This is a genomic window from Streptomyces sp. NPDC086549 (genome assembly GCF_044746205.1).
In the GTDB taxonomy this organism is placed as follows: Bacteria; Actinomycetota; Actinomycetes; order Streptomycetales; family Streptomycetaceae; genus Streptomyces.
Window position 1 is genome coordinate 1 of record NZ_JBIVBS010000027.1, and the last position, 105,742, is coordinate 105,742.

Sequence of the window (105,742 nt, forward strand, 5' to 3'; positions counted from 1 at the left end):
CTACCTCACCCCGCTGGAGACCCGGCAGCGTCTGGATCAAGAACACGCCCTCGTAGCGTAAGCATCGAGTGTCCAAGATCACGGGGAAGCTTCAGATGGTCCCGTGATGCCCGGCTGGCTCGCCCAGACCCAGCCCTGCTCCCCGCGCACGCGGGAATGGTCCCGCGGCTGCGCGCAGGCTGATGGGCACGACGATCTGCTCCCCGCGCACGCGGGGATGGTCCCTCGGTTCGGACGGTGTCCTTGCCGTTGAGCGTCTGCTCCCCGCGCACGCGGGGATGGTCCCCGGCCGCGCAGCGTGTCGAACCCGAACCAGGCTTCGGGTCCCCGTGCATGTGGGGATCATCCCCGCACGCGCGGGGAGCAGGCGTAACGCGGTTGCTGTCATGCTCACTCCTCGGGATCATCCCCGCACGCGCGGGGAGCAGCTCTGGGATCCCTGGACGGGCGAGATCGCCCAGGGATCATCCCCGCACGCGCGGGGGGCAGTTAGCGTCGTCCGGCAGGCGCCGGTACACGATGGGATCATCCCCGCACGCGCGGGGAGCAGGTGGCCAGGTGCTTGACCGTCTCCCCGCTGACGGGATCATCCCCGCACGCGCGGGGAGCAGACTGACTGACCTGCATGTCTATCGCGTGGCAGGCCTGCATTTCAGCACTTTCGCCGAATCCGGCATATCACCCAAGCGGCGAAGGCGGGGCTGGCGTACCAGCACTTGCAGGGAACAGGAGCACGATCATGCCGCGGGCGCCTGGAGCCGCGGAAGTGGCGGCAGTTCAGCAGGTGGATGCCAGGACGATCCCCGCGTCCGGTCACAGGCGTCGTCGTCCAGGGGCCACAGGTCAAAGACCCTGCGAAGGTCGGCGACGGCCGCCTGCGCGCGGACGGCAGGTGACCGACACCGTACGAAGTCCGTAGCCTCAGCGCGCCGAGGCCGTAGGGTTCAAGCCCTTTTCCTTCTCATCGATCCGCTGGATCACCATGCGCGTCACCGCCAGCAAACGGTCGGGCGGCACGTGCGTTCCCGGCTTCCACGAGTACTCGATCCTGCCGACGACCGTGCCCTGCCGGAAGGTCGTGCCTCTACCCGTCCAGAGCAGATTGTCGCTCGGCGCAACGAGGTCGAGCGTATACACGGGCTCTCCGGCCGGACCCGGATAGTGCCCCATATCATCCGATTTATCCCGCGTTTTGAAAGCTTGGGCCGCCGACTGTTCGTCGGGGAAAGTGACCAGGTGAATCCCGAGTTCTTGATCGGCAAGGTTGGTGAACGCAGAAAGGCCTACCGCCCCAGCTCTGGCGCACCAGCCATCGGGCCACTCCTCGTCCTGACACTGGGAAGGCTCCTTCGTCAAGTCCCAGGTATGGACCGTTCGTTCCTCAGACAAGTCCGCGGGCATGTTGAGACCTGTGGGCAAAACGGGCTGCAGTTGTGTGGCGGCCACGACCGGCACTCGGCCGCCGGACGGGCTGGCAGCGCCCTTGCCGGTCGGACCCGTGGAAGTCCCACCGCACCCGGCCGCTGCGATGCAGCAAACCGCCGACACGAGCACAACACGCACCAGGCTGGGCAGGCGCCTTGCCAACGCGCCGCCCACCAAAGTTGATTCCCCCTTGATCATAGATGTCGATTTTGCCGCAGAGGCACCCACCACTCAAGATCCGGACTCAGTCCCGGCTGGATCCATCCATCAAGGAATGGATTCGATCTACCCCACGACCGAAGATCCCCCCGACGCGGTTACACCACCACAGGGGACATGACCTCGCGGCAACCACAGGTGCAGGGAGCACACCATGCACGGCGGCACCGCCAGCGGGACCATCCCGGCTCGCGCGGGGAGCACGCCACCACCAACGACTCCTCCGCCGCCGCGTTGGGACCATGCGCCGCTGGGCCCGTCGTACGTCACTCCGCGTCAGCGGGCTCGGCGAGACCCAGGTCACGACGCATCACCTCCCGCAAAGTGACCAGGTGGTCCCATAGCCCGTCCAGTCGCCGCTGCAGTGCCTCAAGGTTGTCGTTTGGCCGCTGCGGGCCTACGTCCAAACGCTTGACCACGCCATAGATCTGACGCAGGGCTCCGTTAACTTGACCCACAGCTCCGAGAACGTCGTTGGAGACGATGATGTGGGCTTCTGCATGCTGGGCAACGTAGGCGTCCCAGCGCTCCTGCAGCTCCGCACGGCGTGCGTCGTCAAGCCGTCCAGCACGCTGAAAATCATGCATACACGCGGCCAGCACGTCCCGCGCGACCCTTGTCGCCGCACTGAACCTGACATAACCAGCCTGGCGTTCCTCGTACAACCGCTGAAGCCGGGCTTTCTCCCAGTCTTCCTGCCGGTGCCGCTCGATCCGCTCCGACTCTCGTTCGGTGACTCGCTGCGCAGAACGCTGTGTGATCCATACCGACACCAACGACACGACGCCACCGAGAACGGCGGCTGCCAGCGTCAAGACTGCTGCGCCCACAGCAGGACCTCCCCCAACTCACGACAACACGCCATCGTGCCGCACTGCGCGGAGGTAGCGTCCCAGGTTTCCGATGCTTCGTGCTCGGACGTGTCAGCGATCTTGTGTAAGTCGGTTGGTTTCATTGGATGCTGAGCCGGTCCTCGAAGAACAGTGAGAACTGGTTCAGTGCCTCTTTCCAGTGTGCGGCGACGTGGTTCGCGTCGCGCGCTTTGGGGTTGATCTGCTCGCGGACCGCGAGGTAGAGCACCTTCAATGCGGCTTGTTCCGAAGGGAAGTGGCCGCGGTTGCGGGTCGCCTTGCGGAGCCGGGCGTTCATCGATTCGACCATGTTCGTGGAGTAGACCACCATCCTTATGGCCGGCGGGAACGCCAAGTAGGGAGTGAACTCCGGCCAGGCCGACCGCCAGGTGCGGACGATCGCCGGGTAGCGTTCGCCCAGCTCAGAGGCCGCGAACACGTCGAGGGCCTGCTCGGCGGCTTGTTCGGTTGGCGCTGTGTAGATGGCTTTGAGAGCCGGGACCAGCTTGGGGTGGTCCCGCACGGACGACAGCCTGAGCGAGGCCCGGGTCAAGTGGATCACGCAGGTCTGGACCGTGGCTTTGGGCCAGGTCGCTGTGACCGTGTCCGGCAGGCCCTTCAATCCGTCACACACGACGATGCACACGTCCTCGATGCCGCGATTGCGCAGCTCGGACAGGACGGACATCCAGGTGGTGGCGCCTTCGCCCTCGGCTCCGACCCACAGGCCCAGGACGTCCTTGCGGCCGTCCATGTCGACGCCGACGGCCAGGTAGACCGGTTTCGAGGTCACCGAGCCCGACCGGATCTTCACCCACAACGCGTCGATGTAGATGATCGGCCAGACGGCATCGAGGGGCCTGCTCTGCCAGGCCACCAGCTCGTCGACAATGGCGTCGGTGACCTTGCTGATCAGGTCGGGACTGACCTCGACCCCGTAGATCTGGGCGAGGTGGGAGCGGATGTCGCGGACGCTCATGCCGCGGGTGTACAGGGACAGGATCCGGTCGTTGAACCCGGCCAGGCGACGGGCGTTCTTGGGCACCAGACGCGGTTCGAAGTCTCCGTTGCGGTCCCGGGGCACCGCCAGCGTGACCGTGCCGGCATCGGTCAGGACCGTCTTGGGCGAGGTGCCGTTGCGGGAGTTTCCCGACCCGTGGCCTGCCCGATCGCCGCGTTCATAGCCGAGGTGTTCGCTCATCTCGGCTTCCAGGGCCCGTTCCAGCACGGCCTTGGTGATCTCCGTCAGCAGCCCGCCCTCGCCGAGCAGGGCCGCCCCTGAGGCATCAGCCTTGTCGAGCAGTCGCTCGACCACCTCGTCAACCATCGCGTCCCCAGCCGCCTCAGCGGCCGGTTCTGTCTTCTCCGCCATGACTCGTCCGATCCGCCTGACCACGGGCCCGAGGCCGAGCCCCCAGCCAGGCTGTCATGTCACGGACTTACACGATCTTTCAGACACGCTCTCGTGCTCAACGGTGAGGGAACCGCGAAGCGGCCAGTCTGGCTGCCGGACACCATGTCGGAAGCGCCGGGAGAAACCGCTGAACGGTGCATGCGGGCACCCAAAGCCGGGACCATCCCCGCACGCGCGAGGAGAAGTCCTGCTCGATCCGTTGGAGGGTGACCGTGCAGGGGTCATTCCCGCGCACGCGGGGACGACCCCACCAAAACTGCAGCCCCTCGGGCTGGTACCACCTTCGCTCGGTAGTGGCCACGACATGGCGGCCTTCCGGACGCGCCGTACCCGACAGTCGCTGACTCGCAGATGGGCCCAGCCAAAACGGGTTCGGTTGTTCTGCCAGCCCGTGACGGCCACCTGGCGTTCGGGACCTGCTGGCGCACCTGGAGGTGGCCGGTGACCTCCCGGTCGTTGGGAAGGACCACCTGGGGGAGGTTCGGGCGGCGTCGATCAACGGGATCACCTCGCTCAGGCCCGCTGACACACGGAGGCGCTTTGAGGTCCCAGGCGCCCGACTGGCCGCGCGCATGACGGCACCGCCGGGCGGCCGACGATTCCAACCAAGGACAGCCGGAGTCAGTGACAGTCAGTTGAAGTCGAAGGTGGCGACGACGGGGGCGTGGTCGGACTCGGGGTACCTGTCGTCCGTGGCGAAGGCGAGGGATTCGTCGTGGAGGAGTTCGTTGTGGATTTCGGAGCCGCGGTAGTGGGCCAGGAGATTGCGTGTGACGAGCATATGGTCGAGCATCTGGCCCCGGCCGTGGTGGAAGAGGGTGTAGCGGGCCTCGTTGGCGATGGTGTGCTCGATGGGGACCAGGACCCGGGGGGCGAGGTCGCCGTTGCCGGTATCCTCGACGTTGCCGCAGATCGCCAGGACCGGGACTTCCTCGGGTTCGGCGTTGAAGTCGCCGGCGACGATGATGCGCGCGTCCGGATCGTCGCCGAGGATCTGGTCGACGAGGCGCCTGACTTCCAGGGCCTGGCTCATGCGCTTCATGGAGGACAGGAAGCTGCCTTCGGCCCAGGCGTCGGAGGTGCGCCAGATGCCCTTCTTGGGGTCGAGCACCTGGCCGGGGATCTCGGTGGGGAGCTTGGACTTCAGGTGGACGGTGATGACGTGCAGCAGGCGGCCGGGTGCGGCGTGGTCGATGTCGATCTGTGCGTGCAGGATGGGCCGCTCGATACCGATCGGGACCGGCTCCGGGTCGGGAGGTGCGGCCGTGAGCCGCTGGTAGCGGGGCTCGGCGACCAGGTCGTTCTTCAGCTGCTGGTGCTTGATGACCGGCAGGTGGGTGGCGACGACCAGGTTGCGCAGGTCGAAGACCGCGTCGTCCCCGGCTTTGGTGCTGACCAGGGCGGCCCCGTCGAGGTTGGTCCCCGCGAGCAGCTCCTGCAACGCCAGCAGATCACGAGGCTGGCCCGGGCGCTCCTGGCCGTGGACTTCCTGGAAGCAGGCGATATCAGCGCGCAGTCGACTGATCTGGGGCTTCATCAGCGTGATGCGTTCAGCCAGTGACGGACGCGCGGTCGGTGCGGTCTCGTCGAAGTTTTCCAGGTTGAACGTGGCAATGCGGATCTGCGTCACAAGTGCCCCCAGGGCTCGCGTGGCCGAGATACGCAGCGTAGTAGAAACGGTCACGCATTGTGATGGAAGTGGCTCGGTGTTTCGCTGTCTGTCGTCCACACAGGCGGTTGGGTGTTCGGTGCCGTGACCGCAGCCTCGATCCTCGTCGCCGCCGTCGGGCTGTTGCTCGCCGCCCGGTGCAACGTTCCCTCGCTCGGCACTGGGCCCTACGACGGGGCGCACGGCGAGGTGGCCCGGGCCCGGAAAGCCTGGCACGAAGCCCTGCTGGAGCGCGGCATCCTCGCGGAGGCCCTGCGCTGACCCCACACTCCGAGGATGACCGCGCCCAGGGCTTGACCACGCCATACTGGTGGGGTGACTGTGCACCGCACCCCGGCTGACGCCCGGTGGTCCCACCTGGCTGACCGGCTCCCCGACAGCCTTGAGGACCTGTCCGGGCCCGTCTTTGGGAGTGTCGAGCTTCCTCTGCACCTGGCGTGGTCCGGCCTGACCCGCTTCAGCCTCGAGGACGAGCAGCTGCTGCTCGGCCTGTACCGCATCGTGCTCACCAACGGGCTGCGCGAGGACCTGACCGCGTACCTCAACGCCGACCTCCTGATGCGGCACTGGCCACGGCTGCGCATCGCGCTGGGCAAGCCCGTACGCACGTGCTGGGAACAGCGTTTCCCCCAGCTGGCGGCCGCCGCCGCGGCATGAAGCTCCCCGACCTGCACCGGCGGCTGCTGACCGACGCCCTCACCTGCGGTTCCGCCTACGGCCTCGTCCTGGCCGGCGGCTACGCGGTCCAGGCACATGACCGTTCGGGAATGGAGGAGATTGTCCATGTACAGGTCTGCGGGTGAGGCACCAGTGTTGGATGCTGACCGGGCCGTGCCCGGTGATGATGGGTTCAGTCCCTGCGATTGCCCCTGCCGGTGGACGGCTATTGCCAGGGTCCTGTCGTGAAGATCGCGGGAGTCAACTCCTGGGTGTTGGCCAAGGGAGGTCTGGCATGGGACGAGGAATGAGCAGTGGGGCGCACGAGCCTGACAGCAGCAGGCGCGTGAGTTCATTGGTGCGGTCCGATTCGAGACGGTGCGGGGACAGCGCCAGGTGCGACGGGTCTGGAGCGCGGCAGATCTCTGCAGTGCATGCCCTATGACCGGCTGGGAGTTCGGTGAGGCCGACAACGGGCGGGAGGTGGCGGCGGCCCCCGGCGACGTGATTGCGATTACTGTTCCAGAAAGCCCGACTACGGGTTACCGCTGGGAGGTGGTGTCCCCACTCGACGGCATCCTCGCCCTTGTCGAATCACGCTACCGGCCCGGGCCTGACGATGGATTCGGTGGTGGCGGCCTGCGTCGGTTCGCCTTTCGCGCGGCCGCTCCCGGGTCTACGACCGTTGTACTCGTTTGCCGTCGGCCATGGGAGCCACATGACGCGTATCTCTGGGAGTACCGACTGACGGTGCGCGCCAACTGACCTTTTTTGCCATGTTCCGTCACCGCTACGGTCATATCCCACTCCTCGTGGCCGAGACAGCGGAGGACACACATGGCTTCGGTTCCTTTGACTGTGGATGCCGTCCGAGCGGCTATCACTCAGGAGGGAGCTGCCTGGGTAGCAGAAAGCAATCAGCTGACGGCCCTGTCCCGAGACCAGATACGCCGACGACTGGGCTACGTGCCTGGTCCCAACGAACCATCCCTGGCCGAGCGGGAACAGGCAGCGTTACGCAATGCCGTCTCCCCTCTGGCAATGGCGGCGCCAGCCGGGCTGATGCCGCCGACCTCATACGACCTGCGAAACGTCAACGGCCAGAACTTCGTCACCCCCGTTAAGGACCAAGGCAACTGCGGGTCGTGCGTGGCCTTCGGAGTCATCGCCACCGCGGAAGCAACTCTCAAGGTGGCGTTACGCGATGCAGACCTCGACGTCAACCTCTCTGAAGCCCACCTGTACTTCTGTCAGGGACGCGGCTGCAACGACGGCTGGTGGGCCGACCAGGCATTGGAGTCGTTGCGCCAGCATGGCGTCGCCGACGAGACCTGCTTTCCGTATTCCGGCCGCGACCTGCCGTGCAGCAACCTGTGTGGGAGCGCACCTACCCGTCTGACATTTATCGACAACTGGCGGCGCTATGTGACCGCAGCATCCATGAAGCTGTGGCTGACCGACGTCGGCCCACTCGTCGCATGCTTTTCGGTCTACGAGGACTTCGTCAGCTACAGCAGCGGTGTGTACCAGCATGTCGCCGGGGACTTCCTCGGCGGACACTGCGTCAGCGTGGTCGGGTTCGACGACACCTTGGGATGCTGGATCTGCAAGAACAGCTGGGGAAGCCTCTGGGGTGACGAGGGATTCTTCCGGATCGCCTACGGCAATTGCGGCATCGACGACGAGATGTGGACCACTGAAGGCGTGCGTGGTTGGGGTCCGGTCAACGAAGCGGTCTTCGTCCAACAGTCCGCACCGACCGCGGTCCGCCCCGGTCAGACATACGACATGACAGTCACCATGCGCAACACTGGGCTGCAGACATGGACGAACGGACGCGGATACCGGCTGATTTCCCAGAATCCCGAAGGGAGCAACGACTGGGGGGAGAGCGAGGTGCTCCTGCCCCGGGCGGTCCCCCCGTGGGAGGACGTGACATTCCAGTTCACGGTCACCGCCCCGTCGACGCCTACCCACCTGCAGTGGCGTATGTTTCGGCAAGGAGCCGGATCATTCGGCACACCGACGCCCGACCTGGTGCCTGCGCCCGCGACCGCCGCCTTGCGCTACGGCGCGGTCTTCAAACTCCGGCACGCGGTGACCGGGTGTGCGTTGCACTCTCACCCGTTCAACTACGGCCACCCCGGCTCGTCCGGACAGCAACAGGTCACATGCTTCCAGGGAGCCGACAGCAACGACCTTTGGCTGCTCAAAGGACCTGACGGACAGCCCCTGGACTTCCGGTCGGGCCAGCCTGTCCAGCATGGCGATGTGATCCGCCTTGAGCACCTGCCCACGCGCCGAAACCTGCACAGCCACGCCGGCTTCCCTTCGCCGGTCACTGCGCAGCAGGAAGTGACGTGCTTTGGTGAAGTCGGAGTGGGGGACGGCAACGACAACTGGCGGGTGGACGTCGATGGCGGAGGCACGTGGGATGCCGATCGGGTTGTTCGCCTGATCCATGTGCCAACCAACGTTGCGTTGCACTCTCACGCTGGGTTCTCAGACCCGCGGTGGACCATGGGGCAGCAGGAGGTGACCGGGTTCGACGGCCGGGATCCCAATGACCTGTGGTTCGCCTCGGATCTTCGGGCCCATGACGCCCGTTTCGTGTCCCAGTCGCTGCCGACGAACTTGGTCGCTGGCCAGGTCCAACAGGTATCGGTGACGATGCGGAACCTGGGCACAGAACCATGGACCGCAACCAACTCCTACCGGCTGGGCTCGCAAAGCCCCATGGACAACCAGTTCTGGGGCCTGAACCGGGTCGAGCTTCCACATCCTGTGCCATCAGGCGATACGGTGACATTCACGTTCTCGATCACCGCGCCTGCTGGGTTGGCATCCGTGCCGTTTCAATGGCAGATGGTGCAGGACGGGGTCGAGTGGTTCGGTGACAGCAGTCCGCGAATGCAGGTTCGGGTCTTCCAACAAGCCGGCCCGACGACCGTGCCGGACGTCATCGGGATGTCGCGCTCAGCCGCTGGCAGCGCAATCCGGGCTGCAGATTTGGTTGCCAAGTTCACGGGCTCGGCCGGGAACCGAACCGAGGTGGACGCACAGGACCCATCAGCCGGCGTCAGCGTTCCCCCGGGCAGCATCGTCCAACTTCACATGTCTCGACTCGACTGAACGGCACTCGGCAGGACAGTGAGCGCGACCCAGGAAGCAGACGCCGCGGACATGGCAGGCGGTGGTGCGCCCCTGTGGGCAAAGGCGACTTCCCCCTCAACCAGTGCGTGGTCCAGCTTTCCGCTCCCGAACTCGCCGCCGACCAGCTGCTGGGTGTCACCGAGTTCGCGAGTCTGGCCGGCATCGCCGCCTCCACCCTGCGCTCGTACGTCTCCCGCGGCGAAGGCAACGTTCCCCTGCCCCAGGCCACGGTCAGCGGACGCAGCGCCTGGTCCCGCCCGGTCGCCCAGGACTGGGTCACCCAGCGCAGCCGGGAGAACGTCGCGGCCGCCGTGGCCGGGCCCGACCCCGATGCCCTTCCCGCCGGCGTGAGCGACCTGCGTGAACGCCTCACTGCCAAGTTCCAGGGCCTGCTGTGGGGTCGCCCGCAGATCCGCAAGCGCTGGGTGCTGCGCCACCGCAACGAGCCGGACGTGCGGGAGGTCTGCGACGACCTCGCCCTGCACGTCGCCACCCGCCTGGACGACATCATCCCCACCGACCACCTGGCCGCCACCATCCGTCACGCCGTCCTCGACGAGCTGACGGAACAGCACGGCTGGGACAGCGACGAAGGCGACGACCGCACGCACTTCTACGCCCTGACCACCCCCGTCGCCAAGACCCTGGACTGGCTCATCCGCCACCACCCCGGCTACGGCCAGTACGCCATCGGCGACATCGTCCGCGAAGCCCAGAGCCGTCTCGACATCCCCCGCGACGCCGTCGCCGACACACTGCTGCGCTCCCTGTTGATGGACGGCAAGCTCGACAGCGCCAGCCTCACCGCGTACCTCGACCTGGCCCTGCCACCGGCGAAGGCCCACTGACGGGCAAAGCAGCGGGCCGCTGCCTGGTAGTCACACGCGTGGACCTCCCTGGCTGTTTTCGGCCGGGGAGGCCCACGCGCGACAGCCCGCACAGTGAAGCAGGCGGACGCTGCGGCGCGCGGTTGCCCGCTGGCCAGGGTCGGTCGAGGTAGTCGGCCACGAGCACAGCGAACTCGGCGGGTGTGGCAAGTCGGATGCCGAGGCCTTCCGCCTTGGCCCGCTTGGATCCGGTGCCCTCCCCGGCGACCACGAGGGTGGTCTTCCTGGACACGCTGGAGGAGGGGCGTCCGTCGGCCCGCTCGATGAGGTCCGGGCGCGCGCTCGCCCGCCCGGTCGGAGAGGACGCGCAGTCGCGTGACCACTGCTGCGCATCCTCCCAGGCCGTCCTGAACGGCGGGGCGTCACAGCAGCAGGAACAGGTACAGCGCAGCCCACGCGCCCAGGCCCAGGGACAGTGCGGGGACGAGCGCAGGCGCTTGCACGGCGACGAGGACCACGAGGCCGGAGCCGAAGAGAGCGACGGCAATGGCGGTGCGGTGGTCAGGGGCAGGGGACACGGACGGCCTCCAAAGTGTCGGTGCGGCTGGCCGGGCGGCGAGCCGCACCGACCTTGGAGGACCATGGGGTTAGCCCCGCAACTCCCGTCCGAATCCGCCGTGACGCTGGTCAGTCCGGTGCTGTCTCGTCGAGGACCTCAAGGTCATTAGGTGTGTCTTCGTCCCGTGCCATCGTGTTGAGGGCGTCGAAGGCGTTCGGTGCCTCGTCGTCCCAGGGGTGGTGGGCCTTGGGGGGAGCTGACCGCTGGGAGTGCGCCGACGGCTCCGGCTCTGCCGTTTTCCGAGGCCGACCGCGGGGCGTTTCCGCAGGCCAGTGCTCATTGAGCAGGTTCAGGAAGCCGTCTGGGTCGGCGACCAGGGCGTTGAGACAGGCGACGATGAAAGCCTTCATCTCACGGCCCCGGTTGGTCAGTTCTTTCTGGGCGTCCGCTTTGAGTGTGGCGGGCGGGCGCACGGTCAGGGGCGGGTCGCGGTGCTGGCTGCTCATGCGGAGAACTTTCCACCAAGTGGCTTGCCACTTCAATGAGAGGCGGCTACCTTAAAAGTGGCAAGCCACTTTCTTTGGGGGGTTCATGGCCGCCAACCCAGTCACCGCCAAGAGCCGCACGGCCAGAACGCTCCAGATCGAGTTCGCCCCAGCACTGTCTGAAGAAGTGAAAGCAGAGCCCTCTGCAGCCGGGTGGCCTTGTCGTGCACACCGGCTGGTCGTATCCGCGCCACGGTGAGAAGCCGGGGATGCGCCAGCATCCCGCCGACGAGGGCAGCAGCGTCCAGTGCTGGCACATCTCCACCCCCTGCGGCCACCGCGCGACCCGCTTCCCTTACCTCACCCGCCCGGATGCGGAGGCCGCGGCCGCCCGCGTGGCTGACGCGTTGCCCGGCGGCGTGTGGCCGCACGACGCCGACACCACGGCGCTGCTGCCCCTCGCACTGGAGGCGTCCGAGCAGCCGGCGCTGCTGCCGCTCACCCACCGGGGCAAGCCCACCTGGGGTTCCGGCTACGGCGGTGACCTCGCCGACTTCTGGATACCCGACACCCGGGACGAGTACGAACGGATGATCGCCGTGCATGGCCCGATCCCGAAGAACTGCCAGGCGTGCGCCCGAACTGTGCGCGCGCAGAAGAAGGCGGGCTGGGGGCTGCGGACCAACCACTGGCCCGTATGGTCGGTGCACGGTCGCAGTGGCGCCGACCGCTACGTCCGTCCGCACTGCCCGTGCACCGTCTGCATGCGTATCGACGTGCGCATCGGAGCCGTCAAGCCCATCACCGACGAGCACGGCGCCACGTTCACGGGCTCCTGCGCCGTCTACCCCTGGACGGAAATGCGCTCCGTCGTCGAGACCGTGGAGCGGGAAGACCGGCCCTTCGCCTGGTTCAAGCACTTCCTGAGCGATGCCGGGTGCGTGGTGATCGACGAACGTTCCGGCGTGGGCCTGTGGCCGACAGGTGTCCGGCACGACGACGCCCTGTTCTGCGAAACCGGAGAAACCGGAGCGCTCGATCTCGACGGCATTACTCACGGCTCCTGACGAGACCAGCCCGGCGCACCCCAGCCCGGGCTGACCCACATCCGCGCACTCAGCGTGGTGTGGCACCAGCCTCCTGGCGCAGCGCAACCAGCTCCCGGGAGGAACTCCGATGACCAAAGGAGGAAGACTGAAATGACGAACAAGGACGTGGCCGTACCGGAGGTCACTGTGGCCCGCTACGCGGCGCCCCGGGTCACCGTCACGCCGGTGACGGACGTGATCTCGTCGGAGCCGATCGCAGGGCGGTCGAAGCCGGGCCGCTACCAGCGGGTGCTGCTGGACACCCGGACTGGTGAGCTGCGGTTCCACGAGTCGACAGAACATCTCGAGCCGTGGGACCCGGCCTGGAAGGCCGTCATCGATGTGCCGCGCGACACATGGACGCGGTGGCACCCGGGAACGCTCTTCGCGTTCAACGGTCCGCACCAGTGGTTCGAGCCGGTTCCGGAGTTACTGTCCTGGGGGATCGACTCCGGCGTCGCCGAGCTCCCCTTCCTGGACGTCGCGGCCGCCAACGCACTGCTCGAGGAAGTGGTCCCGGTCGCGCAGGAACTGCTGAACGGCCTGTTCGACGGCGGCGGCGACCTCGACTGGTCCACCGCATCCGCTCACGCCGGCCGCAACATGCACCGCCTTCTCACACGCGACCGGACGGCCGCCGGACCCGAGGCCGACGCCGAACTGGTCGACTTCGCCGAGATTCTTTCCCGTTTCCCGCAGGTCTACCAGCCCGAGAAACTGCGCCACCCACTAGAAAAACTCGCCGAGGAGTGCGAGTGGGTCACCCGGTACCTCGGCTGCAACGAGCACTGGCACAAGGAGATCAAGGCGGAGTTCGGGAAGCCGTACAGCGACGGGAGCGGCATCGGGCTGCAGGTCCTGGGCGTGCGGGCCTGGTACCGGACGGCCCTCATGGACGGCGACCCTCGGCCGCTGAAGGAGTTCGCGGACTGGGATGGCGAGCACGGCCGCCTGGCGACGAGCGAGATCACCTCCACCGCCACGGACGCCGAACTGGCCAGGTGGGTCGACCGCGAGGAGGCCAGCGCCGCACGGCAGGGGTGGCGCCTGCTCGGAACGCAGAACGCCGCCGCCAGCCACCGGCAGCGCCTGCGCGAGCAGGAGTGGGACCGCCTCGCCGTGGTCGGCGCGGACATCGCCTGGCTGGAGGACGAGCCCGCCCTCGCCGGGGACGCCCTGGAGCCGAAGCAGGCCGAGCGCCTGGCGCTGGTCACTGCGGCGATCGGCTGGGGCCGCGGCGACGGCGAGATCGCCGTCCGCGCCAGGATGCCCCGCCGTACGGTCCTCATGCTCCGGGAGAGCAGCACCGGCGCAACAACCGGGAACACGCACAAGTAGGCGTGCCCGGGACTGTCGTTACCAGCCCCGGACACCGGACCATCATCCACCCGGAGCCCCGCCCCGTGCGGGGCTCCGGCCGTTCCCGGCTTTCTCACTGGAAGTTGGGAACGGCTCACGCCGCAGGAGAACCAGTCCCCTGAGACACCGCCGTGAACGGGACCACATGCGCAGCGTCCAACGCTGGACCGTAGATCGGCCGCACGCCAGCCATGTTGGGAACATCTCCAGGACGGGGTTCTGCGACTTGCTGGTTCGCCAATGCCGAGGGGCGCTCACTCAAGAGGACCGCTCCGAGCGCGGCACCGCGAGTCCCTTACAAAGAGCGGCTTCGTGCGGTCCGAGGCCGCAAACCGGATCGTCTCCCCTTTCTGCGTACCTGGAAACCCTGATCCCGGACCGGGTGATGATTGCCTCGACCCCGTCGGCTCCGTGAGTCGGTGGAGAATGGCGGCATCTGGGTGCGCTGTGAGCCGCCCGCGTGCATTGGGGGAGGAGTGCCGGGATGGCGCTGGATTGGGACCGGATCGGTGCGGGGGACAGTGAAGCGATCCTGCGTCCCCGGGACATCTACGCGGGGCTGGCCAACCGCCCGTGGCCCTATCTGCGCCATGAGCAGGGCGAGGTTCTCGATGAGTGGTTCGATCGCCGACGGGACGAGCGGGATGTCGTGATCAAGCAGAACACCGGCGGCGGCAAGACCGCCGTCGGCCTGCTGATCGCGCAGAGCACCCTGAACGAGGGCATCGGCAAGGCCGTGTATCTGGCCCCGGACAAGTACCTGGTCCGGCAGGTCCGCGAGGAGGCCGCGAAGCTCAGCGTGGCCACCACGGACGATCCGCAGGACCCGGCGTTCCTCGCCGCTCAAGCCGTGCTCGTCACGAACTATTACAAGCTGATCAACGGCAAATCGGTGTTCGGCGTCGTCGGCGACGGACGCGAGCCGATCGATCTGGGAATCGTCGTCGTCGACGACGCGCACGCCGCGCTGGCGACGACGGAGGACCAGTTCCGGCTCCGGGTGCCGGCGGGCCACGAGGCGTACCAGAAACTGCTGGACCTGTTCGCCGACGACCTGCAGCACCAGTCGGCGAACGCGTGGGCGGAGCTCCAGGACAAGGACCCCACCGCCCTGGCGCCGATTCCGTTCTGGGCATGGGCGGACAAGAAGAACCGCCTCATGGAGATCCTCCACCCCCACAGGTTCGACGACGCCTTCAAGTTCGCCTGGCCACTGATCGCCGAAGTGCTGCACCTGTGCACCGCGACGGCCACGACAAAGGCCGTGGAGATCCGGCCCTCCTGCCCGCCGATCGACCGCATCCCCTCGTTCGTACGCGCACGCCGCCGCGTCTACCTCACCGCGACGCTCGCCGACGACAGCGCCCTCGTGACCGACCTCGACGCCGATCCCGCCCTCGTAGCCCGGCCCGTCACTCCGGGCAGCGCGGCCGACTTGGGAGACCGGATGATCCTGGCGCCCGTCGCGCTCAACCCGGAACTCGACCCCGAGGCCGTTCGGCAGTTGGCCCGCCAGTTCGCCGACGGAGACCGGGACGGCGACGGCGTAGCCGAGGACAAGCCGGTCAACGTCGTGGTCCTGGTGCCCAGCGAGAAGGCCGCAGCGGCCTGGGAGAACCACGCCGACCGCACCTACCGGGTCGGCGACCTCGCCGTCGGCGTCAAGCAGCTGCAGGCCGGCCATGTCGGCCTGGTGGTCCTGGTCAACAAGTACGACGGCGTCGACCTGCCCGCTGACGCCTGCCGCCTGCTAATCCTGGACGGGATCCCTCGTCCCCTGGACGGCGTGGAACGGCGCGAGGCGGTCGCACTGGCCGACAGCACGGTCCGCCTGGCCCGGGAGGTGCAGCGGATCGAGCAGGGCATGGGCCGCGGCGTACGCGACAGCGAGGACTACTGCGCCGTGCTGCTGCTCGGAGCCGGCCTCGGCGTCGCCATCCATGAACCGCGCCACCTGAGCCTGTTCTCACCCGCCACCCAGGCCCAGCTCAAACTCAGCAGCGACATTGCACGGCAGATCAAGGGCGAGGGCCTGAACTCGGTGCGCCAGGCGCTGCGGGCCTCCCTCGGGCGGGTGCCTCAGTGGACCGAGCGCAGCCGCCGGGCGCTGGCCGAGGTGCGATACGCCCCGCACGGGACCGTACGACCGGAGGCCATCGCCCTGCGCGAAGCGTTCGACCTGGCGGCAACCGGACGGACCACCGCGGCGGCCGACCGCATCCAGCTGACCGTGAACGACCTCGACGACCAGGCGCTGCGGGGCTGGCTGCGGGAGCAAAAGGCCGCCTACCTGCACATGACGGATCCCGTCGCCGCCCAGCAGGTGCTGGCCGGCGCGCTGGACGAGAACCAGTTCGTCCTGAAGCCCGCGGGAGGCGTGGAGCCGACCCAGATCAAGGCCGCCGCCGTGCAGGCCCGCGAGGCCGCGCAGTTCCTGTCCGCCGAGTACGGCGACGGCGTCAACCTGGTCCTCGGGGTGAAGGCACTGCTGGAAGAAGTGGTGTGGGGCGATGAGGAACGCACCGACGATGCCGAGCGGGCCTGGGAGCGCCTGGGCCTCCACCTCGGGTTCGTGAGCACCCGGCCGGAGAAGCTGTACGGCACGGGTCCGGACAACCTCTGGGCACTCTCGGCCGCGCGGCAGGCCGTGATCGAGCTGAAGACCGGGTGCGTCACCGGCACGATCGCCAAGAAGGACGCGGACCAGCTCGGCGGCAGCATCCGCTGGCTCAACAAGAACAACCCCGAGGTCAAGGCCCTGCCCATCATGATGCACCCCAGCCGTGTGTGCGACGCCAAGGCCACCCCGCAGCCGGGGATGCGCGTGGTGACGCCGGCCAAGTACGAGCTGCTGAAGCAGGCGGTCGTCCAGTACGCCGTCGCGCTCGCCGGTGACCTGGGCCGATGGGGCGACGAGCAGGCCGTCGCCGCGCAGCTCGCTCACCACAAGCTCACGGGCGACCGCTTCTTCGACACCTACTCTGAGGCCGCCCGCACCAGCGCGTGACCATCACCCACCCCGTCTGAGTCGACGATCACCTGGTACGTTCGCCGGAGACTTGAAGGGGCACCCGCCGTCCCACCGGCCGCTGCCCCTCTCTTCTTGCCCGAACGCCTTCGGCGGAAGCCGGATCCGCTGGTACCGTCGCTCGTATGGACCAGAACGGATCCCAGGTGCCGCCCTTCGAGCCGGAAGAGTACGCGCGCGTCGCGGCAGCCGCCGACATCGTCGGCAAGTCCCCCCAGGACTTCGTCCGCGAAGCGGCGCTGAAGGCTGCCGACGACCCGTTCCTCAAGGCCCTCGGCCGGACCCGCGACCGCGTCCCGCAGCTCGCCGAGGTCTTCGCAACCCAGGACACCCGCGCCGCCAACACCAGCACGGCCGCGTGGCCCGACCCCGCGCCCATGGGCAGCCGCGACCTGCACGACTTCCCGCGGCACGGCCACGCTGCGTGACCCGCTTCCTCACCCCGCAAGAGCTCCTACAGATCGCTCAGACCCTCCCGGGCGACCCGGCCTGCCTCGACCTGGGCGTGCTGGACGCCGTCTGCGCCCGCGCCCAGTCCCACTACATGGACCGCGACGTGTACGCGAGCGACTGGCTCAAGGCCGCCGCCATGCTGGAGACCATCGCGCTGCACGAGCCGCTGGAAGCGAAGAACGAGTTCTTCGCCTGGCTGGTCGCCGAGACGTTCCTCAACACCAATGGCGTCACGCTCAACTACGAGCCTGAGGAAGCCCTCGCGCTCGTCATGCGCGCCAAGCACAAGGGCGCCCGCGTCCAGGAGGTCGCCGCGCAGTTGCGCGCTTGGGCCACCAGCTGAGGCCACGGCCCAGCTCCCGGGGCTACCCGTCTCCGTCGGTCGGCACCTCGAACGTGATGGTCTGCTCGTTGGCGGCCTTCTCCGCCGCACTCAGCCGCTCGATCTTGTACTTCTCGTCCAGGACCTTGGCCTTCAGCCCCCAGGACAGTGCGCGAGCCCGCATCCCGTTGTCCCCGGTGATGACCGTGACCGGCGCAGGGGCGATGGCCTGCTGCAGATGGCAGGCGCGGGCGACGATCTCATCGTCGTTATTCGGCAGCCGCACGTGCCCGGGCTCGTCCCGCAGGACGTCGACGACGGTCTCCCCGTTGTTGACGACCGCACGGCCGTCGGCCTCGATCTGGGCGAGTATCTGTTCCAGGAGGGCGAAGACTGCACGGGCCCGCTTCCGGACGCCGGTGTCGTGGGCGTCGTACGACTTCTTGTCGATCTCGTCGATCACGACGTGCGGGATCATCACAGATGTGCCCGGGCCGAAGAGCCGCTGCCAGGGAATCTTGTCGAAGCGCATGTAGTGCAGCAGGTCGTTGGTGTCCAGGACCACCGTTCGTACCTGGTGACTGGTGAACCGGTCCTTCATGCGGCGCAGTTCGTTGGCCAGTTCCATGAAGTAGGTGCGCAGGTCCTGCAGTTCGGTGTTGATTAGGAATGTCCACCGGTCGGGAGTGAACTGGCCGTGCAGGATGGCGTTGTAGCGCTCGCCCCGCAGTCGCGCCGGCACAGCCGGGTCGGCGAACGCCTCAAGGAGCTCGGCCGCGGCCTGCGTCGTCCATTGGTCGTACTGGCGTACCACTGGAATGACGGCCTTCTCCCAGCCGTTCGCCTCGTCACTGGACCAGCTCCCCACGACGGTCACGGGCCGGGGGATGTGGGGGATGGCGTTCTGGACGTCGTTGAGCCCTTGCCAGGTCAGGGTTTCCAGCAGCTTGATCGCCTGATCGCAGGTGGTGCCGGGCTTCAACAGCACGCAGGTGCTTTTTACGATATGGGCCGTCCGCAACGTCCGAACGGAGCTGAGTTTAGGCTCCGTTCGGTGGAGACGTTCTGGATCATCACGGCGGCCGTCCTGTGGGGCGCCAGCACGGGCCTACTCATACCGCGCGCCGCGTACCGGCTCTCCGTGACACCGGAGGAGCCCTGGCGAACGGCCTGCCCGGCAGAACATCCCCTCGCCGGGATCGGAGATGGGTGGCTGGGGCGGGCACGGTGCGCCGACGGGGATACGTTCGGCCCGCGTACGCCCACCATCGCTCTGGTGATGACCGTGGTCTGCGCCGTGCTGGCGGCCGCCACCGGCGACCGTCCCGAGCTGCTGGTGTGGCTGCTGCTCGCACCGATCGCCGTGCTGCTCGCCGCCGTCGACTTCGCGGTGCACCGGTTGCCTGACGCGCTCACCCTGCCGCTCGCCGCGGCCGCGCTCGTGCTGCTCGGTGTTGCCGCGGTGCTGCCCGACGCCAGCGGCAGCTGGACGTCCGCGCTGCTCGGCTCCCTCATCCTGGGAGCCTGCTACTTCGTCCTCTTCCTCCTCAGCAAGGGCTTCGGGTTCGGCGATGTGAAACTCGCCCTCGTCCTCGGGGCTGTCCTGGGCTGGTACGGCTGGGCGATCGTCCTGATCGGGACATTCGCCGGGTACCTGCTCGGTGCGCTGTACGGCATCGGCCTGATGCTCGCGGGCCGGGCCGACCGTACGAGCAGGATCCCGTTCGGCCCGTTCCTGCTCGCCGGGACGCTGGCCGGCGTGCTCCTGGGCTCCCACGCCTCCTGAATCCGGGCTCTCCCGGAGCCAAGGGGACGCTGGATCGGGTGCTGTGCGCTGATGGCGCACGGTGCGGGCTTCGTCCTGACTACTCACTCGACCTCCGCCGGCCGCAGTTCCGGGCGCGTGAGCTCGCGGAACTCGACACGGAGGGCGAGGCTGCATGAAACCTCACGCCACTACGGCGGCGATCGACGCACGCCGCCGTCAGACAGCGCAGAAGCTCGAGCAGGTCGAGAAGGCCATCGGTCAGATTCGCCGCGAACGCGGTCGGCTGACCGTCCGAGCCGTCGCACAACGGGCCGGCGTGTCCGTCACATTCCTCTACGAGAACTCCAAGGCCCGCGCGCTCGTCAGCAATGCGGTCGACGGCAGCCGCACACGCCAAGTCCGAGCAGCCCAGGCCGAGCACGAGCAGATCGAAGCGTCCTGGCGTGAACGCGCGCTGAACGCGGAGGCCGAACTCGGCCGCACGCAGAAGGAAGTCTTCGCGCAACGGCAGCAGATCGGCGAGCTGATGGGAAAGCTCCGCGACCTCGACCAGATGGTTCCCGGGGAGTCGGTTCAGGCTCTGACCTCCGAGAACATCACGCTCAAACGCCGCGTCCAGCAACTCACCCGGGAACACCGCACGCTGCAAGAACGCCTTGAAGGCGCCAGGTCGAACCTGCGCTTCTCCGACAAGCGCATCGCTGACCTCGAAGCTCAAATCCTTGAACTCCAAGAGACTTCCTGAGAAGAAGATCTGCACGGCTGACTGCCGCCCCGGCCAGCATAAGCACCCCAGAACAGACGTCACACCAGACCCCAGACCTGCTTTCAAGATGGCGGCAGCTCAGTGTTGAGCCTGTCGGCAGGCACTCGCTCGATGCGGGTCCAACCCCTCCAGCCCCGCTCCTTCAGAATCGCCAACACCAGTTCGGCGCCCGGTGCGGACTCGAGCATGGTTGAGTCCATCAGGGCGACGAACTGATCGTCGAAGCCGTCGTCACCCACCTCGCCGGCCTCCACGGCGCGAATCATCAGGCGCTCCAGGATGTCGGCGATCTCGACGATCCGTGGATCGCCGGCCAGCCAGTCGGGCTCCCCGGTGAAGAAGCTGTAGAGCCTCACCATGTCGGGGTCGTCCAGCTCCTCGTGCTTCTTGGCAATCACGGAGTCGATCAGGTCCGGCACCTGCGCGGCGATCATGATCCAGGCATCCCGCTCCAGCTCGATGTACCGCTCCCCGACGCCGAGACCGCGCAACCGGTCGACGTAGTCCACGACGCTCTGCGGGAGCGCCAGGTGCTCTCCGGCGGCGAGCCGGGCGAGCCGGCTGCGGGTGCCCTGCAGCCGCCGGATCTCGGCGCGCAGATCCTTGTCGATCTCCTGGACGCCGCCGGCGAACTCCTCCGGGCCGGCGTCGAGGAGTTCCTGCACCCTGGCCAGCGGCACGCCGGCATCGGCCAGGGTGCGGATCCGGATCAGTCGCACGACCGTGGCGGCGTCGTAAGTCCGGTACCCGGACCGGTCACGTTCGGGCTCCGGCAGCAGGCCGATCTTGTGGTAGTGGCGTACCGCCCGTACCGTCACCCCGGCGTATGCCGCGAGCTGGCTGATGGTGAGCATGGGTCTCAGCCTGCCTCAGGCGATCTTCCGGCGATAGGCGGTCATCGCGAAGACGTACGCCACGACGAGGATGCCCACGCACCAGGCGAGGGCGGTCCAGATGTCGTCGCCGACCGGCTGCCCTGTGAACAGAGCACGGATCGTGTTGACGATCGACGTCACCGGCTGGTGCTCGGCGAACCAGCGCACCGGGCCGGGCATCGTCTTTGTGGGCACGAACGCCGAGCTGACGAACGGCAGGAAGATGAGCGGGTAGGCGAACGCGCCCGCTCCCTCGACCGACGACGCGGAGAGGCCGGGGATCACGGCGAGCCAGGTCAACGCCAGGGTGAACAAGAGCAGGATGCCGGCGACCGCGAGCCACGCCGGCACTCCTGCCCCTGAGCGGAAGCCCATGAGCACAGCGACGCCCACGACGAGTACGAGCGCGATCAGGTTGGCGACCAGGGAGGTGACGACGTGGGCCCACAGCACACCCGACCGCGCGATCGGCATGGACTGGAATCGCTCGAAGATTCCGCTTTTCACATCGGTGAACAGCCGGTACGCGGTGTAGGAGATGCCCGATGCGATGGTCATGAGCAGGATGCCGGGCAGCATGTAGTTCACGTACGAAACTGACCCGGTATCAATGGCGCCACCGAACACGTAGACGAACATCAGCATCATGGCGACCGGCGTGATGGCGGTCGTGATGATGGTGTCCATGCTGCGTGTGACATGGCGCAGGGTCCGCCCCGTGAGCGCGGCCGTGTCGCTGAAGAAGTACGCGGTCATCGTTGTCCCCCAGTTGTCGTGCCCGTGGCGTTGCTCTTGTCGCCGCCGATGACCGCGAGGAAGATCTCCTCCAGAGTCGGCTGCTTCTCGACGTATTCGACCTTGGCGGGCGGGAAGAGCTGCTTGAGCTCGGTGAGGGTGCCGTTCACGATGATCCGACCCTGGTGGAGGATCGCGATCCGGTCGGCCAGCTGCTCGGCCTCGTCCAGGTACTGCGTGGTGAGCAGCACCGTCGTTCCGTGGCCGGCGAGCTCCTTGACCGCATCCCACACCTCGATGCGCGCCTCGGGGTCGAGTCCGGCCGTCGGCTCGTCCAGGAAGATCACCGGCGAATTCCCGATGAGGCTCATCGCGATGTCCAGTCGGCGGCGCATCCCACCCGAATACGTGGACACTCGCCGCGCGCCCGCCTCGTTCAGCGAGAAGCGCCTCAGTAGGTCATCCGCGATCGCGCCCGGGTCCTTGAGGTGGCGCAGCCTGGCGACGAGGGCGAGGTTCTCCCGGCCGCTGAGGATCTCGTCGACGGCCGCGAACTGCCCGGTGAGACTGATGGACTCCCGTACGTTCGCGGGTTGCGTGGCGACGTCGAAGCCGTTGACGCTCGCCGTCCCCGCGTCGGCCTTCAGGAGCGTGGCGAGGATCCGTACGGTTGTGGTCTTGCCGGCCCCGTTGGAGCCGAGCAGGGCGAAGATGCTGCCCGGCGCCACGTCGAAGTCGACGCCGCGCAGCACTTCGAGCTTCCCGTACGACTTCTCCAGACCCTGCACGCGCATCGCCGGACCGGCGATCGTTTGGGCCGTCATGGTCATCTGCCTCCTTTGCGGAGCTGTTCCACGCGTCTGCGAGGACGCCCCTGGCGGAAGGATGGAGGGTTGACCCAGCGTCAAGGTCAAGCCCGCTCCGACCACGGCATCCAGGTCTTGCCGGAGACGAACGCCTTGCGGGCCCGGGCGGCCTGCACGTGGGCGGCGGACTTGCACCTCGGTGCCGTCGAGCCGCAGCTTCACGCCTTCGGCGTCGGCGTGGGCGCGAACAGGTCCTCCAGCGTGCGCTGAGTACGTCCCGGACGCTTACGCAACGCGTTACTCCAGGTCAGCATCAATGCCGCCAGTCTCCCGTTCGGAAAACAGGACCACGACGTGCTGATGGTGTTCGACCACTCCCTCGACGGCATTGAGGACCCCGACAACGACATCCATCAGTCCACGGGCATGGTCAACCTTGCCCCGAACGAGTGGTTCGCCCCGTTCGACCAGGGCCGCGACCCCGAGCGTGTCTTCCGCCACCCGTGACTCGGCCCGCCGTCGTTGCGCCCGGAGCACGTCAGGCTGTCAGAAAACTGGAGGCTCCCGGAGTGCGCTCAGGAGTCGGTGCTGATCAACGCCTGTGCGATCAGCGCGGCCCGCAGGTTTCTCGCCGAGCCGGTTTTGGTCGCCACGGCGACGGCTCGGGTGGCGAGGCCCGCGGCGGCGTCCAATTCACCAGTGACGCGGTAGATGCCGGCGCTCGCGGATAGCACCTCGGCCGAGCCCCGCACGATTGCCGCTGGCCAGTCGGCGCGAGCCTCGTCGAGCGCGGCCCTGCCCGCGGGGATCAGCTTCGGAGCCGTGGAAGCGAGTCGGAGCATGGTGTGGCCGGTCCACTTGTTCAGTTCGGCTGTGCTCAGATAGCCGATGTATGGGGGCTTCTCGCCATCATCGGCCCGTTCGAGCAAGGTCCAGGCCGTACCGAGGTCGCCTCGCGCGGCGGGCCCGGCTCCGAGGCACCCATGGTGGTGTGAGCGGACGGCGTGCAGCCAGGACCGTACAGCGGGGTGAGCGCGGGTGCCGGCCAGGTGAAGGGCGCGGTCGGCAAGGGACAGCGCTCGGTCGTAGTGGCCGAGGTCGGCCAGGATGCGGCTCATCTGGCCAAGGAGGTTGGTGCAGGACGAGACGTCGCCGGCCTCCTGGGCGTGGGCAGCGGCATCACGGTAGTGAGTGGCTGCGAGTTCGGCCTGTCCGAGGTCGTAGGTGAGGAAGCCGACGAACCCTCCTGTGTCGGATGCGAGGGCGGCGAGTCGCTGCCGCTCAGCGCCGGTGGCGGAGGCGTGCCAGGCAAGGATCTGCTGATGGTGATCGACGGCCTGGCGGTAGACGGCTTGTGCGCCGCGAAGGTTGTCCAGCCGGCCGTGGACGGCGCGTAAGTCCTGGTGAGCATGCAGCAGATCGCGGCTGTCCCCGTCAAGGTCCGTGGTTATACCAAGGCCCGTGGCCAAGGCCGCTGTTGCGGCACTGGTCCCCTTGAGGAAGTTTCTGCGCAGCACTATGTCCCATTCCCGCAGGAGACCGTCCACGGCGCTGTCCGGGGCCGTAGGGGCTGCCCGCTCACTCGCGCGCTGTCGTTCCGCGTCGGCTAACGCCACCAGTGTGCCGTCCGCCCCAACCGCTTTGTCCAGGGCGCCCGCGATCCGGGGCGTCGGCGTGCGTCGCCTGTGTTCGAGGTCGCTGATGATGCTCTTGCTGCAATTGGCCCGCCTCGCGAGCGCGCGCAGCGTCAGCTGCCCGCGGAGCCGGCGCAGTTCCGCGGCGAAGGTCACCTCGTCGGCTGGGGTCATGACTGCCTCCACCGCGTTGGGGGTTGGGGTTTCTGGTTGTCCGCAGAGCCGATGCGGACACGCCATACGACGGCGACCAGCACACACTCTCCTGCCGGATGGCGGCAGACGCTCCGAACAGCTGCGGACAAGTGCGGACAGTAGCCCCCTGCCCAGGCGCCGTGAGCCGTGGCCAGACTGTCGGACGTCCACGGCCGTGTCGTTCCGGCCCGGCCTTTGAACTCCGTTCTACAGGAGGAGCCATGTCCAAGTCCGCTGCCGCCGCCGCTGCCGCCACCGCCGAGGAGAACCCCGTGACCACCGAGCCGGTGGTCGTCGCCGAGGACGTCGAGCAGGACGACCCGTACGTCCCCTGACCTGCAGCTGTGCCCAGGGTGTCCTTCCCGTGTCCGCCGGATTCGGGGAGGACACCTCTCCCATTTGACTGTCTGGAGGAGCCTTGCATCACGTGTACGTCGGACCGACGCTGCCGCGCTACGAGCCGGTGCTGTTGGAGCCGGGAGTACAGGTCCATCCGCCGATCCGGCACGGCGACCTGTTCGATGCCGCTGTCCGAGACGGCGACACCGTCGTGATCATCGACGGGGTGTACCACCAGGCCCCGGCACTGAGGCACAAAGAGATCCTCAACGCGATGGGCCGGGGCGTGCCGGTGATCGGGGCGGCCAGCATCGGCGCCCTGCGGGCCGCCGAACTGGACGCCTTCGGGATGCTCGGCGTCGGCGCCGTCTACACCTCCTACGTCCGGGGAGTGATCACCGGCGATGACGAGGTGGCGGTCGGCCAGGCCCCGGGCGGCCGGGAGTCGCTGACCTGGCCCCTGGTGAACCTGCGGCACGTCCTGGGGCTGGCCCGGGCGGCCGGGATCGTGGACGAGGCGCGGGCCGAGTGGCTGCTGGCCGCGCTGCGCGGCGTCTACTACCCGCAGCGCACCACGGCGGCGGTGCGGGCCGTCTGCCAGCGCCAGGGGGAGACGGAGTTCGCCGGCTGGCTGGCCGAACAGCGCGGCCGCGACCTGTACTTCGGCGATGTCAAACGCCTGGACGCCCTCGCCGCCGTACGCGCCGCCCTTGCCGGCCGGGGCCCGACCGGAGCCCCGCCGTCACCGGTGACGTGGGATTCGTCGTACTTCCGGGGCTGGTCCAACCACTTCGCCCGCAGCGTCGTGGCCGGGGTGGAGCTGTGGACCCAGGACCGTGTCGTCTACCAGCAGGTGTTTGACGGAGACTTCCGGGAGCGGTGGGCTGACTTCCTCGCCCACCGTTCCCGGCATCCAGCGTGCGGAGGTGAGGGCCTGCCGCTGCTCGAGCGGCTCCAGCGGGCCGGCGGGATGCTGCCCGCGCACCGGGTGTTCCATCCGGCGCTCGACCTGCGCGACGAAGCGACCCTCGCCATGCTGTTGGGCGGGGAGACGCGCGACGACCGCGCCGCGGTCGCCCGGTACGCCGAGGCGCGCGCCGCGTACCGCCAGGAGAGGCCCGGGGCTGCGGCAGTGTCCGGCGACGTCGCCCGCCGGGTCCTGCTCCAGATATGGCGCTGCCGGCCGACGGCGCTCGACGCGGAGGCGTCCGGCCGCGGTCTGATCAGCGGGGCGTACGCCATCGAGGTGGTCAAGCGGCTTGTGCCCGGTTTCCTCGCCGAAGCGAGAGAAGCGGTCGCGACGAAGGACAGGGAGGTGGCCGATGGTGGGCGGTGACGGCCTGGTGGAACTGCCGGGGACGGTGCGCGCCCGGAATCCGGAGCAGATCTGGGAGCTGCTGACGGGGTGGCTGGAGGAGTACGGGATCACCCGGGTCGCCGAGTTGACCGGCCTCGATGTGATCGGGTTGCCGGTGTGGACGGCGATCAGGCCCGCCTCCCGCACCCTGAGTACGTCCCAGGGCAAGGGCGCCACCGACCTGCTCGCGAAGATCTCGGCGGTCATGGAGGCTATCGAGCTGTGGCACGTGGAACAGCCGCTGCCCGTCGCTGCGCACAGCCCCGCCCGGGATGTCGAGCCGCACTGCCCGCTGAGTGTGCTGCCGATGACCGTCTCGTACACCGCGAGTGTGCTGGACCGGGTGGTGTGGGAGTGGACGGCGGGAAGCGGCCTGGTGAGCGGGGACCATGTGCTGGTGCCCGTCGACGTGGTGCGCCGGCGGGTGCAGCGGCCGGAGTGGAGCCCGGATCTGCTGCGGGCCACCAGCACTGGCCTGGCCTGCGGTACCACCCGTGACGAGGCGCTGCTGCACGCCCTGTGCGAGATCGTCGAGCGGGACGTCCTCTACCGCGACGGCCAGTCGGGCGGTCGGCGGCGCACCCTGATCGCCCCCGGCACGGTCGACGACCCCTACGCCCGGGGAATCATCGACCGTCTGACGGCGGCGCAGATGGCCCTGGAGATCGCGTTGGTGGACGGCCCGTACGGGCTGCCGGTCGCCCTGGCCTACCTGTGGTCGGAGGACCTCCCCGCCGTGTGCGCCGGCGGCGGCTGCCATCCCAGCCCCGTCATCGCGCTGACCAGGGCGATGACCGAGGCCGCGCAGTCCCGGCTCACCGTGATCTCCGGAACCCGGGACGACCTGCCGGGCGAGCCCGCCTGCGCCGACCACGTCCCCGCCTTCCGGCCCGCCCAGCGCACCGGCCTCGCCGACTGGTCACAGGCCGCGGCCGGCCTCGCCCCCGCCCGTGGCGGCTTCGCCGACCAGGTCGCCGAGATCGCACGGCGCGTCCAGCGCGTCACCCGCCACGAGCCCGTTGCCCTGGACCTGTCCGACCCGGAGGGTCCCGTACACGCCGTGCAAGTCGTCGCTCCCGGCACCCGCTCACGGATCACAAGGTCGATGCCCCGATGACACACCAACCCCCTCTCGCGTCCGCGGCTTCCGCTCCGAGGCCCGGCCCGCAGACAGCGGCGGCCGCGTTCGACACCTGGCACACGGCCCGTCGGACCGGTGCGCCGCTCATCGCCCGCCTGTACGTCGAAGCCATGGGCGAGCGCTACCCGTACGAGGTCGCAGCCAACAGCTCGTGCGACTGGCCGTTGCTGGGACTGCTGGTCACCCGCCTGCAGATGACACCCGGCCAGCTCCTGGTCGACGCCGGCTGCGGCACCGGCGGGGTGGGCCTGTGGCTGGCCCGCGCCCTGTCCGCCCGCCTGGTCGGCATCGACGTGTCGGCGGCCGCCCTCCAGCAGGCCACCGCCCGCGCCGCCGGCTTCGTCCCCACCGACCACGCCGACTTCCGCGTCGCTCAGCTGGAGGCCACCGGCCTGCCCGACGGCTGCGCCCACGCCATCGTGTGTATCGACGCCCTCTCGTTCGCCACCGACCGGACCGCCGCCCTGCGCGAACTCGGCCGCGTCCTGGCGCCCGGCGGACGCTTGGCCCTCACCCGGGCCGCACGACGCGATGCCGACCCGGACTTCGAGGACCACGCCCGGGCCGCCGGGCTCGTCCTGGAACACATCGACGAACGCCCGCACGAACCCGTGACCTGGGAACGGTTGTTCCGGCTGTGGATCCGTCACGCGGACGCCCTCACGCACGAGCTCGGCGAGGCCGAGGCACAGAACATGCTGGCCAGCGCGACCCGCAGACTCCCCTCGCTGCCCGGCCGGCGCGCGGTCCTGCTGACGCTGCGGCGTCCCATGGCAACCCCGGTGGTAGCCGCTGCGGCCGCTACGATGACCGCACTCGGCCACCCCGACGGCGGCCGTGGACCGGACGAGAGGACCGAGCAGTGAGCCAGCGCCCCGCCCGAGCGGCAGTGTGCTCCGCCGGGTCCTGGGGCACCGCCGCGGCGACGATCCTCGCCGACGCCGGCACCAGTGTCGTCCTGCACGCCCGCCGCAGCGAGGTCGCGGACGCGATCAACACCGGCCACCGCAACCCGGATTACTTCCCGCACCTGGAGCTGCCCGCCTCCCTGACCGCCACCACCGATCCGGGGGCCGCGCTGGACGGTGCGGACTACCTCGTGCTGTCCGTCCCTGCGCAGGCCTTGCGCCAGTGCCTCACGGAATGGACGCAGCACATCGCGCCCCAGACGGTGATCGTCTCACTCATGAAGGGCATTGAGACACACACCCACCTGCGGGCCAGCGAGATCATCCGCGAGGTGACCGGCGTGCCCGCCGAGCGGGTCGCGGTGCTCTCCGGGCCGAATCTCGCGGCCGAGATCATGGCCAGGCAGCCTGCAGCCGCCACCATCGCCTGCCCCGACGAGGACATCGCCGAGCGTTTCCAGGCCGCGTGCCTCACCCCATACTTCCGGCCCTACACCTCCACCGACGTGATCGGCTGCGAGATGGGCGGCGCGCTGAAGAACGTCATCGCGCTCGCCGTCGGTATCGCCTCGGGCATGGGTTTGGGCCACAACGGCACTGCGCTGATCATGACCCGGGGGCTGGCGGAGAGCATCCGGCTGGCCACTGAGATGGGCGCACGGCCGGTCACCCTCTCTGGTCTGTCCGGCATGGGCGACCTGGTGGCCACCTGCTCTTCCCCACTATCCCGCAACCGCACATTCGGTACCCACCTCGGTCGCGGGCTGAGTGTCGACGAGGCCGCCGCCGCAACCCGGCAGACCACCGAGGGCGTCAAGTCCGCGGAGGCGATCCTCGACCTCGCCCATGCCTACGGCGTCGAGACGCCGATCACGACCGTGGTCACCGCCGTGCTGCACGGCAAGGTCACCCTCAACGAGGCCGCCGCCCAGCTGATGCAGCGGCCCCCCAAGCCCGAATAGCGGCCCCACCGCCTTCACCCTCCCCAACCCCGGAGGTCCCCCGTCATGCCCGCAGCCTTACTGACCGCTGCCCAACTCTCCGCGACTGCGGCCCTGGTGGCATGGATGATCAGCGGCTTCACCCGCAGGCCAGGCCGCTGGATGCGCTATCCCCTCTTCTCCCAGGCCACCTTCGTCATCATCGACCTCACCGGCACCAAGGACGGCCGGGTCGAGCAGGTCAACCCGTACGCCTTCCTGTCGCCGGGCGCGTTCCTCCTGCCCCCACCCCAGCTGCAGACGGTCATCGACCACCTGATCAACACCGGCCGGTACGACCGGATCGACGGCGACGGCCGGTGCCTGTCCGTCAAGGGCGTGCAGCCGATCGAGGTGAGGGACAGCCGTGTGGCTCTCTGACGCCGTCATGTCGGGCTTCCACAGTCCCACTGACCCCGGCCGGCTCCAGGCGTTCCGTATCGTCTACGGCACCGTCCTCACCACGAGGTTCGCCCTCTCCTTCGGCCAGGGCGGCTGGACACGGTTCGCGCCCGGCTCACTCAGCCGCCGCCTCGCGGAACAGCGTTTCGGCCCGCAGCGCGGCCGTCTGCTCGCCGGTGTCTACCGGCCTGCCCTGATCGTCCGTACCGCCGCCAGCGTTGCACTGGCCGCCGGCCTCGTGCCCCGACTGTCACTCCTGCTGGTTCTGGCCGGGGCCGCGATGGAGCTGCTCTACCTCAAGAGCCCCAGCGCCGTCCGCTTCACGCTCCTGACCGGCGCCTGCCTGATGGGCGCCGAAAATCTTGGCCATGGCCTCCACATCGAGCACCATCCAAGCACCGCCAACACCTGGGCTCAGGTCCTCCTGGTGGCCGTCACCACCGACCTCTACTGGAATAGCGCCTTCCTGAAACTCCGCTCCCGGCAGTTCCGCACCGGCCTCTACCTCGCCCAGATGATGTACGCCTACCCCCACCTCAAAGATCGACTCGTCTACCGCCGCCAGCACGCCATCCCCAGCTTCGTCCACCGTCACACCGGCAATCTGAGCACCCGCGACATCCGCCTGTGGCGGCTCGTCTCCGTAGCCGTCATCATCGCCGAATTCACCCTGCCCATCGCGCTGCTGCTCCCGCAGACCACGCCGTACGCAGTAGCCGCGGGCATCGGAATGCACGCGGCGTTCACAGCCCTCAAACCCCGCCAGCTCATCACTTTCTCCGGACTCGCCCTTGGCACCTACCTCGCCTTTGCAAGTTGACCCAACACCGGCGAGTGGAGGCTCGATACTGCAAGGCATGACGACTCCGCCGCTACGAGAAGCCTCCCGCGTCATCCTCCTCGATACCGGCGACCGCGTCCTGCTGCTGCGCGCCACCGGCACACCGACTAAGGGGTCGCGCGGATAGGCGGCAGGCGGGGCCAGCTGGCAGACAGAACAGGCACAGGTTCCGTGATCATGGAGTTGCGACGCTCTGTGATCACCGGGGAGACCTGTGCCTGCGCTGCCATCCTGGCTGACCGAACCGCTCTGGGACCAATTCGCCGCCCTGCTGCCGCAGCGGCCCGAGTTCGATCCGGCCCACCCGTTGGGCTGCCACCGGCGCCGGATCAGCGACCGGGTCGTCTTCGACAAGCTCCTTCAAGTCCTCCGGTTCGGCTGCTCCTACGAGGCGATCGCGGACTCCGCCTGCTCGGCCACGACGATCCGCAGCCGCCGCGACGAATGGATACGCCTGGGCCTGTTCGCCGAGTTGAAGCAGATCGCGCTCGACGCCTATGACCGCATCGTCGGTCTCGTCCTCGACCAGATCGCCGTGGACGGCGCCATCACCAAGGCCCCCGGCGGCGGCGAAGCGGCCGGACGCTCACCGGTCGACCGGGGCAAACAGGGCATGAAGCGCTCGGGCATGACCGACGGCTACGGCATCCCGCTCGGCCGCGTCCTGGCCGGCGCCAACCGTCACGACTCCCCACTACTGGCCCCAACTCTCGATCTTCTGAGCGAACTTGGGCCTCTGCCCGACGAGATCACCGTCCATCTCGACGCCGGCTACGACTCGGCCAACTCCCGCGCCGTGCTTGCCGAGCGCGGTCTGCACGGCCGGATCGCCCGCAAGGGGATCAAAGCGCCGGTCCAGGCCACCCACCGGTGGCACATCGAGCGCACGCACGCCTGGCAGAACGCCTTCCACCGGCTCACGCGCTGCTACGAACGCCGGACCCGCGTTATCGAGGCCTTCTTCGACCTCGCCGACACGATCATCACCGTACGTAGTCTGATCCGCCGAGCCTGGACCATTCACCGCTGGGCAGCCCGCCCCCGACGTCGACCATGACGGGCTGCCAGCGGCAGGCCGTGCTCCTCGCCGACCGGTAGCGCGCCGTCACGGACCGCGGCGGCGATGTCCTCAACGAGGCGAGGGCGATCGGCCGACTTGAATGGCGGCCCAAGGGCGAGCGGCTGTGTCAGCCTTGGCGGCTGGGGAGCATGGTCAGGGCCTGGGAACGCTGTGCGACGAGGTCGTCGTAGGTGCCGTCGCGCTCAGCCCAGCGGTGCATGAGGACCCGGTCGACCAGGATCTCCTCAGGGGTGGGGTCCTGCGAGAGCAACTGCATGACCTCGGCGCCGAAGTCGTCGAGCGGCAGTGCGAGCGGGTTCATTTTCTCCTGTCCTGCCGTGGCGACGGCCGGGGGGACGAGCTCGACGACGCTGACGCCGGTGCCGTCGAGTTGTACGCGCAGTGCCTCGGAGTAGGCGTGCACCGCAGCTTTCGAGGCGGCGTAGGTGGGCATCGGCGGGAACGGCAGGAAGGCGATGCCGGAGGTGACGGTGATGAAGGTGCCGGCGCCGCGTTCGACCAGGTGCGGGGTGAAGGCGTCGATGACGCGGATGGTGCCGACCAGGTTGGTGTCGATCGTCGTCCGTGCCGCCTCGAAGTGCGCGGAGTCGCGCAGGTCCTCCAGGAGCATGACGCCCGACATGGTCACCACGGTGTCCAGTTCGGGGTACTGGGCGAGCACGGCGTCGCGGGCACGTGCGACGGAGACACTGTCGGTGACGTCGATGCCGAAAGTGCCGAAGCCTTCCTGGGCGAGTTCCGAGAGTGCCTCCGGGCTACGGCCGCCAACAGCCACGGTGCTGCCCGCTGCGGCGAACCGGCGGGCCAGTTCTCGCCCGATGCCCGAGGTCCCGCCGACGATGAGAACGGTGCGGTTGGAGTGATCCACGAGATCTTCCCTTCAGTTCAGGGCGCGACGGCGTTTAGGCTCGCGGCGCATTCAGCGATGGTCCCTGTCCTTCACAAACAGTGATGCCGCAAGTCTTGACGGCATCCGCCGGGTGTGGCAGGGCCCCCGTCTTCCCTGGTCCTGCCAGGGCCCCCTCTGAAACGCGCGCACCGCATTACGGTGTCGGTATGAAGGATGAGGAATCCGGCAACCGGCTCGGCAGCTACCTTCGTGCCCGGCGTGAGCTGGTCTCCCCGGTGCAGGCGGGGCTCCCGTCCGGCGGAAACCGCCGCGTCCCGGGCCTGCGCCGTGAGGAAGTCGCCCTGCTCGCCGGAATCAGCGCCGATTACTATCTGCGCCTGGAACGGGGCCGCGACAAGAATCCTTCTCCTCAGGTCCTCGAATCACTCGCGCGTGTCCTGCACCTCGACGACATCGAGCGGACGTATCTGCTCGGCCTCGTGGCAGCCCGCCCAAGGACGCCGCGCCGCAAGCGACCCGAGCAGGTACCGGCACGGGTGCACCAGTTCCTTGCCCACCTTCGGATCCCCGCGTTCGTCGAGGGACGCGCCTTCGACGTCCTGGCCTCCAACCCGATGGCCGTCGCGCTCTCCCCGCGACTGCGGCCCGGTGAGAACCGGCTCCGTTCCCTCCTCCTCGACCCCGAGGAACAAGCCTTCCACCAGGACTGGACGAAAGCCGCCGCCGGCTTCATCGCCACCCTTCGCACCACCGTCGGGGACGACACCGACAATCCCCGGTTCGTCGAACTCGTCGGAGAACTCGCACTGTCCAGCCAGCGGTTCCGCACCCTGTGGGCCCGACACGACGTCCGCAACCTCGACGGAGGCACCACCACCGTCAACCACCCAGTCGTCGGTGAACTACGGCTCCACCGCGACAAACTCCCCGTAGACGACGTCATCCTGGTCGTCTACTACCCAGACAAGGACAGCGACAGCGACGAGAAACTGCAACTCCTCGCCGCACTCTCACACACCGAACCTACCGACACAGCACGCAGCAGGCCGGCAGACACCAGGCACCCGAAGACACTCTGACGAACACCGGCCGTCCGGCGGCGCAGCCAGAACGACCGCGCCGCCATTTGCGCCATCCGCAGACCGTCCAGGTGCCGTCGTCATGAGCCCCCGGCGTCCTTGTCGCGCAGGACGCGGCCGAGCGGGATGCCGTAGCCGTCGGTCATGCCCAAGCGCTTCATGCCCTGTTTGCCCCGGTCGACCGGAGAGCGTCCAGCCGCTTCGCCGCCGCCGGGGGCCTTGGTGATGGCGCCGTCCACGGCGATCTGGTCGAGGACGAGACCGACGATGCGGTCATAGGCGTCGAGCGCGATCTGCTTCAACTCGGCGAACAGGCCCAGGCGTATCCATCAGCGGCCCCGGCCGGATCGGCGTCCGGCCGGGGCCTGGTCCCGCCCGCCCCCGATGAGCTCACGGGGGATGGGGACGGGCGGGTGTTCGTGGGAGCGGCCGCCCCCGCGGGGGTGCAGGGGCGGCCGCCCGTCCAGCAGCGCCACGCCCGGTTGCCGTCCGGCGCGCTGCTGGAGTCTCACTCCTCCCACTCGTGGCCATTGGTGTCCGTGGGGGATGTCCTGCCGTTGTAGTAGTCGACGTGCTGCTGGCCGGTGTGCGGCGGCCTGGTGCAGTGCGCGCCCCCGTCGGGATGCTCCAGCCAGCAGTAGCCCGCCGCACGGCCGGCGGACTGCGCAGCGCGGGCGGAGCGCTCGGCGAGTGAGTTCTCGGGCATCAGTTCGTTCCTGTCTGCTCGTTCTCCAGGCGCAGCGCTGCGCACCCCTGTTCGTCCGCGCACTCGTACACGTCCACGTCCATGACGACCGCTCCTATGGAGCCGATCGCCCTGCCGGCCAGCCGGGCCTTGGCGTCCAGCAGGCGGCGCCCGCACCAGACGCAGGCCCAGCCGGTGTACTGGGCGCGGGTCAGGTCGCGGGGGTGGGGGATCTCGGCCTTGGTGGTCACGGCCGGTCCGAGAGCGGCACGAGGCCATGCACCTCTCGGCAGGGGCTGCACGCGAGCAGGTTGCGCCCGGTTCCCGGGCCGGATCCTTGCTCGTGGATCTGCATGACCCGCACACCCGAGCTGAACCCCTTGTGCCACGCGCACCAGCCGTAGGCGGTGGGGGCTTCCAGGGAACCGTCTGTGTGCGTACTGTGCGGCATGTCGGCGCTCCTCGCAGCGTCCGGCCAGCGCCCCGGGAGGTGACCGCCTCGCCGGGGCTTTGTCGTCCCATGAGGAAACCGGAAGTGTCCTGTCCGGCATCAGGACAGATCGAGGGCACTTTCCGGCAGAGGACCGGACAGTTTCCCCACGCGCGCAGTGACGGTACGACTACGGTCAAGGGCACGCGCAGCAGGGAGACACGATGTCCAGGCAGCGGAACACCACGCTGGAGGCGCTCCTCACGGAGTTCGGGTACACGCATCAGGGGCTCGCCGACGAGGTCAACCGCCTCGCCGCCGACGAGTTCGGCGAAGCCGTGAACTGCACCGACCGGCACGTGCGACGCTGGATCTCCGGCCACGTGCGCTGGCCGTGGCCGCGCTACCTTCGGCCCCTGGAACACATCTTCGGCCGCAGCCCACAGGACATGGGATTCGTACCGCGCACGGCGTCCTCGTCTCCCGCCCCGGTGCGGCCGGCGCCCGTGAAGGAACAACACCCTGTGCAGCGCCGCACGTTCATCGCCGGGGCCCTCGCTGCCACCCTCGGCACCGACCAGACACCCCAGCGCGGCCGCCTCGGTATGACCGACGTCAACCGCGCCCAGACCACCATCAGCCGCCTCGACGCGCACTTCAACGGGCTCGGCGGCGGCGCCCTGGTCGACGTCGCCGCCGACTACCTCACGCGTCTCCAGCGGGCTTTGAACCACTGCACCTACAGCGAGCGCGTCGAGCGCGCCCTGACCCGGGCCGTGGCCGACGTCGCGGCCTGCGCTGGCTGGTCCGCGCACGACTGCGGCGACTACGCCCGCGCCGCCCAGTACCGCAACGAGGCGCTCCAGGCGGCGCTGCTGGCCCGGGATCCGGTCGCCGTGACCCGCGCCTGGTCCGACCTCGCCGCGCAGGCAGAGCACGCCGGACGGCCGTCAGAGGCGTCCCGCATCAACCGGGCCGCGCTCTCGGAGCGGCACCTACGCGCCGAGCCGTTGATCAAGTCGCTGTTACATGCGCGGCTCGCTGACTGTCTCGGGCAGACTGGCGACTCGCAGGGCATGGGCCGTCAGCTCGTAGCGGCGGAACGCGCCTACGACCGGGCCGACGCGGCAGGCGCACCGAGCTGGCTTGCGTTCCTCACCCCGGCCGAGCTGTCCGGGCTCGGCGCCATCGCCTATCAGAGCGCCGGCCAGTACGCCCGGGCCGAACAGCACGCGGTGCGAACCCTCGATCTTCTTGAGGACGGGTTCAACCGCAATCGCACCTACTACACGGTGCTGCTTGCCGAGCTCCAGCTGGTCCAGGGCGAGCGGGAGCGGGCGGCAGCGACCGCGGCGACGATCCAAACGGGCCACGTCGCCAGCAGCCGTATGACGGCCCGCCTCGCGCGGGTCAACGCAGCCAGCCAGGGAGGGCATACGTGACCATCGGTACCGGACTCGACTTGCGGCACTACGGGCGCGAGAGCGCGGCCGCGATCCGTGAACTCCTCCTGGACGTCCACGACGAGGTGTACGAGGGCGTCGATGATCCCCTCACTCCGCGGGAGGCCTTCGCCAAGTTCGTGGACAGCTGGTCGTCCAAGGAGTCGTTCGCGTGCGTCATCGCCTACGACCAGGCACAACCGGTCGGCTATGCCTACGGTGCTTCGCTCGGCGCGTCCACCACATGGTGGGCCAAGGTCACCCCGCCTCTGCCCGCGGCGTTCACCGCCGAGACCGGAACGCGGACGTTCGCGCTGTCCGAGCTGATGGTGCGGGTGCCGTGGCGCGGCACGGGGGCCTCGGTCCGCATCCACGACACGCTGATGGCGTCCCGGCGGGAAGAGCGGGCCACGCTCCTCGTGCACAAGGACCACGTCAAGGTGAGGGCCCTGTATGAGGCGTGGGGGTATGAGGCCGTCGGGGAGTGTGTGCCGTTCGAGGGTGCCCCGGAGTTGTGCGCGATGGTCCTGCCGCTGCACTGACCGCAGTACGGTGTCCGCACTCGATTCAGGGGGGTCTGATGAGTAACGGGAGCAACGGGGCGGTTGACGCGGGCGTGTTCGTTGCAGCGCTCGTGCTGCTGTTCGTGAGCGTGGCGAAGGGGTGGACGCTCCTCGCGTGGCTGTGCGGGGTGGTCCTGATCGGCGTCATGGTGACGAACGCAGCGCGTCGGCAGCAGGCGGGCGGGCGTACGCCGGAGACCGGTGAGCGGCCGTGGCGGAAGCGCTCCGAGTAGTCGGAGACGCCTCCGAACGGCAGCCTGTCAGTTGGGGGACGCGGTCTTCTCGTCGGGCTCGCTGGGCCGAGGCAGGCGGGGCATGCCTGTCTGTCGGGTTGCGGAGCTCCTCGATCTGCTCGGCTACGTCCTCCATCTCCTCGATGGTGAGCGGCGTGTCGGAAAGGCCGAGATTCTTGCGGAGCGGCTTCATCGCTTCGAGCCCACCGCTCTCGCCCTCGCGCATGTAGATCGAGTGCACGATCGTGTTCCGCTTGTCCTTCAGCGTCTTCGCCCGGTCCAGACACGCCTTGATCTCGGCGGCGTCCTCGTCGGCGACGGCGCGCACGGTCAAGGCCAGCCGGCAGAACTCGATCAGCTGGTCGGTGCTCGCGGCGTTGGCGTACGTGATCAGTGTCGGCTCGAAGGCGATGGCCCCGAGAAGGCCGAGAAGGCTGCCGGGTTCAGCTCCCGGTGCGTCAGGCTGCCAAGTCCCGCGACGACTTCGTCGACCAGTGTTCGCAGCGCTGCACGATCACTGCTGTCGACCATGGGCAGATGGTCGCAGAAACCGAGAGGATCCGATATCGGAACCCGCACCCAGGCAATGAGCCACATCGCGAGCGTCCGGGAGTTACGTCGCACGACGTTCACGCGCGTCCTCTGAGCGACCACCTCCGTCCTGATGCCGGGCTGACGGGGGACGGGAGCTGATGGCGAGGGCCCGGGGTAGTGCCGCTGGCGCCCGTACGGGCGCGGGCGCGATCGGCGACGGCTTCGATTGTGAGGGGTTTGTCGTCGCTGCCCAAAGGCGGTTGGCCATTCCGCGCGGTGATGGCGGGCCGAGCAATCGGTCATGGCCGAGGCCGGGCCGGCGGGCGCTCGTGTGCCCGCTCGGCAGCCCGGACACTCTCCTGCAGTGCTGCCATCAGGTCGAGCGCCGGGGCGGGCTCCGCTGGCTCGACGAGCTCACTGCCGGTGATCTTCGCGTCCACGAGCTGCTCAAGGGCGTGGGCGTATTCGTCGTGCACCTCGCCGACGTTGATACCGGTGAGTTCGCGGATCAGCACCTCGGCCAGCTCAAGCTCCCGGTCTGTGACCGGCGTGGAGGGTGCGAGGTCTCCGGGGTCGCGCAGCTCGTCCTGCCACAGGAGAGTCTGAAGGATGAGCATGCCGTGGCGGGGCGGAGCAGCGCCAGACGCTCCCGGCTGCGCAGGGCGACCTTGGACACGGCGACGTAGCCGGTGCGGGCGAGTGCCTCGACGAGCAGGGCGTACGGGCGGTCGGCGCCCGGTCCGGGACCCGCGTAGTACGGCCGTCCGAAACTGATGGGGTCTATGTCCTCGAAGGGCACGAAACCCAGCACGTCGATGGTCCGCTTTGTGGGCAAGGGCAGACAGGCCAGGTCTTCCTCCGTGATCGGCACCATGCGCCCGTCTGGCAGGGCGAAGCCCCTGCCGACCTGTTCGTAGGGGATCTCCCGGTTCTCGGCCTTGCAGAAGCGGCGGTGCTCGACGCGGCTGCCGTCGGCGACATGGATCTCGTGAAGGCGCACGGGATGCTCCTCCGTTGCCGCGTACAGCCTGATCGGCAGAGCGACCAATCCGAACTGGATCATCCCGGACCACGTGGCCTTCATGCATCCAGAGTCATCCGCCAGCAGGTGGCGTGCATCCCGGTCGCGGGCCGCTTCTGCCGCTTGGGCCAGCTGAACGGACAGGATCACGCTGCGCCCGAACACGTTCGAACACTTGCGCGAATACCGGGGTATGGTGGATACCTGAAGAGGTGCAAGCCGGTCAGGGGGTGCGCGAGCGACAGGAGGTGCGGGCGATGGCTTTACTCATCTGCACACGGCCTCCGGATTCTCGGCCCGCTACGGTGCCTCCCACCCTCGGGACCTGGTGGCCCAGGCGGCGGAGCGGGGCATGAGCGCCCTCGCGCTCACCGACCGGGACTGCGTCACGGGGATGATCCGCTTCGTGAAGACCTGCGCCGCCCACGGTGTCCGACCCGTCCTCGGTGTCGACCTCGCCGTCGCCGCCCACGCCCCTGCTGACCTAGCCCGGAGGCGTCGTACGCCGGTGAGGGGCGGCGCCCACGTGCTCGAGCCGCGCCTGCGCATCACCGTGCTCGCCCAGACGAAGGAGGGCTGGGCACGGCTGTGCCGACTCGTATCGGCGGCACACGCCGCGGCCGCGGGCGGCCCTCCGGTGCTGCCCCTGCCCGCGCTCGCGGAGCACGCGGGGCCTGGCCTGGTCGTGCTGCTGGGCCCGATGTCCGAGCCGGTACGTGCCCTGGCCGCGGGCCGCCCGGACGTCGCCGAGCAGCTGCTCGCCCCGTGGCGCGCGCTGTTCGGCGAAGGCCTGCGCCTGGAGTGCGTGTACTACGGGCTGCCGGGGACCGGGCCGGGGTCGCTGCGGCTGGCCGCGCGCACGCTGCAACTCGCCTGACTGGATGGGGTGTTGGTCGCGGTCGCGTTGCCAGAGCGCCATCTCCAGGGCGTCCAGCACGAAGACCGTCTCCTTCACGGTGGCTGCGGACCAGCCGACGATCCGGCGGGAGAAGGTGTCCACGACGAAGGCGACGTAGACACCGACCTCATGGCGTGGGTGTCCGAGCAGCTGCTCACGCACGAGGACTGGCGCCGCGACCTGCCATTGCTCGCCACCGAAGACGTCCAGGCCGACGCCCTGGACGGGATGCGCAAGCGGCTCGCCGAACTGCTGGACGACCCCGCGCTGATCGCCCGCTACCGGGCCGCGATGGACGGCCAGGCCGTCGGCCGCATGGTGCCGAGCCTGCCGTACATCGACGGCATCCCGGCCGACCTGCACCTGCGCGTCCGGCTGACCACCGTCCGCGCGGTGATGGGCGTCGGCGAGGACGCGGTGACGCTGTCCGCCGCCGGCGCCGTGTACGAGTTCGCTCCCGAGGCGGAGGCGGTGCTGCGCCCGCTGGTCGACGGCCGCACCGAGGACCTGGCCGCGCTCGCCGACGCGGCCGGCCTGAGCCTGGAGAACGTCGCCGGGCTGGTCCGCGAGCTCGTTGCCGGGCAGGCCGCCGTGGTAGGGAGCCTGTTGTGACAGCGCAGCTCGCTCTGAGCACCTACCGGTGCCGGGCGATCCCGGAGGCGGCTGGCCGTGCGGCCGCCTCCGGCGCGCAGTGGATCGACACCGCCCCCAACTACTCCACCGGTCGCGCCCAGACCCTGCTCGCCCCACCTCTGGCCGCTCACCCGGGTGTGCACGAAGGCCGGGTACTTCACCGCGGCCACCAGCACCAACGCCGTGAACGCCGGTGCCCTCACCGAGGACCAGGCCGCCGCCGGGCACAGCCTCGCCCCGGAGTACGTGCGCTGGCAGACCCGCCGCAACGGCGAGCAGCTCGGGCGCGAGCGGCTGGACCTGGTCCCGCTCCACATCAGGGTCTGATGGCAGGCTGGCCATCAGAGCCTGGGGTACCAGGGGTCTCCCGGGAATCCACCTTGACGGGCCGAAGTCAGTACCGTCCCACAGTGATTGCCCATCGCACGGTGGAGGGTGCTGTCACGCTGACAGTCCCTTGTGTACGGGGCCGTTTCAGGTTGAGCTGGTTGAAGGTGCTGCTGGTTTGTCCGGCGACGCAATCCAGTGGGAAGCTCAGGCCGACTGGGTTGACGGAAATCGTCAGTTTTCCCTTGCCCTGGCAGTTGACCAGGATGGACAGGGGGCCGCTCTTGAGGCCGCCTTTAACCTCCATTTCGCGGTTTCCGGCGGCGTTCACGGCCTGCGCGACTACGTGTCCTTCTGGCAGGGTCGGTGCCTTCGTCACGGACTCGCCGGGTATGTGCTCGGATCGATCAGACGGTGGTGTCTGTGTCGGTGAGGGCGAGGAGCTGGGTGGAACGGCCGCCTTGCTCCTGTGACTGTCGCTGTTCTCGGTGCAGCCGGCGACGAGCACGCCTACCGCGGACAGCGCTGCCGCGGAGGCGAGGAGGCTCAGCTTTCCCACAGGTACCAGCCCACGCGGTAGGGGGAGTAGCTGACGATGGTCTTTTCGGGCGTGCTGGTGCAGTTGGCGTGCAGCCAGTAGCTCTTCCCCGTGTGCTTGAGCCGCCAGACGCCGTACACGGCGTTGGTGGTCTTGTGCGGCGGGGTGTCGACCGAAATGGAGTTGCCGAGCTTCGCCGTCATTTTGGCGGACACGGTGACTTCGAACTTTTCCTTCACCTTGACGAGCAGCGTGTTGACTGAAACGTCCAGCTTGCCGGATACAGATACGCCGACCTCGCCCGTGACTTCCGAGGTGAAAGTTGACTTGGCAGTCCTGGACGTTGCGTTGTGGTTCGAGTTCCTCGGGCCTACAGCCCGGTGGTACTGGCGTCCCTGCTTGGTCGGAATGTAGACGCCGTGTGCGGGGTTGCAGTCACGGAAAGGCGGCAGGTCGCCGGGAAGCGGCTTGGGTTCAGCAGGCCCTTCCGGATCCTTGTCCACCGCATCAGCGGGGACGTCGGTGACGTCTTCTGCCGGCTCCTCGGGCGGGGTGGTGTTGATGTCGGAGTCGTCGGATTGCGCCGATGCCGAAGATGCGGACGGCAGAGTTCCGTCATCAGCCACTGCGGGCCCAGCCAGGGCCGTGCAGAGCAAGAGGGCCGTCGTAGGAGCAAATATGGCGCGACGTGCTGTTCTCACAGAATGCCTACCCGGTGGGGACCGCCCTGGAGGCGGTCGGACCCGATGACCGTATGGCAGGGACATGCCGGAGTCGAAGATTCCGTGGATCTTTTGAGCAAGGCCTGAGCTTGCAACGCTGAAGTGTTTCGCCGCCGCGAGTAATGCTTCGTTACTGTCCGCGCCTGGTGATCGGACTCAGTGGATACGGACGGTGACGTCGCCGGGCGTACGTAGCGGCTATGCACCCAGTCGCTGGTGACGCCGAAGCCGATACACCGGGCCTGGGAGCGTGCTCGGAGCTGGCCCCGAAGGCTCGGCGCAGTTCCTGCGGACGTGCGGGTGCAGAGCGTCCGCTGGCGGGCGTTCACTGCACCGACGCAGCATCCTCGGCGGGTTCCTCGCCGGGACGGGCCTCGCTCTCGACAGACCGAACTGACCCCAAAACGCCGAAATCAGTAAGGTGCCGTCGCGGAGCAGGAGCCGGTTCAGCCTGCGAGGCGGTGTGCAAGGTGGAGCAGGTCTGTCAGGTGCAGCACGCGCCCGTCGAATCCTGGGAGGGGGACATGGAGTGGCTGGGTCCAGTGGGCGGGGATTGCATCCAGCCCGTAGTGCGCTCCCGCGAGGCCTCCGGTCACCGCGGCGACGGTGTCCGTGTCACCGCCGAGGTCGATCGCCGCGCGTATCGCATCCTCGAAGCTGGTGGTGGTGCGCAGGGCCCAGACGGCGGAGCCCAGGCAGGGCCAGACGGCACCGTTGAACTCGGTCGCCTGATCGGGGTGCCAGTCCGGAGCGAGGACCGTGGTGTAGCGGCCGCGGTGGTCGGGGTGGACGAGAGCCAGGATGTCCGGGAGCGCGGTGAGGGGGTCGGTGTCCTCGAACGTGACGCGGATGAGTTCATGGAAGATCGCGGTGCCTTCCCAGGCCGCGCCGTCGCCGTGGGTGAGGGCAGCGATGCGGCGGGCCGCGTCCATGGTGGCCTTTTGGCCGGCGGCCGCGAAGTGGACCGCGGAGGTCGATGCCCGCATCAAGGAGCCGTTTCCCGCTGCTCGTTGGTTGACCTGGAAATGGATCGCGGCGGCGAGGTCCCAGGGCATGCCGTTGGTCAGGACGTCTTCGGTCTGCAGGCCGATGTCCTTCGGTTCTGATGCTGCCCACCGCTGGAAGCGGGCGAAGATGTCCGGCAGATCCAGTCCGCCCCGCTCCAACAGCGACTCCGCGACCAGGACAGCCATCTGTGTGTCGTCGGTGGCCTCGCCCGGGGTCCCAGCCACCGCCTCCGCACATCTCGCCACCGGCACCAGGCGCGGGAAACCGCGCGGAGAACGCTCCCGGGGGACCGAACTCGAAGGGGCCGCCCAGGGCGTCACCCACCGCTGAGCCGACGACCGCGCCAGCGGCCCGCTGAATCCGCTTCATTCGCGCAGGTTATCTGGGCCGCGCCGACAGCGGCGGCGGGCTCGGGCCGGGTGGTCGAAACGTCGCGGACGCCGAGACACAGGGGCTCGACGTCAAGTCCCTGCACCTGCTGCAGTTCATCTCCAACGACGGCTACCGCCGGATGATCGGCAAGCAGTTGAACATCACCGAGGCCCGTCACCGCCTGGCCCGGCGGATCTGCTTCGACTAGCGCGGCGAGTTGAGGCAGAACTACCGCGCGGGCATGGAGGACCAGCTCGGCGCGCTCGGCCTGGCCCTGAACGCCGTGGTGCTGTGGTGCTGTGGTGCTGTGGTGCTGTGGAACAGCCTCTGCCTGGTCCCGGCCGCCAAGCAGCTCGCCGCCGATGGCTTCCCCGTTATCGACGGCCTGCTGGCCCGGCTGTCCCCGCTGCGGTTCGACCACATCAACTTCCTCGGCCGGTATGCCTGCTTCCGGCCGGCGAGGACGACGGAGGCGAGTAGTAGGCTCTGCCCGAGTGGCCGCACGGGTTCCGGTCCGGAAAACCGTTCGCCACCCCGGGGCTACGGGCCGAGACTGGAAGGGCTGATCGCATCGGACAGAAAGAGCAGGCCGGCACTGACGTACAACCGAGACTCCCTGCCCTTCCCCGAGAACCTCGTGCCGCCTGCCGCGGGCCTGCGGAGCTGGGATGATCTCGACCCGGCCCGCCACCCGTTCCGCTGGGATGCGGACGAGGAAGCCCGTCTCAGCGCGCTGGTCCGCGAGTGGGTGCCGCCTGTGCTCTCAGGCATGGCGGGCTGTTGAGAGGGCGAACGCTGGTGCGAGAACCAGGTGGACGCGATCATCCGGGATCGCTACGGGAACTGGGCCCAGGGATGGAACTGGTGCTACCGGTACGGCGGGCCCATCGGCAGCTGGGTCACCGGGGTAAGCTCGGTGACCACCCCTGATGAGACCGCGGCCCGCGTCGTGGCCGCGCTGCTGGAGTGGCGCCAGTGGCTGGAGGAAATGGCCGGGCGATTCGCCGAGTTGGCGCCGCCGCTCGAAGCCTCTCCCGAAGATCGCAGCTGGCATCTGGAGCGGGCCTGTGTCCGGCTCGTGACCCTTGCCCTGGACTCGGGCGCCGAGGGCGGCTGGCACGGGCAGGCCGCGCAGGTCCTGCGCTGGTTCCTCACCACCACCGGCATGGGCCAGGACGACGCCGAGCAGGCGGTGGAGAGCGCGATCGGCGGCCGGTTCGAGAGCTGGGTCACCCCTGGACAGACAGTGATCGAATCTGTCGGTGAGGACCTCGCGGTCGGCCTCACCGGCCATGCCCCCTATCGGGACCACCGTGAGCGGGCGGTCCTGGAGGATTTCCATGACCGCTACTGACAGCCTTTCGATCTGGCTGCGCGTGCGCCGTGACATCGACTGGCACCAAGCACCAGTCCTGCAGCGGGTTCCACCTGCGAGCGACGGGTTCCGGGCCTGGTGCGAAGGGCCGGTACACCGACGCGACCCCGTCCGAGCGAAGCGTCGGCTTGCCGCCCACGCCCTGGCCTGCGCCGATGCCGCACGCCGTGCCCCGCTGGACTTCGCCCGGCTGGCCGCTTGGCAGCGAGAAGTCCTCGGCGAAGCAGAGGCGCCTTTCCGCGCGAACGACGCCTATGCGAAGGGCGGCCGTGAGCGCTACGGCCTGACTGCGCGCACCCGGGCCGACTTCACCGCCTGCCTGGGTGAGGCGACTGGCCCAGAGGCCCCGCTGGCGGCCCGTGCGGCCCGCGTGTACCTCGACGTGGCGTTCTTCCACCCTTTCGCCGATGGCAATGCCCGCGCGGCCCTGCTGGCCTTGGTTCACGTCCTGGCCCGGGAGGACATCGTCCTTCCGGAGGTCGGCCCTCTTCAGACCACACGCTATGCGGACGACCCCGCGGGCGCCGCCGACCTGGCCACTCTCATCGGGGTACTCAACCGCCGCCGGTCCTGAAGCCTCGGTGGTTTGTTAGCCCGGGCGGTAGAGATCAAGAGGTCTGCCACTGCCGAGGGTGTTGATCAGTTCCTGGAGTGCTTCGGGTGGGGGTTTCGTCGACCATGCCCGCCAGTAGCGTTGCAGCGTGGACCAGGGCGTCAGCCAGCCACGGACGGCCCGGAGTGCCTGCGGCCAGCAGGCCGACTGGGGCTGTTGGGGCTCTGGTTCTCCCCCTCACGTAACCGTACTTGGAGGCACCGTACAGCCGGTCGTCCGTTCCGCGCCCAGCAGCGCACCGTACGGATTGATCATGAACAGCGACAGTGGCAGTGCGCTTCCACAGGTGGGGCGGCCCCGAGCAACGTGCGAAGAAGACACGGGGCCACCAACCCGCGCTCGTCCTGTCAGGAGCGGGGCATGCCACTGAAAACCGTACGAGCTCGTTGGCAACAGCGCGCTCCGTCACCGCGCCCACTGCTCCGATTGAGCAGTTTCAGCAGAGGAATTTGCCACCGGGCCTTGGTAGACCCCGGGGCCTGTCGAGCGCCTCGCGGGGGCGCCCCGCATCATCACGCCTCACCGAGTGCGAGTCCGGTCTCGCCCGCGGGAATCGAGCCCATCGGGCGGGCAGTGAAGCTGCTCTCGGTACCGCAGCTTCACTTCGACGTCGAGGCCGCCGGCGATGACGCGCAGTCCTCCGGACGACGAGTGGACGAGGGGCTCCGGTACGGCACCGGGCCCCTCGCCCGTTTCCTGGCCGAGGTGAGCGGTCAGCCGGCCTTGGCGCAGATCGCGTAGACGGTGGCGGTGTAGTGCGGTTCGTAGCCGCCGTTCATGAAGCCGGCGGTCCAGCCGACGGGTGTGGTGCCGGAGACGATCGGGTTGGAGTGCAGCGCCGCGCCGTACGACTGGGCGGTGCTGCCGGGCAGGTACCACCCGCCACCGGTGGCGATCTCACCGTCCGGGCACCGCGCCTCGACGTCGACCATGTCGAGCACGGCGACGTCCTTCGTGGCGGTGACCACATGCGCCCCCGCGACCCCGTCCACCCCCGCGGGCCCCTGAGCCCCGGTATCACCCTTGTCCCCCTTGGCCCCGGACTCTCCCTTCTCCCCCTTCTCCCCCTTCTCCCCGGCATCACCCTTGTCACCCTTGTCGCCCTTGGGGCCGACGGGCCCCTGGGGGCCGGTCCGATTCCAGGTGACGGAGTCCTCGCCGTCGCGGCAGGCGGAGTCCGGCTCGACGAGACGCAGCCGGCCGCTCGCGTTCACACACCCCTGGATCGTGCCGTCCTCGGCGATGTATGACTGCTGCGCATCCTTGGCCAGCGCGAAGTCCGCCGAAGTCACCACGATCACGACAGAGGCGGCGGCAGCGGCCGCGACGGCACGACGAATGAAAGTCACAGATCCCCCCGGGATTGTTGAGCGATCGACTTGACAACTCGCCCCCAGATATTCCCAACTGCCCCTGGAAAAACACTTGTTGCTGGAATACACAGCAATCCCACCAGCCCGCGAGAAACCCCGTCGTGGAATGTCACAGGCATACGGTGGAGCGACCACCTCGCACCGTGGGCAAAGCACCGTACCGTCCCGCATTTCGAGCCGACCCCGGCGACGAGGCGCAGATCCTCACCAAGGACGTCGGCGTCCTACGCCTCCTCTGAGAAGACGGAAATCCCTTGGAGATAGACCTGTTGGACGTGCCAAGCTGTCACCCACCAAAGGGGTGTAGCTCAGAGGCCAGAGCGCCGGTCTCCAAAACCGGATGCCGCAGGTTCGACTCCTGCCGCCCCTGCCACCGATCACGTTGTCAGGTATCTGCTGCGGGCCTGCTCAAGCCCGAGCGTACGGGGCTGTCGTCCTCGCCCTGCTGCGGGCCCGAACGTAATACTTCCGCCTGAGCCAAGCCGTTTCATTCTGCGGCGAGTTCGCCCGCAGACCGCGCACGTCGGGGACAGGTGTGGCACCGTGGACGCGGGCCGGGTTCGTCACTCCCCCCGTGGTGACGGACCCGGCCTTCATGTACACGGGGAACGATCTGCTCTCCTGGATATCCGGTGCTGATGGCCAGCACCATCTCCCAGTCGAAGGTTAGGTCGCCGTCCGGCCTGGCCGGGATGGTCGGCTCCCGGGGGCACGGGACCGAAACGTCCTCCAGGACGAGCCGGCTCACCCGCTGCGGATGGTCCTGTGCGAACAGGTGCCTCCACCGGCAGCGGCAACTTCAGCTAGCGCATGATCAACGCCACGCAGAACGAGGAGGGCGGTAAGGCCCTTGGCCGCTTCTACCTCTACAACCGGATCCTGGAGAAGGATAAGTTCCTCGTCTGGATCAAGCCCTGACCAGCCTCCGATCGACCGGGAACACGCCATGAGCGATCAGGCCGAGCATGGGCGCGGGCCCGTGCCCGTGCAATACCACCAGTTTCAGATCAACGACGAGGACGGTCCCGCCGGCCCCGACCTGCCCCGCGAGCACAACGGACTGGTCGAGGTGCAGGACGGTATCGCCACGGTCCACACCGGTATCCACACCGGGGATGTTGACGTCACCGTCTCCTTGTACCACGGCGTCCCCCAGCCCGGGGGTGCCGAGTGGGACGAGATCGTCGAGGTATCGCTTCACTCGGTGTCGGGAGAGCTGATGGTGCGAGGCCTGATGGACGACCTGGACGAAGAGTTGCCGGTGCTGTCCTTCGACGGACCCGGCGACTACCGGCTGCGCATCCATGCCCGCGGCCGGGACACCGCCATCGACCTCGCCCCGGACGAGATCACCGAGTGGTATCTCATCCAGGTGTGGCCCGCGCCGACTCAGGACGCGGTGGTGCTCCGCCAGGCCGATACCTACGGAGCCTCCGTCCGGGAGGGCTGACCCGGCGCCGTACTGGCTGCTGCCCGTCCACTTGCTGTTGGTGGACGGGCAGCGCTCTTCGCGAGGAACCCGTTACGCAAGGACGCTTCTCCAGCAGATCAGACCGCGGGTCCGAACTGCTGCTTCAGCGGGCAATGGTGACCGTGATGGGCTGGTCCGGGCAGGCCGCGAGGCGCTCGGCGAGCGCGGTCTGCTCGGCGGGGTCGATGCTCAGCCGGTAGCGGGTTTTGTCGGCGACCCAGTTGGTGACGTACGTGCACCAGTAGCTGGCGTACGGGGGCAGCCACGTCGTCGGGTCCTGGTCGGCCTTGGACCGGTTGGAGGCGGCCGACACGGCGATCAGCGCGCGGGGGTCATCGAGGTCGTTGGCGTACAGCTCCCGTTCCTTGGGTGTCCAGGCGGAGGCCCCGGAGTCCCAGGCCTCGGCGAGCGGGACCAGGTGGTCGACGTCCAGCTTGCGGGCGTTGTCGAAGTACTGGTCGTCGTAGGGCGAGTACCAGCTGCCGCCGGTCAGTGTGCAGCTCGGGCCGACGGTGGGGGCGGTGACGGCTTCGGCGAGGAGGACCTCCGCGCGGGTGTTGCAGCCGTCTTTGTCGGCGTCGGTCCAGTGCTTGAACTTGTCGCGGCTGTAGCCGGTGCGGTCTTCGTCCTGGACGGTCAGTGCGGCCAGGGCGTCACGGACCGGCAGGGTGATGGTGTCGCCGGGGGCGTGACGCTGCGGGACGGCGGCGGGTGCCGGCGTGGGGGAGGCGGCGTGGGCGGAGACGGGAGCGAGCAGGGCGGCGAGCGCGGACAGCCCGGCGGCCGCGGTGTGGGTGAAGCGCACGGAGGCTTCCTCTCGAAGATCACGAACGGGCGGTGATCTTCGTATCGGACTCGGCGTCACCCCTGCGCGGTGATCCGTGGGTGGCTCACCTGCACGGGCGGTAAGTCACACCATCACCGTCCAGGTCAACGCCGATACGCGGGGAGCCCCGGCCGGGGTCGAAGGCGCCAGGTGTGAACGAGGCGAGCCCGGAGGTTCATTCGCCATCGTGCATGCCGCGCCGTTCCAGCAAGCCGATCGGGTGGTTGTGCGCGGGCGCGCGTTGGTGATGGTGTTTGCGGTCGTGGCGGGGGCCGTTGCAGGTCCGGGCAGGGGTGCGCGGGGTGGCTTTGGGGTGGCGAACCGTGGCGAACAAATGATCGGCAAACGTGATGTCAATCACAGCACGAAGCGTGTATGCAGGTCACACCGTCAGTCACATGTGGACCGTTGCGTTCCATCGAAGACGTGTGTCGCAGAGTTAACTCCCCGGGGTCTGTGGAGCGGTGAAGGGGTGAGGTGCCGCCGCACCTCCCCTCGCTCGGCAACGGTGCGGAGCGAGGGCCGAGTTGAGCAGAAGGAGGGTCCGTGGGGCTTCACTGGGCCTGGCATGTGCTGGCAGTGGCCGGCGCCTGCCGGATGACCGCAGTTGCCTTCGACGCCGCCGTACGGCGTGTCGTCCGCATCGCCTCGCTGGCTCGCGACGAGCACCGCTCCCGCGCACGCGTTTTCGCACCACCCCCCGCCCTGCCCGCCGGACTGCACCCCGACGCGGGGTCCGCCGTTCCGCCGCCCGCCGTGGAGGAGCAGTGACCAGTCCTGACGAGCAGGACTTCGGCGTGATCGAGCCCGCCGAACTCCCGACCGACTTCGAGGCGTTCTTCACCCGCCACAAGAGCGAATTTCTCCGGGTCGCCGGCACCCGCACACGCAACCCGCACGACGCGGACGAAGTGCTCATGGACGCCGCGGTGGTGATGTACCGCAAATGGGAGCGGATCCTGGCACATCCCAACCCGATCGCCCTCGCCCACCGCATACTCGAAAACACCATCGTCGACTTCTACCGGCGCCGCGCCCGCACCGCCGACCGGGAGGTCAGCTACGGCGAACTCACCTACGCCGACGTACCCACCGCCGACGAGTTGCTGCTGCTGCGCGGCCACGACCGGCTGGACCGGGCCCTGGCCGAACTCGAACAGCGCGCCCCGCTCCAGGCGAACTGCGTACGCCTGCGCTACCTCGCCGAACTCAACTTCACCGAGATCGCCACCCGCCTGGACATCACGTCCAACGCCGCCAAGACCAATGTCCATCTGGGCCTGAAGAACCTCAACCGCCTCATCGGTCTCCCGGATCCGGGGAAAGGGAAGTCCTGATGCTGGAAGATCTCCTGCGCGCCGAAGCGCAGGCTCTGCACCGCACCTACGACAGCCACGACACCGGTGACTTCATGCGGCGCCTTGCCGTCCGCATCGCCCAGGATGCCGCGCGACCGCCCCGGGTTGCCCGTGCGGTCCTCGCTCCCACGTCGCCATACCCCCAACTGCCGCCACCCGCGGCTGCCCCTGCTCCCAGCCGCCCGACCGCCACCCGGCCCCGCATCCGCCGGGGCCTGCGCCGTCGCCCCACCCCGATCCTCACGCAGGACCCGGCTACTAGCCCCACGGCAGTCGTCGACCATGTACGCCGACTATGCGAGATGGTGCTGCGCTCCAACGACATCGACTCCCTCGCCGACTTCGCCGCTGACTACGACCCCAGAGGCGCCCGCACCTTCGCCTGCCTCCTCTACACCCTCGATCGGCGCGAAAGCGCCCTGTACTGGTGGCGGTTCGCCGCCGGCGGGGAAGACCCGCTCGCCGCCCACCTACTCGCCGCCCACCACGCCGCTGTCGGAATCAGTCCCGACGCCCGGCTATGGCGGGCACAGGCCCGCATGCTGGGCTTCACCCGCGACCGCCACCTCCCCCAGCCCGTACGCCCCAGCACTCATCTCGCCGAAGGATTCGCCCGCACCGTGCCCTGGGGAAACGCGCTGAGCACCTTTATCAAGACTGAGTACCTGCCCAGAGAACTGGCGACTCGCTGAACCGGGAACAACCTGCCACGGAGCGAGAGGGGCCGCAAAGCCGCGGCCCCCTGCCCTCTTTGAGTCACGAACCGCGTGACCGGGCGAAGGCGTCTGGGCCCCTGTCCCTGTCGTCGGCGGAGATCTCGTGAGTCCACCCGGTGTCAGTACAGGGGACTAGCTTGACTGGAAACGGAGTGGAAGCCACCGCGCCAGTCCCCGACCCTACTGAGCGAAAACACGGGTGTCGGCGGCCCATCCGGGGGTGCCGGGGGTGCAGGCGTCCGCGGAAGCCTCGACACGGACGCGGGCGCGGGTCATGCGGGACCTGTACTTGTGTCCCTTGAGCCGGCCGAGGCCCGCGGCCGTGTCGGGTCAGGGGTTCGCCGCGGCGACCGCCGCGCGGAACTCCTGCGTCATCAGGGCGACCGAGCCGCGCTGGACAGGCACCTCGCCCGGCTCGCCCGAGACACTGGCTACCGCGGCGCTCATGCGCTCATGCATTGCCGCGTCGACCACCGGCCGGTACTCCCCGGGCACCTCCCGGGTGTCCTGGACGGCGACCATCGTGCCGAAGCGCGTGCCGATCAACCCGACCGTGGCGGCCTTCCAGCCGAGCCGACGGGCCGCCCTACGCATCGCGGCCCTGATCAGTTCCACCCCGCCCAGGCCGACGGCCTCCTCATCGTCCAGATTCACCTGGTACGAGCCGCCGTAGCCGTCAGCGCCCTCGGGACAGGCGCGGCGCAGCAGCGGGACAAGGGCCTCGGCCATCGCGATACAGCGCGGCTCCTTCGCGTAGGAAGCCATCCGCGCATCGTAAAGCCGCACCCACGCTCCAGGTCGTCGTACGGGGGGGGATCGCTCACTCAAAGAGGGTCTCTTCGAACGGCACCCACCCGTGCTGGTCAGACAGGGTCCAGGAGGCCGAAGCGTCACGCCCCTGCGTTGCGCCCGCGCCGAGCGCGCCCAGCGGGTCAACACGAGGCAGCCGACGCTTTCGTGCTCACGATGGTCCGGCATGCCGCGGGAACATCGCGACCCACGCCATTGCCGTCGACCGCTCTGTCGCCCCTGCAGAGGGGAGACACAAAACGCCCGCGGAGCCCCGGGAGGCCCAGCCAGCCCACGGGCCAGGCGGCAGGAGGCGATGAAACGGGAAGGCACCGCGCTCTTCGGTCCGGTGCCACCTCAGCGGAGCGATCCACTGGCGTTCCCACCTGTGGCAACCTGATGCGTTGAGGCTGCTGGCGTGTGAAGCCATCGGGGGCGGGAGGCCCCGACCGATTCCAGACCCCACCGAGGTCGAGACCACAACGCGTGAGGAGCGATCGGGGCAGCGGCCGTCGCTTCCTGGCCGGACTCCCAACCTCACAGGGCAATACACCTAGCACTCGTCATGCGCGCCAAACACAAGGGCGCCCGCGCTCAGGAAATCGCCGCGCAGTTGCGTGCCTGGTCCACCAGCTGACGACCCCGGCCCGCGAAGGCCGACCCCTGTCCGTCTCCGTTGGGTACCTCGAAAGTGATGGCCTACTCGTTGGTGCTGACGGGTGCCTGCGCCGTTGTAATGGCGGCGGCGCGTCGGGGGATAGGGTGGGCTTCCCTTTGCGGGTTTCAGGTGGAACTTCCCCCGGCAGCAAGGTGGTTCGGGACTGCCGAGATTGGATGGCAATCATGGCGGACCGGCGACGGGTCGCGGTGTTCGGTGCGGGATACATCGGACTCGTGACGGGGGCGTGCCTGGCCGACCTCGGGCACCGCGTCGTCGTGCGCGACATCGACCCAGAAAGGGTGCAGACCCTCCAGGCCGGTGATGTGCCGATCTATGAGCCGGGCCTGGGCGACATGATCGCTCGGAACAAGGAGCGCCTGACGTTCACGCTGGACCTGGACGAAGCGCTGGACGACGCGCAGGTCGCTTACGTGTGCGTCGACACCCCGCCGTCGGTGTCCGGTGATGCCGATCTGTCCAAGGTCTGGTCGGTCGTGAGGTCCCTGGCCGGCGCTGCGGATCTGCGTGTGGTGGTGATGAAATCGACCGTTCCGGTCGGTACCGGTGCCCGGGCGCGGGCAGCTCTCGACGAGGCCGGGCTCACGGCCACGGGATACGCGTCGAACCCGGAGTTCACTGCCGAGGGCCGGGCCGTGAGTGACTTCATGAACCCGGACCGGATCGTCATCGGAGCAGACGACGCGGCCGCGGGCGCGCTCATTGCCGAGCTGCACGAGGGCATTGACGCGCCGGTGGTGACGATGGACGTGCGGTCGGCGGAGATGGTCAAGCTTGCGTCGAACGCCCTGCTCGCCACGAAGATCAGTTTTGCGAACGAGATTGCGACTCTGTGTGAGAACACCGGAGCCGATGCCGAGGAGGTGCTGCGTGCGGTCGGGCTCGACCACCGGCTCGGCAGCCACTTCCTGCGGCCCGGGATCGGGTGGGGAGGGTCCTGCTTCCCCAAGGACTCCGAGGCCTTGCGGCAGCTCGCGAGCAACACCGGTTTCCACCCGATGCTGCTCTCAGCGGCGATCGACGTGAACAACATCCAAAAGCGCCGCGCGATCCAGAAACTCAAGGACGCCCTCGGTACGCTGGCCGGCCGGGAGATCGCTCTGCTGGGGATGGCGTTCAAGCCGGGCACCGACGACATGCGCGAGGCTCCGTCCACGGTGCTCGCCTCGCGTCTGCTGGCTGAGGGAGCGCGCGTGCGGTGCTGGGACCCGCTGGCCCGTCCGGCCACCGGCGAGCCGTGGTCGTCGGCGACCCGGTATGCGAGCCCGGAAGAGGCGATGGACGGCGCGGATGCGGCGGTCGTGGTTACGGAGTGGGCTCAGCTGAGGGAAGCGGACTGGGCCCGGGCGGTTGAGCGGATGCGGCAGCCGGTCCTTTTTGACGGCCGCAATCTGCTGGATCCGGCCCGGATGCGTGAACTGGGCTTCACTTACATGGCGGTCGGACGGCTGTAGCTGCAGCACACCAGCAGGCTGCCCCCGGGCCGGGATGTTCCCGGCCCGGGGGCAGCGGCGTGGTCAGGCGAGCCCGGCGCGGTGGGCGACGGCCAGCACCTGCGCCTCCAGCAGGGCGAGCAGATCGGGCGGTTCCGGTTCGCCGGCGTGGAGGTGGGCGACGGCTGCGAGGGCGGTCATCGCGGTGTCGAGGAGTTCCCGCTCGACGTCGGCGAGAGTGTGCGAGTGGCCCTTGCGCGGATTGTGGCCGGTGGTGCCGACCAGCGCGGCGATCACCTCACCGGCCTCTTCGCCGACCTTGGCGACCCGACCCCACAGCAGCGCTTCGGGGGGCCGGGTGCTGTTTTCGGGGGCGGAGTCGATCCAGGCGGAGACGGCGAGGATCAGAGCGTTGGTCCGGGCGGCGTTCATGCCGCACTCCGCCCGGGGGTGCCGCTGGCGGTGCCGGCGACGACGAGGATGTGCGAGGACAGACCCAGGACGCTGGGCTCGGCCTCCATCCTGCGGATCGCAGCCAGGACCCGGTCCCGTCCCCGTGTGGTGGTCATCTGTTCGGCGAGGTTAGGCAGGAGCTTGGCCGGTCCTTCGACTGCCAGCAGCACGCGGACGCCCAGCCCCGCAGTCCGGGCCTCGTCGGCGAGCTCGTGGGGCGTGTGGAGGTAGGCGGTGGTCCACAGCCGTTCGAAGTCCCGTCCGGGATTGCGGTGCTGCCCGGTGGCCAGGTGTTCTGCGATGACGCTCTCGGCACCGGGCAGGCCGAGCAGGTCCTGTGACAGCACCTGCCAGGCCGTGTAGTAGCGGGAGGCACCGACGCCGATGACCGTGCCTCCGGGCCTGAGGACGCGGGCGGCCTCCGCCCACGCCCGGTGGCGGTCCTCGGCGGTGGTGAGGTGGTACAGCGGGCCGAGCAGCAGCACGGCATCGGCGGAGTCCGTCTCGTAGGGCAGCGCGCGGGCGTCGCCGAGCCGTACCCCGGCAAGCGGCTGTTCGGCGGCTGCGGAGGCTGCTCGGGCCTGTTCGGTGTGGAGGGGGACGGGGTCGAGGAGGTGGACGTGGTGCCCGAGTGCGGCCAGGTCGAGGGCGTAGCGGCCGGGGCCGCCGCCGACGTCGTAGATGGTCGCGGGCGGCGTCGGGAGGTGCCGCTGGAGAATGTCCAGGGTGCGCCAGTACTCGATTAAGCGGTGCGGGGCCGTCAGGCGGTCCTGCTCGTGGCCCGCGTTGTAGTAGTCGAGGATTTCGGGGGCGAGGCTCGGTTCGGTCACAGGGCGGATCCCGTCTGCCGGGCGCGGGACGCTGCCGTGCTGGTGAGGTGGTCGAGAAAGGCGTTCTGGAAGCTGGCGCGGTGGTCACGGTCGGCGGGTGTCATGACGGGGCCGCCCGCGCGGTCGATGAGGGAGGCGACGGCGCCGCCGACGGCGGGGCTGGAGCCGATGTAGCTGACGAGCTTGAACTGCATGACGAGGTACCAGTCGTCCTCGCCGCCGTCGCCGCGGACGGGCCGCGGGGTGAAGATGGCCGTGTTGTAGCTGAGGCCGCCGAGGGTGAGGCAGCGGTTGGCGATCTGCGGGCGGGCGGCAAGCAGCCGCAGCTGGGCGGATGTGACGTCCTTGAGGGCAGCGCGCAGCTGGAGCAGGCCAGTGATGGCGGGCGGGGAGAGCCAGGGCAGGGCGGTCAGGTTGGCGCTGACGGTGTCGGGCGGCAGCAGGGCGGGCCGCTGCCACGGCCGTGGGGGGTCTGCGTGGCCGGTGAAGGCGGTCAGCACGGCGCGGTGCACGGTCTCGGCAGTGGCGTGCAGGGCGCGCAGCAAGGCCCGGCAGTCGGCCGTGGTCAGGAACGCGATGCTGGGCAGGCGGAGTTTGAGGCCGATCGGCAGGCCGAGGGCGGCGTCCCGGGCGAGGTCGGGCCCGAGCTGCTGGCAGCCGGGGGGCAGGGCTGTGCTGTGGAGGGCGTCGGTCATGACGCGGTGGGCGAGGTGGGCGGCGGGGTCGATGAGGGAGCAGCGGGTGGTGGCGTCGGCGATCGAGGCGAGCGGTACCGGCCGGGTGCTGGAGCAGACGGCGGCGGGCCAGCAGTTGAGGTGCAGGTGCAGGCGCTTGTCCCACCATTGTCCGTTGTCTCGGTCGAGGGTGGGGTCGCTGTTCCATCCGATACCGAGCCGCGCGCCGCGCAGGCCGAAGCGGTGCGCTGCTGCTTCGGTGAAGTGCGTGAAGGCGTGTGCGGCGGCCAGCAGTTCGGCAAGGACCGGGTCGGGGGTGTTGCCGACGTGGGTGCGCAGTACGTCGTCGCGGGCGACGAGGAGCATAAGGTCGTACAGGGAGTGGGGGAATGCCTTGTCGATCGCGGCGAGGCGTTCCGGGTGTCCGGGGATCGGCAGCTCTCGCAGGATGAACGGCCCGTAGTGCTCGCGGTAGCCGCCGGTGCAGGTCAGCTCGTTTGGCGGGTCGGGCAGCCGGGGCGCGGGGAGGCCGGGGTTGACCGGCAGGTGCCAGGCGGCTGCCGGGTACAGGTCGTCCAGCGTGGCGGTCCGGGATTTGGCGGGCCGGTGGCGCGGTGCGGGGAGGGTGGTCATGGCGGTCACCTGCCGGCCGGGGTGTGCGTCCGGGCGGTTGCGATGGCGCGGCCGGCGGCGATGCCCATCATGGCGGCCTGGACGATGCCCTGGGCGATGCCGGCCGCATCGCCGACCACGTGGACGGGCAGGTGGGGAACCTCGCAGTCGGCGTCGATGGCGGGTTTGTCCCACAGGAACTCCAGTTCGGGACCGACCACCAGGACGTCGTCCAGGACATCGTCCACGGCCAAGCCCAGCCGGGAGTGTTTGAGGATCGATCCCATGAACCGCTGGAAGCCGGCGCTGAGGCTGGCGTGCTCGGCTTCGGTGAACAGCTGGTCGACGGGTCCGGCGGTCAAGTCCAGCACGGACGGCTGGAACGGCATGTGCGCCTGCAGTTGCGGCCACGTCTCGGCGTCCGGGTGGCGGGCGAGGAAGCCGCGCAGGCTCTGTGCGAACGGACGGCCGCCGGCGAGCTTGCGGTAGGCGGCGATGAAGGAGTCCCTGGCCTCCAGGGCATTGCCGCGGCCCTGGACCTGGCACAGCAGGCCGAAGTTCGACGCCAGCGGCCGCTCCCCGCAAGGCCGCTCGGTGGTCTCGTGCCCGTCCAGGGTCAAGACCGGCTCCCCGAAGGCCCCCTGGTAGTTCGTCACCTTGATCCGGCCGCCATTGTCTCCGCCGCAGAAGCAGAAGCTCTTGATCTTCTGGGCGTGGTCGAGCTGGGACACCTTCAGGTCCGGGTGCTCCTGGCCGATCGCCTTCAGCAGGCCCACGGCCATCTCCATACGCACCCCGACCGAGATGTCCGGTAACTCGGTCGGCACCTTGAGCTTTTGGAGCAGCGCAGTGGTGGAGGTGACGCCGCGGCGGCCGGTCGCCAGGACCAGGTGATCACAGCTGATCCGCCGCTCCTGGCCCCGGCCGGTGCGGACGGTGAGCTCCAGGCACCGGCCCTGCTCCTGGACGTCGACGAGTTCAGCGGTGTGCCACAAGTCGACGTCGCGGATGAGCAGATCGTGCCAGCCGGCGATGACGGAGCCGAGCTCGCTCTCGCTGAGAACCGCGACCGGATACTCACGGATCCGGAGCTGGTGCGCGGCGAACGCGTCGACGGCCCGGCCCGTGAGGTGCTCGCCGAGCAGCTCGGGCCTGTGGCCGAGCGGCTCCGTCAGCCAGCCGAACGCGGTCTCGCACAGCTCGCCGGCCCGGTCCGCGCCCAGGTGCGTCACGAGACGGCGCCCGGACGGCAGCAGGCTGAGTTTCGCGCCGTCGCCGTAGTGCATGCAGCCGCCGAACCCGCTGACCACATTGCAGATCCCGGCGCAGCCGGTGCACCTGCGGCCGCGGTCGACCGGGCACGGACGACGCCGGAAGGGGCGGCCTGCCTCCAACAGCAACAGACCCGTGCCGGGCGCGGCCGCCCGGATGGCGCGTGCGCAGGCCAGGCCGGCCGGCCCGGCTCCCGCGATGACGACATGCTGGTGCATCGAATACCCCCAGGAACTCCGGTTGCCAGCGCGCGCGCCGGGCTGAAGGCCCAAGGACGCGGCACCCCCGGCAATGCCGCCGGGCCGGGGATCAGAAAACCGCCAGAGCACAGACTGAGGCGATGTCAGCCGACCCGGAAATGCCGATGAAATCGCCGCCCTTGACCAGCCATTTCCAACCCCTTGGGCCTGCCACCGCATGCGTCCGGTTCGCTACCGTCAAAGCAACGGTTCGTCGTAGCACGGCGCGGGGGTCCCCATGCGAAAGCCGAACAACGCCTTCCGGCGGTTACGCGAGGAGGAATGGAAGATGGGCCGCCGCGAGGCAGCCGAATTCCTCGTCAAGCAGTCCATCGAGCACGGCGAACCGGTCCACTGCGTCACACGGACGATCGCCACCTGGGAGGACGGCACCACCGCCTGCCCCTCACCGCCCTACCGACGCCTCCTCCACAAGATCACCGGCCGGACCGTCGCCCAGCTCGGATTCACCCCGCCCACCAGCGAAACGGCCGAAAGCGAAGACGATATGCGGCGACGCACCATGCTCCTGGGGACCGGCGCCTCCCTGCTGACCGCCGCCCGCCGCACCCCCTCGAACGGCCCCGCCCTCGGCAGCGTCCACCTCCAGCAGCTCCGCGACACCGAGCACGCCCTGTACGCCCAGGACCGTGACCACGGCTCCGCCGAACTCAGCCGCCAGGCCGCCAGGGCACTCGCCACCGCACACACCTGGCTCCGGCACGGCAGCTACACCGAACCCCTGGGCCGCCACCTGCAGTCAGCCACCGGCAACCTGTCCGTCGCCGCCGGCTGGCTCGCCCTCGACTCCGGCCGCCCCCACGACGCCCGCTCCCTCTACACCGAAGCCCTCGCCAGCGCCCGCTACGCCGACGACCCCCGCCTCGAAGCACACGCCTTCGCCTGCCTCTCCCTCCTCGCTCACGCCACCGGCCGCCCCCACGAAGCCGTCACCACAGCCCAGGCCGCGCAATGCCTCGTCTCCCCTCTCGGCTCCCCCCGCTGGCTCTCTCTCCTCGCCATGCGCGAAGCCCGCGGCTGGGCCCTCCAAGGCGACCACGCCCTCACCGACCAAGCCCTCATCCACGCACACAACCTCTACGCCCAAGGCCCACGCGACGCCGACCCCGACTGGCTCACCTTCTACGTCCCCGCCGAACTCGCCGGCCTCGAATCCCTCTGCCGCGCCGACCTCGGCCAGCACGAACGGGCAACCGCCGGAGCCGAACAGACCGTCATGCTCTTCGCCGACAGCCACCCCCGCAACCAGGCCCTCTACACCGCCGACCTCGCCCTCCACCACGCCCGCAAAACCAACCCCGACCTCGACGCCGCCGCCGACGCCGCCCACCGCACCCTCGCCTACCTGCCCGACGTCCGCTCCGAACGCCTCCTGCGCTCCCTGCGCGACATCGCCGGCACCCTCAAACCCCACCACCGCACCCGTGTGGTCGCCGACTATCTCGACACCTACCGAGCCGCCCTGCCAGCCGCCTGAAGGACACGCATGCCCGCCTCCACAACCCTGTGCCGCTACGGCCCTGGCGACGTCGAGCTCCTCCTGGACACCCTCGTCGACACCTGGGCCGACGCCCACGCCGAACACCCCGACGTCGCCGACGCCGGCTTCACCCCAGATGCCCTGCGCCGGCAGATCACCGGCCACGCGCGCCGCGACGACTTCACCCTGATCGCCGCCTACGCGGCAGGCCTCCTCGTCGGCTACGGCTACGGCTTTCGCTGCACACCCGCCTACTGGTACGGCGAAGAACTCCTGCCACACATCCACCCCGAAGACGCCCGCACCACCGACTCCCTCGCCGGAATCTGCGAACTCGCCATCCGCCCCGGCTGGCAGGGCCAAGGCATCGGTACCCAGATCCACCAGGCTCTCCTCGACGCCATGCGCCCCAGATGGGTCTCCCTGCTGGCCATGCCCGGAGCCCCCGCTCAGCAGCTCTACCGCAGCCTCGGCTACCAATACGCCGGACCGTACAAGACCGCCCCCGACGGACCTGTACTCGACCTGCTCCTCCTCCACGCCCCGCAGCCGGGACCATCCGGTCAGCCGGTGTAACCGCCCGAAGGCCGCTGGCTTCGAACGGGTCGATTGGCACCAGAGGAACGAGTCCTGTGGCCCCAGGTATCGATCATGGGGGCGCGATTTGAACGAGTATTTTGGCCCCACCCGTTGTCCGTGCTCGCCTGAGCCGGGGATTCGGATGGGCCAGGAGTCAGCCGACCGGTGGCTGATCGGCCGGGGGGTTCGCCTTCAGCTTCTCGAATGCGGTGGGGGCCGGGCGGTGCGGTAGGAAGTCCTTGATCTGTTGAGCGCAGTCGGCCGGACTGGCGGTGCTCGTGTCGCACTCGATGTCGTAGAGGCCGTGCGCATGGACCTGGGTGATCTGGCGTGCGGCCAGCCCCGGTGGGCGGTCTCCGCGCTCTTGCTCGCGTCGTTCCAGTTCCGGCAAAGGGCAGTGCACTCCGACCAGTACCACGTCTTCGGGGGCGAATAGGGCGACGCAGTCGAGAAGACGCCACTGCTCGCTCAGGACGTGGTCCACCACGATGTTGTTGCCGCCCGCAGCCATGCCGGCGACCGCGCGGTGGAAGCCCATCCAGGTGTGTCTGAGCACGGAGGGCAGTTTGTCCGGTGCGATGTCCCGCCGCGACCGCATGGCGTGGAAGGCGTCCACCGGCATGTGAAAGTACGTGTCGTCCAGGACCGCGAGGAGCGCCTTGGCGATGCTCGACTTCCCGGAACTCGATGTGCCGTTCAGGAAGATGATCAGTCCGCCGGATGGCTGCGAAGCTCTCGCTGAACCCGCAACATGGTGGGACTCAGCTTCTGCTGGAGTTGCCATCATCTTCCCCCGCTTCGTGCGCTGCCGTATCCGATCATGATGCATGCTCGGTCGTCGGCCTGACATCGATCTCCCGGTCGACGTCCGAGTCGCCGACGGCGGCTTCTGGGCCACACCGGGCGGTTCGCTGGAGCCGGGGGAGGACGACACCACGGCAACGCTCCGCGAGCTGCACGAGGAGCTCGGCATCGACAAGCACGCGGTCGAACTGGGTGTGCAGCTCGCGGAGCGCAGCAAGGACCACCTGGTCGGCGGACGCCAGGTCCGTCAAGTGGAGAAGTACTTCCTCGCCCGGGTCGGTGCGGACGCGGTCGACCCGGCCCGTGCCACGCAGCCCGACAACATCCGCGAATACCGCTGGTGGACCGCCACCGACCTGCGCCGCACCCAGGAGACGGTGTATCCCGTAGGCCTCGCTGACCTCGTTGCCTGCATCCGTGATGGCCGCATCCCCCAACATCCCGTCGTGCTGGCCTGATCCTTTGACCGATCGCACCGGATCAGCCGAGAAAGCACGGGCGGCTCGACTCGATGGCGAACTCGTAGACCAGGTACGTAGGCTGCCTTCGCTTCCGACGCCGAAGCACAGAACGGCGAAGTAGCCGGCGGAATGCAGCAGGAACTGCTCGCTGCCCTGCCGGGACGCGCGAGGAGGGACGCCGACCTACGCTGAAGGTCCCGCAGGAGGTCCCTGTGCCGCCCTTCACTCTGCCCGCCCCGCTCGCACTGGCCCGCGCGGTCGAAACAGTTCCCCAGGCGCCGGGCTGGATGCTGGAGCCGAAATGGGACGGCTGGAGATGCCAGATCCACACCGCGACCCGACGGATGTGGAGCCGGCATGGCACTGACTTGTCCCGCCAGTTCTCCGACGTCGCAGACGCTGCCGCCGGTTTGCCGGACGCCGTACTCGACGGTGAGCTCGTCGCGGTCCTCAACGACGGCTCCGGCGTGGCCTTCGACCGGCTGCAGAGCCGGGCCGGCCGCCGCGGCCCGCGGCGCGGCGCCGACTTCACCGTCCACGTCGCCCTCTTCGACGTCCTCGCCGTCGGCGACGCCGACTGGCGGCCTCGCCCGTATGCCGAGCGCCGCACCGAACTGCTACGTCTCCTCGAGGACGGCCCGGCCACCCTGCGCGCGGTGCCGACCACCGAGGACCGTGGGCAAGCCCTCAAATGGGTCGGAGCGCTCGCGGGCGTGGAAGGCCTGGTGGGCAAGCGGACCGACGCACCGTACACCGCCGGCCTTGCCTCGGGCTGGGTGAAGTGGCGCGAGCGCCACACCACCGAGGCCGTGGTCATCGGGGTGACCGGAACGACGCCGGCGGCGCAGGCCCTCGTGCTGGGCCGGCCAACGGGCGGCCGGATGCGGGCGGTAGGCGTGAGTCTTCCGCTCGCTCAGCCGGTGCGCCTGGCCGTGGCGCCGCTCCTGCACGCGGCCGGCGAGGAGATGCGTGAGCTGCCGGGCACGGTGGGCGGGCTGCCCGGCGCGGATCCGGTGCGCTTCTGGCCGGTCAAGCCGGAGGTCGTGGTGGAGATCGAGGTAGATCAGCCGCGGTTGGAGTTCGGCCGGTATCGACATCGTCCGCGTGTTCAACGGGTGCGCGGCGACTTGACGCCCGAGAGGCTCGACGAGGGGCACTGACGGAAAAGTAGCCGTAGTCCCGCGACTGGTATTCACGAAGGTACCCATGGGTGCATACTCGGGATATGGCTGACACCACCGTGAAGGTCGACTCCGAGACCAGGGACCGGTTCGCTGCGGTCGCCGCAGCCCGCGGACAGAGCGTGCGGGCCTACCTGGCCGAGCTGGCCATAGAGGAAGAGAACCAGATCAAGCTGAGTAAGGCGACGGCCGTGTTCCGCGAGATCATCGCCCGGCCCGGCCTGGCCGAAGCGTTCGACGAGGCCTTCCCTGACGACGCCCCGGCCCGGCGAAACACCGCGGGGCGGGCGGCCTGACCCTTGGAACTGCACATCGACATCCGGTGGCTCCTTGACCGACAGGAGGAACTACTCGGCAAGGAACTCGGGGTCCGGGACTACTCGGGCCTGGTGGCCGCCGTCGCTCGACACCGGGTGAACACGCCACAGCTGGACATGGGCGAGCCCGACGCCTACTGGCGGGCTGCCGCCCTGCTCGAGCAGCTGGTCCTGCTGCGCCCGCTGCCGGCCCGCAACGCGTACTTCGCCTATGGCGTGGCGGTGGCGTACATCCGGGCCTCCGGGGAGGAGGTCGACGACTCCTTCGAGCCGTGGCGGGACCTGATCACCGACATCCGCGCGCTGCGGCTCACCGTCTACGACATCGCTGACCGCCTTCGCTCCTGGCGTAGCAACGGGTGAACTGGGCGCGATGGGTGCGCTCGGGCGGCGATGTCCACCCTGAGGTGCTCGTGCAGCCCCGACCGGCTTCAGGAAGCCGTTGGCGATTTGCTGTCTGCCGATGCTTGGAGATCCACTCCATGAGGGGTATTCAAGGGTGAAGGCGGGCAGCGGCGGGCTGCCTCGGTCTTGGGCGTCGCTCGTGCGGCGGCGTTGAAGGAGAGAGTCATACCGATGGCAACGGGCGTGGTGAAGTGGTTCAACGCCGATAAGGGATTCGGGTTCATCCAGCAGGATGACGGCGGGCCGGACGTGTTCGTCCACTTCTCGGCCATCCAGTCCACCGGGTTCAAGGAGCTGTACGAGGGCGACAGGGTCGAGTGCACGGTGACGCAGGGGCCGAAGGGACCGCAGGCGGAGAACGTTCTTCGGCAGACGTGACACTGCCGGGGCATGCGTAGGGGCTCCGTCCCGACCGTGAGGTCGCTGGGACGGAGCCCCGACTGCTGATGCGCCAACAGCGTCCGGCTTCGGGTCGGGACTGCACCCGAACGTGGGGGAGTGTGACCGGAGGGCGGCCGGGTACGTTGCCGGGGTCATGGACGACTACGAGCACATGGACCTGAATGAGATCGACTTCGCCCCTGTCGAGGAGACGGGCGAGCGGCTGGCCCTACTGAGCCTGGAGGAGGCGCACGATCTGCTGCGGCTGCTGCTGGCGGTGGCCGCCGAGGACGGGGCGCTGTCCGCGGAGGCCAACCGGATCGCGAAAGAGATCGCCGCGCGGGTCCCCTCGGAGAACTGACGGCCCGCCCGCCGGCCGGGCGGGGTAGCTAAGTCGAGGATGCCGAGCTGGGCGTCGGGCTGGCAGTGAGTGCAGGCCTTGACGCCGGTTGCCAGGAGGCGGCGGGCGTCGTCCCGGCTGGCGGGGCGGCGGCGCTTGCCGGCCATGTAGCAGTCACCGGCGTGGACCTGGACGGGCGGGCGACCGATGCCGATACCCAGTTCCACGATCCACTCCGGCGGCTTGGGCCGATGGAGCCGGCCGTGTTCTTCCTCGGCCTTCCGCTGCTGCAGGGCTGCGATCTTGGCGTCGATGCGCCACAGCCACATGGCGTGCCACACACGCAAAGTGCGCAGACGGTCCAGGTCGGGAGGCAGGTCATCGAACACATTTTTGATTCTAGAGCCATGATCGGCTGCCACGCACTCGCGTGTTCGATTTTCCGTTCGATAATGTGAGGGGTGGGAGGTGGACCTGGTGAACACGGAAACGCAGCACGGCATGCAGCCGTCGGTGATGCATGTGCGCTGCCCGGAACGGCTGCTGGAGGAGACCTACCGGCAGGTCCTTGAGCTCCTGGCGGACCTCTCCCCGGTCGTTCAGGCCCTGCCTCCGTCCGCGGCGCTGGTGGAGCTCAAGGGCGCCCTGCGCTACCACGGCGTCGGCGCCCGCCGGCTCGGCGAAGTGTTGCGTGTGCGGGCCATCTCGCGCCTGGGCATCGATGTCCGGGTGGGCATCGGCCCGTCGATCACGGTCGCGGCCACCGCCTCCGGACAGATCACCGGCCCCGGCGGGGTCCTCGCGATCGCGCCCGAGCACGCCGCAGACTGGCTCGCCCCGCTGCCGGTTCAGGCCCTGCACGGCATCGGCCCCCGCCAGGCCGCCGCCCTGCACGACTACGGCATCCACAGCATCGGCCTGCTCGCCGCCGTCCCGCCCGCCACCGTGCAGCGCCTGCTCGGCGGCCGCGCCGGACGCACAGCCGCCGACCGGGCCCGCGGCATCGACCCCCGCCCCGTCGTCGCCCGCGCCCTGACCGCCTCGGCCTCCGTACGCCACACCTTCGACCGTCACACCCTGGACGGCGCCGCCGTACGCGCCGCCCTGCTCGACCTGGTCGTCCAGCTCGGCGTACTGCTGCGAGGCCGCAGCCAGGCAGCCCGCGCCCTCACCCTGACCCTCCGCTTCGCCGGCGGCAGCAGCTGGGAGAAGACCCGCCGCCTGCCCGAGGCCTCCGCACACGACGAGGACCTGCGCACCCTGGCCTACCAGCTGATGGACGCCGCCGGACTGCAGCGCGGCCGGCTGACCGGCCTCGCCCTCAAGGGCGAGGACCTCGTCGACGCCGACCAGGTCGCCGAGCAGATCAGCCTGGACCAGGCCCGCGAGTCCCGCCTCGTCGCCGAGGCTGCCATGGACCGCGTACGCGCCAAGTTCGGTCCCAGCCCGATCGGCCCCGCCACGACCGCCCCGCTGCACCGCGCGTCCTGACCCGTCCGTCCTGTCCAAGGAGGTGGCCGATGCTGCTCGAACCGCCCGGGCTGACCCCGGCAGGGCCGAAAAGGCTGCCGCACTGGCCCTACCTTGAGGCGGTCGACGATGCCCTCACCTGCCGCGGCATCCCGCCGGGCAAAGTCCGCATCGAACGCACCGGCCGCGAGTACGGCGAGCGGATGTACATCGTCCTCGCCTGGGATGTCAGCCGCACCGCCGGGCTAGGCGGCATCCGGCTCCACTGGCACGAGGAGACCGGCTGGGCCTACGCGATCACGGGCGCCAACCCTCGCATCAAAGGCCCCCGCCAGCCCCTGAAACCGCTGCTGCGGGTCTTCGCTGCACCCGATGACGTCGCCGAGGTGGCCGACCAGATTGTGGGTGAGGGGCGCAGGCCCGCCGGTGAGTACGGCATCGAGTGGGACGGGGCGAACGGCGTGCGGGCCGCGATCGACGCATTCCGTACGTGATCGAGGCAGACGAAGGAGTTTCTTTGCGTGAATCACCGATGCCTAGCTTGGCTCCAGCACGGACGTGCTCACAGCGGCTGATTGCCGTGGCCCCGTCCTGAAGAAGGCCGGGGCCATGTCGTACCAGCCGGAGTAGGCGCTGATGTTGTCCTGCACCGCGACGTGTGGACCAGCGACCTGAACGGCACTGACTTCACTGTCACTCGCAATTGACCGACCCGGCCGAGATCGGTGGGACCGGGCTGCCCACCCCGAAGCAGAAGGGCTTGCCCAGGCTCGGGCGGTGGCTTGTCCACCGTCTCCCGCCGCCCAGCCGACGGCCATGGTGGCGAAGTCTTCCGGATCGCCCGACGTAAATTCGGATGCATGAACGACTCCGTCAGACGCATCGATCCCTCGACCGACCCCGCGTCGGCAGCGATCATGCTCGGCTGCAACCCGAATCAGATCGGCCCATGCGCACGGTGCCAGGGACTCACCGTTCGGTACGGCAGCAACGCCCAGTTGATCTGCCCGGCCTGCCGCGCCAAGGACCAGGCACCCACCTAGGGCCTGTCTGACAAATGATCACCGAGCGTGTACGTGCTCGGTTCAATTGCCTTGCCGTCCTGGCACCGGCCAGTGATTCTGGGCAGGTGCCAGGACAGGGGAAGAGAAGGCGGCGGCAGGAGGACGCGCGGCAGCGGCTTGCTGCTCGCACCGCGCCGGACGCGGGGCAGTGGGAAGTGGTCGTTGAGACTCGGGACCAGGCGGAGATGCATTCGCGGTTGCGCCGTCTTCGGGAGGCAGGAGTCGACGGGTCGATGATCCGGATCGACACGCTGTGCGGGCGCCTCGCGCTGCCGACCACCTACCGGCTGAGCCGTTTCGTGACGGAGCCCGCACGGGAGTCCGAGCACGAGCACTCTGATCATTGATCTTGTGGCAGGTCGAGGTGAGTTGACGGATGCGGCGTGGGAGCGAATAGAGCCCTTGTTGCCGCGGGTGGATGGGCGTGGTCGTCCGTGGCGTGATCACCGGCAGGTGGTCAGCGGGGTGCTGTGGCGGCTGCGGACCGGGGCTCTGTGGCGCGATCTGCCCGAGCGGTACGGACCCTGGCAGACCGTCTACGAGCGGTTCGCCCGCTGGGAAGCGGACGGGACCTGGGCGAAGCTGCTGGAACACGTCCAGGTCCGCGACGACGCCGTGGGCCGGGTGGAGTGGACCGTTTCCATCGACTCCACGATCAACCGGGCCCACCAGCACGCGGTCGGCGCCCGCAAAAGGGGCCGCAGACGGGGATGAACTGGAAGATCCGGGCCGCTCGCAGGAGTGTCAGGCCCTCGGCCGGTCCCGGGGCGGGCTGACCACCAAGGTCCACCTCGCCGTCGACGGCCGCTGCCTCCCGCTGTCCATCGTTCTCACGCCCGGCAACGTCAACGATGCCACCGCCTTCGGCCAGGTCCTCGACACCATCCGCATTCCGCGCGCCGTTACGGGCCGACCACACACGACACCGGCGCGGGTGCTGGGCGACAAAGCGTATTCCAGCTGGGCGATACGCCACCTGCTGCGGCGCCGGGGCATCGTTGCCACGATCCCCGAACGCCGCGACCAGATGGCCAACCGCCGGCGACGTGGAACCCACGGCGGTCGCCCACCCGCCTTCGACAAGGACATCTACCGCGCCCGCAACGTGGTCGAACGATGCTTCGCCCGTCTCAAGCAGTTCCGTGCGATCGCGACAAGGTTCGACAAGCTCGCCGATCGCTACCGGGCTGGAATCGTCGTGGCAGCTCTGATCCTGTGGCTCCGCGAACCCGCCGGGTGATCATTTGTCAGACAGGCCCTAAGGGCTGTCCCGTAAATGATCTTTGAGTTGCTGGGGCAGGGTCGGGCGGGTGCGGTCCACTCGCCTATCCGGCGAGGGCGAGGTTGTGCATGCGGGCGATGCCGCGCATGGCGTGGTGGACTCCGTCGCCTTTGAGGCGGCAGTCGCGGAGGATCTTCCAGGTCTTCATCCGGGCGAAGACGTGCTCGACGCGGGCGCGGACCTGCTTGTGGGACTTGTTGTGCGCTTCCTTCCAGTCCCGGGATAGCCGCCGTCGGCGATCGTGAGTGTCCTGCCCACGGCGGCCTTGGCGCCTGATTCCTCCCACGCCTTGCAGTCGTTGCGGTTCCCGGGCAGCGGTCGCCCGACCATGACGACGAGCCGGGTGTCGGCGTCGATGACGACCTGGTGGTTGGTGGAGTACCGGTAGTTCTTCGACTGCGCAGCGATGGTGTGGTCGCGGGTGGGGACCAGGGTGCCGTCCACGATGAGCACAGTGTCCTTGGCGAACCGCTTGCGGGGCTGGAGCGCGAGCATCGGCCCGAGGTGGTCGATGATGCGGTCCGCTGCCGACTTGGACACCCCGAACAGCGGAGCGAGCTGGCGCATCGTCAAGTTCGTGCGCCAGTACGCCGCGACCAGCAGTGCCCGGTCCTCCAGCGGAAGGCTCCATGGCCGGCCCCTGCGGACCGCGTCTGCACCCTCGCGCCGCAGTACGTTCACCAGCTTGCCGAACAGGCGAGGGCTCAGACCGGTGAACGGGGCTATCCAGGACGGCTCCGACGCCGTGATCACACCAGCCACCACAAGATCGTCTCATCTGCCGGTGGGGCAGTTGGCGAGCCAGTCTGCTTGTTCTGCACGATTGACGCCGGCATCGCCGTCCACCACGTAGGCCAGTGCCTCCGCGAAGGTCGACCCCAGGAGCCAGAGGGAGTTCGGCCCGACGGCGACGACGCGCCCGCTGGCCGCGATATACGACCTGAACTGGACCGACCACATCCCCAGAGGGCTGTAGTTCTCTGCGTATCGGTGCCTCAGCTTGGACGCTTCCGCGTTGGTGTCGACGCAAGCGTCAACGGGGTCTATGTGCAGTGACGAGGCAGGGACGCGAGCGGGGCAGCTCTTGATCGTCAGCTCGCCGAACTCGGCCCAGACCCCGACCGCCGTGTCATTGAGCTCGAACCCAGCGGCTGTCAGTTGCTGTGCCCAGTCCCCTGCGGCGATTTTGCGGCCTGCTGTCCACCCAGCAACGCCAAGCGCGTCCAACACCGACGGACCACAGCCCGTCAACGACTGACTGATGTGTTCTATGCGTCCCCCTATCCCTCGGCTGTGTCTGTTGCCCGAAGTCTGCCGCACATACGGACCAGCAGACAGGGCTACCGGTCGCGGAAGGTACGGAGATCGTTTACGGGACAAGCCTTAGCCCCAATGCAGTTGCAGTTGCCTTAGCTGGCCACCACCATTCGACGATCCGCTGCCCTCGGCAACGGCTTCCCTGCAAGTGCACGACGGGGCCGGACAACGTCCCAAGACAACGCGGCCGATCACGGTTGGCGTTGTGCGAGGTAGCGTTGGAGGTCGAGGTGACGGAACTGGTAGACCGCTCCTGCCTGCCGAAGTACACCCCGCCGCTCGTGCGCGTCGGCCAGGAAACTCATGAAACGCCAGGGCACACGTCCGCGGGCCGCCAGTCGGATCCGCGTTACCAGGTACTCCAGCCACACCGACCGAGCGAGTCCCAGTATGAAACCGATAGGAAAGCCCAGAGCCAGGCCGAATGGCAGCCAGAGCACGAGTGAGACCACCCCTTTCCACGCAAGCCCCGACCAGATCTCAAAGGCCTGTACGAGACTCAACGCGAGCACGCCCACGAGTCCGCCTGTGACGGTAATGACCGAGTAGGTGCGTCTGTCCTGAGCCAGGATCGCGCTTGGCCGCACTGCCTTGGCCAGGTCGGGGTGCACGGACCTGAGCCCGCCCAGCAGCACGAAGGGGAGCCCGGCGCTAAGTGCGACTACTACTCCGTGCTTCAGTCCATAATCGGAACCTGGGATGCCGAGTGCGGCCCCGAAGACGAGTCCCGGGACGAGTCCGAAAGTTAGCCAGGACCTCCCTCTCCAGCTCCAACGGATCTGCGAGCTTGGCTGATCCGTTCTCGAAAGCCAACCGACCAATGCCACCGCTACTGCGCAGATGAATCCGTAAGCAAGCCCAGCCAGGACAACGAATGTGAATACAGACTCAAGCGTGAGTTCTTGGGATTCAAGGGACAAGAGCCCGACTGCGATGCAGGCTAACAACCCGCTCATGAGTCCGGCAATGAGCCCGATCGTAAGCACCCTTCTGCGCTTGGGGAGAGCGCGGGGGAGTTGCCACCAGGCGAGGTTGGGGGTGCCGTGGAGGGTGTGTTGGAGGTGGTGGGCGAGGAAGGTGAGGGTGCGCTGGGCCTGTTGGGTGCTCCAGGACGTGGGCTGGTCGGGGTGGGGGCGGTAGGCGGCGGGAATGAAGGCGGTGAACAGGTGGGTGTCGATGTCCTGGCGGGTGGGGAAGCGGGCTTGGTCGAGGAGTTCGTCGGGGTCGGACAGGTTGGGCAGGCCGGAGAGGTGTTCGTCGGGGCGGGGGTTGTAGATGGTGCGGGCCAGGAACAGGCCGAGCGGGGTGCTCAAGGCCTGAGAGACGGGGGCGGTGGTGCCCAGTGCAGCGGTGACCCGCCTCCAGCGGGCCGCGGCCTTTGTGTCGGGACCTCCGGCGTCGCGCTCCAGGTAGGCGGCCGCTTTCACGGGATCCAGCGGGAGGAGATGGATACCTGCGGCTCCGTTGAGGAGCACGGTCACCGCTGCCGCTGTGGTCAGGGTGCTTCGATACTCGGCGGTGCGGCTGGAGAGCACCAGGGGCTGCCGGGCCGGCAGTGCCTGGTTGATGGCGTGCAGGGCCCGGGCCTGCAGACTTTCGGGGAGTTCGTCCAGGCCGTCGAGGATGGGCAGGATCAACCGCTGTTGAAGGAGGACACGGGCCTGGGTGCCGGCGCTGGTCTGTGAGGGATCGGAGAGGGTGGGGGCCCTCAGGGCGGGGTGGTCTTGGGTAAGTTGTTCGGCCATCCATGCGTACAGGTCCTGCCGGGCGGGGTCCCAGGAGGCCAGAGTGAAGAGGACCGGGACGGGGCCGCCGGGCAGGCGGTGTTCGAGCAGGGCCAGCAGGAGGCGAATCAGCAGCATGGTCTTGCCCGCACCGGGTTCGCCCAGGACCACCAGGCGGCGGGTGGGGACGCACTCGAAGACCTGGATGATGTCGCCCCCTTTGCCGGCCAGCCCTGCCGGGCTGAGAGCCCACGCGGAGTCGGCTTGGGGGGATTGGCCGGGCCAGTCCTCGGCCAGCTCTGTCAGGTGCGTCCACGATTCGACGAGGTCCGCGTCGGCTGCCTCCCATGCGACCGGCAGCGGGAAAGGGTCGTTCAGGCGGCGTAGCCGGGCCTCGGCCTCCCACTGCTGGCGTACCCCCTGGGCGAGCTGGTCGGCCATGTCCCCCGGACGGGCGGGCGCCGGTCCGGTCTTGCCGGAGCGGAGCACGGCGACTACTGCGGCGGGCAGCGCGAGCAGGGCAGTGAACGCGGAGACCATGGTGACCAGAACGTCGACCTTGTGTCCGCGTGCGATGTACCACGCCAGGAAGGCACCAACCAGGACGACATAGAGCAGTCCGACATGCTTCGGCACACGTCTCACATAGGGATCATGCGGGACCCTGGACGGCGTTCCCGGGATTTGAGGTCGCACACACGCCGCCGGACCGGTAAGCGACGTGTGTCCGCCCGGCCTAGGGAGGTGGCGAGGTTTGCACTGGTTCGGCGAAGGGTCTTCCCGCGCCCCTGTACTTGCGCTGTTTGGTCGTCTGGTTGTGGTTCCAGCGGCTGGCGCTGACCTTGTCGCGTCCGGCCCGGGTCCGCAGGATCGGCCATCGGAGCGGCTTCTTGATCGCGCGAGGGCAGTCCCTCTTGGCCCGGGGCGGCAACAGCTGGCTGCGGGCTTCCTGGGGCCGACTCGGACCATGCTCGGGTGAGCTTGGTCCTGGTGGCACCGGCCTGTGACACGACGCTCCGGCGGATGATCCGAACGCAGCGCAGGCAGGAGAGGCGGTCGGTGTCCACAGCCGGGCCGGCGGCCGCTGCTGCATGGGCGAACTGCCGGACCGCATGATGAACCGCAAGGTAGGCCCACAGTTCCTGCCTGACGCCCTCCGGCGTGCGCGACCTGATCGGCCCGCCGGGACCGAGGTGGTTCTTGATCTCGTCGAAGGCCAACTCGATCTCCCACCGCTGCCGGTAGAGCGCCACCAGCTCGGCCGCCGGATACTGCTCGTGGTCCAGCAATGTGGTCCCCAGATGCACCTCCTTGCCGTCCTTCGCAAAGGTGATGACGCGATAGACCGACTCCTGGGGCATTGTCCGGCCTTCGCGCCGGGCCCGCAGCTGGACCTCCTTGCCGGGCCGCATCATCGACAACCGGGACCCGTCGGGAAGCTCCTCCTGCGTGGTGCCGAGATGGTTGGACTGGAGCCTGGCCAAGAGGTTCGCGCCGGTCGTAGTAAAGGTGTGCATGAACTCGACCGACCAGAAACCGGGGTCGGCGATGATCAGGTCGCTGGGGCCGGTGGCTGCCGCCAGCGGGTAGGCGAGGGCCCGTTCGCCGTCGCGGTAGCCGCCGAGCCTTGCGTCCAGCACTCCATGGGTGCCGATCTCGGAAAGGAGCACAGCTCTTACCTCGGGAAATCCGAACGGCGTACCGCCGGTGGAACGCCCGTCGAAGGTGTCGCCGTTGCTCACGGAGTCCGGGACGTCGAACTGGGTGCCATCCAGTGCAAGGAGACGGAGCCCGCGCCACCATGCCCCCAGCGTCCCCGGCGTGGCGAGCGGGCTGGCGACCTGGCGGAAGAGACTTTCCAGCACTTCTTCGCCGAGTCGGGCTCTTGCCCGCGACAGTGAGGACCGGTTGGTCCGCGCCAGTGCGCGGCTGCCTGGGATGCCGCTGGTCAGCATGCGTATGACCTCTTCGTACGACTCTCGGGCGAACAGGCATAGAGCGAGCACGAAGTAGGTGACCAGGCGGGCTGGCAGTAGACGGCGTCGTTGCTCGGCCCGGCTGTGCTTAGCTGTCGCCGCGTCGACCAGTTCGGGTGTGAACACCTGCGTCAAGATCCCGATTCGCGTCCGTTGCCCAACGCTGGTCTTCCCCTCCACTCAGTGATCAACGCGAGGCGGCGCTCTCGGGCACTGGCGCCGAGGGTCGGCAGTCCTCAGCCCTGGCGGGCTTGCGGTGCCCCGACGGGGTGGCCAGTCGCCATGGGCGACCAGCGGGTCCGTCGGGGCCTTCAATGCCGAAGCGTGGCTGAGACCGGGAACGGGTTGCGGTGACACACGCGCGCCTGCTCGTTCGGGCGAAGGCATCGCCGTGGCTGACGTTCGGTACCGGTAGAGAACGGGCCGTAGGAGCTGACGAACGCGTTAAAGCAACTGCATTGCCCTAACCCAGCCCTAGCCCCGCGTCGCCGCCGGCATCGCGAGATGCGGTTTACGGCCCCTCGGTGGTCGGCGAGCTGCGTAGCCGGCCGCGGCTGACCGGCGCCTCGTGGGCAGTTGCTTCCTTGGTGGGCCCGACCGTTGCCTGGACAGTGGGCTGCACCGTTGCGCCGAGAGGAGCACCGAGAGTTGCAGCACCCCTCTGCGCGCTTCCGGCGTTCGCCCAGCTCACCCCCCATGGGCAAGCCCTTCACCCTCGTCGACACCTCTTTCTCCGCGTAAGTCGGAGGAAGAGGACCTAGCTCAGACCTAGCTCAGCACAGGCCAGCCCAGCCCAGAGTTCAGCCCAATCCGGCTCCGTCCGGTCATCCCGCCGGTGTCTGGCCGGCTCGGGCTGCGGTTGTGCCCGTCGCCGGCCCGCCCAGGGGCGCCGCGGGCGGGTGCGCGCGCTCGCGCGCGTGGCGCCGCTCGAGTCGCTGACCGGCGGAGATTCTCGAAATGGCGCCCCGGAACCCCTTCCGTTGGTGATGTAAGTGCGGTATATTTTTCTTGTTGGGTTGGTCGGTGGCACGGCCCCCAATACCGAAGCCACACACCCTCACTACGGAGGACTCCCCTATGTCGCACGCGGTCATGATCACCACTCCCGCGGGCAATGCCATGGAAGGGCACGGCCTTACGGACGCGCGCACCATCCTTGCCTCGGATGCCGACCTGCACCCGAGGCGGCAGGGACTGAGCGTGACTCCTCGCGCGGTTGCGTACTCCGTGTACTGCGCCGCGACGGAGCGGTACAGCCTGGTGACGCTTGACGGTCGGTGGATCATCCCGGGGCGGGAGGGTTACAAGACTCGGGGCCCGGTGGCGACGTACGCGCGGAAGAACATCGCGACCGTGCGCCCGGACGGACTTGTGATCCTGGAGCCGGTACGGCACAACGGCCCGTTCAAGGCGACGCAGTACGGGCGCCGTCCGGGGACGTGTCGTCAGGCAATCGGGGACGACTGGCGCGGCATCTACGGGTACGCATGTTCGTGTGGTGCGGGCGTGCAGCCTGAGAAGGTGTCCCGTGATGGCTGGGTGATCGTTCGGGACGGTCGGGGCACGCACACCGTTTCGTACGCGCTGCGTAGCGAGCACCGTCGGGAGTTCGGCACGGTTCCGGCAGAGGTTCCGGAGCGTGCGAACGTGGTGGTTGCTGGCGCCCCGGAGGCTCCGGCGGTCAAGGCTCCGACCACCGTGGACGCTCCGGCCGAATCAGCCCCCGTTGCGGACGCTCCGGCGGTCAAGGCTCCGGCCGTCCACATCCCGGATAAGGCTCCGGCACAGACCCCGGAGACTGCCCCGGAGGGCACCCCCGAGAACGCGCGCCGGTTGATCAGCACGAGCGAAACCGGCCGCGCGTATGTGACCGGGAACGGCGAACGGCTCCGGATCGAGTCGGCGGACGGCCGTATGGCGTACACGCTGCACACGGTGCATGACGAGGCACACCAGGAAGCCAAGAACGGCTTTGCCGCACTTGCGCGGGAGTTGGCCGGTGAAGTGGCCAAGCGCGGTAAGGATGCCCCGAAGTGGCGCAAGCGTCCGCTGGGCATGTGGACGGGCAAGCCGCAGCGTTCCAAGGAATTCGCTCCGGTCGACTACGCCCCGGGTGTGATGCTGGCATGGACCGTGGACGGAGTGTCGTACACGGGTCAGGTGTGGGCGAACCGCATCCGGTCCGGGAAGTGGAACGGCGACCGGGGTGAAACCTCGGCGGTTGTGGTTGCGACGGTTGACGGCCGTCGGGCACGGCGCGATGAGGCTGTGTGCCTGCCGTTCGTGTACGGCTCGCGCCGGAAGCGCGCGTATGCGTTCGTGTGCACGGACGGCGGTAACGCGGACGTGTCCGTGATCGCTGCGGAATGCGCGGGTGACGGGCTGTTCGACGTCGTCACCCCGTCGGTTGACGTGGTCGACGTGTGGGAGGGCGAGGGGGGCGCCGTGGCTGGTGTTGAGGCCCCGGAGCCTGCCGACGCTCCGGCGGACGATGTGGAGCCTGCCGGCGCTCCGGCCGAGCCTGCTGCGCCGGAGGCTCCGGTGGGTGCGCACTGCCACCGTTGCGGCACCGACACCGTGTTCGGTGCGGAGTGCCGGACGTGTGGGCGGGTGGACATCGTGGCCGCGCTCATGCCGTCCAGGCCGGTGCTGTGCCCAGCGGAGGAAAAGGCCATGGCTACGGGCCGTCAGTACTGCCCGCGCTGTTTCACGGTCGGTGTGGCGCTGTACGCGACGACGCTGCACACGGGGCCCGCGTACGTGTGCGCTGAGTGCTACACGGCGCACGGGCGCCGTCTGCCCGAGGCGGGCCCGGCGCCGGTCAAGGCTCCGGCCGGTGACGTTATCCGGGCCGCGCGGGCAGCGCGCAAAGAGGCGGAGGAGTCGGGCGCGAGCGGCGGCGAGATTCACCGCGCTGGGGAGGCCGCGCGCAAGGCGGTCGCCGTGGCGTACGGGCAGCGTCCGGCGGACGTGATCAGCGACCCGTGCAGCGTGGACGGGTGGGAGGGCGAGGGCGGGGCGTGCGTCGGCGTCGACCGGTCCAGCGCGCCGGACGCTGGATGCGGTGCTGCGCCCGTCGGCACCGACCCGTCGCCGGAAATGGGTACATGTACCGCTCCGGCCGTCGGCGTCACCCCGGTACGCCCTGACGTCGTGAGCGACCCGGGGGCCGTCGACACCTGGGACGCCGAGGGCGGCGCCCTTCCCGGAGTGGAAACCGTCCGCGTCCCCTCTGCGCAGGAGCGGGGCGCCGACGCCCCCTACGCTGTCCATCCGGCCGCGCCCGAGTGGGCACCCGTACCGGGCACGAATCGCCGAACCACTGAACTGACCTGCACGGGGAGGCAGTACCGCGTCTATCACGCGCCGGACGCGGTACTCCCCTACACCGTGCGCTACACCCTCGGCGGCGCCGACGTCGACCTGGGAGGGTGGGTCGGCCTGGACGACGTGCGTGCGATCGTGCGGGCCGACTGCCGCCGCAGCGCCGCTCTGGAAGCGGACCGCCGCCGTGTCGAGCAGGAACAGCGGCGCGCGGCTTACCGGTTGGAGGGGGAGCGGCGGCAGGCCCCCGTACGGCTGACCGAGGAAGAGCGGCGCGCGATCGCCCGTCGGACGGAGGAGAAGCACCGTCCCGTGGCCGCGGAACTCTACGTCTCGCCGATCACAGGAAACGCGGTGCTGGCCTGGGTGTGCGGGACGTGTGCCACCACGCACGACGACCCGCTGTGGCGGCCGCAGACCATCGGCGGGCGCTACCGCACCCCGCTGTCCGTCGAACGGGACACCCTTGCTGCCCTGGTGGAAAAGCGTGGGTGGACTGTCACCGGCACCTGGACGGCCCATGGGACGCGCGGGGACACCATGCGCGCCCTGATCGCTCCGACCCCGGCGTACCTCGCATGGGTGGACGCGACCTACGGTCCGGACCCGGCCACGCCTGAGGTGGAGCTGGGGGAGCGCATCGTCCCCGTCCAGCGGGGATGGTGGGACGTGGTCAGCCAGGAAGGGCACCGCTACGAACTCACCTGGCGGCCGACTCTGACCGGGCCGGAGTGGAGCGTGCGTCACCGCAGCGCGGACGGATTTGAAACGGTCGCTACGACCGGTCTGGCGGGCGCCGTCCTGACTGGCATGCGGGTCCACTCCGCCGAGCGCGGCCACCAGCCCGCGGGCGAGGCGTGCCCCGGATCGGTACATGTACCGCTCGCTAGCTGACAGTCCGGTCCTTCTGGCCTCCGTCCCATGCGGAGGCCAGAAGGGGGCCAGCTGCTTGGCCCCGGGCAGCTGGCTCCGGGTACGGCCGGGCCGCGGCGGCAGACCGGCGGTGATCCGAGAGCGGTGCAGGCGTCGTGCGCATAACCAGCACTCGGCAAAACGGAGTTGACCGCAGGGCGGCAGGAATTGGTACATGTACCCGATGGCGCGCATCAAGTGGCAGGACATCATCGACCGGGCCCGCGACATCGTCGACGGCTACGACGGCGGCGTCACCGTACGGCAGGTCATGTACCGGCTGGTCGCCGAGGGCCTCTTGCCGAACACCGCACCGACCTATCGCAGGCTGTCCTCCCGGCTCGCCCAGGCCCGCCGCGACGGGCTCTTCCCGGACCTCATCGACACGATCCGTGAAATACACGTCCCGCCGGCCTGGCCGGACGCCGCCGCGTTCGTGGCGGACATGCCCCGGTGGTTCCGCCTGGACCGCACCCGTGGCCAGGAGTGGGCGCTGTATGTGGCAGCCGAGAAAGACACACTGCGTCAGCTGCTGACCGGCTGGCTCGCCGAGTACGGCATCCCTGTCCTCGTTGTGCGCGGATTCGGCAGCCAGTCCTACGCCGACGTCGTCCGCGAACGCGCGCGCAGTGATCCACGCCCGGCAGTGCTGCTCTACATCGGGGACTTCGATGCCAGCGGCTCCGACATCGAGCGCGACTGGGTGGAGCGCACCGACTGCTGGGAGCGGGTGGAGCGGGTGCTGCTGACGGATGGGCAGGTCCGCGAGTACCAGCTGCCGCCAGCCGAGGGGAAGAGGGACGATCCGCGCTGGCCCAGGTTCGCCCGCCGCTACGGATTCGATCTCGACCGTCCCGTCCAGTGGGAGGTCGAGGCACTGGAACCAGCCGAACTCAAGCGTCTGGTCCTGGAGGCCGTCGATGCCTACATCGACCGGGAGGTCCTCGCCCAGGTCACGGCCGAGGAAGAGCGGCAGCGTGCCCGGCTCGCTGGCATCCTCGGCCAGCAGGAGGACGCCTGATCGACCGGGCGAACTCAGCCAACGTGAGAACCTGCGCAGGTGAAAGCCGCCGCGGACGGGGCCCCGGCTGCGACACTGATCGTGCCCCGCCGCTCCCCCGTCGGCGGGGCACCTGTGCGTCTGGGCGCCTGGCGATGAGCGTCGCGAACGAAAGCGGCCGGCGCCCAATCCGCCGAAGCGGGTGGCAAGGGCGCCGGCCAACCGAAGACACGCACCGCCCAGGACATTAGGCCCGCACGGGTTGCGCCGTCCTTCGAGTGTAGCGGTGCGACAGGCACGAGGAACGCCTCCTTGCCCGCGATGACGCAAGTTCGGTAGCTTTCTTTCGTTGGGTGTGTTGTGGCAAGCAGCACCAGCCCGAAGCCATCACCGGGGTCAAGGAGTTCCTCCATGCTGCACCGCGTACGAACCGCGTGCCGCCGGGTTACGCAGCGCACGCGGAGACACCGGCACTGTGCCCCTCGAGTCCTGGAGGACCTCGGCGCTCGCCTCGTCGACGAGCCGGCCTGCCGATTCCTGGATGAGCCGCCGCTGTTCGAGGCGCTGCAGGAGGAGTCCCAGGACGCGCGGACCGGCACTGCCCAGGACCGTTGCCGCGCCGTCGTCCGCACCCTCGAAGCCCAGTGGCGTTCCATCGCCGCCGACACGCCCACCCCGACGGCATAACGTCTGCCCCGCCTCGCCCGCAACGCTGGCGCCCTGCACAACCGACCAGGAGAGAGTGATGATCCGCGCCGGACGCCGGAAGTACACCCAGAACAGCGAAGATCTCGCCGCCGCCATGGGTGTGACGATCGGCACCTTCCGCAACAAGCAGCCCTACGCCGACGACGCCTTTCCGCCCCTGATCAGCTCCGACGGGGCGCGGGTGAAGCTGTGGGACAGCGAGCAGACTGCTGCCCACCTGGCCGGCCGCCCTATGCCCGAGCTGCCCCAGGAGGACGACGAGCAGGACCTCCTCGACCGTAACGAAGCCGCCGCCGAGCTGGGCGTCAGCCCCAAGACCTGGGACGTCTACAAGACACACCCCCAGATCGCCCCTCACCTGACCAAGGTCAAAGGCGTGGAGCACTGCCCGCGCGGCATCGTGCAGGCCTTCCGCACCGGCAAGAAAGCCGGCGCCGACGCCGGACCCAAGGGCCGCCCCAAGGGCCGCCCCAAGGGCAGCGGGGACATGGTGCCGCGCGACGAGATCTCCGCCCGGGTCGGCGACCTGCTCGACGAAGACCCGGCGGTGACCCTCGCAACCGTCCAGGAGCACCTCGGCCTGTCCTACGCCACGGCCGCGCGTGCCCTGCCCCGGCTGCGCGGGGAGCGGATCGCCGACCTGCTGCAGACCGAACCGGACCTGACCCCCGAACAAGCCGCCACCAGGCTCGGCTATCCAACCGCAGTGCAGCGCACCGCCCTCGCCAGTGCCGCCACCGAGCTGCGCGCCCGCCAGGTACAGCCGTACCTGCAGCGCGTCGCCGACGTTCTGGCCGGCGCAGGCCTGGCCGAGGCCCAGGACGTCCGGGTGCAGCGCCTGGAGGGCGACGTGCTCGCCGCGGCCGTGGCGCTGAGCGGATCCGGCACGCCCGCCCTCGTGTGGGACGAGCGCTATGGCTGGCGTACCGCCGTCAGCCGGCGCCACCCGATCGGCAAGGAGACCGGCACCCCGCCGGAGGGTGAAGGCATTCGCTACCTCAGCGAGCACCAGCAGCCCGAGCCCGCCCAGCTGCTGGCCGCGCTCACCGACGCCCGGCGCGGCTCGAAGCACCCCAAGGCCGTTCACCGGGCCGGAGGCACCCTACGGGGCTGAACAGGACCATCGAAAACACGCGCGAGACCTGCACGATCACATCGGCCAGCGGTCCGGACACCGCCTCGACATCCGGGCCTTTGCGTTTCCGTTCCGCCACAGTCCCTTACCGTCCGTCCAGGAGAGTCCAGGAGCGGTTTATGTGTTTGGCCCCCGAATAGCGAGCGCGACGCCTGCATCCGTGCAGGTCAGCTAGGTCATGTCCCGCTGAGTGCAACGCCGTTGCATTAGCCGTCAGGCCCGGCGTCAATGTCTCCGTCCTTGACCATCTTGAAGTCCAGTGTGTACGTCTGCACGGTGCGCGGATGTTGGTCCCGCTGGAACTGGTACTTGCTGGATGTCTTGCGGTAGCGGGCCTTCAGACGCTGGCGGCGCTGTTCGGGGAGGAGGTTGGCCAGCACGGCCCGGCCGATGGCTCCGATCAACGACGTCGCACTGCCCCGGGCCGGCCCCGGGGCGACGATGATCTGGTCCGCGGCGGCCTGGAACAGAACGGTGAAGCTCACCCGCTGGACGGACAGTCCCGGCGTGGCCGTCGTGACATCGCCGGCCATGCGGACCAGCGCCTGGTAGACCGTCAGCAGCGCGAAGATCTCCTGTTCAAGACCGGGGACACTGCGTGAACGCAGCACTCGCCCGTCCAAGATCGTGGACTTCAGCGAGAAGTAGCAGGTCTCCGCCTGCCAGCGCTGGTGGTAGAGCCGCAGCAGGTCGTTGGCGGGGTGGCGCTCGGCATCCAGCAGATTGGTCAGCAGCCGCCACAGTTCCGTGCGCCGCGTACCGTCGGCGAGGACCACGGTGAGCCACGCCTCGACCACCCGCACCTGAACCCGCTGCCCGTCCGCCCTGGCACGGTAGCGGCGCGGCAGGACCGCGGTGAGGTAGGAGCCGTCGGGCAGTGGGCGGCGCACCGTCGGGCGCCGCTTGCGGGTGGAGCGCAGCACGAAACGGGCCCCGGTGTCCTGCACGGCCTGAAGGAAATCGAACGCGTCGTAGTAGGCGTCGGCCAGTAAGAGCATCGATGCATCCAGATGTCCCAGCAGACGGCGCGCGTAGGCGAGTTCGCCGACGTCGTCGGGTCCGAAGACCGCGTCCACCAGAGCCCGTGTGCCGCACTCCACGAGGGCCACCAGGCGCACCAGCGGGTAGCCGAACGCGCGGACCCTGCCGATGTGTTTGCGAAAGTGCCAGGTCACCGCTTCCTCGTCGGGAGCGGACAGGGTGGTGCCGTCCACGGCGACCAGGCGCAGGCCGTGGTAGAAGGCGCAGGACTGGCGGTGGTCGGCCACGGGGCCGGCCAGGATCGTGAACAGGTGGCGCAGTGGTCCGCTTCCCAGTCGGCGCCGGGCACGGGCCAGCGACGAGGCGCACGGGTGGGCCACGCGCACGCTGCCCAGTCCCGCCGTGAGCTTGGCCCATACCGCCTGGTAGGAGGATCGCTCGAGGAAGGCGAGGGCCAGCACGAAGTACACCACGACGCGCGCCGGGAGCAGCCGCAGCCGCTGCTGTCGGACACCGGTGTCCTCCAGGACCGCGTCGACCAACTCGGGGTTGATGATCTCGGTCAACTCGCCCAGATGGCCAGGCGCGTACACGTCCAGGGCTGTCGCGCCGGACCTGACGCTGACAGAATTCTGCGACAACGGGACCTCCGGGACACTCGCAATGGCTTCGACACCATGCGAACTACCAGAGGTCCCGCCCTCTTGACAGGGCGCACACACCCTTAACGCACTGGCGTTGCACTACAGGGGACATGACCGTGCTTCTCTCATCACGGTGTGCATGTCGTCACGTTCTTATCGGGGCGGGGGTGCCGTGGGACCGCCTTCCCGCAGAGCTTTCCAGACCGAGACGAGGGCCACGAGCTGCGCCAGAAAGAATGCGACCGAGGCAAGTCGCATCCGGTAGATGTAGACAACCAGACTGGCACTCGTGGGCCAGTAGCGCCGTTCACTCTGGAACGTTTGCACATCCATGACTAATCCTGTGACGGTCAACACCGATGTGAAGGTGGCAACCTCGGCGACCGTACCTTGAAGGCTCTGCCCACTGAGTTCGCCAAGGATTCGGTGAACGGCAACGGGAATGGAGAAAGCTACAGAGACACAGAATGCTTTTGTCGGCCCATGGCGGCCGGGAAGGTCACGCCAAAGCGCCCCCAGAAAGAATGCTCCGCCCATCCAGGCGAGCTGCCAGGAGAGAACGTCTAGCACGATTGACGGAAATACGGGGGAGACAAGAGTGACCAGGACCCAGTTGTTATTTCCGACCATGTCGTTCCAATACATCACCGCGGTCGCGGGGAGGCCGACGAAGCAGGCGATGATCGCGCACCTGCAGGCATTTGCCCACCATGTGGCCATGGGGCCTAGGGCGAAGGCCACATCGATGGGCCTGACTCCTTCGGGCAGACACCGGTCCAGTTGATCGATTTGACGCTCGACCGACTGAGTCGCCGCACGCCCGACGCTGTTTCCGGAGTCGGCGTGATGAAGCTGATCCTGGAGCTCTCGATATTGCCGCACCATGCTCAGAAGGTGCGATCGATCGGTCTGTGAAATGACTTGGCCCAGAGGAAGGCCGTCTGAGGAAGGCTTTCGCAGCACGGACTTGGAACGCGCCAAGGACAGTATCATCCAAGCGGTACAGAGTCCGATAAGCGAGCCCAGAGTGGTACCCGAGATGCCGAAGTAGGTCGAGTAATCAGGGAGCGCAACCAGCGCGAAAAGGACCACGAGAAGAAACATTTCAGGCCGAGTGGGCGTGAACGAGCCAGTGTCATTTCGTTCTGCTCGGCAGGCGCGAAGGGCCCCCAGCAACACCAGCGCCGTCAAGACAATCCATGTAGATTCCCACAGATACGGTAGTGCCGCGTTGGGGAACCGGTACCACCACCAATCGTATGATTCATTAAATCCTTTCCTGTATGTCGGCCAGGCAGGGTCGGCAAGCCAAGTACGGCGATCCCAGTCGAGGCTAAAGGCCGGAAACTCCCACAGGATAGTCAACACCGAAAACCCTGCGGAAATAGATGTCATCTGCCATTTCGACAATCTTTGCCCCTCCGTCAATGGAGATCTCTGCCCTGCCGAAATTGCGCCCATGCAGAACACAAAAACTGCAGCCGCATAAGCGATCAGCACATCCCGCGTTCCCGCAGGGGAAATATAGACATCAGACGCGGGAAATAGCGCATCCTCCGTCACTTCAGAGCCGACGGAAAGTCCGACAATAGAAAATGCTAGTGCGCACGCGAGGGCAAGCAGAGACTTCTGCAACTTTCCGAAGAGGCAAAGGATGAGCCCCATGAACAGCAGTGAAAACAAAGCCACGGTTGGCCAGTAGTCGTGAATCCAGGAAAAGCGATCCGCCATGAAATAGTAGACATTGTCGCCCATGTAGACGAGCAGGCTGAGACCCACCTGAAGGAGCGCCCAGGAGCGCAGTGTCCGCAATGCCTTTTCTTCCTCCTCGATCGGCCGTCGCCCAAGCCCTTGCCGAATTTTTCTCACCGCGATGAGCAAGAGGGCACCTGCCACTACGTACCAGGCCGCGGCCGATCCGCTGTAGACCCCCAGAGCTTCCCAGGCCTGCTCCTGTGACAACCCGATTGCTCCCCACTGCTGGGCTGCGGGCGGGCGGAACGTGACCATGCAGTCAGTCGGCCTCTTGTTGTGCCAGCTCAGTAGGGTGCCGTTTTCGCCGCTAGCTGGCGGGGTGGCGACCGACAACGGTCTGGGACCCCCCGTATGGACCTGCACGTCTTCCCATACCGCCTTGGCAAGACCCTCCGAGTGCACCAATCGGATACTCCAGGTGCTCCTGCCAGCCACTAGCCTCCAGGGACCGACTTGATACGTGCCAAGCCCTTGCACCCAAGCAACGGCCTCGTAGTGAACCACTACGCCCTTCTCGTCGGAATGCACCGTGAGCGGCTTCAACCGCCACTCATCCTCGTCATAGAAATCCTCTTCGGAGACTTTCCCAAGAAGGCAGCGCAGCACTTCACGATAACGAGACGCGTGAGTGTCCAGGAGTAGATCCGCGGAGCGCCCCCATCCGGCCGGAATCTTGATTTCCATCACGCTGGTGACCATGCTGTAGTCTTGACCACGGTGATCAAATTCTGCCGATGCGGTGACCTTGACGCCACGAACCTTGTCGACTCCGCAGGAGTCGGCCTGATAGGCCTCGGCCGCATGAGAAATGACTGCAGTGCCCGACATGGAAACGAGAGTCAGCAGGAGAACGGACAGCAGGTGCGGCACGGAGCATCTACGACGGATCACCGCTACAGGATCTTCCCGCCCGAGCCGTCGTACTTCCGGTGGCACGGCGGGCACCTGCAGGTCCACCCTGACAGCCGATGGCGCCTTCCCCCATGGCCGGAAGCTGCCGAGCTGATCCGCCCCGCATCATGCGGCAGCGATCGCCCATAGTCCGTTGTGGCGGTGGCGAGGTATCGCAATGCTCTTCGTTCTGCTCGGCGTGCCGGAGATGGCCGCGCTGGGCGGCATCACGGCCTCCACCCTGCAGGGCTACATCTCCCGGGGCGAGAACGACGTGCCGCCGCCCCAGGCGACCGTCGGCAGCCGGGCCCAGTGGTCCCGCCCGGTCGCCGAAGACTGGGCAGAAGCCCGGCGCCGCTCCTCCGAGGGGCTGCGGGAGGCCATGTCGGCCAGCGGCCGTCACCGTCTCGCCCCAGGGGCGGCCCAGATCCGCGACCGGTTCAGCGAGAGCTTCTTCGGCTTCCTGTGGAAGCGGCCCGACATCCGCAAGCGCTGGGTCCTGCGGCAGCGCAACGAGCCGAGCGTGCGGGAGGTGGCCGACCAACTGGCCTTCGAGGTCGCCGACAGCCTCCGGCAGATCATCCCGACCGACGCCCTTGGACCGACCATCCGCCACGCCGTCCTGGAGGACTTCGCCACCTCACTCCGCGGCGCCGAACGCCGGGGCGGTGAGCTCAAGGCCTTCGACCTCATCCTGTCGGTGCCCCTGGCGAAGATGCTCGGCTGGTTCATCCAGCACTTTCCGACCTCGGCCCAGTGGTACATCGGCGAAATCATGAGCGAGGCACAGCAGCAGCTCGACATCCCCGCCCAGGTGACGGGCGAAGCGCTGCGGCGCTCCGCGATCACGACGGGGAACTCGACACGCAGGCTGCGAAGGAGTTCTTCTCCCGTGTCGAGCCGCGCGAACCGGAGGGCTGAGACCCGCCACCGAACACGAAGAAGGGCGGAGGCCAGCGACAGTGGCTTCCGCCCTCCCCTCTCGGGCCAGGCTCGCATCATCCCTGTCGGCCGTTCGTCAGGTCCTGCAGGGTGCGGTACCACGTCTCCTCGAGGCGCCGACCGCTTCAGCCGGCCGTGCTGGTGCGTAGTGCCTGGCGTATGCGGGGGTCGGCGGCGCGGTCGTCGGCGACGTGGCTGAAGTGCTGGGCGGAGTCCGGGTGGTCGCGCAGCACGGCGGCGATGACGACTGCGGCCTGATCCTTCTGGGTTCGCAGCCAGGGAGTGATCTTGTCCTGGGCGCTCCACTGGTCCCATGCGCCGTCCCAGGTGCACATGGTGTGGGCGGCCTCCTCCAGCAGGTCCCAGTCGCGGTGGTCGGCGGCGTAGACGCAGATGCTGTGCAGCCAGATCACGACTGCGGCGGCGTCGCCGAACTGCACGATGTGGGTGTCGTCTCCGTGTACGTGCTCTGCCAGGGCGCGCAGGAGGCTGTGAGCTTGTGCGGGGTCTCGTGCGAGGGCTGGTCCGGCCTGCTGGGCGTCGAGGCGGGCGAGCACGCCGACGTGGAGTTCGTAGTCCTCGGGGTGGTCGCCGACCAGGGTCAGCAGGGTGTCGACGGCGGTCGAGTCGCCGTTGCCGGCGGCTTCGAGCAGCGCTTGGGCGGTCTGGAGGGGGTCCTCGGGGATGGCCGCGTGTTCGCGGTCGATCAGGGCGAGCAGGTCGCTGACGGTCTGGGGGCGGCGTTGCGGATCCTGATGGGTGGCGGCGCGGACGATGGTGCGCCACGGGCCGGGAGGGGGGAGCAGCGGCAGGTTGGTCTCCGGCAGCTTGCCGGTGAGGGCCCAGGCGATGACTCTGCCGATGCTGTAGATGTCGCTGGACGCTGTGGCTTCGTGGGGTTTCCTGAACAGTTCCGGGGCGGCGAACCCCTCGGTGCCGAGGAAGTGGCCGGTTCGGCCCGCTTTGGTGGTCTGGCCTCGCGGCCGGCGGACGATACCCCAGTCGGCGAGGGTCCAGCGGCCGTTGAAGAGGAGGATGTTGGACGGTTTGATGTCGCGGTGCAGCCAGTCATGCTCGTGTGCGGCGGCCAGTACCGATGCCAGGGCGTCGACCAGGGCGCGCAGCTCGGCCGGTTCCCGCAGCAGTTCTTGGCGTTGTGCGGCGGTCGCGTTCGCCCAGGGCATCACGAACCAGGTGTGGTCGGTGCTGAAGTCGAGAATCGGCATGGCGTGGGGATGGCCGTTGAGTAGCTGGCCGATCTCGATCTCGCGTCGCATGCGGGCCACTTGGCGTTCGGCCGGGTACTTGCTGTGCAGTTTTTTCAGTGCGACGGTCGTGCTGGTGGGCTTGTGTATCGCCTCGAATACGTCCGCCTGGCCCCCGTCCGGGACCGGCTCGCGCGGGCAGGCGTAGTCCTTGCGCTCGCCGCGAGCGGCACGGCGGACTGCGGCGTGGGCGTCCTGGCCGGATGGTGCGGACGGCGGGGCAGCTGGGGGAGCGGAGTGGGGGGTGCCGGGGTGTGCCGGTATCCGGCGGGCCTCGTACACCGGGTAGCCGCTGACGGTGCGTACCTCGGCGAGCTCGTAGCCATCGGGTGCCAGACGATCATTGACCACCGCCAGCAGTCGCCGGACCTCGACGGGGTCCGCCCGCACGGCGGGGTGGACCATTTCCGCGAGGAAGCGGAGCAGGACCTCGTCGGCGCCGTCGGCGAGCCCGAAGCGGTCGTCGCCGAAGACCCAGTCGTCTTCCCAGTCCTCGGGGTTGTTGTAGCGGTGCTGGACGATGTCGTCCTCGGCCGTGGTGAACCGCGGGTCGTGACTCTTCAAACGGCCCAGGTCGTACAGCCTGCGCAGGAAGGTGATCTCGTCCAGGCTGCCCGACCAGCTCGCCCCGGTGCTGCGCAGCGCGTCGAACAGGTGCCGCCGGGTGACGTCGGTGATGGCCGCCGGCGGCCCTGCGGGTATGTCGCTGCCCCTGAAGCGGCCGACGACGGTGTCGGCGGAAACGGACCGGAGCAGGGACGTGCCCATCACGCTCTCGGTGCGGGCACGGGCGAAGAGGTCCAGGTCGAAGGAGACATCGTTGAGAGCCCGCAGCACGGTGCGCTGCAGATCGGGACCCAGCTCGCGCAGCCGTTCGTAGTAGGTGTCTCTCAGCCCGAGCGAGAAGAAGGCCCCGTCCAGGGTCTCGAAGTCCTCCGGCAGCGGCGTCCTGGCCGGTGCCACCATGCCGAACCGGCCGATCTTGACCCCGCCGATCTCCCTGATCTCGCCGTCTGAATCGACACAGAGCAGCCGGAAGGTCGTCTTGAAGCTGTAGTCATCCCAGTCGTCCCGAACCAGGAAGGCCTGCCCCGGCACGGGGGAGACGGGCCGCCCGCGGACGGGCAGGACAGTGAACTGCACAGTTCCTCCGGAAGACACCTCGGGCCTGCGGCCGGGCACATCAGAACAGAAGACCCAACCGCCCTTGTGCGAGCGGCGCCGCTCCCGGCGAAGCACTGCCGGGCCCTTGGCAGGGGTCAGGCGGCGGCAGCCAGGCCCGGGGCAATGCGACGATCGTGACGGCAGAACAAGCGGGGGCGACCGTCTTCTGCTGCCAGGGCGGCGGACGGCTACTGGTCAGGGTGGACGGCTTGGACGCCGGTGCCCGCGTACGCCTTGGGGGTCAGGGTGAGCAGGTACCGCCCGGTGGGGTGGGCGGGGGAGGGGCGGGCGGCGTGGACGGCGTGGACGGCGGCCCAGGAGTGCCCGAAGCGCAGGAGTTCGGTGGCGGTGACCGCGGCGTCGGTGTCGAAGGCCTCGATGCGGATGAACCGCAGCCCCTTGATGTAGCCGAGCAGACCGGGCCGTTCGGCGTCGCCGGCCGTCAGGGAGAGCACCGGCGCGTACAGGTCACCGAGTCCGCCGGAGGCCTGGACGTAGAACGCGGCGACCGCCTCGTTGAACGGCTCCTTCGGGTCGTACAGCGCCGCGGCGGCCGTGTGGTCCAGGACGACCGCGATCGCCGCCACTACGCGGCCGCCTGCGGGCTGTGCGCGGCGCCGCCCAGACGCTCCAGCAGGGCCTTCGCCTTCTCCTCGGCCTCCGGGCTCGGCGCGCTGCCGAGGGCGGAAGTGAGCTCGGCGCGAGCCAGTTCGGCACGCTCCGCATACTCAGCCTGCGTCGGAGTGCCCTGCGCGAGATCCTCCACCAGGCCACGGATCGTGGTGCCGTGCTCGGCCGCCAGCTGGGCGAGCCGGTCCCGAGCGGCCGTGCTCACCTTGATACTCGTCTCGTCTGCTGCCATATCCCGACTCTACCGCGCCCCTCTACCGCAGGTAGAGGAAACGCGTGTCTGGATGACACCATGCTTCGGTAGTCCTGGCCACGCACGGAAGACCGCCTCGCAGGCGCCTCATGGCCCGGCAAGGGCGCCCTTCCGCATATGACTGGTACGCGAGATGTACGTCTTATGAGCGCTTCACAGGGTGCGGAGTGCATCGTGGTCCGGAGCCGGGCCACTGCTGTTAGGCGGCAGTGGCCCGGCCGGGCCCCTCGGGAACCGGGGGGCGACGTCCGACAGGGATCAGTTGCGCCGCGGCCGTGAGTGCTTGCGCAGTTCAGCCCGGCGCTCGAGGTAGCGGATAAAGGCGAGCAGCAGGTTGAGCTTGTGCTCGGACTCCTCGGATATCACGATCTTGGCCAGGCCGAGAACGAGCGAGACCACGAGCGTGGTGCACGGTCGGGACCACGGCTTTCCACGGGGCGTTGGCAATCGTCAGAGCCGTGACGACCGCGCTGCCGCTGACCATGCTCACGGCCGCTGGGCGGATCCCGCCGACGCGGGGCTGCTGCGGGGCGGGCGCGCTCACTGGTCCCGCCCCTCGGCACCGGCCCGCAGCAGCGCTCGGCCACGTGTCACCCGCACCGCCGACTGTGACCGTCCAAAACCGCGGTCCGCCGCGCCGACATCAGACACCGGCCGTGCCAGGCTCAGCACGGACAGCAGGAGACCGGTGCTCACTCGCCCTCCTCCTCGTCCTCGTGGAAGAGGAACGAGGCCTGGGACGGCCCGAACCGCAGGAGGATCTCCTCGACCTGGCGCAGCTGCGCGCGCAGGTCGTCGACCGTGTCCTCGTGACCGAAGACCTCCGGGCCACGGCTCTGGCGCATGCGGGCGAGCGTCCGCGCGGCCTTGCACGCGGAGGCGATGCCGCTCGAGAGCATCCGGCGCTGGCGCACGTCCTCCGCCTCCAGCTCCGGCGGCTCGCCGCTGTTCTTGGCGATGGTGGCCAGGGCCCTGGCCGGGGCGGCGGCGTAGACGAGGTCCCACTCGTAGTCGATGATGACCTGCTCACGGGCCTTGTCGAGCACGGGGTCGCCGTCGCGGACGGGCACGCCGTCGACCTCGCGGTCCTGGGTGTGGAACTGCTTGGGCAGGACGGCCGGGTCGGCGGCGACGTGGGCGCGGGCGATGGAGTGCAGCATCCGCAACCCCCCGGCGGTCTTCGACAGCACATCCAGCAGGTTCACGGGCGTGGCCCGGAAGGGCGCCGTACGGCTGTCTCGGGTGGTGCCCGCTTTCGAGCCGCGGTCCCGGGTGATGTAGCCGTCGAGGATGGCGGCGGTCCCGCCCAGCACGGTCAGCTCCGCCACCGCGCCCGCCTCGCCGGCCAAGGCGCGGTCGAGGAGGTCATCGAGGACCTTGGACGGCTCGCTGCCCTGGGTCAGGGACCACGGCTGCTTCCACACCCGGTCGGTGATCGTGCCGCCATTGCCGAAGGCCCGCAACGGCTGCTCGATGCCGTCCTGGCTGCGGTAGGCGGACAGCGCCATGGGCGCCAACCGCTCGCTGATGCGCTGCCGGTCGGCCCTGGCCAGCCCGAATTCCTGCTTAACCAGCTGGTTCATGGCGTATGCGCCCGGCCCGGCCAGCATCACGTGCTGATGGACCGCAGCCGACCACAGCCGGTGCGCGGGAATCCCGAGCAGCTCGTGCATCTCCTGCGCGTCGACGGTGCCCGACAGCACGTGGTACACGTCTGTGCTGATCCGGCCCTCGCACAGGGCGTGCCGGTAGACCCGCAGCATGCCCTGCGTGTTCTGTGCTACCCCGGTCCAGGGGACGACGTGGACGTGCAGATTGGCCAGCAGGTCGTCACGGGCCGCGACCAGGTCGGCCAGCGGCCCGCCGTCGTCGGCGCGCGCGCCGACGACGACGGTGGCGGGGAACGCGATCGTGTGGGCCTCCCGCCGCGTCGCCTCCGTCATCGTCGACGCCGCCAGGTTCTTGCGGGTACGCGCCGTCAGCTCACTCGCCCGCTGACGGGCCTGCCCCTGCTCCGCCCGGCTGCGTGTCCCGGGGTGGTCCAGCGAGCCGATGGCGGAGGCGATGCACGCCGAGATCGCGGCGTGGATGTCGCCGCCGGCCCGCGCCAGCCACATGCTCATCAGCCGGCTGTTGCCGTCGCCCGTGACCAGGAAGGTGTCCTCGCTGCGGTCGTCGTACACCACGCGCATCACGAACAGCGTCAGCGGCTCCTTCACCCCCTGCTGGAGCACGCTCTGGGTGTAGTCGTTCAAACCCTTCTGGGCGTGATACGTGCGGTACATGCTCTCGGCGACCGCCTGGGCCAGCGCCTTGCGGTTCCGCATGCGGACGGTGAAGACCGCGAACGGCTCCCCGCTCGCCGGATCGAGGAGCGTCTCGTACACGGTGGACTGGAACGTGGAGGGCACCACGTCCATGGCCGTGTGGACCTGGGCCGCCCACCTCTGGTTGATGATGTCCGGAAGGACGTCCAGGTCGAGGTAGCGGGAGTGCGGCGCGGTCGCATACAGCGTGCCCCCGACGACCGGCTTGGCCGTCAGTAGACCGAACGGCTCAGCGGCCAAGAGCGCCTGCAGCCGCAGCGGGTCGACCGCGCCCGAGGTGACGGCGTTCGCCGCCGCCTCATCCAGCGAAACGTCCGGGTGCGCGAGCAGCGCCTTACGCGCCCTGCGGAGCCTGGCCACCGGCTGCGGGTCCGCCACCGCTTCCGGCCGGCGCAGCAGGGGCGGCAGCCCATCGTCGTGATCGAGCCCGTCCAGGCCCGCTGAAAGGTCCGATGAAGTCATGGTCCTGCCCTTCCTGGTACGTGCGCAGCAGGAGGGCGTGAGCCACTGCTTCCACTGCGCGTCGTCCACAGGGGGCGACGTGCGCCGTCACGCATCGTCAGACGGCTCTCATGCCGCGTGAACACAACGTGTCGTCCGGCGTTCCACGGCAGTCAGGCGAGCTGCTGGTCAGATCGGTCCGATAAGACCGAACATTCCCCTTCGATGGACGCTCGGTCTGCGAGGACCGAACGCTCATCGCCACGGGGGCCAGCCGCTCTTCATGCGCCAGTGCCCATCCAGGCGATCAGTGGGCCGCCGTAGTCGACCGCGGCCAGGGGCCCCAGCCAGGCCCGCCCCGTCCGCTCCCCGGGCCGCCGGCAGAACGCCCCGTCGGCAGGCGGCGACCGCGGACGCCCCGCTCCGCTGTCGTGCCACGCCAGCTCGGCCATCCCCGGGTCCAGGAGGGCCTCTGCGACGGCCACCACCTCGGGAAAGACGACCGCATCCCGCCCCACGGCCCGCCACCGCTCCAGTTCGGCCCCGGCGTTGCCGCCTGCGAGCTGGTCCAGGCGGTGCGGCCAGAGCTCTTCCCGCTCCCAGTGCAGGGCCTGGTCCCACCACCGACCACGGCCTGCGCCAGGCCGAACACCCGCCCCGCCTCCACACCGGCCCGGGCTGCGCGCCGGGCCACCTGCGCCCACCGCCGCTGCGCTGCCACGACCTCCGGCAGGCCGCGCAGATCCAGGTACTCCAGTGGCTGGTCGGTGTGAGTGGGTGTGTTGGTGGCATTGGGTGGGTGTCAGCAGGGTGGGGGTGCTGAGTGCCTGGTCTAGGGGCTCGTGTGTGGGTTGGTTCGCTGTCATGGGGTGACCAAGCGGCTGCTGTTTTCTGACCTGTGTGGGGTGGGTCGGCTGTCGTGGGGGTGGCCGTTCCTATGGGTGGGCCGGGGTGCGGGGGGTGGGTTCAGGAGGGGGTGTCGGGGGTGGCTTGGTGTTGGTCGGGTCGGCGGTCGCGGAGTGCTTGGAGGATGTTGGTTTGGTGTTGGTCGGTGGGGGGTGGGGTGTCGGGGGAGTTGTTGAGGAGTGGCGTGAGGCGGGTGTAGAGGTCGTCGTGGGTGAACAGGGCGTCGAGGCCGGCCCAGGTCTCGTTGTCGATGAGGGGGAACGGGAACTGCTGGGGCGTGATGAGTGCGGCCAGGAGCGGGAGGAGTTCCCATCCGTGGTCGAGGCGGTCGCGTAGCCAGGTGCGGATGCTGGCGGGGTCGGTGTGGCGCCACATCCAGATCAGGGTGTCGTCCTGCTCGGTGATGTCAGAGGCGGGCCGTCCGGCGGCCGGTGCGAGGTGTTCGGCCAGACGTTCGGTGAGGGCGTCGCGGGCTTGGGCGGCCCAAGGTTCGGTGGTCGTTGAGTGTTCGGAGGCGGTGTCGTCGGGGTTGGTGGCGCTGTGGAGGGTCCGGGTGGCCAGGACTGCTCCGTCAGGGGTGGCGGCCATGGCGGCCACGACGGAAGGGCGCTCTTCAGGAGGCAGGTCGAGAAGGAGGCTCGGGGTGAAGGAGCGCACCCGCCGGTCTGCGCCCAGCAGGCCCATCGCTTCGGGTTGCGCGGTCAGTTGGCCGTAGTTGTCGGCCATGGCCTGGAGCAGCGCGGCCGCGGGTACCGGGATACCGTCGGCGCGCAGTTGGTCGATGCGCCGGACGATGCGGTGGGTGTCTTCTCTGAGCCGGAGCAGCAACTGTGCGGCCTCATCGCCCTCAGCTCCTGATGCCATTTGGGCGAGGGCCTGCTGGAAGATGGCTTCTGGGAGGTCGTCTTCGGGGACGGTGAAGACGACGTACCGGTCGAAGTAGTCCTGGCTGCCGATCCCGCGTCGGCGCGCCGCGGCACGGGGGTCGCCGCCGTTGCCGACGGCCTGCTGGACTGCGGGGAACAGCAGGCCAAGCAGCCCGAGCATCCCGTCGATGTTGTCCTGGGCAACACCGGCCTGGCGTAGGCGTTCCTTCCACCGCTCGGCGCGTTCACCGGGGCTGGAGTCGCGCTGCAGCGCCGGGTCGATGCTGGTGCCGGTCAGTTCGGCGCGGTGCCGTCCCAGCATCCGGTAGGCGCCGGGCTCGCTGGTCCGCAGGAAGGTGACGATCAGGAAGTCGACGATGTCGACCTCCCCGGCCAGTGAGCCGAGCGTCGCGCCGGCCTGGCCGAAGTAGCGCTTGATGGACCGCGGGGTCCTCAGCCGGTCCTGGAGGTGACGGAAGTACGCCTCGGCGAAACGCTGCTCCTGGTCCGCAGTCATGGACACCACGTGGGAGTCCAGTAGTGCGTTCAGGAGGCGCGTGGTCATAGCGGCGATGTCGCGGTCGCGGAAGGCCGGGAGGTCGAGCCGGACCTGGATGAGCTTTTCCAGGAATTCCTGGGCGCGCTGGTCGTTCGAGCCGACCAGGTCGGTCCGTTGCAGGACGTCCAGCAGGGTCTGTTCGTCGAAGCTGATCAGGTAGTACACGTTCGGCAGGTGGCCGACCAGGCGGATGAGCTTGAAGACGACCAGCAGTTCCTCGGGGGTGAGCCGGTCAAGGTCGTCCATGACCATCAGGACCGGCAAGGCCGCCTGGCGCAGGGCCGCTTCGGCGGTGCGTTTGGCGGCCGAGGCGCTGGTATCTCCGGCTATCCGGTCGGCTACGTGGTTGATCAGCTCCGAGGAGTCCAGGCCGAGCAGCCCCGTGAGCTTGCCCAGCGGACTGATCGACTGGCCGAACGCCCCGATCTTCCTTCGCAACTCGGACCACTGGTTCCCGTCGGGGAGGGCGGCGCGGATCTCGCTGAACAGGGCCAGCGTCAGCGATTCGAGGTCCGCGTATATCCACGGGTTCAGTTCAGCGACCGACCATCGGTTGGTGTCGGTGGCGCCGGCCGCGTTCTTGAGGTGCTGGATCGTCATCTGCAGGACGGACGATTTACCGGAGCCCCAGGGCCCGATGAGCGCGAGGACTCCGGACTCGCTCTGCTCGCGCACCTGGTGGAGGAGTGCGACAGCGTGCTGGGCGTACTGCTGGCGCCCCAGAAGGTCAGGAGCGTTGGTGCTCCCGTCGACAGGATCGTCGTTGAAGAATCTTTCCCCGGCCATCGGCCCATCGTGCCCGACTGTGCATCTGCGCTGCTGCCTGAATGGGGGCGGCGAGGAGGTGCCCGCCGACTGCTGTCACGGGGTGACCGGGTGGCTGTCACGGTGTGGTTAGCAGGTCACGGTCCAACTGTGTTGGGTTTGCCTGTTTCTGTACGGGTGGGTGGCCGGGGGCGGGTGGGGTTGGCCGTGTGACGGTTTTACAGACCCCGGTGGGGGAGGCGGTGCCGGGTCCGGCTGGTCCGGCGGAGGCCGGGCGGGTGGAGCGGGCGGTGGATCGGGGTGAGGGCGGTCTGTCGTCGTTGCACGTGCGGATCGCGGCTGGTTTGGCGGGGGTGACGGAGCGGACGGTGTGGCGGTGGCTGGCCGAGGGACGCGAGGGGCGGGTGGAGGCGCGGCCGCGGCAGGGCGGGTTTGTGGTGGGCGACGCCTTGTGGGAGGTGCTCACCCAGGCCGGCGGGAACGTCGCCGAGCACTGGCGATCGTGGTGTCCGCGATCAAGGCGACGGTGAAGGGCGGCATCGGCAAGCTGCGCGAGCGTCCGCGCGGCGAGGGCTGGAAGCCCGGGCAGCCATGGCGGGCCCTTGCCCGGCCGACGTGGCGCCCGGACATCCGCGCCGCGGTCGTCTCCCGCACGCGGAGCAACATGCACCGCAAGATCGTCAGGCATGCCGCCTTTACCGGGCAGTACCCCGTCGCGATCCTGTCCGACTGCGCCGTGTACGCGGCCGACGGGCCGTCGCCGCTGGACTTCCTGCCCTACCGGGACGGCAAGCCCCTTCCGGGCGGCTTCAAGCTCGGCGTGAACCCCGGGCTGGTCAAGTGGGAGGGAACCCAGAGCGTGCTGTGGGGCGAGGGCGTCCGCGAGCAGTTCAACGCCCCAGAGCTCAACCTCGCCCGATACATCAAGGACGGCATTGTCACCGACCAGGACACTGGGGAGTAGGTAGACCACGATGAGCATGTTCGGGGACGGCCTGGACGCCGCGGTGCAGAAGGCGTTCACCCGCCCGGTGCCGAAGTCGGCCGGCGCGCAGATGCGGTACCTGGTCAAGCAGTACAAGGGCACCAAGGCAGTCGCCCAGATGCTCCGAGTCTCGCAGCGGACCGTGGAACGGTACGTGAAGGACCAGATCAAGAAGCCCCGTAAGGACCTCGCGGAGCGCCTGGAACGCGAGGTGAAGAAGCGCTGGCAGCCGCAGATCCTGGCCAAGGCCAAGCAGACCGCGGCCACCCAGGGGCGGCATCGTCATCGACACCCGCGCCCGCTTCGGCTTCACCGCCGCCCCCGGCACGACCGACGATGCCCGGCTGCGCCACCTCACCCTGGCCCTCCCGCCCCATCATGCAGCCCGCCTCTTCGATGCTCGGGAAGCCGGCGCCACAGAGGACCAGGTGCGCCAGATCGCGGCCGAGGCCCTGGGTGAGGTCTACTTCCGCGACAGCGGCCGTCGCGCCCACGGCCTGGAAGTGGAGTTCACCGACCTGGAACACCTGGAGTTCGACCTCTGATCCACCGTGACGGCGCGAGCCCCGGACCAGCCGGTGTGACTGAGCGCTTCAGCTGGCCATTGAGCGCGACAGTTGGCCGGTCGACCGCAAAGCGGGCCTGGAGGTCAACTGCACGTTCTCGTCATGTGCGAACCCATGGAACGCGTTTGAACGACGCAGGGAGCGTTGCAACCGGCAGCAATGCTGAGAGAGTCCTCCGGTGTGTGAGCCCTAATCTGCCCGGACGCCGTACCGAGCGGCGCAGCCTGCGACTATGGCCTGTCGGCACCGCACTTGGTCTGGCTTTCCTTGCCGCCATCGCCGTGGCGGCGGGGGTATTTTTCGCGGGGTGGCGTCTACTGGGAGCTCAGGGATTGACCCCAGAGCACCGGCTCACCTCGGAGACTCTGTTCGACCTGGTGAAGCTTTCCTTCGGAGTGGTCGCCGGCGCTGGTGCTTTGGTGGCTCTGGTCGTGGCCTACCGACGCCAGCGCGTAGACGAAGACGGCGCCCTGCGCGATGCCACCCGCCTGCACACTGAGCGCTTCGCCACAGCGGTCTCTCAGCTTGGCGAGGAATCCGCAGCGGTACAACTGGGCGGCGTGCACGGCCTAGCCGCCCTGGCCGATGATGCTCCCACCCGTGACCTGAGACAGACGTGTATCGACGTCCTGTGCGCCTATCTCCGGCTGCCCTACACCGCCGAGGCCGACCTCCCGTCGGGTGACGGGGGCGCCTGGCGGGCGTACTTGGCCCTACGGGAAGTCCGGCACACTGTCATCCGCCTAATCCGCGACCGTCTCCGCCTTCCCGGCGGGCATCCTCAGACTTGGCAGGGACACGACCTGGACTTCACCGGGGTGGTCTTCGACGGCGGAGACTTCAGTCGCGCACGGTTCACCGATGGCCTCATAAGCTTCGCTGCCGCGCGGTTCACCGGCGGCGCAGTCCTCTTCGACGAAACGCTTTGGAGCGGCCAAGTCGACTTCACCGACGTGCAGTTCAGTGGCCAGGTCAGTTTCATGAACGCGACCTTTGCCGGAGGTGAGATCAACTTCCTGCGTGCACGGTTCGAAAGCGCTTGTGAGGTCCACTTCGAAGCCGCACAGTTCCTCGGCGGCGCAGTGCGCTTCGTAAACACGCATTTCGCTGGCGGTGACGTGGCCTTCAACGGAGCAAGCTTCATGTCAAGCGAGGTTCACTTCGACCACGCTTATTTCACCGGCTCCATAGTCGACTTCAGGGGTGCCCTCGGTCCAGCACCGGGAGGCCTGGTGCCTTCAAACGGGCAACCTCTGCCAATCGACTTGCACCTGCCCCAACACTGGTATCCGGCGACACCCTGACTTGCACTTGGTCCCGGGCGCCACTGTGATGTCTACACAGAGTGGCCAACTGGAGCGCGCAGTCACAGCCGGTCTGGCGCTCGCTCGCGTGTCCGACTGGGGCGGCATCACGTGCTCCATAGCCCCCTCCCGCCCCCAGCGGCCTGGCCGAGGCGCGCACGGAACGGCTGTCGGCCAAGGGGTCGCCGTACGGCCCACTGGGCGCCTCCGAGCGCGAAACGACCCTCCCCGTCGGAGCAGTGCTTGAAGGGCGCTCAGATGGCCGCCTGCGGACTCGTGTTGTGGGCGCCGGCGGCACGGGGCCAGGGGGCGCGAAACGGGTCGGCGGGCCGGAAGAGCGAGGTGGTCGGTCGGGTCCGCCGTCGTGCCGGGACGGTGGCGGCCGGACATGCGGGTTGTGGAGCTGAGGCGTACCCCCAAGTAGTTATCCCAGTTGACCTTTCACCTGGGTCTCTCACCTTGGATCTGTCACATGGCTCTTTCAGCGGCCATCACATACACCCGCTGGGCCGTTCATGATCAGCTGTTGGTGCGTCAGCTCTCGGGAGGCTGGATCGTTTGGGGTTAGAGGGCTCAACTGGCTACCTTCTGGTGCATGAAGACGACGACGCCTGCCAAGCGGGACATGCAGGAGACGACCGCGACTGGGCGGGACACGCGTACGGCGGTCCTCACCCGTTCGATCCGGGCCAACGTGCCGCTGCGCAAGACCTTCGTCCAGGCGAACAGGGGGGCCGCCAGCCGCCATGGGCCCCTGAAGGACTTCGTGACCGGGAGGGACCTGCGGGGCCTCAAGGCCTACCTGATCATCGTGGCCGCGTGCAGCAACGGGGACAACGGCTGGTCGACCACGCACGACAGCGCTGTGTGGGCGCGGCTGATGGATATCCACGAGACCGCGACCGATCAGTCTGCCCGCACCGGTGCCTGGAGGACCCTGCGACGGCTGCAGGCGCGCAAGCTAATCGAGTGCAGCCGCAGCGGGACCATGATCACGGTCACTCTCCTGCGCGAGGACGGCAGCGGGAAGCCCTACGACCGCCCTGTGGGCGACGCGGAGGAGAACCGCTTCCTGCAGATCCCGACCACGTTCTGGACGCTGGGCCGTGACGAGGATCTGGACCTGCCGGGCCTGGCCCTGTTCTTGGTCGTCGCCCGCGAGAAGAACGGGTCGACCTTCCCCGCGGACAAAGCCCCCGAGTGGTACGGCTGGTCCCCCGACACCCACGAACGCGGGTTGAAGAAGCTCGTCGCCCTTGGGCTCGTCGAGCGACGCGAGCACCGCACCAAAGCCCCCCTCTCTCCGCTCGGCTTCACCATGGCCCACAAGTACCAGCGCACCGCCATCACACGGCCACGCAAGCCCAGGAAGACGGCCGCACCTGCTGGGCTGTGATCCCGGTCGACTTGCGGGCCTAACCCCGCAGTCTCGCACTCTGCTGTCCGCCTGGCACCCCGTGACGCAAGGGGTGCGGGCGCCTCATGCTCCGCGTTCCGCCTGCGGACCGTCCGCAGGCATCCCAGGGAGGGAACCCTCATGTCCACCGCTACCAACCAGTCCCAGCAGCCGCCGGCCACGCAGCCCTCGGGCACGGACCCCGTGCTGCTCCTGGTGCTGGGGATCGTCTTCGGCCTGGTCCTGGGCGCCACGCTCTACCTGTGCCTGGTCCACCCCTCGTTGACCGGTCCGATCGGGGCGGTGGGCGGGGTGGCCTCGGCGCTGGTTGCCGCGTTCGCCGTGGCGTTTGCCCTCCGCCGGCGCTGACGACCGGCGAGCTGGGACGCTGAGATTGTCAACAGCAAACCCCTTACGGGGGTTTTGGCCAGCGGGAACCATGGTGGGCATGACCTCTTCCACCACTTCGCACGGCCGCGTCCAGGTCTGCATCCAGACCGTCGGCACCCTGCACCCCGGGGCCCCTGTGCGGCAAATCTGCTGACGGCACGAGGCCCCCAGGACGCTTGTCCTGGGGGCCTGGCTGTGTACTTCGCTGACCATCCGATTCACCGCCCGGCTGGCACCGCTGCGGCTCTTGCCCAGGGCACGCCCAAGGCGGCGAGGGCGGCCTGCTGCTCGTGGGTGAGTTTGTCGCGCCTCGCACGGGTGTTGGAGACCCATACGCCCAGCTTCACGATCACCGGCTCGCCGTCGACCGCGATCTGCTCACTGTGGCCGCGTGGTACAGGCCGGTGGGCGCCTTCCCGCTTCACCCACTGCGCGAGGGCCGCCAGGCCCCGCTGAAAGGCCGCTGACGTCTTCCCCGTAGCCTTCCGCGCGCCTTTTGGGGCGGGGACGGTCCGCTCGGCGGGCGCCACGCCGAGCGCCGACAGTCGCTGCTGCTGCTCTTCGGAGAGTTCTACCCAGTTTCGCCGTTGCTGGATGAGCCACTTGCCCAGGTCATCTCCCTCGAATGTCACGCCAGGGGCGATGTCGGGGAGTCGGCCAGCACGTTCGTCGGCTGCCAAGGCGGTGAGGATGTGGTAGAGGCGTTGCCAGTCGAGTGGCCAGGGGCAGTTCCAGTCCGGGTCGATGGCGGTCAGCTGTGCGGCCCGGGCGGCGGCGCGCTCTGGGTTTTTGCCGAGTCCGTGGGGGCGGCGGAGGTTGGCGATGAGCTGGCCGATGGGGATGCTGGTGCCGTCCGGTCCGTCGGGGTCGGGGCCTTCCCACTGGGCGTCTTGGCGTGGGGCGAGGTGTCCGTGGGCGTGGTGGTAGGAGCGGAGGACGGCGAGGCGGTTTTCCCAGGCTTCTTCGCCGGGTTCCCAGACCATGCCTTCGGCGTCGAGCTGCTTGATCCGGTGGGTGTCGAGGTCGCCGGTACGACGCGCTTTGCGCTGCTGGTGGACCCATCGTCCGAGGGGGAAGGTGTCGGTGATGCCGACGGTGACTTCGGTGTCGTAGGGGACGGTGTGCAGGCCGGTGATGTGGTGTTGGGCGCGCCAGCGTCTGAGGGCTTGGTAGCCCTCGAGCCACACCCGTGATTCGGGCCGGTAGACGCGGCTACGGAGGAAGGCGGCGATGGTGGCGGGATCGCGGGGGGTGGAGAAGTGCAGCAGTGCCGACTGTGTACCGCCTCCGGTCTCGTCGGTCGAGCCCTCGCCCTCGGTGCCGGCTGGGGTGGCGATGATGCGTCCGTCGGTGTCGCGCTGGAGGTGGATTTTGCGTTGTCCGCTGGTGGTGGCGGGGGAGGCGAGATCTTCGACGAGGTGTTCTGAGTGGGAGCGCAGGCCGTTGAGGACGGCGACCAGGGGCGCATAGGAGGCGCTGGCGACCATGTCGGTGGGGTTTTCGCCGGGCTGGAGGAAGACGGGTACGAGGATCCGTGCGGTCTTCGTCGTCCCGTCCGGGTTCGGCCTGAGCGCTCTGCCGATGTTCTGGACGATGTCGACTTGGGAGCCGCGGGTGTCGGCGAAGCAGATGGCTTCGACGCCGCGTGTGCCGACGATGTCGACGCCTTCCCCGAGGACCCGGACGGAGGCGAGGAAGGCGCGATGCACGCGCCGCCCGTCGGCGTCCATGCCGTTGGCGAACTGCCGGATGGTCTCGCGCCGCTCGGCGACGAGGTGGTCGCCGCACAGCCATGCTGACCAGACCCGGTGGGGCGGGACGTGGCGTCCCTGGTCGAGTTCGTAGAGGCGGGCGTCGATCGACGACGGCGGCAGCTGTTCGGCGGCCGCGAGGGCCTGCTCGGAGACGGCCTCGTTCTCGTACAGCTGGGCGGCCGTCTTCGGGAGGTTCTCGGCGAGTGCGGCGGCTTCTTCCACGCGGTGGTGGAAGGTCATGATCGTCTTGAGGTTGTGCTTGGCGGCGTGTTCGAGGAGCGCGGTCTGGAGCAGCGCGAGGCGTCGGCCCCGCGCGGCCTCCCCCGAGGCCTGCGTGTCCTCGCGCATCGGGTTGGGGTCGTGGATTTCGAGGACGTCGATTTCGAAGGGGGCGAGAATGCCGCGTTCGATGGCTTCGGACAGTCCGAGTTCGTAGATCCATTCGCCGTAGGGGCCGTCGGGGTCGGAGGTCATGGAGGCGATTTCCAGCTCTTCGCCGGCTGCGCCGCGTACGGGTTGGGGGGAGGCGAGGATGCGGGGGGTGGCGGTGAGGTAGAGCCGGTAGTCGATGGGGATGCGGTTCTGGTCGTGGATGGCGGCCCAGGGCCGTCCGAGGTCGCCGGCGGTGCCGTGGGCCTCGTCGACGACCGCGAAGTCGAAGCTGTTCATGGTCTGCCCGTACAGCCGCTCTCCGCCTGCCAGGGCGGCTTCCAGCGGCCCGCGGACCATGGCCCGGCCCGTTGGGTCTTCGGGGTCCTCTCGGTCCACGAGGGAGGCGTATGTGGCCAGGACAACGACCGGTCCGGATCCGGCCCACAGGGCGAGTTGGATCGGGTTGGTGGTCGTGCGTACTTCGAGGTTGTCGAGGACGGCGTCGTTGTCCAGCGAGCATACGGCGACCATCGGCGCGGTGTGGCCCACGCGCCGCCATGCTTGGGCGGTCTGTACGAGCAGGTCGAGGGTGGGCACCGTGACGAGGATCCGTCCGCCTCGGAAGCACTCCAGGGCGGCCGCGGCGGCGGTGTAGGTCTTGCCGGAGCCGGTGGCGGACACGAGCGTGGCGCGCGCGCCCTGGGCGGGCACCGGTGATCTTGCAGGGAATCCTGTCCATTTAAGGACCCGTGAATTCGCGTCTACCTGGTGTTCCCGGAGCTGAATGGGCATTCGTCGACCTCCCTTCAATTACTTTATGCGATGGATTTCTCTGGCGGGCACCCCGTGAGCAAGCGTAGGCGTCGGAATCGTCGTTCCCGACGAGGGCCTGGGGGAGGTGTGCTTCCGTGAGGTCGGCCGTCGTGCCCGGGCGCCTGCTGGCTGAGTGCGTCGGCATGGGGGAGTTGGTTTGCTGGGCTCTGGGCCCTGGCTTGTCTGGTGGCTCGTGAGGCTGTAGCACTGCGGGAGGGTGCGTTTGAGTACGGTCGGGGTGTTGCTTCGGCCGGGTCGAAGGGGGGGGAGGGAGCCTGTGCTTCCGGTGGAGCTTGCTGTGGTGTACCTGCTGGCTGGGCTGATCCGTCAGGCCCAGCGAACAGATGGGCGGGCGGACACAGAGTTAGACGCGGCCCTGGATCGGTTGCTTGACCTGGTGAGCGGCAAACTGGGGCAGGATGATCCGGCCCTGGAGCGGGCTCGCGAGGAGGTGATCAGCGAGGAAGCACCTTCGCGGCGCACTCACCTGAGGCTGGCCTTTTCGCTGGAGGACGCTGCTGAGCGCGATCCAGACTTCGCGCAGGCGCTGGAACATGTACTGACGGACCTTCGAGCCGCCGGGGCAGCCGAGCGCGACGAGCATGCGGGCGAAGTGACTGCGTCTGGCGACCGCGCTGTCGCGGCGACGGGATGGGCAGTCGTCACGGGCGATTTTGTGACAGTCATCCCAGGTGAGGCCGTCACGGGGCCGCCCGGTCCTCCTTTTGGGGACGACGAGGAAGACGACTGACGGCGCGATGGGCGATATCGCGAAAGGGGCGTTCAGTGGGGCTTGGTCGCTGCTGGTCGGCTGGATCCTGCCTACTGCGGTCAATCTCGGTGTCTTCCTTCTCTGTGTCTGGCCTACTTTGCGTACCACCTCTTACGTCACCGGCACCTGGCCTGCCCAAGGCCCAAAATCCTCACTGCTGCTGCTCACCGGTTCGGTCCTGATAGGCCTGGTTTTCTTTGCTCTGCGGACCGCGCTCTACCGGCTGCTTGAGGGTTATCTGCTGTGGCCGAGCCGGCTGGCTGCGTGGAGCTGCGGCCGGCACATCCGCGCGAAGCAGGTCCTCAAGAAACGGCGCAGCCTCATTCTGCTGGCGAACAAGGAACGCCGCGGAGTGGCGCTTTCTCCGGCGGAGCAGACGCGGCTTTCCGGGCTGCGTGCCGACCCGCAGCTGCGGCGCCACCGTGGCGGTGACGAGCGGCGCAATATGGTGCGGCGGGCGTTGCTGGGGGAGCGGCTGCGGCGCTATCCCGTGGACGACGAACAGATCACACCCACGCTGCTCGGCAACGCCATCCGGCGGTTCGAAGAGTACGGCTACAACCGCTTCCGCCTGGACAGCCAGGTGCTGTGGGACGAACTGGTCGGTGTGGCACCGGACCCCGTACGCCGCCAGACCGAGACGGCACGGACGAACGTCGACTTCTTCATCGCCCTTCTCTACGGGCATCTCCTCGTCGCTGCCGCGGCGTTCGGTGCACTGTTCGCCGCCTCCACGAACACGGCGCTGCTGCTCAGCACCGGACTGGGACTCACCTCTCTTGCACCTGTCTGGTACCGGTGCGCGATCGCGGCCACCGACGACTGGGCGTCCGCGGTCCGCGCCTTGGTGAACCTGTGCCGCAAGCCGCTCGCGGAGTCACTGGGACTGACCCTGCCGGACAAGCTTGCGGACGAGCGCGACATGTGGACCAAGGTGACCCGCCTGGCGCTCCGCCCCTATGGGGCCGACTCCGACGCGCTAGACACGTATCGCAGCAGACCCACTGGGTCCTAGGCGCTGACCGGGCTTCGAGCACGCCAGCACCCTGGTTGGTATACGGGGACGCGGTCGGCCGGTTAGAACGCGCACGCGAACTACGTGGCTCAGTCTTGTGGGGTTCATCCCCGGTCGGCGAAGTCGTGGATGGTTGCAGTGCCGGATTGGACGGTCCAGTTTCCGCTGCCTGGTGGTGTCTCCTCGGAATGGGTCTTGAGGAGTTCGACGTCCATGGTCTTGGGCCACCGTGTTGTGTGCTGCGACCAGCGCACTCCGTCGAGGTCGACGTCGGCCAGGTTGGTGGTGCGCAGATCGGCTGTGGTGAAGTCGTCCAGGAAGGCGCGTACCGAGTCCGTGTCGAGCGGGGGTGGGTCCTGGAGGAGGGCCAGGCCGATGGCTCGGCGGACTTCGTCGGTGCGGACGTCGATGACGGCTTTGGCGAGGATGCGGGAGTGGGCGGGGTTGAGGACGATGTCCGGGGCGGGGTTGGGGTTGAGGGCGTAGGCGCAGTTGAGGGCATCGTCGAGGCCGCGGGCGATGTCGTGGTGGTGGGCGTGGTTGAGGGCACGGCCGACGCTGAGGATGCGGTTGAGATCCTCGGCGCGATCGAGAGCGCGCTGGAGGGCGAGGGTGCGATTGAGGGCCAGTGCGTGGCTGATTGCGAGGACGATGTCGAGGGCGCGGTTGAGGGCGTCGTCGGGATCGTGAGTTGGACTGAAGACGCGGTCAAGAGAGCGAGCGAGGTCGAGGCCAACGCTGAGGGCACGGTCATATTCGCTGCCTGGTGCCAGGCCGGAGCTGAAGGCGCGCGCATCCTGGATGTCACGGATCAGGTTGCGGATCAGGTCGCGTCCGAGGCTGGCGACGTGGGCGCGGGCATAGCCGAGGTCGAGGTAGACGCCGTGTTCCTGGTCGAGGCGGAAGCCGATGACGAGGGCGCTGGTGAGGGCGTCGCTGGCTGCCTTGACGTCGGGGTGGTTGCGCAGGGCCATGCGGTCTGCCGGGCTGGCTGAAACCGGAAACTCGTCTGTGCCGGCGTGGCCATGTGCCGTGTCATTGGCATCGCGCGTAGTGGCTGGCGGGCGCTCGGTCGTGGCAGGCAGGATGTCGGCGAGGCCGGCTTCGGTGTTGAGGATGGTGTCGAGGTCGTCCACGGCGCTGTTGTGGCGGGAGTGGAGCAGGATCTCGTGCAGGCCGGCTTCGACGTCGAGGGCGTCGTCCAGGGCGTTGGTCACGGCGTGCTGGTGCTGCTCGAGCCAGAGCTTCACGGCCTGGTCGCGGGGGTCGTGTTCGGGGTGGTGGGTCACTGGTCCTCCTCCCGTGCCTTGAGGTAGGCGGCTGCCGCGCGGCGGGCTTTTTTGAGGTTGGCGCGTACGGTTTCGGCGGTGAGGCCGAGGTGGCCGGCGATGTCGGTGGGGGTGAAGCCGGCCAGGGTCCAGGCCAGGACCTGGCGCTGGCGGGGCGGCAGGCTGCGCAGCAGGGGCAGCGCGTCGTGTCCGGCCTCCCACTCGGCGATGGCATCCGGGCGGGGCAGCAGCGCTGTCGGTTCGGGCACTTCGTCGACGGGCTCCTCCTCGGTGGAGGCGATCTTGCGGACCAGCGCGCGGGAGGCAACCGTGTACACCCATGCTTTGGGTGTGTGCAGGTCGTTCCAGCGGTGGTAGGCGCTGGTCATGGTGTCCTGGGCGATGTCTGCGGCGACGTGCACGGTGGCGCCCTGGTTGACCAGGAAGCCCACCAGGGGACGGATGGTTTGGCGGTAGAAGGCGGAGAACTCCTCGTCTGTCTGCTGCCGTAAGCGCTGGCGTGACTCGAGCGGGCCGGGGCGCGTCGGTGCGGCCGCGGGCAACTCGGTGCCGTCTGCTGGGTCGTGGTCGCTCACGCTGCCTGGTCCTCCCCGTGAACCGGAGTATGGGTGATCTTCAACCGTAGGCGGTGGCCGTTGGCGTGCTGGTCGTCCAGCTCCAGCCGGCCACCGCTGGCTACTGCCTCGGTGACGCCCAGAAGGTACTGGTGCCGTGCCTGCTCCCGACGGGCCCGCCAACGCAGGCGCAGCCAGAGCCCGAACAGGGCACAGGCCTTGCCGGTGACGACAGACCCAATCGTGATCACGGCCGTGGTCGTATCCATCAACGTCCCCTCTCCTCCTTTACAACGCGGTTTTGAAGCGGACCCGCTGGAGTTAGGAGGTTGAGCGCGCCTTGATCGTGAACTTCTGCTCCCACCAACTTTGCGGCTGGCGGGAGTTGGCGAGTAGGGGCAGGAGAGGCAGGTCCTCGGGCAGCTGGCATCCCCAGGACGGGGCAGGCTCAGCAGGCCGAGGCCGGGCAAGGGCTCCGAATCAGCTGGATTCCATGAGATCGACAGGTTGACTTGTACGCGCGATAGGTTCGGGGATACGGAATCCTGTCCACTCAGGAGGCGTTCCGAGGGTATGTCTCTGTTTTGCCAATGCTACATGTGCATCAAAAGGTCGACCTTGAGTGAATCAGACCCTGCCTGTGATCGGGGGATCGGACCACCTTCTTTGGCCGGTCCCCCAGCGCGCCTGCCTGCCCGTCACCGTTCCCACTAGTGCGGCCCGAAGGGCCCCTGGTGCGGGGGAGCGGAGCGGGCCCGCTCCAGGGGCCTGGAGCGCAGCGGAGGGCCGTGCGGGGCTTTGCCCCGCTACTCCGGGAGCGGAGCGGACGGAGTGTCAACCTGCTGGCGAAGCCAGCGGGTTGACGCGGGGCGCGGAG

At 68.7% G+C, this 105,742-nt stretch carries 104 protein-coding genes, 1 tRNA gene, 10 pseudogenes and 1 CRISPR repeat array; of the genes and pseudogenes, 65 read left to right on the forward strand and 50 right to left on the reverse strand.

From position 1 onward, the window contains the following. Nucleotides 1-135: 135 nt before the first annotated feature. Nucleotides 136-611: direct repeats of the CRISPR family, unit length 29 nt; unit sequence GGGATCATCCCCGCACGCGCGGGGAGCAG. Between the two features lie 310 nt (nt 612-921). From ACIPSA_RS46150 to ACIPSA_RS46165, 4 genes are all read right to left on the reverse strand, one after another. After that, the gene (locus ACIPSA_RS46150; RefSeq protein ID WP_402646969.1) at nt 922-1,623 is read right to left on the reverse strand and encodes a hypothetical protein; all 702 of its coding nucleotides are present in this window, start codon (nt 1,621-1,623) and stop codon (nt 922-924) included. A 287-nt stretch (nt 1,624-1,910) separates the two neighbouring features. Then, nucleotides 1,911-2,474, reverse strand: a complete 564-nt coding sequence (locus ACIPSA_RS46155) for a hypothetical protein (RefSeq protein WP_402646971.1) — start codon at nt 2,472-2,474, stop codon at nt 1,911-1,913. Nucleotides 2,475-2,595: 121 nt separating this feature from the next. Next, the gene (locus ACIPSA_RS46160) at nt 2,596-3,867 is read right to left on the reverse strand and encodes an IS256 family transposase (protein WP_402646973.1); all 1,272 of its coding nucleotides are present in this window, start codon (nt 3,865-3,867) and stop codon (nt 2,596-2,598) included. A gap of 673 nt (nt 3,868-4,540) precedes the next feature. Next, nucleotides 4,541-5,593 (reverse strand): endonuclease/exonuclease/phosphatase family protein, encoded by a 1,053-nt coding sequence (locus tag ACIPSA_RS46165; RefSeq protein WP_402646975.1) that lies wholly within the window; start codon nt 5,591-5,593, stop codon nt 4,541-4,543. Nucleotides 5,594-5,638: 45 nt separating this feature from the next. Here ACIPSA_RS46165 and ACIPSA_RS46170 point away from each other — a divergent pair. From ACIPSA_RS46170 to ACIPSA_RS46195, 6 genes and pseudogenes are all read left to right on the forward strand, one after another. After that, nucleotides 5,639-5,821: pseudogene (locus tag ACIPSA_RS46170) on the forward strand (hypothetical protein); the annotation flags it as partial. Nucleotides 5,822-5,893: 72 nt separating this feature from the next. Further along, nucleotides 5,894-6,235 (forward strand): hypothetical protein, encoded by a 342-nt coding sequence (locus ACIPSA_RS46175; protein ID WP_402646977.1) that lies wholly within the window; start codon nt 5,894-5,896, stop codon nt 6,233-6,235. Then, a complete protein-coding gene (locus tag ACIPSA_RS46180) occupies nt 6,232-6,381 on the forward strand; it encodes a hypothetical protein (RefSeq protein WP_402646980.1) in 150 nt (49 codons plus the stop codon). Before ACIPSA_RS46175 ends, ACIPSA_RS46180 begins: the two co-directional genes overlap by 4 nt. Before the next feature lie 295 nt (nt 6,382-6,676). Then, the gene (locus ACIPSA_RS46185) at nt 6,677-7,000 is read left to right on the forward strand and encodes a protease inhibitor I42 family protein (protein ID WP_402646983.1); all 324 of its coding nucleotides are present in this window, start codon (nt 6,677-6,679) and stop codon (nt 6,998-7,000) included. Nucleotides 7,001-7,072: 72 nt separating this feature from the next. Beyond that, complete coding sequence (locus tag ACIPSA_RS46190) at nt 7,073-9,367, forward strand: C1 family peptidase (protein WP_402646985.1); 2,295 nt, start codon at nt 7,073-7,075, stop codon at nt 9,365-9,367. A 74-nt stretch (nt 9,368-9,441) separates the two neighbouring features. Next, entirely contained in the window at nt 9,442-10,236 is a 795-nt protein-coding gene (locus ACIPSA_RS46195) for a hypothetical protein (protein WP_402646988.1), read from the forward strand. A 142-nt stretch (nt 10,237-10,378) separates the two neighbouring features. Here ACIPSA_RS46195 and ACIPSA_RS46200 read toward each other — a convergent pair. The 3 genes and pseudogenes from ACIPSA_RS46200 to ACIPSA_RS46210 form a co-directional block, all read right to left on the reverse strand. Beyond that, nucleotides 10,379-10,546: pseudogene (locus tag ACIPSA_RS46200) on the reverse strand (BRCT domain-containing protein); the annotation flags it as partial. Nucleotides 10,547-10,637: 91 nt separating this feature from the next. Further along, nucleotides 10,638-10,793 (reverse strand): hypothetical protein, encoded by a 156-nt coding sequence (locus ACIPSA_RS46205; protein WP_402647213.1) that lies wholly within the window; start codon nt 10,791-10,793, stop codon nt 10,638-10,640. 109 nt (nt 10,794-10,902) lie between these two features. Further along, nucleotides 10,903-11,280: a hypothetical protein gene (locus tag ACIPSA_RS46210; RefSeq protein ID WP_402646991.1), complete on the reverse strand. Its 378-nt coding sequence runs from the start codon at nt 11,278-11,280 to the stop codon at nt 10,903-10,905. A 248-nt stretch (nt 11,281-11,528) separates the two neighbouring features. On the opposite strand from ACIPSA_RS46210, the gene ACIPSA_RS46215 reads away from it, so the two are divergent. The 5 genes from ACIPSA_RS46215 (at nt 11,529) to ACIPSA_RS46235 (ending at nt 17,530) form a co-directional block, all read left to right on the forward strand. Beyond that, complete coding sequence (locus tag ACIPSA_RS46215; protein ID WP_402646994.1) at nt 11,529-12,326, forward strand: hypothetical protein; 798 nt, start codon at nt 11,529-11,531, stop codon at nt 12,324-12,326. A 132-nt stretch (nt 12,327-12,458) separates the two neighbouring features. Next, on the forward strand, nt 12,459-13,685 hold the full coding sequence (locus ACIPSA_RS46220; RefSeq protein ID WP_402646996.1) for a hypothetical protein: 1,227 nt from the start codon (nt 12,459-12,461) through the stop codon (nt 13,683-13,685). Nucleotides 13,686-14,190: 505 nt separating this feature from the next. Next, nucleotides 14,191-16,713, forward strand: coding sequence for a DEAD/DEAH box helicase (locus ACIPSA_RS46225; protein WP_402646999.1), 2,523 nt, complete (start codon nt 14,191-14,193; stop codon nt 16,711-16,713). Between the two features lie 146 nt (nt 16,714-16,859). Next, on the forward strand, nt 16,860-17,162 hold the full coding sequence (locus ACIPSA_RS46230; RefSeq protein ID WP_402647002.1) for a hypothetical protein: 303 nt from the start codon (nt 16,860-16,862) through the stop codon (nt 17,160-17,162). Next, entirely contained in the window at nt 17,159-17,530 is a 372-nt protein-coding gene (locus ACIPSA_RS46235; RefSeq protein WP_402647005.1) for a fic family toxin-antitoxin system, toxin component, read from the forward strand. Before ACIPSA_RS46230 ends, ACIPSA_RS46235 begins: the two co-directional genes overlap by 4 nt. A gap of 22 nt (nt 17,531-17,552) precedes the next feature. On the opposite strand, the gene ACIPSA_RS46240 is transcribed toward ACIPSA_RS46235, so the two are convergent. Beyond that, nucleotides 17,553-18,497, reverse strand: coding sequence for a PIN domain-containing protein (locus ACIPSA_RS46240; protein WP_402647008.1), 945 nt, complete (start codon nt 18,495-18,497; stop codon nt 17,553-17,555). 66 nt (nt 18,498-18,563) lie between these two features. Between ACIPSA_RS46240 and ACIPSA_RS46245 the strand changes: the two genes are divergently transcribed. Beyond that, on the forward strand, nt 18,564-19,295 hold the full coding sequence (locus ACIPSA_RS46245; protein WP_402647010.1) for a prepilin peptidase: 732 nt from the start codon (nt 18,564-18,566) through the stop codon (nt 19,293-19,295). Between the two features lie 154 nt (nt 19,296-19,449). Next, on the forward strand, nt 19,450-20,022 hold the full coding sequence (locus ACIPSA_RS46250) for a DUF6262 family protein (protein WP_402647013.1): 573 nt from the start codon (nt 19,450-19,452) through the stop codon (nt 20,020-20,022). 83 nt (nt 20,023-20,105) lie between these two features. On the opposite strand, the gene ACIPSA_RS46255 is transcribed toward ACIPSA_RS46250, so the two are convergent. Genes ACIPSA_RS46255 through ACIPSA_RS46265 form a run of 3 tightly spaced genes read right to left on the reverse strand, consistent with a single transcriptional unit; the run spans nt 20,106 to nt 22,477 of the window. Beyond that, complete coding sequence (locus tag ACIPSA_RS46255; protein WP_402647015.1) at nt 20,106-20,897, reverse strand: MerR family transcriptional regulator; 792 nt, start codon at nt 20,895-20,897, stop codon at nt 20,106-20,108. 15 nt (nt 20,898-20,912) lie between these two features. Continuing rightward, complete coding sequence (locus ACIPSA_RS46260) at nt 20,913-21,674, reverse strand: ABC transporter permease (protein ID WP_402647017.1); 762 nt, start codon at nt 21,672-21,674, stop codon at nt 20,913-20,915. Next, the gene (locus ACIPSA_RS46265) at nt 21,671-22,477 is read right to left on the reverse strand and encodes an ABC transporter ATP-binding protein (protein ID WP_402647020.1); all 807 of its coding nucleotides are present in this window, start codon (nt 22,475-22,477) and stop codon (nt 21,671-21,673) included. The genes ACIPSA_RS46260 and ACIPSA_RS46265 overlap by 4 nt, the downstream gene beginning before the upstream one ends. A 69-nt stretch (nt 22,478-22,546) precedes the next feature. On the opposite strand from ACIPSA_RS46265, the gene ACIPSA_RS46270 reads away from it, so the two are divergent. Both ACIPSA_RS46270 and ACIPSA_RS46275 read left to right on the forward strand, forming a co-directional pair. Beyond that, nucleotides 22,547-22,729 (forward strand): hypothetical protein, encoded by a 183-nt coding sequence (locus ACIPSA_RS46270; protein WP_402647023.1) that lies wholly within the window; start codon nt 22,547-22,549, stop codon nt 22,727-22,729. An 84-nt stretch (nt 22,730-22,813) separates the two neighbouring features. Then, nucleotides 22,814-22,966, forward strand: coding sequence for a hypothetical protein (locus ACIPSA_RS46275; protein WP_402647025.1), 153 nt, complete (start codon nt 22,814-22,816; stop codon nt 22,964-22,966). A gap of 68 nt (nt 22,967-23,034) precedes the next feature. Here ACIPSA_RS46275 and ACIPSA_RS46280 read toward each other — a convergent pair whose 3' ends face one another. Then, nucleotides 23,035-24,267: a helix-turn-helix domain-containing protein gene (locus ACIPSA_RS46280; RefSeq protein ID WP_402647027.1), complete on the reverse strand. Its 1,233-nt coding sequence runs from the start codon at nt 24,265-24,267 to the stop codon at nt 23,035-23,037. A gap of 448 nt (nt 24,268-24,715) precedes the next feature. On the opposite strand from ACIPSA_RS46280, the gene ACIPSA_RS46285 reads away from it, so the two are divergent. From ACIPSA_RS46285 to ACIPSA_RS46315, 7 genes are all read left to right on the forward strand, one after another. Beyond that, nucleotides 24,716-25,963, forward strand: coding sequence for a TfuA-like protein (locus ACIPSA_RS46285; RefSeq protein WP_402647030.1), 1,248 nt, complete (start codon nt 24,716-24,718; stop codon nt 25,961-25,963). Then, on the forward strand, nt 25,950-27,101 hold the full coding sequence (locus ACIPSA_RS46290; protein ID WP_402647031.1) for a YcaO-like family protein: 1,152 nt from the start codon (nt 25,950-25,952) through the stop codon (nt 27,099-27,101). Before ACIPSA_RS46285 ends, ACIPSA_RS46290 begins: the two co-directional genes overlap by 14 nt. Then, nucleotides 27,098-27,991, forward strand: coding sequence for a class I SAM-dependent methyltransferase (locus ACIPSA_RS46295; protein ID WP_402647034.1), 894 nt, complete (start codon nt 27,098-27,100; stop codon nt 27,989-27,991). The genes ACIPSA_RS46290 and ACIPSA_RS46295 overlap by 4 nt, the downstream gene beginning before the upstream one ends. Then, on the forward strand, nt 27,988-28,995 hold the full coding sequence (locus tag ACIPSA_RS46300) for an NAD(P)H-dependent glycerol-3-phosphate dehydrogenase (protein WP_402647037.1): 1,008 nt from the start codon (nt 27,988-27,990) through the stop codon (nt 28,993-28,995). The genes ACIPSA_RS46295 and ACIPSA_RS46300 overlap by 4 nt, the downstream gene beginning before the upstream one ends. Nucleotides 28,996-29,040: 45 nt before the next feature. Then, nucleotides 29,041-29,394, forward strand: coding sequence for a hypothetical protein (locus tag ACIPSA_RS46305; protein ID WP_402647040.1), 354 nt, complete (start codon nt 29,041-29,043; stop codon nt 29,392-29,394). Further along, a complete protein-coding gene (locus ACIPSA_RS46310; protein ID WP_402647042.1) occupies nt 29,381-30,235 on the forward strand; it encodes a hypothetical protein in 855 nt (284 codons plus the stop codon). The genes ACIPSA_RS46305 and ACIPSA_RS46310 overlap by 14 nt, the downstream gene beginning before the upstream one ends. 235 nt (nt 30,236-30,470) lie before the next feature. Next, the gene (locus ACIPSA_RS46315; protein WP_402647045.1) at nt 30,471-31,313 is read left to right on the forward strand and encodes an IS5 family transposase; all 843 of its coding nucleotides are present in this window, start codon (nt 30,471-30,473) and stop codon (nt 31,311-31,313) included. A gap of 130 nt (nt 31,314-31,443) precedes the next feature. On the opposite strand, the gene ACIPSA_RS46320 is transcribed toward ACIPSA_RS46315, so the two are convergent. Next, nucleotides 31,444-32,205, reverse strand: coding sequence for an SDR family oxidoreductase (locus ACIPSA_RS46320; RefSeq protein WP_402647047.1), 762 nt, complete (start codon nt 32,203-32,205; stop codon nt 31,444-31,446). 188 nt (nt 32,206-32,393) lie between these two features. Between ACIPSA_RS46320 and ACIPSA_RS46325 the strand changes: the two genes are divergently transcribed. Next, nucleotides 32,394-33,266, forward strand: coding sequence for a helix-turn-helix transcriptional regulator (locus ACIPSA_RS46325; RefSeq protein WP_402647049.1), 873 nt, complete (start codon nt 32,394-32,396; stop codon nt 33,264-33,266). A 107-nt stretch (nt 33,267-33,373) separates the two neighbouring features. On the opposite strand, the pseudogene ACIPSA_RS46330 reads toward ACIPSA_RS46325, so the two are convergent. From ACIPSA_RS46330 to ACIPSA_RS46345, 4 genes and pseudogenes are all read right to left on the reverse strand, one after another. Continuing rightward, nucleotides 33,374-33,595, reverse strand: a pseudogene (locus tag ACIPSA_RS46330) (IS5/IS1182 family transposase); the annotation flags it as partial. Nucleotides 33,596-33,774: 179 nt separating this feature from the next. Further along, nucleotides 33,775-33,972, reverse strand: a complete 198-nt coding sequence (locus ACIPSA_RS46335; RefSeq protein WP_402647050.1) for a hypothetical protein — start codon at nt 33,970-33,972, stop codon at nt 33,775-33,777. Further along, on the reverse strand, nt 33,972-34,202 hold the full coding sequence (locus ACIPSA_RS46340; protein ID WP_402647052.1) for a hypothetical protein: 231 nt from the start codon (nt 34,200-34,202) through the stop codon (nt 33,972-33,974). Before ACIPSA_RS46340 ends, ACIPSA_RS46335 begins: the two co-directional genes overlap by 1 nt. Continuing rightward, nucleotides 34,199-34,402 carry a hypothetical protein gene (locus ACIPSA_RS46345; RefSeq protein WP_402647055.1) on the reverse strand — a complete coding sequence of 68 codons (204 nt, stop codon included), beginning with the start codon at nt 34,400-34,402 and terminating at the stop codon, nt 34,199-34,201. The genes ACIPSA_RS46340 and ACIPSA_RS46345 overlap by 4 nt, the downstream gene beginning before the upstream one ends. Nucleotides 34,403-34,605: 203 nt before the next feature. On the opposite strand from ACIPSA_RS46345, the gene ACIPSA_RS46350 reads away from it, so the two are divergent. The 4 genes from ACIPSA_RS46350 to ACIPSA_RS46365 all read left to right on the forward strand — a co-directional run bounded on the left by ACIPSA_RS46350 (nt 34,606) and on the right by ACIPSA_RS46365 (nt 37,265). Continuing rightward, complete coding sequence (locus tag ACIPSA_RS46350) at nt 34,606-35,823, forward strand: transcriptional regulator (RefSeq protein ID WP_402647058.1); 1,218 nt, start codon at nt 34,606-34,608, stop codon at nt 35,821-35,823. Beyond that, nucleotides 35,820-36,365, forward strand: coding sequence for a GNAT family N-acetyltransferase (locus ACIPSA_RS46355; protein WP_402647059.1), 546 nt, complete (start codon nt 35,820-35,822; stop codon nt 36,363-36,365). Before ACIPSA_RS46350 ends, ACIPSA_RS46355 begins: the two co-directional genes overlap by 4 nt. 38 nt (nt 36,366-36,403) lie before the next feature. Next, a complete protein-coding gene (locus ACIPSA_RS46360) occupies nt 36,404-36,619 on the forward strand; it encodes a hypothetical protein (RefSeq protein ID WP_402647061.1) in 216 nt (71 codons plus the stop codon). An 82-nt stretch (nt 36,620-36,701) separates the two neighbouring features. Next, nucleotides 36,702-37,265, forward strand: a complete 564-nt coding sequence (locus ACIPSA_RS46365) for a hypothetical protein (RefSeq protein WP_402647063.1) — start codon at nt 36,702-36,704, stop codon at nt 37,263-37,265. 187 nt (nt 37,266-37,452) lie between these two features. Here the strand turns inward: ACIPSA_RS46365 and ACIPSA_RS46370 are convergent, their stop codons facing one another. Both ACIPSA_RS46370 and ACIPSA_RS46375 read right to left on the reverse strand, forming a co-directional pair. Beyond that, the gene (locus tag ACIPSA_RS46370) at nt 37,453-37,668 is read right to left on the reverse strand and encodes a hypothetical protein (protein ID WP_402647066.1); all 216 of its coding nucleotides are present in this window, start codon (nt 37,666-37,668) and stop codon (nt 37,453-37,455) included. Further along, complete coding sequence (locus tag ACIPSA_RS46375) at nt 37,662-38,237, reverse strand: Ku protein (RefSeq protein ID WP_402647067.1); 576 nt, start codon at nt 38,235-38,237, stop codon at nt 37,662-37,664. The genes ACIPSA_RS46370 and ACIPSA_RS46375 overlap by 7 nt, the downstream gene beginning before the upstream one ends. 208 nt (nt 38,238-38,445) lie before the next feature. Here ACIPSA_RS46375 and ACIPSA_RS46380 point away from each other — a divergent pair. The 3 genes and pseudogenes from ACIPSA_RS46380 to ACIPSA_RS46390 form a co-directional block, all read left to right on the forward strand. Continuing rightward, nucleotides 38,446-39,045, forward strand: a pseudogene (locus ACIPSA_RS46380) (PHP domain-containing protein); the annotation flags it as partial. A 156-nt stretch (nt 39,046-39,201) separates the two neighbouring features. After that, nucleotides 39,202-39,684, forward strand: a complete 483-nt coding sequence (locus ACIPSA_RS46385; protein WP_402647070.1) for a winged helix domain-containing protein — start codon at nt 39,202-39,204, stop codon at nt 39,682-39,684. A 156-nt stretch (nt 39,685-39,840) separates the two neighbouring features. After that, entirely contained in the window at nt 39,841-40,032 is a 192-nt protein-coding gene (locus ACIPSA_RS46390; RefSeq protein WP_402647073.1) for a hypothetical protein, read from the forward strand. Between the two features lie 67 nt (nt 40,033-40,099). On the opposite strand, the gene ACIPSA_RS46395 is transcribed toward ACIPSA_RS46390, so the two are convergent. The 3 genes from ACIPSA_RS46395 to ACIPSA_RS46405 all read right to left on the reverse strand — a co-directional run bounded on the left by ACIPSA_RS46395 (nt 40,100) and on the right by ACIPSA_RS46405 (nt 42,620). Beyond that, nucleotides 40,100-40,411: a hypothetical protein gene (locus ACIPSA_RS46395; RefSeq protein ID WP_402647075.1), complete on the reverse strand. Its 312-nt coding sequence runs from the start codon at nt 40,409-40,411 to the stop codon at nt 40,100-40,102. Nucleotides 40,412-40,578: 167 nt separating this feature from the next. Further along, entirely contained in the window at nt 40,579-41,196 is a 618-nt protein-coding gene (locus tag ACIPSA_RS46400) for a hypothetical protein (protein ID WP_402647078.1), read from the reverse strand. Between the two features lie 542 nt (nt 41,197-41,738). Then, nucleotides 41,739-42,620 carry an ADP-ribosylglycohydrolase family protein gene (locus ACIPSA_RS46405; RefSeq protein ID WP_402647081.1) on the reverse strand — a complete coding sequence of 294 codons (882 nt, stop codon included), beginning with the start codon at nt 42,618-42,620 and terminating at the stop codon, nt 41,739-41,741. 149 nt (nt 42,621-42,769) lie between these two features. Here ACIPSA_RS46405 and ACIPSA_RS46410 point away from each other — a divergent pair. The 4 genes and pseudogenes from ACIPSA_RS46410 (at nt 42,770) to ACIPSA_RS46425 (ending at nt 45,401) form a co-directional block, all read left to right on the forward strand. Continuing rightward, nucleotides 42,770-43,456, forward strand: a pseudogene (locus tag ACIPSA_RS46410) (Tn3 family transposase). Between the two features lie 27 nt (nt 43,457-43,483). After that, nucleotides 43,484-44,026, forward strand: a complete 543-nt coding sequence (locus ACIPSA_RS46415) for a hypothetical protein (RefSeq protein WP_402647083.1) — start codon at nt 43,484-43,486, stop codon at nt 44,024-44,026. Continuing rightward, a complete protein-coding gene (locus ACIPSA_RS46420) occupies nt 44,013-44,621 on the forward strand; it encodes a Fic family protein (RefSeq protein WP_402647085.1) in 609 nt (202 codons plus the stop codon). Before ACIPSA_RS46415 ends, ACIPSA_RS46420 begins: the two co-directional genes overlap by 14 nt. A 612-nt stretch (nt 44,622-45,233) precedes the next feature. Further along, entirely contained in the window at nt 45,234-45,401 is a 168-nt protein-coding gene (locus ACIPSA_RS46425) for a hypothetical protein (protein ID WP_402647088.1), read from the forward strand. On the opposite strand, the gene ACIPSA_RS46430 is transcribed toward ACIPSA_RS46425, so the two are convergent. Then, the gene (locus ACIPSA_RS46430; protein ID WP_402647091.1) at nt 45,374-46,009 is read right to left on the reverse strand and encodes a hypothetical protein; all 636 of its coding nucleotides are present in this window, start codon (nt 46,007-46,009) and stop codon (nt 45,374-45,376) included. The genes ACIPSA_RS46425 and ACIPSA_RS46430 overlap by 28 nt on opposite strands. 321 nt (nt 46,010-46,330) lie before the next feature. On the opposite strand from ACIPSA_RS46430, the gene ACIPSA_RS46435 reads away from it, so the two are divergent. Both ACIPSA_RS46435 and ACIPSA_RS46440 read left to right on the forward strand, forming a co-directional pair. Continuing rightward, nucleotides 46,331-46,406 (forward strand) — tRNA-Trp (locus tag ACIPSA_RS46435). A gap of 573 nt (nt 46,407-46,979) precedes the next feature. Continuing rightward, nucleotides 46,980-47,483 carry a hypothetical protein gene (locus tag ACIPSA_RS46440; protein ID WP_402647093.1) on the forward strand — a complete coding sequence of 168 codons (504 nt, stop codon included), beginning with the start codon at nt 46,980-46,982 and terminating at the stop codon, nt 47,481-47,483. Between the two features lie 124 nt (nt 47,484-47,607). On the opposite strand, the gene ACIPSA_RS46445 is transcribed toward ACIPSA_RS46440, so the two are convergent. Continuing rightward, nucleotides 47,608-48,309, reverse strand: a complete 702-nt coding sequence (locus ACIPSA_RS46445; RefSeq protein WP_402647096.1) for an HNH endonuclease family protein — start codon at nt 48,307-48,309, stop codon at nt 47,608-47,610. Nucleotides 48,310-48,505: 196 nt separating this feature from the next. Beyond that, on the reverse strand, nt 48,506-48,691 hold the full coding sequence (locus ACIPSA_RS46450) for a hypothetical protein (RefSeq protein WP_402647098.1): 186 nt from the start codon (nt 48,689-48,691) through the stop codon (nt 48,506-48,508). 185 nt (nt 48,692-48,876) lie between these two features. On the opposite strand from ACIPSA_RS46450, the gene ACIPSA_RS46455 reads away from it, so the two are divergent. From ACIPSA_RS46455 to ACIPSA_RS46465, 3 genes are read left to right on the forward strand one after another with little or no spacing between them, the layout of a single operon-like run. Next, on the forward strand, nt 48,877-49,101 hold the full coding sequence (locus ACIPSA_RS46455) for a hypothetical protein (RefSeq protein WP_402647101.1): 225 nt from the start codon (nt 48,877-48,879) through the stop codon (nt 49,099-49,101). After that, nucleotides 49,098-49,667 (forward strand): RNA polymerase sigma factor, encoded by a 570-nt coding sequence (locus tag ACIPSA_RS46460; protein WP_402647103.1) that lies wholly within the window; start codon nt 49,098-49,100, stop codon nt 49,665-49,667. Before ACIPSA_RS46455 ends, ACIPSA_RS46460 begins: the two co-directional genes overlap by 4 nt. Then, nucleotides 49,667-50,380: a hypothetical protein gene (locus tag ACIPSA_RS46465; RefSeq protein ID WP_402647106.1), complete on the forward strand. Its 714-nt coding sequence runs from the start codon at nt 49,667-49,669 to the stop codon at nt 50,378-50,380. Before ACIPSA_RS46460 ends, ACIPSA_RS46465 begins: the two co-directional genes overlap by 1 nt. Nucleotides 50,381-50,734: 354 nt before the next feature. On the opposite strand, the gene ACIPSA_RS46470 is transcribed toward ACIPSA_RS46465, so the two are convergent. Then, complete coding sequence (locus ACIPSA_RS46470; RefSeq protein WP_402647109.1) at nt 50,735-51,169, reverse strand: hypothetical protein; 435 nt, start codon at nt 51,167-51,169, stop codon at nt 50,735-50,737. A gap of 867 nt (nt 51,170-52,036) precedes the next feature. On the opposite strand from ACIPSA_RS46470, the gene ACIPSA_RS46475 reads away from it, so the two are divergent. Continuing rightward, nucleotides 52,037-53,326 carry a UDP-glucose dehydrogenase family protein gene (locus ACIPSA_RS46475; protein ID WP_402647111.1) on the forward strand — a complete coding sequence of 430 codons (1,290 nt, stop codon included), beginning with the start codon at nt 52,037-52,039 and terminating at the stop codon, nt 53,324-53,326. Nucleotides 53,327-53,389: 63 nt separating this feature from the next. On the opposite strand, the gene ACIPSA_RS46480 is transcribed toward ACIPSA_RS46475, so the two are convergent. From ACIPSA_RS46480 to ACIPSA_RS46495, 4 genes are read right to left on the reverse strand one after another with little or no spacing between them, the layout of a single operon-like run. Further along, nucleotides 53,390-53,737 carry a MazG-like family protein gene (locus ACIPSA_RS46480; RefSeq protein ID WP_402647113.1) on the reverse strand — a complete coding sequence of 116 codons (348 nt, stop codon included), beginning with the start codon at nt 53,735-53,737 and terminating at the stop codon, nt 53,390-53,392. Continuing rightward, the gene (locus tag ACIPSA_RS46485; RefSeq protein ID WP_402647116.1) at nt 53,734-54,588 is read right to left on the reverse strand and encodes a methyltransferase domain-containing protein; all 855 of its coding nucleotides are present in this window, start codon (nt 54,586-54,588) and stop codon (nt 53,734-53,736) included. The genes ACIPSA_RS46480 and ACIPSA_RS46485 overlap by 4 nt, the downstream gene beginning before the upstream one ends. Further along, nucleotides 54,585-55,895 carry a hypothetical protein gene (locus tag ACIPSA_RS46490; protein ID WP_402647118.1) on the reverse strand — a complete coding sequence of 437 codons (1,311 nt, stop codon included), beginning with the start codon at nt 55,893-55,895 and terminating at the stop codon, nt 54,585-54,587. The genes ACIPSA_RS46485 and ACIPSA_RS46490 overlap by 4 nt, the downstream gene beginning before the upstream one ends. 5 nt (nt 55,896-55,900) lie before the next feature. Continuing rightward, the gene (locus ACIPSA_RS46495) at nt 55,901-57,364 is read right to left on the reverse strand and encodes a DNA polymerase subunit beta (RefSeq protein ID WP_402647120.1); all 1,464 of its coding nucleotides are present in this window, start codon (nt 57,362-57,364) and stop codon (nt 55,901-55,903) included. Between the two features lie 259 nt (nt 57,365-57,623). Here ACIPSA_RS46495 and ACIPSA_RS46500 point away from each other — a divergent pair, with 259 nt between their 5' ends. Together ACIPSA_RS46500 and ACIPSA_RS46505 are read left to right on the forward strand one after the other, a co-directional pair. Next, nucleotides 57,624-58,883, forward strand: a complete 1,260-nt coding sequence (locus ACIPSA_RS46500) for a hypothetical protein (RefSeq protein WP_402647122.1) — start codon at nt 57,624-57,626, stop codon at nt 58,881-58,883. 9 nt (nt 58,884-58,892) lie between these two features. Beyond that, nucleotides 58,893-59,462, forward strand: a complete 570-nt coding sequence (locus tag ACIPSA_RS46505; RefSeq protein WP_402647125.1) for a GNAT family N-acetyltransferase — start codon at nt 58,893-58,895, stop codon at nt 59,460-59,462. A 157-nt stretch (nt 59,463-59,619) separates the two neighbouring features. Here ACIPSA_RS46505 and ACIPSA_RS46510 read toward each other — a convergent pair whose 3' ends face one another. After that, a complete protein-coding gene (locus ACIPSA_RS46510) occupies nt 59,620-60,249 on the reverse strand; it encodes a chloramphenicol phosphotransferase CPT family protein (RefSeq protein ID WP_402647128.1) in 630 nt (209 codons plus the stop codon). 43 nt (nt 60,250-60,292) lie between these two features. Here ACIPSA_RS46510 and ACIPSA_RS46515 point away from each other — a divergent pair, with 43 nt between their 5' ends. The 6 genes from ACIPSA_RS46515 to ACIPSA_RS46540 all read left to right on the forward strand — a co-directional run bounded on the left by ACIPSA_RS46515 (nt 60,293) and on the right by ACIPSA_RS46540 (nt 63,375). Then, nucleotides 60,293-60,727 carry an NUDIX hydrolase gene (locus ACIPSA_RS46515; RefSeq protein ID WP_402647130.1) on the forward strand — a complete coding sequence of 145 codons (435 nt, stop codon included), beginning with the start codon at nt 60,293-60,295 and terminating at the stop codon, nt 60,725-60,727. A 215-nt stretch (nt 60,728-60,942) separates the two neighbouring features. Then, the gene (locus tag ACIPSA_RS46520; RefSeq protein ID WP_402647132.1) at nt 60,943-61,890 is read left to right on the forward strand and encodes an ATP-dependent DNA ligase; all 948 of its coding nucleotides are present in this window, start codon (nt 60,943-60,945) and stop codon (nt 61,888-61,890) included. 65 nt (nt 61,891-61,955) lie between these two features. Continuing rightward, on the forward strand, nt 61,956-62,207 hold the full coding sequence (locus tag ACIPSA_RS46525) for an antitoxin MazE7 (RefSeq protein ID WP_153546822.1): 252 nt from the start codon (nt 61,956-61,958) through the stop codon (nt 62,205-62,207). Nucleotides 62,208-62,210: 3 nt separating this feature from the next. Further along, nucleotides 62,211-62,591 (forward strand): toxin Doc, encoded by a 381-nt coding sequence (locus ACIPSA_RS46530; RefSeq protein WP_402647135.1) that lies wholly within the window; start codon nt 62,211-62,213, stop codon nt 62,589-62,591. Between the two features lie 213 nt (nt 62,592-62,804). Then, nucleotides 62,805-63,011: a cold-shock protein gene (locus tag ACIPSA_RS46535; RefSeq protein ID WP_402647138.1), complete on the forward strand. Its 207-nt coding sequence runs from the start codon at nt 62,805-62,807 to the stop codon at nt 63,009-63,011. A gap of 157 nt (nt 63,012-63,168) precedes the next feature. Then, nucleotides 63,169-63,375, forward strand: a complete 207-nt coding sequence (locus tag ACIPSA_RS46540; RefSeq protein WP_402647141.1) for a DUF6417 family protein — start codon at nt 63,169-63,171, stop codon at nt 63,373-63,375. A 101-nt stretch (nt 63,376-63,476) separates the two neighbouring features. Here the strand turns inward: ACIPSA_RS46540 and ACIPSA_RS46545 are convergent. Continuing rightward, nucleotides 63,477-63,581, reverse strand: a pseudogene (locus ACIPSA_RS46545) (DUF6233 domain-containing protein); the annotation flags it as partial. Here ACIPSA_RS46545 and ACIPSA_RS46550 point away from each other — a divergent pair. From ACIPSA_RS46550 to ACIPSA_RS46570, 5 genes and pseudogenes are all read left to right on the forward strand, one after another. Further along, nucleotides 63,537-63,812 carry a hypothetical protein gene (locus ACIPSA_RS46550; RefSeq protein ID WP_402647216.1) on the forward strand — a complete coding sequence of 92 codons (276 nt, stop codon included), beginning with the start codon at nt 63,537-63,539 and terminating at the stop codon, nt 63,810-63,812. The pseudogene ACIPSA_RS46545 and the gene ACIPSA_RS46550 sit on opposite strands and share 45 nt — an antisense overlap. A 43-nt stretch (nt 63,813-63,855) precedes the next feature. After that, nucleotides 63,856-64,845 carry a hypothetical protein gene (locus tag ACIPSA_RS46555; protein ID WP_402647210.1) on the forward strand — a complete coding sequence of 330 codons (990 nt, stop codon included), beginning with the start codon at nt 63,856-63,858 and terminating at the stop codon, nt 64,843-64,845. Between the two features lie 29 nt (nt 64,846-64,874). Next, nucleotides 64,875-65,318, forward strand: coding sequence for a DUF6292 family protein (locus ACIPSA_RS46560; protein ID WP_402647143.1), 444 nt, complete (start codon nt 64,875-64,877; stop codon nt 65,316-65,318). Between the two features lie 366 nt (nt 65,319-65,684). Beyond that, complete coding sequence (locus ACIPSA_RS46565) at nt 65,685-65,867, forward strand: hypothetical protein (RefSeq protein ID WP_402647145.1); 183 nt, start codon at nt 65,685-65,687, stop codon at nt 65,865-65,867. A 372-nt stretch (nt 65,868-66,239) separates the two neighbouring features. Next, nucleotides 66,240-67,150 (forward strand): annotated as a pseudogene (locus tag ACIPSA_RS46570) (IS5 family transposase). A gap of 63 nt (nt 67,151-67,213) precedes the next feature. Here ACIPSA_RS46570 and ACIPSA_RS46575 read toward each other — a convergent pair. From ACIPSA_RS46575 to ACIPSA_RS46590, 4 genes and pseudogenes are all read right to left on the reverse strand, one after another. Beyond that, nucleotides 67,214-67,932: pseudogene (locus ACIPSA_RS46575) on the reverse strand (transposase). A gap of 12 nt (nt 67,933-67,944) precedes the next feature. After that, complete coding sequence (locus ACIPSA_RS46580) at nt 67,945-68,400, reverse strand: SUKH-3 domain-containing protein (RefSeq protein WP_402647148.1); 456 nt, start codon at nt 68,398-68,400, stop codon at nt 67,945-67,947. A 278-nt stretch (nt 68,401-68,678) separates the two neighbouring features. Continuing rightward, nucleotides 68,679-70,856, reverse strand: a complete 2,178-nt coding sequence (locus tag ACIPSA_RS46585) for an NACHT domain-containing protein (RefSeq protein ID WP_402647150.1) — start codon at nt 70,854-70,856, stop codon at nt 68,679-68,681. Next, nucleotides 70,853-72,367, reverse strand: a complete 1,515-nt coding sequence (locus ACIPSA_RS46590) for an IS4 family transposase (RefSeq protein ID WP_402647153.1) — start codon at nt 72,365-72,367, stop codon at nt 70,853-70,855. Before ACIPSA_RS46590 ends, ACIPSA_RS46585 begins: the two co-directional genes overlap by 4 nt. Nucleotides 72,368-73,198: 831 nt before the next feature. Between ACIPSA_RS46590 and ACIPSA_RS46595 the strand changes: the two genes are divergently transcribed. The 4 genes from ACIPSA_RS46595 (at nt 73,199) to ACIPSA_RS46610 (ending at nt 79,245) form a co-directional block, all read left to right on the forward strand. Next, nucleotides 73,199-76,405 (forward strand): hypothetical protein, encoded by a 3,207-nt coding sequence (locus ACIPSA_RS46595; protein ID WP_402647155.1) that lies wholly within the window; start codon nt 73,199-73,201, stop codon nt 76,403-76,405. A 193-nt stretch (nt 76,406-76,598) separates the two neighbouring features. Continuing rightward, a complete protein-coding gene (locus tag ACIPSA_RS46600) occupies nt 76,599-77,444 on the forward strand; it encodes a hypothetical protein (protein ID WP_402647157.1) in 846 nt (281 codons plus the stop codon). A gap of 390 nt (nt 77,445-77,834) precedes the next feature. Further along, the gene (locus tag ACIPSA_RS46605; RefSeq protein WP_402647160.1) at nt 77,835-78,110 is read left to right on the forward strand and encodes a hypothetical protein; all 276 of its coding nucleotides are present in this window, start codon (nt 77,835-77,837) and stop codon (nt 78,108-78,110) included. Between the two features lie 58 nt (nt 78,111-78,168). After that, on the forward strand, nt 78,169-79,245 hold the full coding sequence (locus ACIPSA_RS46610; RefSeq protein WP_402647163.1) for a DUF6292 family protein: 1,077 nt from the start codon (nt 78,169-78,171) through the stop codon (nt 79,243-79,245). 227 nt (nt 79,246-79,472) lie between these two features. Here the strand turns inward: ACIPSA_RS46610 and ACIPSA_RS46615 are convergent, their stop codons facing one another. Together ACIPSA_RS46615 and ACIPSA_RS46620 are read right to left on the reverse strand one after the other, a co-directional pair. Next, the gene (locus tag ACIPSA_RS46615) at nt 79,473-80,888 is read right to left on the reverse strand and encodes an IS4 family transposase (RefSeq protein ID WP_402647165.1); all 1,416 of its coding nucleotides are present in this window, start codon (nt 80,886-80,888) and stop codon (nt 79,473-79,475) included. A gap of 156 nt (nt 80,889-81,044) precedes the next feature. Beyond that, the gene (locus ACIPSA_RS46620; protein WP_402647168.1) at nt 81,045-83,603 is read right to left on the reverse strand and encodes a DUF6185 family protein; all 2,559 of its coding nucleotides are present in this window, start codon (nt 83,601-83,603) and stop codon (nt 81,045-81,047) included. Between the two features lie 112 nt (nt 83,604-83,715). Between ACIPSA_RS46620 and ACIPSA_RS46625 the strand changes: the two genes are divergently transcribed. Further along, nucleotides 83,716-84,678, forward strand: a complete 963-nt coding sequence (locus ACIPSA_RS46625) for a hypothetical protein (protein ID WP_402647170.1) — start codon at nt 83,716-83,718, stop codon at nt 84,676-84,678. Here the strand turns inward: ACIPSA_RS46625 and ACIPSA_RS46630 are convergent. The 8 genes from ACIPSA_RS46630 to ACIPSA_RS46665 all read right to left on the reverse strand — a co-directional run bounded on the left by ACIPSA_RS46630 (nt 84,605) and on the right by ACIPSA_RS46665 (nt 93,676). After that, nucleotides 84,605-86,887, reverse strand: a complete 2,283-nt coding sequence (locus ACIPSA_RS46630; RefSeq protein ID WP_402647173.1) for a protein kinase — start codon at nt 86,885-86,887, stop codon at nt 84,605-84,607. The two genes, ACIPSA_RS46625 and ACIPSA_RS46630, sit on opposite strands and share 74 nt — an antisense overlap. A 209-nt stretch (nt 86,888-87,096) precedes the next feature. Further along, nucleotides 87,097-87,495 carry a hypothetical protein gene (locus tag ACIPSA_RS46635; RefSeq protein ID WP_402647175.1) on the reverse strand — a complete coding sequence of 133 codons (399 nt, stop codon included), beginning with the start codon at nt 87,493-87,495 and terminating at the stop codon, nt 87,097-87,099. After that, the gene (locus ACIPSA_RS46640; RefSeq protein WP_402647178.1) at nt 87,495-87,770 is read right to left on the reverse strand and encodes a hypothetical protein; all 276 of its coding nucleotides are present in this window, start codon (nt 87,768-87,770) and stop codon (nt 87,495-87,497) included. The genes ACIPSA_RS46635 and ACIPSA_RS46640 overlap by 1 nt, the downstream gene beginning before the upstream one ends. Nucleotides 87,771-88,049: 279 nt before the next feature. Next, a complete protein-coding gene (locus ACIPSA_RS46645) occupies nt 88,050-88,190 on the reverse strand; it encodes a hypothetical protein (protein ID WP_402647180.1) in 141 nt (46 codons plus the stop codon). A gap of 141 nt (nt 88,191-88,331) precedes the next feature. Further along, complete coding sequence (locus tag ACIPSA_RS46650) at nt 88,332-88,487, reverse strand: hypothetical protein (protein ID WP_402647182.1); 156 nt, start codon at nt 88,485-88,487, stop codon at nt 88,332-88,334. Further along, a complete protein-coding gene (locus tag ACIPSA_RS46655) occupies nt 88,484-90,580 on the reverse strand; it encodes a hypothetical protein (protein WP_402647184.1) in 2,097 nt (698 codons plus the stop codon). The genes ACIPSA_RS46650 and ACIPSA_RS46655 overlap by 4 nt, the downstream gene beginning before the upstream one ends. Before the next feature lie 260 nt (nt 90,581-90,840). Beyond that, nucleotides 90,841-91,077, reverse strand: coding sequence for a hypothetical protein (locus ACIPSA_RS46660; RefSeq protein ID WP_402647187.1), 237 nt, complete (start codon nt 91,075-91,077; stop codon nt 90,841-90,843). A gap of 448 nt (nt 91,078-91,525) precedes the next feature. Next, complete coding sequence (locus ACIPSA_RS46665; protein WP_402647189.1) at nt 91,526-93,676, reverse strand: P-loop NTPase fold protein; 2,151 nt, start codon at nt 93,674-93,676, stop codon at nt 91,526-91,528. A 439-nt stretch (nt 93,677-94,115) separates the two neighbouring features. Here ACIPSA_RS46665 and ACIPSA_RS46670 point away from each other — a divergent pair. The 5 genes and pseudogenes from ACIPSA_RS46670 to ACIPSA_RS46690 form a co-directional block, all read left to right on the forward strand. Then, nucleotides 94,116-94,619: pseudogene (locus ACIPSA_RS46670) on the forward strand (transcriptional regulator); the annotation flags it as partial. Between the two features lie 10 nt (nt 94,620-94,629). Then, nucleotides 94,630-95,185, forward strand: a pseudogene (tpg, locus tag ACIPSA_RS46675) (telomere-protecting terminal protein Tpg). 203 nt (nt 95,186-95,388) lie between these two features. Further along, nucleotides 95,389-96,510 (forward strand): pentapeptide repeat-containing protein, encoded by a 1,122-nt coding sequence (locus ACIPSA_RS46680; RefSeq protein ID WP_402647192.1) that lies wholly within the window; start codon nt 95,389-95,391, stop codon nt 96,508-96,510. A 595-nt stretch (nt 96,511-97,105) separates the two neighbouring features. After that, nucleotides 97,106-97,906: a hypothetical protein gene (locus ACIPSA_RS46685; protein WP_402647194.1), complete on the forward strand. Its 801-nt coding sequence runs from the start codon at nt 97,106-97,108 to the stop codon at nt 97,904-97,906. A 141-nt stretch (nt 97,907-98,047) separates the two neighbouring features. Then, nucleotides 98,048-98,275 (forward strand): hypothetical protein, encoded by a 228-nt coding sequence (locus tag ACIPSA_RS46690; RefSeq protein WP_266699160.1) that lies wholly within the window; start codon nt 98,048-98,050, stop codon nt 98,273-98,275. A gap of 239 nt (nt 98,276-98,514) precedes the next feature. Here ACIPSA_RS46690 and ACIPSA_RS46695 read toward each other — a convergent pair whose 3' ends face one another. Continuing rightward, complete coding sequence (locus ACIPSA_RS46695; protein ID WP_402647198.1) at nt 98,515-101,214, reverse strand: Helicase associated domain protein; 2,700 nt, start codon at nt 101,212-101,214, stop codon at nt 98,515-98,517. Nucleotides 101,215-101,521: 307 nt separating this feature from the next. Here ACIPSA_RS46695 and ACIPSA_RS46700 point away from each other — a divergent pair, with 307 nt between their 5' ends. Then, nucleotides 101,522-101,986 (forward strand): hypothetical protein, encoded by a 465-nt coding sequence (locus ACIPSA_RS46700; protein WP_402647200.1) that lies wholly within the window; start codon nt 101,522-101,524, stop codon nt 101,984-101,986. Between the two features lie 7 nt (nt 101,987-101,993). Beyond that, complete coding sequence (locus ACIPSA_RS46705; protein ID WP_402647202.1) at nt 101,994-103,022, forward strand: hypothetical protein; 1,029 nt, start codon at nt 101,994-101,996, stop codon at nt 103,020-103,022. Between the two features lie 104 nt (nt 103,023-103,126). Here the strand turns inward: ACIPSA_RS46705 and ACIPSA_RS46710 are convergent, their stop codons facing one another. The 3 genes from ACIPSA_RS46710 to ACIPSA_RS46720 are packed head-to-tail and all read right to left on the reverse strand — an operon-like array spanning nt 103,127 to nt 105,134. Continuing rightward, nucleotides 103,127-104,311, reverse strand: a complete 1,185-nt coding sequence (locus ACIPSA_RS46710) for a hypothetical protein (RefSeq protein ID WP_402647203.1) — start codon at nt 104,309-104,311, stop codon at nt 103,127-103,129. Next, entirely contained in the window at nt 104,308-104,886 is a 579-nt protein-coding gene (locus ACIPSA_RS46715) for an RNA polymerase sigma factor (protein ID WP_402647205.1), read from the reverse strand. Before ACIPSA_RS46715 ends, ACIPSA_RS46710 begins: the two co-directional genes overlap by 4 nt. After that, a complete protein-coding gene (locus ACIPSA_RS46720) occupies nt 104,883-105,134 on the reverse strand; it encodes a hypothetical protein (protein ID WP_402647208.1) in 252 nt (83 codons plus the stop codon). The genes ACIPSA_RS46715 and ACIPSA_RS46720 overlap by 4 nt, the downstream gene beginning before the upstream one ends. Nucleotides 105,135-105,742: the final 608 nt, after the last annotated feature.

Coding starts and splice junctions, on each gene's coding strand:
- ACIPSA_RS46150 (WP_402646969.1), bottom strand. CDS start 1,623: ATGATCAAGGGGGAATCAACTTTGGTGGGCGGCGCGTTGGCAAGGCGC.
- ACIPSA_RS46160 (WP_402646973.1), bottom strand. CDS start 3,867: ATGGCGGAGAAGACAGAACCGGCCGCTGAGGCGGCTGGGGACGCGATG.
- ACIPSA_RS46180 (WP_402646980.1), top strand. CDS start 6,232: ATGAAGCTCCCCGACCTGCACCGGCGGCTGCTGACCGACGCCCTCACC.
- ACIPSA_RS46185 (WP_402646983.1), top strand. CDS start 6,677: ATGACCGGCTGGGAGTTCGGTGAGGCCGACAACGGGCGGGAGGTGGCG.
- ACIPSA_RS46190 (WP_402646985.1), top strand. CDS start 7,073: ATGGCTTCGGTTCCTTTGACTGTGGATGCCGTCCGAGCGGCTATCACT.
- ACIPSA_RS46210 (WP_402646991.1), bottom strand. CDS start 11,280: ATGAGCAGCCAGCACCGCGACCCGCCCCTGACCGTGCGCCCGCCCGCC.
- ACIPSA_RS46215 (WP_402646994.1), top strand. CDS start 11,529: ATGCGCCAGCATCCCGCCGACGAGGGCAGCAGCGTCCAGTGCTGGCAC.
- ACIPSA_RS46220 (WP_402646996.1), top strand. CDS start 12,459: ATGACGAACAAGGACGTGGCCGTACCGGAGGTCACTGTGGCCCGCTAC.
- ACIPSA_RS46225 (WP_402646999.1), top strand. CDS start 14,191: ATGGCGCTGGATTGGGACCGGATCGGTGCGGGGGACAGTGAAGCGATC.
- ACIPSA_RS46230 (WP_402647002.1), top strand. CDS start 16,860: ATGGACCAGAACGGATCCCAGGTGCCGCCCTTCGAGCCGGAAGAGTAC.
- ACIPSA_RS46250 (WP_402647013.1), top strand. CDS start 19,450: ATGAAACCTCACGCCACTACGGCGGCGATCGACGCACGCCGCCGTCAG.
- ACIPSA_RS46255 (WP_402647015.1), bottom strand. CDS start 20,897: ATGCTCACCATCAGCCAGCTCGCGGCATACGCCGGGGTGACGGTACGG.
- ACIPSA_RS46260 (WP_402647017.1), bottom strand. CDS start 21,674: ATGACCGCGTACTTCTTCAGCGACACGGCCGCGCTCACGGGGCGGACC.
- ACIPSA_RS46265 (WP_402647020.1), bottom strand. CDS start 22,477: ATGACGGCCCAAACGATCGCCGGTCCGGCGATGCGCGTGCAGGGTCTG.
- ACIPSA_RS46280 (WP_402647027.1), bottom strand. CDS start 24,267: ATGACCCCAGCCGACGAGGTGACCTTCGCCGCGGAACTGCGCCGGCTC.
- ACIPSA_RS46290 (WP_402647031.1), top strand. CDS start 25,950: ATGGTGGGCGGTGACGGCCTGGTGGAACTGCCGGGGACGGTGCGCGCC.
- ACIPSA_RS46295 (WP_402647034.1), top strand. CDS start 27,098: ATGACACACCAACCCCCTCTCGCGTCCGCGGCTTCCGCTCCGAGGCCC.
- ACIPSA_RS46305 (WP_402647040.1), top strand. CDS start 29,041: ATGCCCGCAGCCTTACTGACCGCTGCCCAACTCTCCGCGACTGCGGCC.
- ACIPSA_RS46325 (WP_402647049.1), top strand. CDS start 32,394: ATGAAGGATGAGGAATCCGGCAACCGGCTCGGCAGCTACCTTCGTGCC.
- ACIPSA_RS46335 (WP_402647050.1), bottom strand. CDS start 33,972: ATGCCCGAGAACTCACTCGCCGAGCGCTCCGCCCGCGCTGCGCAGTCC.
- ACIPSA_RS46345 (WP_402647055.1), bottom strand. CDS start 34,402: ATGCCGCACAGTACGCACACAGACGGTTCCCTGGAAGCCCCCACCGCC.
- ACIPSA_RS46350 (WP_402647058.1), top strand. CDS start 34,606: ATGTCCAGGCAGCGGAACACCACGCTGGAGGCGCTCCTCACGGAGTTC.
- ACIPSA_RS46360 (WP_402647061.1), top strand. CDS start 36,404: ATGAGTAACGGGAGCAACGGGGCGGTTGACGCGGGCGTGTTCGTTGCA.
- ACIPSA_RS46365 (WP_402647063.1), top strand. CDS start 36,702: ATGCCTGTCTGTCGGGTTGCGGAGCTCCTCGATCTGCTCGGCTACGTC.
- ACIPSA_RS46375 (WP_402647067.1), bottom strand. CDS start 38,237: ATGAAGGCCACGTGGTCCGGGATGATCCAGTTCGGATTGGTCGCTCTG.
- ACIPSA_RS46385 (WP_402647070.1), top strand. CDS start 39,202: ATGGCGTGGGTGTCCGAGCAGCTGCTCACGCACGAGGACTGGCGCCGC.
- ACIPSA_RS46420 (WP_402647085.1), top strand. CDS start 44,013: ATGACCGCTACTGACAGCCTTTCGATCTGGCTGCGCGTGCGCCGTGAC.
- ACIPSA_RS46440 (WP_402647093.1), top strand. CDS start 46,980: ATGAGCGATCAGGCCGAGCATGGGCGCGGGCCCGTGCCCGTGCAATAC.
- ACIPSA_RS46465 (WP_402647106.1), top strand. CDS start 49,667: ATGCTGGAAGATCTCCTGCGCGCCGAAGCGCAGGCTCTGCACCGCACC.
- ACIPSA_RS46470 (WP_402647109.1), bottom strand. CDS start 51,169: ATGGCTTCCTACGCGAAGGAGCCGCGCTGTATCGCGATGGCCGAGGCC.
- ACIPSA_RS46475 (WP_402647111.1), top strand. CDS start 52,037: ATGGCGGACCGGCGACGGGTCGCGGTGTTCGGTGCGGGATACATCGGA.
- ACIPSA_RS46480 (WP_402647113.1), bottom strand. CDS start 53,737: ATGAACGCCGCCCGGACCAACGCTCTGATCCTCGCCGTCTCCGCCTGG.
- ACIPSA_RS46490 (WP_402647118.1), bottom strand. CDS start 55,895: ATGACCACCCTCCCCGCACCGCGCCACCGGCCCGCCAAATCCCGGACC.
- ACIPSA_RS46495 (WP_402647120.1), bottom strand. CDS start 57,364: ATGCACCAGCATGTCGTCATCGCGGGAGCCGGGCCGGCCGGCCTGGCC.
- ACIPSA_RS46500 (WP_402647122.1), top strand. CDS start 57,624: ATGCGAAAGCCGAACAACGCCTTCCGGCGGTTACGCGAGGAGGAATGG.
- ACIPSA_RS46505 (WP_402647125.1), top strand. CDS start 58,893: ATGCCCGCCTCCACAACCCTGTGCCGCTACGGCCCTGGCGACGTCGAG.
- ACIPSA_RS46510 (WP_402647128.1), bottom strand. CDS start 60,249: ATGGCAACTCCAGCAGAAGCTGAGTCCCACCATGTTGCGGGTTCAGCG.
- ACIPSA_RS46515 (WP_402647130.1), top strand. CDS start 60,293: ATGCTCGGTCGTCGGCCTGACATCGATCTCCCGGTCGACGTCCGAGTC.
- ACIPSA_RS46525 (WP_153546822.1), top strand. CDS start 61,956: ATGGCTGACACCACCGTGAAGGTCGACTCCGAGACCAGGGACCGGTTC.
- ACIPSA_RS46535 (WP_402647138.1), top strand. CDS start 62,805: ATGGCAACGGGCGTGGTGAAGTGGTTCAACGCCGATAAGGGATTCGGG.
- ACIPSA_RS46540 (WP_402647141.1), top strand. CDS start 63,169: ATGGACGACTACGAGCACATGGACCTGAATGAGATCGACTTCGCCCCT.
- ACIPSA_RS46555 (WP_402647210.1), top strand. CDS start 63,856: ATGCAGCCGTCGGTGATGCATGTGCGCTGCCCGGAACGGCTGCTGGAG.
- ACIPSA_RS46560 (WP_402647143.1), top strand. CDS start 64,875: ATGCTGCTCGAACCGCCCGGGCTGACCCCGGCAGGGCCGAAAAGGCTG.
- ACIPSA_RS46565 (WP_402647145.1), top strand. CDS start 65,685: ATGAACGACTCCGTCAGACGCATCGATCCCTCGACCGACCCCGCGTCG.
- ACIPSA_RS46600 (WP_402647157.1), top strand. CDS start 76,599: ATGTACCCGATGGCGCGCATCAAGTGGCAGGACATCATCGACCGGGCC.
- ACIPSA_RS46605 (WP_402647160.1), top strand. CDS start 77,835: ATGCTGCACCGCGTACGAACCGCGTGCCGCCGGGTTACGCAGCGCACG.
- ACIPSA_RS46610 (WP_402647163.1), top strand. CDS start 78,169: ATGATCCGCGCCGGACGCCGGAAGTACACCCAGAACAGCGAAGATCTC.
- ACIPSA_RS46625 (WP_402647170.1), top strand. CDS start 83,716: ATGCTCTTCGTTCTGCTCGGCGTGCCGGAGATGGCCGCGCTGGGCGGC.
- ACIPSA_RS46640 (WP_402647178.1), bottom strand. CDS start 87,770: ATGGCAGCAGACGAGACGAGTATCAAGGTGAGCACGGCCGCTCGGGAC.
- ACIPSA_RS46655 (WP_402647184.1), bottom strand. CDS start 90,580: ATGACTTCATCGGACCTTTCAGCGGGCCTGGACGGGCTCGATCACGAC.
- ACIPSA_RS46665 (WP_402647189.1), bottom strand. CDS start 93,676: ATGGCCGGGGAAAGATTCTTCAACGACGATCCTGTCGACGGGAGCACC.
- ACIPSA_RS46685 (WP_402647194.1), top strand. CDS start 97,106: ATGAAGACGACGACGCCTGCCAAGCGGGACATGCAGGAGACGACCGCG.
- ACIPSA_RS46690 (WP_266699160.1), top strand. CDS start 98,048: ATGTCCACCGCTACCAACCAGTCCCAGCAGCCGCCGGCCACGCAGCCC.
- ACIPSA_RS46695 (WP_402647198.1), bottom strand. CDS start 101,214: ATGCCCATTCAGCTCCGGGAACACCAGGTAGACGCGAATTCACGGGTC.
- ACIPSA_RS46705 (WP_402647202.1), top strand. CDS start 101,994: ATGGGCGATATCGCGAAAGGGGCGTTCAGTGGGGCTTGGTCGCTGCTG.
- ACIPSA_RS46720 (WP_402647208.1), bottom strand. CDS start 105,134: ATGGATACGACCACGGCCGTGATCACGATTGGGTCTGTCGTCACCGGC.